Below are 86,443 nucleotides of genomic sequence, written 5' to 3'. Positions count from 1 at the left end.
ATAAAAAAATCCCCTCCAGATAAAACAGTATTGAGTCCATCATATCAGATGGACTCTTTTTTTACTGTCTACCTATAGGGGATAATACCACTTCTACGTGATATGGTGTCTCTTTTTATCTAATTCAATCACTTTCCACCAAACATCTTCTCCAAAGACTTCGCATTGGCAAACAATACTTCTTTCAAGTTATCGTCAGCAACGATTTTATAGTCGCCATCTTTGTCTTTCTTTAAGTTCAATGTAACTTCGCGAGTTGCCATTGCTGCATCTTTATCCGTTAAGTTTTTGATGATGGTTGAGGTCATTGTTTTTTCGATCGCTTTTTCAGATTGTTCTTTGTCTTCGCTAAATGCGCTAGCGAAGGCCATTGGCATAACTTCTCCCACTGCTTTTGTTACAGCAACGGATAGATCAGCAGATGTAATTTTCACTTTTACTTCTGCTTTGTCATCCTTTTTCGATACTTCTTCTAGCTTTTCAAATTTAAAGTTCTTTGTAATTGCACTTAGCATTGCTTTTGCCTCAGCATCATCTGTTTTTTCATTTAGTTTATTAAATTCCTTGTCACTCTCAACAAATGTACGAGCCTTTTCTACATCACCTTTTTGTATCGCTGTTAAAAATTCTTCTGTAGTATCTTTCGGATTTGCACACCCTGCTAAAACACCTGCTGTTAATCCTACTACCATCATTAATAGCAATAATCTCTTTATCTTTTGCACGCTCATTCTCCTCTTATCTTTTCTAGTAAGTCAGCATCATACAATATTATGAAACTGACATTACAAACATTTTTTAGTATAGCATTTATATGATTCGTTTTCTATTAATTCCCAAAAGATAAAAGACCTTGCAGCATTCCTACAAGGCCTCTCTTATATCAATCTGTATCCGTAGCACAAATGAACCACATTTTCTGTTCCCTACTATCAAATACCATCCACATACTCCAATCAAAAATCATAAGCAATAACCAAAGCGATATATTAATAGCAGTAAATAATAAATATAAAATGAAATCTCTCTTTTGCATTGCTCCTCTATTCATCAAAATGTAAGCGACACGGATAGGAGGAAAAAGACTAATATTTTTCTTAACGACTACGGATACGAAGTTAGTGTCTGCATATGAACCTCCTTTTCATCATAATACTTGCTTCAACATCAGCCTCACTACCCTATATTCATCACTATAAGCTTCCTTTATGATTAAAGGCGGGTAATCACTTTTTTCTTCCTCAATCATTATGAATACTTCTGTTTTCTCTTGTAATGTATTAGATTCTCTATTTTTAGTAGGTTTTTTTACTTGTTTTAATTTTCTTTGTTACTTCGCCAAGTTTTTGCCCAACTTCTTCTACTTTGGCAGGTTCATTCGTAACATAGTATTCTTGTTCGTCCCATACTAATATAGGTGGCACTTGTTCTCTTTTGTTACATATTATATAAGTAGTATACAAGTTAATAAATAGAAGATAGTTTTTTTATTCATATACTACACTCCTTATCTATCATTTCATTGGATTATATAACACAATTTATTTTCAGCAAATGGATTTGGTGGTAATTTTTAGGTTGAACAATAAAGAAAAACCTTACCAAAGTAAGGTTCCGTTTTTACATTCTATAGTGACTGATTAATTAATACGATCATTACAATAATTGCTATAAGCATAATAACTAAACAGCCGATTAATTTATAAAATCCTCGCTTCGTTAACGTCCCGCCTTGAACGTCTTTACGAATAAATAAGAATACGGCTAAAAATAATACAAGCCCAATGCCAAAAGCATACATCATTTGCATATGTTAATCTTCCTTTCTCTCCTCCATCTTAATATCTTTTTGCCAAAACAACAAATGAGATAAAGACGGTACTCATTGTAAGTGCCATAAGTATATTCAATAATTCAGTAGCTGATAGTATAAGTATTTTTAAGTTTAAGCCGATAGAGAAAAGAAGATAATATGCCGTTAATGCAAAAAAGGGTACAAACATTCCTTTATAACGAATAAGTTTCATTCGCTCGTCTTTTTCTTTAAATTGCGGATGCAAGTAGCTTAGACAGAAACTCATAATCATCATCCCCAGCAATGGATACGTTATGGCTGGCGGTGCAGAATGCGTCATTATACCTGTTAATATCATAAATCCACTCATAAATAGAAAAATAATCCCCATAATTACAAAGTACTTTTGTGAATAATTCATCCCTATTCCCCCTCTTCTTTTCCTTCATAAATAAATACATGTTCTATTGTTGTCTGAAATGTTTTCGCTATTTCAAATGCTAGCGGAAGTGATGGATCGTATTTCCCTTTTTCAATTGAGATAATGGTTTGTCTGGAAACTCCAAGTTTCTCAGCCAACTTTTCTTGAGATAGTCCAATTTTTTTTCGGTATTCGACCATTTTATTTTCCAAGGAAATTTCTCCCTCCTTCCATATACCGAGTATATATATGTAAAGGAAACTTTACGTCAAGTTCCCTTTACATATATTTTGATTATTATTCACGCTATTTATATAGAAGAAACTTTTTTAAATTTCAGCACGTCTATTTTGAAGCGAAACACGGAACACTGTAAATAAATGTTACTATATCTCCTCACTTCTTTTTTTAAAATTTAATATCTCCATATTTGTTTTATCCTTTTAAAATATTTCATTTATTTTTTATTTCACGAAATGCGTTATTTGTTTTACGGTGTTTTTCGTCATATTTATAGAAACTAACTGTTTATGGAGCATTTTTTATGTTTAGCAACTTTTTTTGTAGAAATCCTTCACTTTCCTTTCAATATTTAACACTATCTAAATAAAGTTTACGATAAATTCATAATTTTTTATTTTTTATACTATATTCCGTTATATTGTTGTATAATATCTATGAAAGCGCTTATTATTTCAATATACATAATTCAAACTATTTTTATCGAAACATTCTAACTATTATACCTATATTTAAATACAACAATTATAGCTATTAGTATAGGCATACCAAATATATCCACCCCATTTTTCTGTAAAATTACTTTATAACATGAAAGATTAACTTGGGTGATAAGTTATTGTGAATGTTTTTTTACAAAACAGATAAGTAATAGTGTTTGGTATTATGTAAATTATTGTAATAACATAAGAGTAAAGAAAACATTTACATTGATTACTGATTCATTACTTATTGAAAAAGAGCAAAATGCACCTTTGTATGGAAAAGGATTATATGCATTGGGAGGTTTAAACAAATGACGAGGAAGAATACAACGACAAACCCTTGGGCCAAGTTCCACGGTCCGAACCTTGGTTATGTTATTGAGCAGTATGATCTTTACGTAACTGGAGCAGGTTCTGTTGATCCGGAATTACAAGAGCTTTTTGAAATTTTTGGAGCTCCTTCGTTTCAAGATGATGTCGTAACAGGGGACAACACAGCAACACATTTTTCTCCTCAAAACACAGGTAATATTGAAAAAATTCTTAAAGTCGTTCAACTTGTTGAGCAGATTCGTTCTTTCGGGCACACGTTGGCTCACATCAACCCGATGGAAGATGCTGCAAATGGACAATCTCTTCTTGAGAAAGCAATGAACGAACTAAGCGATGCTGACTTGAAAGCGATTCCAGCGAAAACAGTATGGCCAGATGCACCAGAAGGTATTCACACTGCACTTGATGTAATTCATAGATTAAAAGACGTTTATACAAAATCTTTAGCTTATGAATTTTCTCATATACAAGATAGTGAAGAACGCGCGTGGTTGCATCAAATGGTGGAATCAAATTCATTGCGTCAACCACTATCAAATAAAAAACGAACTGCTCTTTTAAAACGTTTAACAGCTGTTGAAGGTTTCGAGCAATTCTTGCATAAAACATTCGTTGGGCAAAAACGTTTCTCTATCGAGGGCGTTGATATGCTTGTACCTGTTTTAGATGAAATTGTTCTAGAAGGTGCTAAGAACGGCGTAGAGGATGTCATGATTGGTATGGCTCACCGCGGTCGCCTAAGCGTACTTGCTCACGTATTAGAAAAACCATATAGCCACATGTTCGCTGAGTTCAAACATGCAAAAATAGAAGGCGCAGTAGCTAATTCTGGCTGGACTGGCGACGTGAAATACCACCTAGGTAGAGAACAAGTCGTTAGTAACGAAGAAGTTAGCACTCGCGTTACATTAGCAAATAACCCGAGTCATCTTGAGTTCGTGAATCCTGTAGTAGAAGGTTTCGCACGTGCGGCTCAAGAGAATCGTAAAAAATCTGGTCTTCCAGATCAAGATACTTCAAAATCATTCGTAATTTTAGTTCATGGTGATGCTGCATTCCCTGGTCAAGGTATTGTATCTGAGACGCTCAACTTAAGCAGATTGAACGCGTACCAAACAGGCGGAACGATTCATGTTATCGCAAACAATGCAGTTGGTTTTACGACTGATAGCTATGATTCTCGTTCTACGAAATATTCAAGCGACCTTGCAAAAGGTTTCGATATTCCGATTGTTCACGTGAACGCTGATGATCCGGAAGCTTGTCTTGCAGCTGCTAACCTTGCGATTCAATATCGTATGTTGTTCAAAAAAGATTTCTTAATCGATTTAATTGGTTACCGCCGCTACGGTCATAACGAAATGGATGACCCAGCAGTTACGCAACCACAAGTGTACAAAAAGATTAAGAATCACCCAACTGTAAGAGCAATTTATGCAGATCAATTACAAGCTGCCGGTGTTCTAAATGCAGATGAGATTGAAACAATTACTCAGTTTACACAAGAACAATTAAAATCTGACTATGCACAAGTACCACCAGCTGATACGAGCGATGCAACAATTCACGTTAAAGTGCCAGATGTTGTTGCAAAGGGCATTCAGTCAATTGATACTGGTGTTGAGCTTGACTCACTTCGTGCAATTAATGAAGGTCTACTATCTTGGCCAGAAGGTTTTAACGTATATCCGAAAGTGAAGAAAATTCTTGAACGCCGTAAAGATGCTCTTGAAGAGAACGGTAAAATTGAATGGGCACTTGCTGAGTCATTAGCATTCGCTTCTATTTTACAAGAAGGTACGCCAATTCGTTTAACTGGTCAAGACTCACAGCGTGGTACATTCGCTCATCGTCACATCGTATTACACGATACTGATACAAATGAAACATATTCACCATTACATCGCTTACCAAACATTAACGCTTCATTCTCTGTTCATAACAGTCCGTTATCAGAGGCTGCTGTTGTTGGTTACGAGTATGGTTATAACGTATTCGCTCCAGAAACGCTTGTTATGTGGGAAGCGCAATATGGTGACTTCTCAAATACTGCGCAAGCATTATTTGATCAATATGTTTCAGCAGGAAGAGCAAAATGGGGTCAAAAATCTGGTTTAGTTCTTCTATTACCACACGGTTATGAAGGTCAAGGACCAGAGCACTCTAGTGCACGTCCTGAACGTTTCCTACAGTTAGCTGCTGAGAATAACTGGACAGTTGCCAACTTAACGAGTGCGGCACAATACTTCCATATCCTGCGTCGTCAAGCATCTATCTTAGGAACAGAAGCTGTTCGACCATTAGTACTGATGACGCCGAAGAGTTTATTACGTCACCCGCTTACGCTTTCAACTGCTAGTCAGTTAAGCGAAGGACGTTTCCAACCTGCTCTAGAACAAGAAAACCTTGGCACGAAACCAAACAAAGTAAAACGCCTTGTTTTAAGCACAGGTAAAATGGCGATTGACTTAGCAGCAGAAATCGAGTCTGGTAAACATGACTACAACTTAGATGAAATTCATGTCGTTCGTATTGAACAGCTATACCCATTCCCTGCTGAGAAAATTCAATCTATTATTAAACGCTTTAAAAACTTAGATGAAATTATTTGGGTTCAAGAAGAACCTCGTAATATGGGCGCATGGCATTACATGGCTCCAATTCTGTTCGAACTAGCTGGAGATAAAGTGAAAACAGGTTATATTGGACGCCCAGATCGCTCTAGCCCATCTGGTGGCGATCCATTCGCTCACAAAGCTGAGCAAGAACTAATTGTTTCACACGCTTTAGATGTGAAGTATAACTTCCGTCAAGATAAACAAGAAATTGAAGTTTTCAGCAACTAGAAAGTAACAATGAAAGTTTCTAGCTTGTTCCTTGGGCAGATATTCTGCCCAAGGAACAAGCTAACAAATGGAGATTACCGAAAACAAAAGAAGAAAAAACACACCGTTAGGCAAATAAGGGGAGGACATTTAAAATGATCGAAATTAAAGTACCTGAGCTTGCAGAATCTATTACTGAAGGAACTATCTCACAATGGCTTATCAACGTAGGCGACAAAGTTGAGAAAGGTGGCAGCGTTGTTGAGCTTGAAACTGATAAAGTCAATGTAGAAATCATTGCAGAAGATTCAGGTATTGTATCGAAGTTACTAGGCGAACCTGGGGATACAGTTGAAGTTGGCGCAACTATCGCAATTTTAGATGCTAATGGAGCACCAGTTGCAGTAAGTACACCTGCACCAGTGGCTGAGCAACCAAAACAAGAAACGACTGAAGCACCGAAAGCTGCGGCACCAAATGCTGAGCAAACTGCAACACTACAAGGGTTACCAAATACAAACCGTCCTATCGCATCACCAGCTGCTAGAAAAATGGCTCGTGAATTAGGAATCGACTTAAACGACGTACGTAGCACAGATCCACTTGGACGCGTGAGACCACATGATGTACAAGCTCATGCTGCAGCACCAAAAGAAGCACCAGCTGCTCCAAAGAGTCCAGCTCCTGCTCCAGTTGCAAAAACGGAATTCGAAAAACCAGTTGAGCGCGTGAAAATGTCCCGCCGCCGTCAAACAATTGCAAAACGTCTTGTAGAAGTTCAACAAACATCTGCAATGTTAACAACATTTAACGAAGTTGATATGAGTGCGATCATGGAATTACGTAAAGAACGCAAAGATGCTTTCGAGAAAAAACATGATGTACGTCTTGGCTTCATGTCATTCTTCACAAAAGCAGTTGTTGCAGCATTAAAACAATTCCCATTATTAAATGCTGAAATTCAAGGTGACGAGCTTATCATTAAAAAATTCTATGATATCGGTATTGCAGTAGCAGCTCCAGATGGATTAGTTGTTCCAGTTGTACGCGATGCTAACCAATTAAATTTCGCTGAAATTGAAAGTGAAATTCGTGAATTAGGTAAAAAAGCACGTGACAACAAACTTTCATTAAAAGAACTACAAGGTGGTACATTTACAATTACAAACGGTGGTGTGTTCGGTTCTCTAATGTCAACACCGATCCTAAATAGCCCACAAGTTGGTATTTTAGGAATGCATAAAATCCAAGTACGCCCAGTTGCAATTGATAACGAGCGTATGGAAAACCGCCCAATGATGTACATTGCTTTATCTTACGATCACCGTATTGTTGATGGTAAAGAAGCAGTTAGCTTCCTTGTTGCTGTTAAAGATATGCTTGAAGATCCAAAGTCATTATTATTAGAAGGTTGATAGATTAAAAATCTATTAAAGGCTGTAGAATGATTCATTCTACAGCCTTTTTTTATTGTGTTCATACGGGACAAATTTCATGACATAAGGTAATAATGTATGCCTAAACGTAAGGAGGATTAAAATGAATAACCTTCCAATTCATGCAAAACTTAAAGTAAATAAGGATACTTTCTTCCTCCCCGATTCAAACGGGGGTGTCTATTTTCGAAATAACGCCAGTTCATTTCGTATGGACGGTGACGGAATTTATAACTGGATTGAAAAATTAATGCCGATGTTTGACGGTAATTATTCTTTAGCAGAAATAACGGATGGTCTCCCTCTTCCCTATCAAAATCGTGTACTTGAAATTGGAGAGATTTTATATACAAATGGATTTGTCCGTGATGTAAGTCAAGATGCACCTCATGAATTAAACAGCGCATTACTTGATAGATATGCTTCGCAAATTGAATTTTTAGAAGCAGATTCTCATTCAGGTGCTCTAAAATTCGAAACGTATCGCGCGGCAAATGTCCTTATAATTGGTTCTGGTAATATGCTTACTTCCTTAGTTTCTTCTTTATTAGAATCTGGTTTGCCTACATTTCATTACCTCGTTACAGATCGGGATGAAACAAACTATGACAGAATACATGAGCTAATAGAACGTGCATATGAAGTTGATAACAGTGTACTCCTTCAAGAAATCGATACTACAATTGACCGTCCCTTACATGAGGTATTCGAACCTTTTGATTGGATTTTATATGTTTCTCAAAACGGAGACATTGACGGTTTAAAAACAGTTCACACTATTTGTAGAGAAACGAAAAAGAATTTCATACCAGCTATTTGTTTATCAACACTCGGTATAGCTGGACCTGTCGTAACAGAAAATCGTGATGAATGCTGGGAATCCGCATGGCATCGGCTACATGAAACGACTTTGCAAAATGAAAATTCATCGGATTCCGTCTCACCAATTACATCTGCCATGTTAGCAAATGTAATCGTTTTTGAATTATTTAAACATGTCGCGGATGATTCATATCGTGAAAAAGAATCACAATTCTTTTTATTAAACTATGAAACACTTGAAGGAACGTGGCATCCTTTTATAAAACACCCTCTTGCAACTGATGAAAGTTTTACAATTGATACGATAGAAAATCTTTCTGAAAAACTTGAGCATCGGTATGGCCAACATACTTCAACTGATGTATTCCGCTTTTTCGACTCATTAACTTCTAAAGAAGCCGGTATATTCCATGTATGGGATGAACAAGATTCATATCAATTACCGTTATCACAATGCTATATTCAAGTAGCCACTCCACTATCAGATGGCCCAGCTTCCCTTCTGCCTCTTATGACTCGCAGTGGATTGACTCATAATGAAGCACGCCGAGAAGCTGGTTTAACAGGAATTGAAACATATGTAGCAGAAATCATTCACCGCCTTATTCCTGAACATAACAATATCGGTATCGGTGCTGGAGAAACGATGACAGAAGGATTTTACCGCGCACTGCAACAACATTTAAACAATAAACTGTATGAGCGGCAGTCACATATGCTAGAGGAACTTACAACTGTTGAGTTAACTGATATTCAAGATAAACATTGTAGATTTTATTACGATGCTCTCTCTACAATCCATGAAACGCCTAAAATCGCAATGAGTGAAGAGATTCTCAGTTTTCCAGTCGTTTGGGTTGGTATAAATGATAGATGGTACGGTGCATCTAATATTAATATGACGTTAGCGTTACGAAACGCACTACAACTATCACTCTTTCACGTTCAAAATGAAGAAATTCCTTACAGAGCTAATATCTTGCCTGAATCCTCTATTATTTTATATGACACGTATTCTTTTAGAGTGGAAATACAAGCGGAAGAAGAAATTCCAAGCGTACAATCTTTACAACTCGCCTTACAACATTTAGAAGAACATAATTTTTACCCCTTCGTATTTGATTTAGCGATTGAACCATTTTTGAAAGAAAACTTAGACGGTGTGTATGGGGTATTAATTGCAAAGGAGGACGGTTTATGATTCAAAATATATTGCTTATAGGAGATGGCCTTCTTGCAGACTATGTACATGATCAATTATGCAAACAATATTCCATCATTCGTCAGCATACTCTTACAGAAGAACTTCCTGAAAATATTCATCTCGCTCTCGTATTACATGATGGATCTCCTTCTACTATTCATCATGATGCTGAGCTAATTTTTCGTTCAAATCATATTCCGTGGCTACGTGGTTTTACTTCATTTGGTGAAGGTATTATCGGTCCTTACATTCATCCTCTTACGCCCGGATGTTCCCATTGTTCTGATGGACGCCGTTTTATCGCTGGCTTTGATCAAAAAGAAATGTGGGAACTACAGCGGAAATATGCCTTTAAAGCAGATAATGTAACGAGACGTGATGTACGTGCCACCCAAAATGGAATGTTGCAAATGTGCCATCTTATTTGCGCAGAAACAGAAAAAATATTAACTTATAACCATTCTTCTTTAGAAAATGAACTTATTTTACTAAACTTACAAACATTACAATGTACGCGGCATTCTTTTCTTCCAGATCCTCTCTGTCCTGTATGTAGTAATTTACCTGATGATACTGCGGATGCGGCGGAAGTTTCTTTACAACCAAGTTTAAAAGTAAGCACCGAAACGTATCGCTGCCGTTCCATTCATGAATTAAACACATTTTTAACGAGAGACTATTTAGATTATCGGGTCGGTATGTTGAACGGCAAAATGCAGCATTCTGTATTACCATTCGCTGACGTCATTATAAACATGCCATTGATGTTTGGAAATGAAGGTGTTGCAGGCCGAACCCATTCATTTGCAGTAAGTGAAGCAACTGCTATTTTAGAAGGTTTAGAACGATATTGTGGTATGTCACCTCGAGGGAAAAAGACAAATGTGCATGGTAGTTTTCATGATTTAGAGGAACATGCACTAAATCCCCTCTCGCTCGGTGTACATACCAATGAACATTATAATCGTGATGGTTTTCCATTTAAACCGTTTGATCCTGATTATGAGCAAAACTGGGTATGGGGATATTCTTTATCACAAAACAGACCGCTTTTAGTTCCTGAATCAATTGCTTATTATAGCCTCGGTCATCGAGATGCTTTCGTGTATGAAACATCAAATGGATGTGCAATTGGCGGTAGTTTAGAAGAAGCGATTTTTCACGGCATTTTAGAAATTGTAGAGCGTGATGCCTTCTTACTCACTTGGTATGCCGAATTACCTCTTCCCCGCCTGGATCTTAATTCAGCAAATGATACAGAATTACAATTAATGATCCAGCGGTTACGTACGATTACCGGGTACGAATTACACGCTTTTAATGCGACGATGGAACACGGCATCCCGAGCTTATGGGTAATTGCAAAAAATACGCGTGAAAATGGAATGAACGTTGTTTGTGCAGGAGGCGCTCATTTAGAACCTATTCGAGCCTTAAAAAGCGCCATTCAAGAAATAGCAGGCATGTTACTTATAACAGACGATGAGCTCGAGCACAAAAGAGAATACTACGAAAAATGCTTACAAGATCCTTATTTCGTTAATAAAATGGAAGACCATAGTATGCTGTATGGATTGAAAGAAACGGAAGAACGTCTTCACTTCCTTTTACGAGAAGATGCACCGGTGCAAACGTTCCAAGAAATGAATGTACCACAATCATTTGATATGGATTTAACATCCGATCTCCACCAACTTTTAAATCGTTTGCATCAATCTAATCTTGAAATAATCGTAGTAGATCAAACCGTTCCCCTTATAGAAAAGAACGGATTACATTGTGTAAAAGTTATTATTCCAGGCATGTTACCAATGACGTTCGGACACCATCTTACTCGGGTTACAGGACTAGACCGGGTATATACCGTACCGATGACACTTGGATATACAGACGAACCTTTAACGAATGAAAAATTAAATCCACATCCACATCCGTTTCCATAGTAAAGGAGGGATTTCATGCAGCTAGATACTTTTTTACATCATCTCCATTTCTCTATCGATGAAATTATGCCGAATCATGAGGTGGACTGGAAAGACGCACCGCTTCCTTATAAATTATATCGAAATGTACCTACCATCCCGCTCTCCTTAGAAATCCCGTTATCTTTATCGAACTCTTCTACTACACCTACTCTAAATGAGATTGGTCACTACCTTTGGTATTCATTTGGTGTAACACAATTATGTCAGCTAAATAGCGAGAGAAATGTATTACGTAGATCCATTCCTTCAGGCGGTGCCTTATACCCGAATGAATTGTATATCTATTTAAAGATTGACGATTACCCAGACGGCATTTACCATTATGACGCCGCGCATCACCGACTTATTTTACTTCGCGAAGGAAATTTCGATGCTTATTTAGAAGACGCACTCGGTAATCGCTGTAATATACATGATTGTTTCGGTGCTGCATTCGTATCCACTATGTTTTGGAAAAATTTCTTTAAATACAATAATTTTTCATATCGACTGCAAGGATTAGATAGCGGGGTTCTCATTGGACAATTGCTAGAATGTGCAAAACAGTTCGGTTATACGAACGGCGTATACTTTCAATTTCTAGACCGTGCACTGAACCATTTACTCGGATTGTCAGAAGGTGAAGAAAGTGTGTATGCCGTTATTCCTTTAAGTACAGAGCCAGAAACTAATTGGTTTCACAATGATTACCGTGAAAATAAAATAGTTACTTCTCATGAGTTGTTGCAACAAATTCCGCCGCTCGCACATGAACATTTCGTTCGCTCAAAACATGTAGATGAATATCCGATGATAACAAAAATAAATGAAGCTTCTATGATCGAATCGACAGCACACTTCCAAACACTACTTCATGAAGAGCACTATCAACATAATGCGTACGCTGTACAGCTACCAAAAGTAGAACGGTTATCGTATGATTTCCTACAACTTTGTAAAAAACGATATTCTCCTGATGCGGACTTTATTTTAACGAAATGGGATGCAGCTGAGCTCGCTACTTTACTACAAGAAGCGAGCCTCTCCTTCCCCTATTACAACGACCTTGACGGTAAGTATGCAAATGAAAATGCACGCGTCTCCTTATATGGATGTTTTTATAACGTGAAAAATATTGAAAACGGGGCTTACGCTTATAACAGTAAAACACATTCCATACAACCAATTCGATATGGAGACCTTCGCTACCCACTTCAGTCTAGTATGACGATGGATAACGTAAACCTTTTTCAAGTACCACTTTGCTTACATGTAGTCGGAAAGAAAGATTATTATACAAATGCACTAGGCTATAGAGGGTACCGTATTCATCAAATGGAAGCAGGTATACTCGTTCATAAACTCGTTTTTGCTGCAACTGCTATGGGGATGGGCGGGCATCCGTTACTAAGTTTTGATACAAATTCATGTGATCAATTGTACGGTATTGATGCTGGGAATGAAACGTCTCTTATTCAAGTTCCAGTTGGGGCGTATCGAGCGCGGAATTGGTTAAAGGGGGCTTTGCATAGTTAAAAGCACGCCGATGGACGGCGTGCTTTTTTACTAGATTAATTTAAAGATACTCTTAATTTGTCTAGCAAATAACCAATTTTTCGTACCGTAGTTATCATTTAAACTATCTAAATTAATAGATTGTCCGTTAGCAAACTTTAATTCTAACGTAGTATTTTTGTCATTTGTTTTTAAGTTACTATTTGTAATGTCATCATACTTTAATTTTTCAATCTCAACATATTCGTCTTTTTCTTGTCCAATCACGACATGGTCTTGGAAGAAGAAAAATACTTCTACTTTTTTACCGAAACAAAATACATTTTTCGTATAAATTAATGTCGCGTTATCAAGTCCGACACATACTTCTTTCATTTCTTCCACAACGTGTCCAAAGTCTTCTTCATGTCTTGCATTTGATTCAGCAATCCATTCTTCAATTGTTTTCATGTTAATTGCCATACTGCGCCCCCTGGTTCGTTCATTGCTTCGTTTAAAAAATAAATACTATATGAAAATATAAGCGATACGTACTATGTTTTCAAGAGGGAACGGTATATTCAAAATAAAGTGAAACTTTATTTACTCCCTCATTGTAAAAAAAATAGCACTTTAAAAAGTGCTATTCTGCTCTCCTTGCCGCTTGCTGAATTGGATCCCACACGCTGTTATATGGTGGTGCGTAACTTAAGTCGACGTCTTCTAAATCATGAATGCTCATTTTATTGAAAAGCGCCATCGCAATCACATCAATACGTTTATCTACACCTTCTTCTCCAATTACTTGCCCGCCCAATAATTGTTTCATGTCAGAACGGTATAGTAATTTCAAATAAAGTGGTTTTGCATTTGGATAATAGCCCGCCATATTTGTAGAATCTACTTTAACTGTTTTATACGGGATGTGTAGCCCTTTCGCTTCTTTTTCATTTAAGCCTGTCCTTGCGAGCGTCAAATCCATAAATTTAATAATGCCTGTGCCTAACGTGCCTTTAAATGCTCTTCGTTTATCAAGCATATTCAGCCCAGCAAGTCGCCCTTGTTTATTGGCAGTCGTTCCGAGCGGGATATGATCATGAATTTCCTTTATAACGTGGTAATGTGTTGCGCAATCACCAGCTGCATATACGTCTTGCACATTCGTTTGCATATATGCATTTACTTCGATTGCTCCTTTATGATTCTTACGTATATTTGTCCCTTCAAGAAAATCAGTATTTGGTTTCACTCCAACCGACACTAAAACAAGATCTGCTTTATACGTACCTTTATCCGTTTCGACTGCTTCTACTCGTTCATTCCCTTTAAACGCTTTTACATTTTCATTCGTTAAAATTTCAATATGATGCTTATCTGCTTCTTTATGTATGTACTCTGCCATATCTGCATCGTAAATCGTACCGATATGATCATTTCGCTCAATCATTCTTACTTTCTTACCAAGTTCGACGAATGTTTCTGCCATTTCCAGTCCGATTGCACCACCGCCAATAATGGTTACATCTTCAACTTTATTCGTTTCTAGCGTTTTTAATATACGCTCAGCATCCGGAATTGTTTTTAAAAGATGAACGCCTTGTAATTCCCGTCCTTCCCATTCCGGCATAACAGGACGTACCCCGGTCGCAATTAATAATCGATCGTACGAAAATTCAAAGACATCTTTCGTCTTTGTATGCTCTGCGTACACCATTTTCTTTTCCGTATCTACTTTCGTTACTTCATGACGCACTTTCGCATCAATTCCATATTTCTCACGAAACGTCTTCACGTTGCGCGCGATTAACTTTTCAGTTGAAGCGATAGCACCACTAATGACATACGGTAATCCACACTGAGCGTACGAATAAATTTCACCTTTTTCTAACGTTACAACATTTGCATTTTCATCGTTTCTAATAATTTGCATCGCTGCACTCATACCAGCTGCATCTCCACCAATAATGACATAGTTCACTTTACCACTCCTTCTTTTTTACATACTCTTTACGTTTTCCATATTTTATAGAAATAACACCTACTTCCATTGTAAAGAAAGAGAATTTCATCTTCAAATTTGGTGCACAAACTTATGTATGAATAGGTAACTGTCGTGTCTTATAAACAACATGTTTAATATGCTATAACAGTAACTATTGAAAGTAGGTGAAACATACATGTGCGCTGGTCTTCTCGCTCAGTTTCCAGAGGAACCGAAAGAACCGAAAGCCGCCCTCCCGCTTGAACAAGAATTTACCGTTAATGCAACATTATACAGTGCTCGCGCTTGGTTATCAGACAATGACACTTTCTCTCAAACTATTTGGAAAGCCACTCGCTTTGCTTCTGCATCACATGCTGGTAACTCCATCTTCCCCGTCGGTACTATTAAAGTTGTAAATGTTTCTGATGATACAATAACGGTTACGATATCATCAGAATCAGATGATGCACTCAAAATAGTCGTTCCTCCTCATTCTGAAGCTGCCTTAACGTCTAGTTCTTTATCTGATGTGCAAGCCAGTACATCCGGGGGAGCAAGTAAAGTCACATTTCTCTTTCATATCTTTTTCTCTAGGGATCCTGGTCCAGCTAAATAACGATAGAAAAGGTACAGTAATATACACTGTACCTTTTTCAAGCGCTCTATTCTGTTGATTTGATTAGTTCAATATTATAAGTTTCGATATCTGTTAACGTTCCTTTAAAATAAGGATTTTCTCTATACCAAGGCTGTTTTGCAAAATATGCTTGCATATCTTTCGTTTGAAAAATATGTCCATGCCTTGCATATATTTCATTTCTAGCAATTTTCAACTGCTCTTTCGATAAATATGTTAAATCTGCGCTCGTTAATTTTCGAATATCACTATCAGGAAAGATGAAACCATTATATACATACCCAGTCGTAGGTGGCGGAGTAACATTATAAACAACTGTTTTTTCTGTACTTTTCTTTTGAAATGGAAGATTATAAGACGAAAGTGCCGTTACCGTCTCTACTTTTGTCGTTTCTCGTCCACTTTCTCCATTTCGTTCTAAATAAACCGTCGCACTTCCGTCAGTCGCTACAGGCCCCCATGTAATTTCTTCTCCTGCCAGCGCTGTAACCGGTTTTTGATTTACATACAATGTTGCACCAGGCGCGTTCGTTTGAACTGTAATATATTGACCTTGCAACGTTAAATCTATCGTTACGTTATTTTGGCTTTGTTTCATAAGTACAACCTTTTCCTCACGAGATAATTTTACGTAGTCATTTTTATACTCTGATTGAAACACTTGATTTCCCGGAAGAAATGGCCCATATTGCTTCTCAAACTTTTTGTCATCTGTCTTATCAATTTCTTTTCCGTTCATTTTTAACGATACGTCTTTTTCATTTGTAAGCAAAGTTGTATAGTACGTCTTTGCTTTCAATTTATATCGATCAAATATAAAGAAATACTTTCCGTCTTTCGTTAATGAAAAATCAGCTTTTTCTATTCCGTCCCGTTGTTTTTCACCTTGTCTCAAATATTGTTTTAATTCATTTACGTAAGATGGATTTTCTTTTATATATGAAAATAGAGGCGTTACACTCTCTCTCGTTATCATAACCGATGGATCATCTGCCGTAACGATCTCAGCTAATTTCTCTCCGTCCCTCTCTTGTAAAATCGTAATTATCCGGTCTACTTGTGCCACCTGCGTATAATACGACGATCCGTACAAATACAATCCAATAATTGCTATAACAAATAGCGCTAACAGTGTAATGCCAACTTTTGCACCACCGCTCATGTTCTTCTTTACCACAGAACGTCCCCTCTTCGTCCCGCAGTTTTGACAAAATTGCACACCACCTTCAAACTGAATTCCGCACTTTGTACATACATTCATCCAGTCAACCACCTTTTCATTAGAAGCCAGTTATTCCCTGTGTTAAGGCTTGAATTATCGTGCTAATGTAAGACCAAAGTACAATGAATGTTGCAATTCCAATTAAAACATTTGCAATAATAAGTGTGTAAACGAGATCTAATCCGCCATTGTCTAGCTTTAATACGGCTACAGTTATACTAATCCCTATATAAGTTGCAGCTACCGATAATAATATCGGTAAGAAAAAAATTAATAAGAAACTAAAAAGAAAAGAAAGGACTAATATGACAATAGCCGGCGTCGCTATCGTTCCCCATATACCGAATACTTCAAGAAATGAAAAAGATGATTTCATCATCTTACCACTTACAAAAATAATAAATCCGACAAATAAAGTTAAAATTAATAAAAAGAAAAAGACCGTTATAGATTCTCCAAAAAACGTGGGAGTATATATATCTGGTGCAAATGTTCTCGTAACTGCTGATGCTGCACTCATCATTCTATAAAAAATACATGCTCCTAAAAAACAAATAAGAACAAGACTTACAATTCCATTTCGCACTTCAATAGCGCCACTTTTCATAATCGCTGTCGGTGCTTGTAATGCATGTTTAAAAAATTGAAAATAGCCGCTCGCAAACCGCTTCGCTTGCTCTACCGTTTCATTTGGCCGAGCTTCCTTTGCTGGTGCCGCACGTGCTTGTTCCGGCCCTTCTTCTTGGCCACTACTTGCCACTACTTCTTCCGTTAACGAATGTCCACAATTCCCGCAAAACTTTGCCTCTGATGCATTTTCTGTATGACATGACGGACATTTCATTCTCTTATCCCTCCTTAAGGATATACCGTATAGGGTGTTACAAATTCAATATATGAATTTGTACATAAAACATGACTATAAGAAAAAGATTCTGAAATCCTTCTTTCGAAAGAAATATATGTGCTAGCAATCTTGAAAAAAAATGCTATTATGAAACAGAATAAATAATATTTTTAACAGATTGGATGACTGGCAATGGAATTGGTAAACTCAATTTTTCAAATACTCCTTACAAGCGTAATCCAATTATTATCTTTAATTGGCGTTATCATTGTAATTGGATTTCTATTAGGCTATTTAGAATCTCTCACACGCATGTATTGGTCGAGAGCTTTTGGAAGAAAAGGATTCCTATTAACGGCTTGGATTGGTGTTCCTATTCACGAACTTGGACATGCCATTATGTGCGTGCTGTTCCGTCATAAGATTGTAGCAACACAGTTCTTCCCGACAGATACAAGTCAAGGGGCTTTAGGTTACGTACAACATCAATACAATCAAAAAAGTGTGTATCAACGGATTGGGAATTTCTTCATCGGCATTGGGCCTATTATTTCTGGTATTACTGCACTAATCCTTTTAATGCGCTATTTCGTACCAGAATCATATTTTTTATTTAATACAACTCTCGAAAAAACGATTGCTTCTACTTCTATTAATGTAGAAATGATCCAAAACATGCTCTTGTCGACGTTTGTATTATTGAAAAGCTTATTTACAATCGGCAATTTATTGAATCCTTCCTTTTGGTTATTTTTATTTATCGCCATTTGCATTTCCGCACATATCGCTTTAAGTAAACCAGACATTAAAGGATCAATAGACGGAGTTATCGTCATGTTTATCGTTTTATTTTTATTCAACATCATAGCGGGACTGTTTCAATACGACAGTAGCCAGCTAATTGGACAGGTTATGAAATATAATATGTATCTCATTGCGTTTTCTAGTGTAGCACTGCTTTTCTCTTGTATTTCTACACTTGTTAGTTTTTCGTTTTATAAAATAAGAAGAGGACGTTCTTTTTGAACGCCCTCTTCTTATTAATTATTCCCCTTATAATCACAATGCTCAACAGGCACACGAGCGTGCCCTTCTTCATCGGTACACCATGACTGTGATTGGAATGCAAGAAAGATACCAATCCATTCTTCTTCCTTTTCAAAGTGAATGAGTATTCCTCCGTCTTGCCATATGCCATCATCACCTTGCCATTTTTCTACATTCCCTTGATTCATATGAATATCATGTATACCGTTTCCTGGTTTGAAATGAAAATAGGAATCTGGTGTATTTTCTTCTGGTCCCCATCTTTCGCCAAACGCGTAAATAATTGCTTTTTCTTCTATTGCTCGTTTTATATAACGTTCTATTTTTTCATTTAAATCATTATCTGTTCCTGCTTTTTCGGGAGGTAAAGGAATCATTTGATTTGAGTCAAATAGATTTCCTCTTACATAATCTAAAGCTACTTTCGGTTCATTGTTTTTTATTTCTGTAAAACCGAATGGTAATGTCGGTAAAATATGAATCGCCTCTGACTTAATATTGTTACTCGCAAAATATAAAACTTCTGATGGATAACTTTGCGACTTTACGTTAATTGCAATACGATAATCTACTCCTGTCTCGCCCTGTAAATGAACTTGATAATGAGGTGTTTTCCCTTTTCCAATCTTTGATTGTATAACTGTACCTTTTAACACACCGTAGTTTTTTAGGGGCATACATTTCATCTCCTATTCATTTAGTAGAAGCTATTCATATTTAAATCATTATCCACTCAAAAAAAAAATCCTCCTATGTTAGGAGGATTTTTAATTTCTCAACATATACCAAACAATAACTTCTACCACTACAAGCAAAACCGCACCAAAGATCATTAACGTCGTCTTCTTTAATAGTTCATTTTCACGGTAAGGGATATTACATAAGTAAGCACCTAGTGTAATCCGTGATGGACAAGCGATTGTCGCTACTGATGATGCGGTGTTTTGAAGTGTTGTGACATATTGCCACGGGAGTGCTACGTTTTGTGCGGTTTGCATTTGTAGTTTTATAAACATTGCATTTGATCCTGCGTTACTACCTGTTAAAAATCCACCAATAGCGCCAATAAACGGAGCAGCGAAAACGAAAAAGGTTCCAAATGTTTCACCAGCTGTCTTTGCGAGTAATGAATGCATGCCTGATGCACCCATTAGTTCTGAAATGGCGATAAACATTGTCGTCGTAATAGCAAATGGAATCCATTGTTTTATCGTTTGTGAGAGTGATTGTTTAATAATATTAGGCGGGATGCGGAAGAAAATAATAGTAAATAAGCAAGTCATACCGAGCCAAAATCCTGGTGAATATAGTAACTCTAGTTTGTAAGAGTATGATTTCAAATCAAGAACCGCATATGATCTGAACAAATCATGTAATGCTGGAACGAGGCGAGAAAGTAAAATACAAACTGTTAGAAATATATAAGGGCTAATAATTTTTATAATGGATACTTCTCTCTCCGTTGCAGCCGCATGTTCTGTTATAAGATTTTGCCCACTTTTTCCTTTTAATTTAATGATAAAAAAGCCAAAGGTAATCGTAACGATAGAACTTAATATCCCGGCTAGTTCAACACTTACGTACGCATTAGAAAGATAGATTCCGAGAGAAAATAATAGAAAGAACCCTACTCCTTCTTTCCACTTTTCTATAACCGCTTGCCAGCCGCCAACAACGTGTAAAGAAAGAATAACGAAGTAAGCAAACATCGGAATACTTAATAGCGCTGTATTTGTGCCAAGTGTTGTAAGAGGCATATTTATTAGCTGCGAACCGATAATCGTACCAGTTGCCATTGCGCCCCATGAACTAGCTAGTAAGCCGATGAATGAGAGTAGTACAGCTTGAAATGGTTTATATCCTAGTGAAAGAAAAATAGGTGCTGCAACCATGAAGCCAATACCGAATCCACTTACTGATTCAATAAGCGGGCAAATGCCAAAACACATAAGCAGCATTTGTAATAAGCGATCCTGAGTAACTGCTTCTAGAAAACGTGCTACTTGATCGATGTACCCCATTTTGTTCATGAGGTGAAATAAAAAAATACCGAAAAATAAAACGTACCCGACAATAAAACAAATTAACCATCCTTTAATCGTTGCGTGCACAGTTTCACTTATCCCTAATTGAAACATTGGCGAGAGTAAAACAATTCCAACAGACACAGCATAGGAAATTAACGAGGACCTTAATGACGTTTGTTTAAATAAAAATAAACAAATGAAAATCATCATAATTGGGATAAGTGCCAACAATATGGCCATGTTATCATCTCTTTTCGTTTAAAATACAATTTTTAACTATTATATAACAGATGTCATAATTTTCAATTGTTTTTATAACAGATTCAAAAAAGGAACCAAACGGCTCCTTTTTATTCACTCCCATTTTCTATTATCCTGAAAAACTGTCTGCTTTCCGACTATTTCTTTCAACACAACAAACACAATGTAAGTACATATTGCTTGCAATATAATATTCCAAAATTTCATTAATGCAAATGAATGAATCCGTAGAAATAATTCGTTTAATAATACAATCGAAACGATACTAAATAATTCTATACTAATCGAAAATAGACATATTTCTAAAATAGACTGTTCTTGAATGCGATTTAAATTGGAAAAGATGAATACATACCCTAAAAATAAAGCCATTAACTCTATTTTCGTCATGCTAATAAGCCAAGCGTATAGCGGTACAGTTAAAAATAGATATAGTAGTTTACGTCTTAGCATGCCTTCTCACCCTCTAAATTATATGTATTTTCTGTATATTTTAACATTTATTACGCAAAACAAAAAGAAGAGACTACGCCTCTTCTTTTTGTTTTGTTGCATATATTAATTCACATATTTCTTCTTGCTTTTCATTTTCTAAAAGCTCAATGATCTTACTTCCAACGACAACTCCGTCGCATATTGTAATCATTTCTTCTACATGTTCCTTTGTTGAAATACCAAATCCTGCGACTACTGGTAAGTTGACGTGTGATTTTACTTTTTCTAAGTAACTATGAATCTCCTCTTTAAAGTTTTGACGTACTCCCGTTACGCCCGCTACTGTAACAGCATAAACGAACCCTTCTGATTCACTCGTAATTTTTTCAATTCTTTCAATAGGACTCGTTACGGTAACGAGTGGAATGAACGCAATGTTTGCCTCTCGAAGTAACGGCGTAATAATATTTTGTTCTTCATACGGTAAGTCTGGAACGATGATGCCGTCTACACCTGCTTCTATACAGTTCTCGATGAATCTCTCTTTTCCAAATGCAAGTACAGGATTTAAATATGTCATAAGAACAAAGGGCATTTGTACTTCTTTCCTTACCTCTGCTAACGCTTGAAAAATGCCTTTTAATGTTACGCCGCTATCTAGCGCTCGCTTTCCTGCTCTTTGAATCGTTGGGCCATCCGCGACTGGATCTGAAAACGGAATACCAATTTCAACGATGCTTGCTCCAGCTTCATCTAGAAAACGAATTCTTTCTTTTAATTTTTCAAGGCCGCCATCTCCGCCCATTACGTACGGAATAAATGCTTTCTTGCCATTTTCAAACGCTGATTTAATTTTTTCTACTCCCATTTTTTACACCTCTCCCATATAACGTTTTATACTCTCTACATCTTTATCACCGCGGCCTGATAAGCAAATAACAAGTCCTTCTTCTTCCTTCATTTTCGGAGCTAATTTTAATGCATATGCGACAGCATGTGAACTTTCTAGCGCCGGGATAATGCCTTCTTTTTTCGTTAATAATTGAAATGCTTCTAATGCTCCTTCGTCTGTTATCGAATGATAAGAAACGCGGCCAATATCTTTTAGCAAGCTATGTTCTGGACCAACACCTGGATAATCAAGTCCTGCTGAAATAGAGTGTGCTTCTTGAATTTGCCCATCTTCGTTTTGCAGAAGATACATCATTGATCCGTGCAGGACACCGACGCTTCCTTTCGTTAAAGTTGCTGCATGCTTTTCTGTATGAACGCCTTTTCCAGCTGCTTCTACGCCGTAAAGAGCAACTTCTTCATCATGTACAAATGGATAAAACATTCCCATCGCGTTACTCCCACCACCAATGCAAGCAACAACTGCTTCTGGTAATTTCCCCTCTAATTCTTCATATTGTTTCTTCGTCTCATTCCCAATTACACTTTGGAAATCACGGACAATTTGCGGGAATGGATGTGGTCCGAGAACAGATCCCATAATGTAGTGCGTATCATGCACATGTGAAACCCAGTAACGAAGCGCCTCGTTTACCGCATCTTTTAATGTACCGCTACCTGCTGCTACACTTTCTACTTTCGCTCCGAGTAATTCCATTCGGAACACATTTAATTTTTGACGTCTTACATCTTCTTCTCCCATAAAAATAACACATTCTAACCCGAGAAGAGCACATACAGTAGCTGTTGCAACTCCGTGTTGTCCGGCTCCTGTTTCAGCGACAACTTTTTTCTTGCCCATTCGCACTGCAAGTAGTGCCTGACCGATTGTATTGTTAATTTTATGAGCTCCTGTATGGTTCAAATCTTCACGTTTTAAATAAATCTTTGCACCACCGCAATACTTCGTCATATTTTCAGCATAATATAGCGGTGTTTCTCTTCCGACGTACGTTTTTAAATAATGATTTAATTCCTTTTGAAATGCTTCATCTTGCATCGCTTCTTTATATGCTTCTTCTAGTTCTAGTACAGATTGCATTAACGTTTCTGGAACGTATCGTCCTCCGTATATACCGTAATGTCCTTTTTCATCTGGATATGCGTAGTTCATTTGGAACACTCCTTCGCTTTTATAATAAATTGTTTTATTTTCTCTACATCTTTCTTTCCTTCTGTCTCTACTCCGCTGCTCACATCGACCATATAAGGCCGAACAGTTCGAATTGCTTCTTCTATATTAAGAGCGTTTAATCCACCAGCTAATATCGTTTTCTTTCGCAATTCTTTTGGCATATGCCCAAGTAGTTCCCATGAAAATGTCTTTCCATTTCCTCCATGAAACTTTTCTTTCGGGCTATCAAATAATATATAATCCGTTTCATACCCTTGAGCGTTTTTCATATCACTCTCTGAAGTTACTCCTAGTGATTTTATAGACGGAATATTCAATCTTCTAATTTGATAATTATCTTCATCTCCATGTAGTTGTACATATGTTAACCCGCACTCATCTGCAATTTTCTGGATCACTTCTACTGATTCATTTACGAAAACACCGATTTTTAACACGTTGGCTGGAAGCTCCTGAATGATTTCTTCCGCTCTCTTTGGAGTGATTTTTCGCTTACTTTCTGCAAAAACAAATCCGAGTGCATCTGCACCGTATTCGCAAGCACGTTTTGCTGTTTCCATATCAGTGATGCCGCAAATTTTCACTTTCATATATTCACCTTACAGTCTTCAAAAAAGTTACTAATAGAAGATGATGTCATAAGTGCCTCTCCAATTAATACACCTTTTGCTCCGGCTTTTTTAACACGAATAATATCCTCTTTTGAATGAATCCCGCTTTCACTAATCCAAAGTAATTTCTCCTCATTCAATCTTTTTCCAAGCTTTTCAGTTTGGCTTAAATCTACTTCGAACGTTTTTAAATTACGGTTATTAATACCAATAACGTGCGGATTTAATACAATCGCAGTTTCTAATTCCTGTTCATCATGAACTTCAACAATCGCTTCCAATCCTTTTTCTAACACGTAGCTATACAACTCTTTTAACTTCTCTTTCGTTAACGCTGCTACAATTAGTAAAATAATATCTGCTCCCGCTTCATACGCTCTATCGATTTGAATCTTATCTATTATGAAATCTTTACATAAAAGCGGAATGTTACTTTCTTCTCTTGCTGTTTGTAAATCGTGAAACGATCCTTTAAAAAATTGACCATCTGTTAAAACAGAGACTGCTCCTGCACCACATTTCTCATATGTTTGCACTTGTCTTCGTACGTCAACGTGTAAATTGATATCTCCTTTTGATGGTGATGCTCGCTTTACTTCTGCAATGACAGTAAACTGCTGTAACGCTTCTACAAGTGAATGTGTCTTTCTTTTTGTTTTTACTGGTGTATATATTTCATACAACTCCGCAACTTCCCTTCGCTTCTGTTCTACAATTTTATCTAAAATCGTCCCCACTTTAGTTCACCCTTTCTAATTTTTCGTTGCTTGCTGCAATTAATAAGTTTAATTTGGTTAATGCTTTTCCAGAGTCAATGCTATGTGCCGCGAGTTTAATTCCTTCTTCAATCGTTTCCGTTTTTCCATTTGCGAAAAGAGCTAGACCTGCATTTAATAAAACGGTATCACGATAAACACTCTTTTCTCCGCTCAATACGCCGACTGTAATCTTTGCATTTTCTTTTGAATTCCCCCCTCTAATTTCTTCATTTTTCACTCTTGAAAAACCATACTTTTCTGGATCAATACTCATTTCTACTATTTCATTATCTTTTAAAATGACTACGTGATTTTCCCCTTGTAATGACGCTTCATCTAAAAAACCACTTCCATTTACGACAAGCGCTTGTTTCCGGCCTAACTTTTGTAATACTTGTGCAACTGGTAATAACATATCTCGTTTATAAATACCGACAAATTGTGTTTCTAAATTCACTGGATTTGTTAAAGGACCAATTAAATTAAAGATCGTCGGCACGTTTAACTCTTTTCTTATTTTCATAATGCGCCTTAGTGCTGGATGCATCACTGGTGCAAATAAAAATGCAATGCCCACATGCTCTAGTAAATAATCAATTTCGTTTGGCGTACTACTAATATTTACACCTAGTTCTTCTAATAAGTCTGCACTTCCTGTTTTACTAGAAACAGCACGATTACCATGTTTTGCAACCTTTACGCCAGCTCCTGCCAGTACGAATGCTGATGTTGTGCTAATATTAAACGTTTGAGCACCGTCACCACCCGTCCCGCAATTGTCCATTGCTCCTTGTATATGGTTCGAAAATGGTAGTGCCTTTTCGCGAAGAGCTCGAACGAGACCGTATATTTCTTCTGCATTTTCACCTTTCGCTTTCAGTAAGACTAAGAAAGCTGCAATTTCACTTTCTAATATGTTTTCACTTAATAAAAGTAGTCCTGCTTTATACATTTCCTCTTCTGTTAAATGTTGACCCTCCACTAATTTACGAAGATAGTTATTCATACTCTTTCCTCCTCTTTTACTTCTGTTAAAAAGGCACGTATTAACTTTCCGCCTTCTTCTGTTGCGATTGATTCCGGATGAAACTGTAATCCGAAGAGCGGATAATAATTGTGACGGACTGCCATTATCTCTCCGTCGTCCATCGCTGTCGCTAATATGTCAAAACACTCTGGCAAGCTCGTTTGCTCTGCAACAAGGGAATGATAGCGCATTGCCGTTAACGGCTGTGTAGCGTATGAAAAGATTGACATTCCGTTATGTTTCACACGCGATGTTTTTCCATGTTTAATACGTTCTGCTCTAACAATGTCTCCTCCAAATGCAGCTATGATCGCTTGGTGACCAAGACAAATCCCTAATATGGGAACGTTCTTATAAAAATGACGGATGACGTCGATACAAATGCCAGCATCCTCTGGTTTTCCTGGTCCTGGTGAAAGTACAATTCCTCTTGGATTCATCTCTTCTAACTGTTCTATCGTTATTTCATCATTTCTTACAACTACAATTTCTTCTTCATGTTCGCCTAACAGTTGATACAAGTTATATGTGAACGAATCGTAATTATCGATAAGTACAATCATTTCATTACCTCCAAAAGCGCTCTCGCTTTATTTAATGTTTCTTCATATTCAGCTACTGGATCTGAATCGTAAACGACTCCTGCTCCTGCCTGAACGTATGCTTTTTCATCCTTTACGACCATCGTTCGAATAGCGAGCGCCATATCAAGATTTCCTGAAAAACTAACGTATCCAACTGCACCAGCGTATACATTTCTTTTTTCATTCTCTAGTTCATTTATAATTTCCATCGCTCTAATTTTCGGAGCTCCAGAAACCGTTCCTGCTGGTAAGCAATACGCTAACGCATCAAATCCGCCCATTTGTTTTCGCAATGTTCCGTAAACTTCAGATACAATGTGCATAACGTGAGAGTATTTTTCTACTTTCATATATTTATCTATCGTAACCGAGCCGATTTCGCTCACTCTACCAATATCGTTTCGCCCAAGATCTACAAGCATCATATGCTCTGCTCGCTCTTTCTCATTGCCTAACAGTTCTTTTGCGATTTCCTCGTCTTCCCTCTTCGTTTTCCCCCTCGGCCTTGTACCAGCAATTGGATTCGTCATCACTTTATCCTCCCTTACTGATAGTAAACTTTCCGGCGAAGAACCGAGTACAACATAATCTTGAAAATCGATATAGAACATATATGGTGATGGATTTGCAATTCGAAGTTTTCGGTATAACCAGAATGGATCCCCAATACATTCACTTTGTAAACGCTGTGATAGTACGACTTGGAATATGTCTCCCGCTCTTATATATTCTTTCGCAATTTCTACCATCTCACAAAACTCTTTTTCCGTTATAGAAGAAGTGAATGATAATGTGGATTGTATTGCATTTACTTCAGCTTCTTCTCCTTGTAGCACTTCCTCTTTGTATACTCGTAGCCTTTCGTATACTTCCTCATAATCTGTTGAATCATCTTCCCTGCATACATATACAAACGACAACTTTTGGCGTAAATGATCGTAAACGATAAACTCACGATATAGTAAAAGGTGTACTTCCGGAATATTTAATGGGTCGTGTAAATCCGCTCCAATGTTTTCATACTGCCGAATGACATCATATCCAATATAACCAACTGCTCCTCCGCAAAATGGAAATAGACTGTCTACTTGTGATGGTACGATTACTTCTTCTAACACTTGCAGTACGTTACCTTGTAACTTTTCTGTCCGGCCGTAAATCGTTCGTTCCACTTCCGTACCAACGCTTTTCACTTCTCCATAAGGATTACATCCCAAGTAAGAATAACGTCCTTTATCTTGATGAAGCTGTGAACTTTCTAATAAGAATTTCTTCTTCCCTTTCATACGTCTATATAAAGAAATTGGCGTAATGCTATCTCCTTCTTCTTCAGTGATTACTAAAAATGTCTTTCTCTCTCTTTTTTGTTTTATAAATTCTTCTTTCGTCATCATGTCCTTCACCTCACCCTGAAAAATAAAAAAGTCCCCTACATATCGAAAATATGTAGAGGACGATAAATATACCGCGGTACCACCTCGTGTTGGATGCAAAAGCATCCCGCTTTGTTCAGGTACAAAATTTATACCTTATCCTTGTAACGGCGGAACCCGGGTTGCCTACTGAAAATAATTGTTCAGCATACCTCTCGTAAGCCCATTCCGTATATGGCACCGTACCGGGCTCCCACCTATTCCCGGCTCTCTGTAACGTCTCCAATATACGTACTCTTCTTACTTAAACGATTTCATTTATTTAATTTTTTATACACAAAAAGGGAGTACTCATCCTATAGAAAGGACGGGTACTCCCGTGGTGCCACCTTAATTCGTTACAAATGTAACGCACTTTACCGTATCAAAAACAATACGTGTCTCTTGTATCGATGAGATCATGTCGCCAAAGCCTACTTCTTTCGTTTCGGTTTGGAAGCTCCGAAGCCCATTCCACATCAATTCCATACTGATTCGCACCAACCATCAGCTCTCTGACATGTTCATCATGTGTACTCTTCTTCATCAACGCTTGCATTTTTTTAAGTTGCACTCATTATAGACCTGACTTTTTTTACAAGTCAATACTTTTTTAAAAATTTTATTTTTCTTTCCTTTCAATATTATATTGACAAAACAACCTCTTTTTATGTAAATATAATAAATACTCTATTAAAAATAAGGTTTTTTGTATGAATATTATATATTAAAAAAGTAAAATAACATCAAAAAACGCTTACATTTCTGAAAATTCGTATTTCTATATGGATTTTTCAGAATAATCATGATAGATTATAAAGTGAAACTTTAATCAATCAGGTATTAACGCATCAAAAGACATGACAAAAGGAAGGGGAACTTCATGAGTACGCAGATGTTAACTTTAACTTCAATCTCTATTTACATGCTCGGGATGTTAGTAATCGGCTATTTCGCCTATAAACGAACGTCCAACTTAACAGATTATATGCTTGGCGGGCGTACACTAGGCCCCGCAGTAACGGCATTAAGTGCTGGAGCATCCGATATGAGCGGTTGGCTTTTAATGGGATTACCAGGTGCAATGTTTAGCGTTGGATTAAGTAGTAGTTGGATTGCGATCGGCCTAACACTAGGCGCATACGCAAACTGGCTTTATGTTGCTCCTCGCTTACGTACCTACTCAGAAATTGCAAATAACTCTATTACTATTCCAGAATTTTTGGAACACCGTTTCCACGACAAATCTCATATGCTACGTTTAGTATCTGGACTTGTTATTATGATTTTCTTTACTTTCTATGTAGCTTCAGGATTAGTTTCAGGCGCTGTATTATTTGAAAATTCATTTGGTATGAACTACCACGTTGGATTATTCATTGTTGCAGGCGTTGTTGTAGCTTACACATTATTTGGTGGGTTCTTAGCAGTAAGTTGGACAGACTTCGTGCAAGGAATCATTATGGTAGTCGCTCTTATTCTTGTTCCTATCGTAACAATTATGAATTCGAATGGACTTGGACCTGCATTTGATACAATCCGCTCTGTAGATCCAACACGTTTAGATATTTTTAAAGGTGCCTCTACTTTAGGAATGATTTCTTTATTCGCATGGGGGCTTGGTTATGTTGGACAACCTCATATTATCGTACGCTTTATGGCGATTTCGTCCGTAAAAGAACTGAAAAGCGCACGAAGAATTGGTATGAGCTGGATGATTTTCTCTGTTGTCGGAGCTATGTTTACTGGTCTTATCGGTATTGCTTACTATTCACAACAAGAGTTAACATTATCTAACCCGGAAACAATTTTCCTTGAACTAGGAAAAATTTTATTCCATCCACTTATTACTGGATTCTTATTAGCCGCTATTTTAGCAGCGATTATGAGTACAATCTCATCTCAGTTACTCGTTACTTCAAGTGCAGTAACGGAAGACTTATATCGTACATTCTTTAAACGCTCTGCCTCTGATAAAGAGCTTGTATTTGTCGGTCGTATGGCTGTACTTGTTATTGCATTAGTTGGATGCGCTTTAGCGTTTAAACAAAATGATACAATTTTAGCTCTTGTTGGATACGCTTGGGCTGGGTTCGGTTCTTCATTTGGACCTGCTATTTTATTAAGCTTATATTGGAAACGTATGACGAAATGGGGCGCACTTGCCGGTATGATTTCTGGTGCCGCTACTGTTATTATATGGACTCAATTCAAATTCTTAAAAGATTTCTTATATGAAATGATTCCAGGCTTCGCTATTAGTTTACTAGCCATCGTAATTGTTAGTTTACTAACACAACCTTCAAAAGAAGTTGAAGAGCAATTTGAGGATTTCGAAAAACAACATCTTCATAATTTATAAAAAAATCTCTGCTGTTATCATAACAGCAGAGATTTTTTACAGTTCGACAATCTTCTTATCAAATTTAACAAATTCTTTATGTTTCGTTAAATTTAACATAACACTACTCCTTTATAGTATGAGTATCAGCACTTATACAGAAAGGGGACTTCAACATGTTAGCAGCTTTCCAGCAACAACAAACACGAAAATTTTCACCTATCACAAATACTTCTGCGTCTTGTTTAAACATGCAACCTAATCCGCCTAAAATTTCAATTGCTCCTTCTGTTATTTCAGTCATCGGTGTTCATATGGAAAAACATAAATTAAAAATAAAAACGGGACAAAACATTGTGTTATCAGCTTCCATTTTACCAATACAAGCAACGAATAAAGAGCTTATTTGGTCAAATATGAATTCTGATATCATCACCATATATCCAAAAGATGACACCGTAACGATTACTGGAAAAAGTGCAGGTAAAGCAGTCGTAATTGTCACAACTGCTGAAGGCAAATTCCGTGACCTATGTGTCATTCATGTACAACCTTATATGACAAATCCAAAGTAAAAGAGTGGCTTCGTAGCCACTCTTTTACTTGATTCCAATATTTGAGTTTTTACTTTTTACAAGATTAATAAAAAAAGATGAAGATTTATCTTGTTTATGATGGTTGAAATTCGAAATTGCCTGTTCTTCTGTATAAAAATTTGATGTAACTTCTTTCCCTGCTTGATCTATACTATGTTGCCTAACGCATCCTTTTAATACAAAATAACATTTTAACGGAACATTTCCTTGTCTTAGGAATACTGTTCCTTTTTTATATTCTTCAATTTGTAATTCACTGAGGATCATTTGCTACTCTTCTTCACTTAGTGTTGTAAATCTATTCATATACTTCTTTAACATCTCTTCCATTTTCCTCCCCCTTCTACGCCCGCATTTCTATAAAACAAAAAGAGAAGTATCATAACTTCTCTTTTCTTCTCCAACATTATAATTCCTGTGTATACACTGGCTCATTTACGACATTTTTTGCTATTCGCTTTTGTTGCTGCAGTAAGAAAACAGATACACCAAACAATACGAGCATGCTACCGATAATCTGCATTGCATTTAATTTTTCTCCAAGTAAGAAGAACGCAAGTATAGATGCTCCAACAGGTTCTCCTAAAATACTCATTGAAATTGTCGTTGCATTCACATAATTTAACAGCCAATTATTAATTACATGTGACACTGTCGGCACAACCGCAAGTAAAAGAAAAACAGTCCAATCCCACTTCGTATAACCTGTAAAGGGTACTTGTAATATGACATTATAAATCCCCATAAAAAGACCTGCGCACGCAAAGACTGTAAAGCTATAAATCCAGTGTGATACTTTCTTCACTGTCGTTTGCCCGATAAATAAATAACCGACAACTGCTATTACACTTAGAAAGGATAATATGTCACCATAAATTGCTTGCTTACTTAAACCTAAATCTCCCCAACCAATGCACATTACTCCTAAAATAGCGATTCCCATCGTTGCAATGGCTGAATATGTTGTTCTTTCTTTAAATAGAAAAAAACCTCCAACTAAAGATACGATCGGTTGAAGTGCCAAAATAATTGTTGAACTAGCAACTGTTGTATGCTTTAAAGATTCAAACCATAAAAGAAAATGAAGTGCTAAAAAGAAACCAGATCCAATTAAAAAGCCCCAATCTTTCATTTGAATCTTATTAAATTCCTCTCTTTTTTTCCATACGATAGGCAGCATAATAAGTACGATAATCCATAAGCGGTACATACTTAATATTGAAGATGGTGCTGAGGACATCTTTACAAAAACTGCTGCAAAGGAAATGGCAATTATAGAAATAGCCAATGGTAGTGCGATTGATTTTTCTTGTTTCAAATCCTGTCTCCCCTCTCACCTGTCAAAAATCCCACTTCATTATATCCGTTTTCTTTCGTAACTTAAATACTAATTTTTTAGATTCTTCGTACCATTATGGTAAAATAGAAATTAAGGCACCAATTAGTGAATATTTCTTTCCTTTTCACTACAAGCGTCGCTCTTACAATCGTTACAGTAAATTTTTATTTAGGGGGATCTACATGAGTCAAACAATAGGGAGAATTGAAGAAATTTCATTTTATAGCGCATCACTTCAAGAAGACGTTACACTTCTCGTTTATTTACCAGTAAATTACACACCACTGCACAAACATACAGTTGTAATTGTACAAGATGGTAGAGATTATTTTCAGCTCGGTAAAGCGCACCGTGTAATTGAGCGCCTTCGTGAAACCGGAGAAATTGACCGTACAATTATTGTCGGTATTCCATATAAAAATGTACATGATCGTAAAGAAAAATATTTCCCAAATGAAGTAAAAAATGCTGCATATATTCGTTTCCTTGCTCACGAGCTTGCACCATATATTGATGAAAATTATCCAACGTACCAAATGGGGAAAGGTCGTGTGTTAATTGGTGATTCTCTTGGCGGAACAGTTTCCTTTATGACTGCAATTATGTATCCGCATACATTCGGTAAAGTCGTTATGCAATCACCATTTGTGGATGAGACAGTGATGAACTTAGCAAAAGAATTCAAAGATCCACAGGCATTAGAACTGTATCACGTCATCGGTACAGAAGAAACGGCTGTAAAGCGTACTGATGGACAAGTATCTGATTTCGTAGGGCCGAACCGTGAGTTAAATACGCTTCTTACAGCTAGAAACTTCATCACGCATTACGAGGAATTTGAAGGCAATCATACTTGGAAATATTGGCAGACTGATTTACCGAAAGCCTTCTCTCATATTCTATCAATGAAATAATAGAGAGCAGTATTCAGAATAATTTGATATAATAGATAAAGAGATTTATTTATCTCAAAATCTAACTAGACTTACAAAGGGAGGAATTGGAACATGAAATTAGGCATTGTAATTTTCCCATCTAAAATGATTCAAGATAAAGCGAACGGATTGCGTAAACGTTATGACCCGCACTACGCATTAGTTCCGCCACATATTACATTGAAAACACCCTTTGAGGCGCAAGATGAACAATTAGAGTCGATTGTAAACGAGTTACATACAATCGCAAGTAAAACGAACCCTTTCACCCTTCATGTTGGGAAAGTTGGTTCATTCGCACCTGTTAATAACGTCCTTTACTTTAAAGTAGAAAAAACACCTGAACTTACTTTCTTAAATGAAGAAATGCATAGCGGGTTATTCACGCAAGAACGCGAATATGCTTTCGTACCTCATTTAACAATCGGACAAGGCTTATCAGATGCAGAGCATGCTGATGTGTTGGGCCGATTACGTATGAAAGATTTCTATTACGAACAACCAATTGATCGTTTCCATCTTCTATATCAATTAGAAAATGGAACATGGACTGTACACGAAACATTCCGTCTTGGAAAGGGGAACAACTAATTTGCACGCACAGATTGTACAAACGGACGAACAACTAAGAGATGCATTCTCTGTACGTAAACAAGTGTTTGTAAATGAACAACGTGTCTCTGCTGAAGAAGAGTACGATGAGTTTGAAGAAACTTCAACACACGTTGTTATATATGACAATGATGTTCCAGTTGGTGCTGGACGTTTTCGCACCCTTGATGGTATCGGAAAAATGGAACGCATTTGCGTGCTAAATTCCCATCGTAAAAAAGGCATCGGAAAAATTGTTATGGATTCGCTTGAAGCGTATGCAAAAGAAAATTCGCTACCGAAATTGAAACTTCACGCTCAAACACATGCTGAAGATTTCTATAAAAAACTTGGATATGTAACAAGTTCTGATGTATTTATGGAAGCAAATATCCCGCACGTCGTAATGATAAAAGAATTGTAATTTGAAAGCAGGAGGTGACCCCTCCTGTTTTTTTACATTGCTATTTTCTTTTTCTTCCGCTAAAGTTAAATGTTGATGCTATAGTTTTGAAGGTGAACATATGACACAAGAAAAATTTTCACAAAAATCGTTAACACACGCTGATATTCCGCGTGCGACATTTCATATTCCAAAAACATCTACCCATTTAATTATGGAAGAAGATGTAGATGCGGCTTATTTCCGCGCTCTCGAGCAACAAAATGTTTTTTTAAACGAAAAACAATTAGAAGCCGTGCGCACAACAGAAGGTCCTGTTCTTACACTAGCTGGTGCCGGAAGCGGGAAAACATCTGTTTTAACAACTCGCGTTGGTTATTTAGTAAATGTAAAACAAGTTCATCCACGAAATATTTTATTACTTACATTTACACAAAAAGCAGCTGAAGAAATCCGAAGTCGTGTTGCGAAGTTACCAGGTATGAATCATGCAGCAAGTAGCTACGTTGTTGCTGGTACATTCCACTCTGTTTTCTTAAAATTGCTTCGTAGTCAAGGGTATAATCAGCAAATTTTAGCAAATGAAAAACATAAACAAATTATGATAAAAAAAATTTTAAAAGAATTGCGTTTAAAAGACGATTACGATGCGGAAACGATGCTCGCGATGATTTCACTTGAGAAAAACAAATTAAATCGTCCGAAAGATGTAAAAGCGAAAACACCAGTCGAACAAGAATTTAAAGAAGTATACGAACGTTTTGAAGAGGTAAAACAAAGATACAATTATATTGATTTCGATGACATCTTATTGGAAACATATTATATGTTAGAAAATAATGCTCCTTTACTAACTCAATTACAACAACGTTTTCACTACATTGAAGTAGATGAGTTTCAAGATACATCCTATGCACAATATGAAATTGTAAAATTGTTAGCCACGCCAAGAAATAATTTGTTCATCGCAGGTGATGATGATCAAGCAATTTATGGCTGGCGGGGAGCAAGTCACCAAATTATTTTATCTTTTCCAAAAGAATTTGATAACACAACAATCATTGCACTAAATACGAATTATCGATCCAATCCCTTTATCGTCGGGCTTGGAAATGAAGTTATAAAATTAAATCAAGAACGTTTTGATAAAGAGCTATACTCTGTTCGTGAAGAAGGTGTACAACCTTTTTATTCAAGACCTGCTACGACTCTTGATGAAGCAAATCAAATTTTACAGCTCATTCAAGAAAAAGTAGATAGCGGTGAACGAAACTATAAAGATTTTTGTTTACTATATCGCACACATTCTGTAAGTCGTTCGTTACTTGATCAGCTTACCATTCATAAAATCCCGTTTATTAAACACGGAGCGAGCCAATCATTTTATGAACATTCTTTAATTAAGCCTGTATTAGATCATCTACGACTTGTGATTGAGCCGTTTCGACTAGAATCACTTTCAAACATATTGCCGACGATGTATATCGGACGTGATGATTGTATTTCATTTATTGAACGTGAACAATGGAAATATGGTGAGGGGCGCTTCCCTTCTCTTCTTCATTTCTTACTATTAAATCCAAGCTTAAAACCTTTTCAAGTGAAAAAGGTAAATGAGCGCATCGATTTTATTAAATTTATAAAAGAATTAGAACCGAAAAAAGCATTAAAAGAAATCATTCATGGTAAAGGAAAATATTTAGAGTACTTGCAAAGTAACGATCGTTCTTCCTTTACAATGCATAAAGACATACAAGAAGAAATGTTGGAAGAATTAATGGAGTCTGCCACTCGTTTCACCGATATTCCAGCTTATTTACAATTTATCGACGAGGCGATTCAAGGTCAAAAAGAAATGGAAGCATTAAAAACAATGCCGCAAAAAGATGCCGTTTCACTTATGTCAATTCATAACGCAAAAGGCCTTGAATTTCCATGTGTCTTTTTACTTGGAGCGAGTGATGGAATCCTGCCCCATACTTCTTCTTTAAAAGATGCAAATGATCGTGTTACGGAAACTTCTGAAGCGTTAGAAGAAGAACGCCGGTTACTGTATGTCGCCATTACACGTGCGAAAGAAGAACTTTACATTTCTTCTCCGCAATTTTTCAGAGGAAAGAAATTAGATATATCTCGTTTTTTATATACTGTGCGAAAAGATTTACCTGAAAAGACATCCACTAAATAAGGATGTCTTTTTTTATATCACGCTATGTACATCCCTCCTATATAAATTCCTTGTTTTTATCGTGAGAATTAACGTAATATCAGCCATATCCCACTCATATTGTAATAGTGTATGTCAGAACTCACGAGAAGGAGTGAACATAATGAGCTGCAATTGTAATGAAGATCATCAACATGAGTGTGATTTCAACTGTGTATCGAATGTCGTTCGTTTTATACATGAACTACAAGAATGTGCAACGACAACATGTGGATCTGGTTGCGAAGTTCCATTTTTAGGTGCACATAACAATGCATCAGTAGCGAATACACGTCCTTTTATTTTATACACAAAAACCGGAGAACCTTTCGAAGCATTTGCACCATCTTCAAGCCTTACTAGTTGCCGATCTCCCATTTTCCGCGTAGAAAGTATAGATGATGACGACTGTGCTGTATTGCGTGTATTAACTGTAGTTTTAGGTGATGGTACCGCTGTACCACCTGGTGACGACCCAATCTGTACGTTTTTAGCTGTACCAAATGCAAGACTAATATCAACCTCCACTTGCATTACTGTTGATTTAAGTTGCTTCTGCGCTATTCAATGCTTACGTGATGTTTCTATTTAAAACTAAATAATGAGTTAAGCATGGATTGGGTGGCAGATAATTCTGCCACCCAATCCATGCTTAAAGAGTATTCTTATGTAAATTTCTTAAAATTGGGAACTTGTCTAGAACATAGAACCTGTCCTTTTCATTAACTGAAAGTAGAAACAGATAAAGGAGTGAAAAACATGTTCTCTTCTGATTGCGAATTTACTAAAATCGATTGCGAGGCAAAACCAGCTAGTACACTACCTGCCTTTGGTTTTGCTTTCAATGCTTCTGCACCTCAGTTCGCTTCACTATTTACACCACTACTATTACCTAGTGTAAGTCCAAACCCAAATATTACTGTTCCTGTAATCAACGATACAGTAAGTGTCGGAGATGGCATTCGAATTCTACGAGCTGGTATTTATCAAATTAGTTATACATTAACAATTAGTCTTGATAACGTACCTACTGCACCAGAAGCTGGTCGTTTCTTCTTATCATTAAATACACCAGCTAATATTATTCCTGGATCAGGTACAGCAGTTCGTTCTAACGTTATTGGTACTGGTGAAGTAGATGTATCCAGTGGTGTCATTCTTATTAACTTAAATCCTGGTGACTTAATTCAAATTGTGCCAGTTGAGTTAATTGGAACTGTAGACATCCGTGCGGCAGCATTAACAGTTGCACAAATTAGCTAGTAAAAAGCGGTATTTCTAATACAGAAATACCGCTTTTTATACATAATAAAAAACACTCACAGTAGCATGAGTGTTTCATTCTTCATATTGTTTTATTGTGTTCTTCTTTTTCCCGCAATTGCATCCCTTTTTCTTCACAAATCCTTGTTGTTGTAATTGTTCTTGATATGCCTGTTGTTGTGCTTGGTGTTGTTGCTGTATTTGATACCACTGCTGCAGGTCATATGAATTTTGCCTTGGATTATTGCTCACAGCAAACATCTCCTCTACTGTCAATTCTGTCTATTTACTATATGAACAACTTTTTATTTCCGTTCCCTCATTCTTTTAAACTCCGCTTTTTCTCGTATTATGAAAATATATTATTCTCCCATAAAATATCCTGTAATCGTTTCAATGATTGCTGCTGCACCTGCAATAGCTAATAATGCAAGTAACGGCTCCGCAACGATAGGGATCCAATTATATAAAACTAATAAAAAAGCACTAACCCATACACCTGTACACCAATAACAGCTTAATAATTCGCCAATCCACTTTCTTAATCCTTTACCTTTCACTTTTGTAAACGTTGATACACTTCCATCCGGCTCCGTAATCTCTAATTCATCAATAAATGGTCTTCGCAAAAAGGCTGTTATTTTATCATATACAATTAAACGAGTGAGCCTAAAAGCTGCTAACGCGAAAATAAAAAATAAAAGCCAGCTTGTAAACAGCATAATTTCACCTTCCCTTATCCTCTTTCGCCTATTTTAAAAAAAAGGTCTTGAGATTGTGACCAAATCTCCTCGACTCCAATATCTTATTAATGTAAATACAAACAAGAAGATAAGGAGTGACATTAATGAGTTGTAACGAAAATAAACACCATGGCTCTTCTCATTGTGTAGTTGACGTTGTAAAATTCATCAATGAATTACAAGATTGTTCTACAACAACATGTGGATCTGGTTGTGAAATCCCATTTTTAGGTGCACACAATACTGCATCAGTAGCAAATACACGCCCTTTTATTTTATACACAAAAACTGGAGAACCTTTTGAAGCATTCGCACCATCAGCAAGCCTTACTAGCTGCCGATCTCCAATTTTCCGTGTGGAAAGTGTAGATGATGATAGCTGTGCTGTGCTACGTGTATTAACTGTAGTATTAGGTGACAGTTCTCCGGTACCACCTGGTGACGATCCAATTTGTACGTTTTTAGCTGTACCAAATGCAAGATTAATATCGACAACTACTTGCATTACTGTTGATTTAAGCTGTTTCTGTGCGATTCAATGCTTACGCGACGTTTCTATCGTAAAGTAAACTAAAAACTATTGGGGTGGTAGAAGCTTTCTACCACCTTTACATATTTAAAAGCCGGCCATACTAATCGATTGGATATCATCTATAGACAACCTAATATCTCTCATACTATTTTGCGGCATAATAGATACAATGCCATTACGATACGATATGATTGATCCAACATAAGAAACTGTAGCTGTTTTTATTCTGCATCTTACTTTCGGAATGTAATGAGGGCGGTTTAGTAAAAAATGAATTTTTTCATCATTATCCATATCCTTAAATGATTTATTATACGGGACAGTTCTTACTGGTTCTGGTTCTTGCTCTTCTTGTTCTGCATGTTCTTCTTTTTCCTCTTCTTCTATTTTTTCTTCCACTTGCTGCTCTTCTTGTTGTTCTTGTTCTATTACCTCTTCCACAGCACTACTTACAATATTTTCTTGTTTATTACTTTGCTCTTTTTGATCTTCATTTTCAAAGTTTGTCAGGATAATTCTTTTTATTTTCGGTGCAGCAAGTTCTAAACTTACTTGCGTGATATATAACAACGGTTTTCCAACTGTTGAACTTTTATTTTTATTCTTCACACTCGTCCCTCCCACTTCCATACGTAGCTAAATAAATCGTGTACTATTATAGTTATATTCATTACGTAGTAAGAACTTTCGTTAAAAATCGTTCTTTCTCAGAACAAATAAAAAGGACAATCTCAGCATTTAGAGATTGTCCTTTAAAAATTAATATTATATTTATCCTAGGATATGATACCCTGAATCAACGTGAAGGTTTTCTCCTGTTACACCGCGTGCTAAATCACTGAATAGGAATACTGCTGTATCGCCAACTTCTTCTTGCGTTGTTGTACGACGAAGTGGTGCGCGCTCCTCAATTTCTCTTAAGATTGAGTTAAAATCGCCTACACCTTTTGCAGATAACGTACGAATTGGTCCTGCAGAAATAGCGTTAACACGAATACCGTGTTGACCTAAATCGTTCGCTAAATATTTCACGCTCGCTTCTAATGAAGCTTTCGCAACACCCATAACGTTATAATTTTTCACAACACGCTCGCCGCCAAGGTATGTTAACGTTAAAATATTTCCGCCTTCTGTCATTACTTTTTTTGCTTCTCTTGCTACAGCTGTTAAAGAGAATGCGCTAATATTTTGTGCAAGTAAAAATCCATCGCGAGAAGTATCTACAAACTCACCTTTTAAGTCATCGCGATTTGCAAAAGCAATACAATGTGCTACACCGTGAATAGTACCTACTTCTTGTTTAATTGTTTCAAAGCAAGCTGTAAGTTCCTCATCATTCGTTACATCACAAGGTAATACAAGTGATTCTTGTCCTTCTAATGTGTCCGCTAATTCACGAACGTTTCTTTCTAAACGTTCTCCTGCATATGTGAATATTAATTTTGCACCTGCATTATGCAAAGAGCGAGCAATTCCCCATGCAATACTTCTTTGGTTCGCAACGCCCATAACAACAAATGTTTTCCCTTGTAATAGTTCCATGATATATCCTCCCAGAAATACTTATACTTGTTATTAGTACCTGATACTATAATTATAGTACCATAAAACCGCTTAAAGGCAAACAAAAAAGTCATTAACAGAAATTTGTTAATGACTTTTGGTTTCTATAAAAAACCGCTCTAATCCTTCTTCCCAAGACGGCATTTGTGAAAAACCATTTAATCGTAGCATGTTATGTTGAAAAACAGAATATTTGGGTCTCGCAGCTGCAGCCCCGAATTCTTCCGTTGAAACAGGTAATACATTCACTTTCATATTGGCGTACGAAAATATCTTTTGTGCAAATTCAAACCAAGAGCATGAACCACTGTTTGATACGTGGTATGTACCGTATAAAGAAGTATGAATGAGCTTATTAATAACCATATTTAAATCCGCCACATACGTAGGAGAGCCAACTTGATCCGCTACAACGGATATTTCATCTCTTTCTTTTCCTAATCGCATCATCGTTTTCACGAAATTATTTCCATATTTACCATATAGCCACGATGTGCGAACGATAAAATATTTATTATGTAACTCTTTGACGAACTGCTCCCCCGCATACTTAGAGGCCCCATATATATTTATCGGCGCTGGACTATGAAATTCGTCGTATCCATCTGGTCTGGCACCTTGAAATACATAATCAGTACTAATATAAACTAGCTTCGCCCCTACTAATTGTGAAGCAACCGCTACATTTCGAGCTCCGATTGCATTTATTCTATACGCAAAATCCTGTTCTTTCTCCGCATGATCTACTTTCGTATAGGCAGCACAATGAATAATTATATGTGGTTTTATTTCTTGTACCACTTGTTGTATTCGGGATATATTTGTCACATCTAATAACTTTTTATCAAATGGATATATATCATATTCTTCAGAGTCTAACTCTTCAAATAGTTGCTTTCCTAATTGACCGTTTGCTCCTGTTATGATAACCCTCTCTTTCATTTAACATGCCCCTTACTGGTCTTTTAGTGGTTTCCACCATTCCTTATTCTTTTCATACCATTTCACCGTCTCTTGTAATCCTTGTTCAAACGTGTATTTCGGTTCCCAATCAAATTCATTCTTCATTTTCTCTGCATCAATCGCATAACGACGATCGTGCCCTAAACGATCTGTAACATATTCAATGTCTTTTTTTGTTTTTCCTAAAAGAGTAATAATTTGTTCCACAACTTCTACATTTGTTTTTTCATTATTTCCACCTATATTATATACTTCTCCGACACGTCCCTTATGCAGAACAACATCAATCGCACTGCAATGATCCGTTACATGTAACCAATCTCTTACATTTAAACCATCACCATATAGCGGTAGTTTTTTTCCTTCTAGTGCATTCGTAACCATTAATGGAATTAATTTTTCAGGATACTGGTACGGTCCATAATTGTTAGAACAACGCGTTACTATAACCGGTAATTGATATGTTTTATAGTAAGATAGAGCTATCATGTCCGCGCTCGCCTTACTTGAAGAATATGGACTATTTGGAGCTAACGGTGTTTTCTCTGTAAACTTCCCTGTTTTTCCTAAAGAGCCATACACTTCATCCGTTGACACTTGCACAAGTTTTATATGCGAATATTTTTTAACTAGTTCTAATAAAGTGACCGTTCCAATTACATTTGTATCATAAAAAGGAATCGGATTTTCAATACTACGGTCCACATGTGATTCAGCTGCAAAATTTACAATCACTTGTACGTCTCGCTCTTTTATAACGTGTTCTAATAGCTCTCCATTTTGAATTTCTCCTTTTACAAAAGAGTAATTCGGGTGATCCTGAAGAGATTTTACGTTATTTAAATTCCCACTATATGTTAATGCATCGTAATTTTATATGTTTCATAACTTTGTAGCATGTAATGAACGAAATTACTTCCAATAAATCCAGCCCCACCTGTTACTAATATATTCATAAACAACTCTCCTACTTAAAAACTATCTTCATATTCCTCTAGTAATGGTAATATCTGATCCTTATCGGACAATATAGGATCGGTTACTGGCCAAGGAATTGCTAAATCTTTATCTTCCCAAAGTAATCCTGAGTCATGCTCTGCGCTATAATATTCATCTACTTTATACATAACGATAGTATGCGGGACAAGCGTGCAAAATCCATGTGCAAACCCTTTTGGCACTAGTAATTGCCGATGGTTATCTGCACTTAAAATATATCCTTTCCATTGTTTAAATGTCGGTGATTTTTTTCGTAAATCAACGATAACATCATAAATTGCCCCTTGCATAACTTGAATGAGTTTCGTTTGTGCTTTCGGATTTTTTGAAAGTGTAGTCCCCAAATCGTTCCTGCCTTAGCCGAATAAGATACGTTATCCTGTACAAATGAATACGTTATCCCTAATGTTTCTAGCACCTGCTTATTATAGCTCTCTGAAAAAAAGCCACGATCGTCTCCAAACAACCTCGGTTCTAACAATTTTGCATCGGTAAAATTTGTTTCTACAACTTTCATATTCTCACCTATTCTCCGTTAAACTGTTTCCCAAAATTAATATCCCGTGCTAACGTATTCGCCTTTTGAAGCGAAGCATGAGTTCCCGCATCAGTCCACCAGCCGCTCATTTCATTATAAGTAAGTACCCCTCGCTTTAAATACCAATTATTTATATCTGTAATTTCAAGTTCTCCCCGTGCAGAAGGTTTTAATTCTTTAATATAAGAAAAGACTTTCGAATCATACAAATAAATTCCCGTAACCGCATAAGAACTTTTCGGCTCTTTCGGCTTTTCTTCAATTTCAAGTATTTTTCGGTTTTGAATATGTGCTACGCCAAATCTTTCGGGATCTTCTACAGATTGCAATAGCACTTTCGCACCTTCTTTTTGGTTTGCAAACTCTTCAACATACGGAAGAATATCATCTGAAAAAATATTATCCCCTAATATAACTACCATACGATCATTCCCGACGAAATCTTCACAAAGCCCTAACGCCTGTGCGATCCCGCCCGCTTTATCTTGCACACGATACGTAAAGGACACTCCAAATTCATGACCACTCCCTAAAAAGCTAACAACATCCCCCATATGCTCTTTACCTGTAATAATCATAATATCTGTAATATCGCATTGTTTTAGCTTATATACCGCATGATAAATCATCGGATACCGACCAACAGGAAGTAAATGTTTATTCGTTACTTTCGTTATTGGATATAATCTCGATCCAGTACCACCTGCTAAAATAATTCCTTTCACTTTGCATCTCTCCTTTATGATGGAGATAATATATCTTTGTAATGTTCTACAAACACTTTCCGGTACTTCTCATATGTATCCGCATCAAACTCATCCCCGTTGTAATGAATACACCATAAATTTGCTTGATTTGGGATACCGATTAAATAACCAGCCCTTTGAAACTCTAAAGACTGTGACACATCATAAAAGTGAAACCCTTGAAACAAATCTTCTCGCCACGGAATATCATACTGCGTTGCCATGAATAAACCATCAATTGCCTGAACTGACAAAAATGGTTGATTGCCATAAAAAACCTGATCTAAATTTAATAATTGATAATTCCGTCTTCTATACTCAATCACTTTCCCTACTAAATTTTTCCCTTCCCACCATATCCCGTTATTCGGTAAAAACTGAGCCCCAGCGACTCCTATTAAACCAAGCTTTTCATTTTCTTTAAAAAGAGATATAAGTGTAGAAAACATGTCTCGATTAATAAGATATGTATCTTGATGTATATACACTTTGTATTTCGCTGGATATGAAAGGGCTCGGTTGTAAGCACTTGCCATACTTTGTGCATCTCGTATCGGAAAAATTTGTACTGTGTAACCTGGGGGAACAAAAATGTTTCTTATTTGGCTCTCACATTGTTTGAAAAGCTCCTCATTATTTACACAAACAACGACTAATATTGTATGATCTTTCATTTTTGTCCCCCCTTTTATTCTTCCTTATTTACATCTGACATATAGTGTTCCACAAATATTTTCCGATACTTTTCATAGTTCGTCATATTCACATCAAAATGATAATGGATACACCAAGCATCGCGCTGTACAGGTACACCGACTGTATATCCTGCTTTTTTAAATTCAAATGATTGAGATACATCATAAAAATCAAATCCGTCAAATAAATCTTCTCGCCACGGAACATCATATTGTGTCGCCATTAATAAACCGTCAATACATTCTACAGGAATAAATGTTTTTGATTCATGATACGGTTGTTCTAAACTTGCCATATAAAACAAATCATTCATATAACCAATGACCTTTCCTACAATTCCACGCCCTTCGTTCCATACGCCAGTCGGAGGAACATATTGCGCTCCAACCATCCCAATCATCCCAAGGTGTTCATGTTCCTCAAATAATTGAAGTAATCCGTATAAAAAAGCCCTATTTATAATAAAAACATCTTGATGTAAATAAACTTTATACTTCGCTGGATGCGAAATGGCTTGATTGTATCCACTCGTCATACTTTTCGCATTTCGAATCGGCATAAATTGTACAATATACCCTGGCGGTACTAACAATTGCAATATATGACGCACGCAGTTTGCATACAATTTCCGATCATTTATACATGTAACAAATAATATTGTTTTGTCTGCAGCACTCATAATTGTGATTTTTCAGCTTCAATAATATACTGAAATACAACTGTCTCAGCCATGAAGCCACTTCCAAGACGATATTTTTTACAAATTCCATATAACTCCTCAATAAGCGGTTCATACATTTTATGATCAACATATACACGATCTACTTTACTAATAACATATCCTGCTTTTAAAAACATTCTTAGCATTTCATTAAATGTAAAGAAACGAATATGTGTTTTATCTAATAAACCATATTCTGTATACGTCCAATTTCCAGCAAGTAAGGGAGCTAATACTGAAATATGAGCAACGTTTGGTATACTTGCTAAAATCACACCATTTTGCTTTATATATGGCTTTACTTTTTCTATTACAGCCCACGGATCAAATAAATGCTCTAATACATCCCCAAATATGACGCAATCAAATTGCCCCTCCTCATAAGGAAGATCTATTTTTTCTATATCCCCTAAAATAACATGATCTAGTCTTTCTTTCGCTTTTTCTGCCGCCTCTGGAAACGCCTCAATTCCTGATACACGTGTACCATTTTCTTTAATAGCCGCTCCCAATGCACCGCTCGAGCAACCAATATCAAGAACTTCTTTCCATTCCTTTTTTATATGCTTTAATAAATTCGGATTCGCTGCATTATAATAATGTTCGGATTTTTCTTCATATAAAGAACTTTTTTCGCGATTCATTTCACACACTCCTTATGCAAATTGAATTAGAAATATAAATCTCATATGAATTCTATAAAGTGCAGTTTTTGTTCCTCCCCATTGATTATTAGTCCGCAAATAGCAGTATAAAATTTTTTATCTATATTGGTTACGTTACTGATACTCTAATATATAACCAATCTATTAGAGTTAGAATAACGATAAATCATTTCTACAAAAAACGAAACCTATTACGCTTTATATGGTTTATCAAAAACTCCACGAAAATATTTACGGTTATATTCAATTGCAGCATTATTCGGAACATAAGAAGCTGCTAATTCATTGTAATAATATGCTTTATCCTGCTCTCCTAACCTGCTATAACAAATACACATTTGTAAATAGGGTAGCCATGTGTAGCTAGCTGGACTATGGAAAGGACTTTCCGTTGCCATTGGTACTTCCGTAGCAAGTTTAAACCAAAATATCGCTTCATTATATTTTTCTTGTTCCATATATATATATCCTATTCTTGTACAATTCTCTCCTCTAGGGACGTCATACCGAAACGACTTCACACAAGATTCGATTGCCTTCTCCCACATTCCGAGCTTTGCATAGCAATCTCCTAACTTACCACATGCATAAATTTTCTCTTCATACCATCCTTCGTCTTGATTAAGAAATGTTTCATATAGAAGAACTGCATCATCATATTTTTGGTTATCCGTAGATTCATTTGCGTAATAAAATAAATCTCTCGGACTTAATTCTTCACCTGCCGCTACAGTATTTTGAAAAATTTTCAAATTACGATTTGTTACTTTTTTTTCTTTTTTATGTGTAATAGCAACATTACTACTAAAAACCTCACCAGAAATAGCTAAATACTCATGAACCTTTCCAAACCATTGAAATTGTTTTTCACGCTTTACAAGTCGATTTCTTTTTGTACAATATAAAGGTTTCCCGTTAGAATCCATTGCAAGGTGATAAGGCATCGAAACAGCATCAATTTTAGGATCTAATTCTCTTTTTAAAAGTTTCAATGCTTCTTGAGCATCTTCTAATAAGACGTCATCTGCATCTAGCCACAATATATACTCTTGCGTCGCTTTTGAAAAAGAAAAATTTCTTGCTGCTGCAAAATCATCAATCCACTGGAAATCATATATGTTAGAAGTGTATTTCTCTACGATTTCTTTCGTTCGATCGACGGAGCCTGTATCAACCACTATAATTTCATCCACAATTTTTTCAACTGTGTCTAAACAACGGGCTATTGTCTCCTCCTCATCTCGAACAATCATACATAAACTAATTGTAATTCCTTGCTTGTTCAACATAATCACCCTCTTCCAAATCAATCATATGTTATACATATACTAAACTTTCCATTTTTTTAAATTGTTCAAGTAGTTTAAGATTTCTTTTCAATAATTCAAATGTCCGTGTCATTTTCTTTCGGTTTTGCATCTACTATATAATGAACGCTTTATGGAGGTGAATTTATGTCAAATAATAATTATTCAAATGGATTAAATCCCGATGAATCTTTATCAGCTAGTGCATTTGACCCTAATCTTGTAGGACCTACATTACCACCGATACCACCGTTTACCCTTCCGACTGGGCCGACCGGGCCTACGGGACCGACTGGGCCAACTGGACCGACTGGTGACACTGGGGCTACTGGACCTACGGGGCCGACTGGTGACACTGGGGCTACTGGACCTACCGGGCCGACTGGTGACACTGGGGCTACTGGACTTACGGGGCCGACTGGTGACACTGGGGCTACTGGACCTACTGGAGCTACTGGACCTACTGGGGCTACTGGACCTACTGGGGCTACTGGACCTACTGGACCTACTGGACCATCAGGACTAGGACTTCCAGCAGGACTATATGCATTTAACTCCGCTGGGATTTCTTTGGATCTTGGACTTAATGCTCCAGTACCATTTAATACTGTTGGATCTCAGTTTGGTACAGCAATTTCTCAATTAGATGCTGATACTTTCGTAATTAGTGAAACTGGATTCTATAAAATTACTGTTATCGTATACACTGCAGCAGTAAGTCTATTAGGAGGTCTTACAATCCAAGTGAACGGAGTACCTGTACCAGGTACTGGAACGAGTTTAATTTCAGTTGGATCACCTATCGTTGTTCAAGCCATTACGCAAATTACGACAACTCCATCATTAGTTGAAGTAATTGTTACAGGACTTGGGTTATCATTAGCTCTTGGCACGAGTGCATCCATTATTATTGAAAAAATTGCTTAATTTTTTACTTAGCAGTAAAACTGATATCAGTTTTACTGCTTTTTCAATTTCAAATTCAATCATGAAACGTTCATTATGTACATAATCATATTGTTGTATGACATTTTGCAGGAGGCACAAATATGGAAAGTAAATCTGCTGTTCAGCTTTACCTCGAATTGCTAAAAAAGACAATTTTATTTGAAATATGGTTAGAATATGAGGCATACTTACCCGCATCTCTACATATTTCGAAAGAACCAGAATTCGAACCAGTTACAGTCCCCCTCCCTTTATTCATTAAGCAATATGCTGAAAACCATAACTTAAAAATTGTAAAACCAAATGTTTCAAAAAGTGAACGCCATGATGGAATGGATTGGCCAAGAGCAGCACATAGCATGATTGGTCGAGAACGTATGAACCAATTACAAGAGGCGATGGAAACCGTTGTTCGTGAAAATATAGAAGGTGATTTTATTGAAACAGGTGTATGGCGCGGAGGATCATGCATTTTTATGAATGGTTTTTTACAAGCAAACAACATTACGGATCGTAATGTGTGGGTTGCAGATTCATTTGAAGGTTTGCCAGCACCGAATCTAGAACAATATCCAAAAGATTACGGTGATTATTTACACACATTCGATTACTTACGCGTCTCTTTAGAACAAGTACAAGAGAATTTCAAAAAATATGATTTACTAAATGATCAAGTGAAATTTTTAAAAGGCTGGTTTAAAGATACTTTACCAACAGCACCAATTGAAAAAATTGCAATTGCACGGCTTGATGGTGATATGTACGAATCCACAATGGATGGTCTCGTGAACTTATATGATAAAGTTTCTAAAGGTGGCTATATAATTATCGATGACTACGGGCTACCACCATGCGCTGAGGCTGTGACAGACTTTAGAAATCAACGGAATTTAAAAGCCCCTATTACTAAAATTGATGTATTTGGTGTTTATTGGAGAAAAGAATAAAAAAGATTTAATCTATAGGAGATTCCATTTTCACTCATTCTTCTCTTACTTCTAATCCAATTAAGTATTCTTTTTCGGAATCTCCCTACATATAACAATTGTTTTCCTGTGTTCTCTCACTACAAATTGAAAATTTTATTAATAGATTTACTGCATCTTCTCATACAAGAAAGGGGTATACTCATGAGCGAACTTAACAAAGAAATGACTTTACTCCCCCCTCCTGAACTCGTCCAATATGTAGGTGGCGACTTCAAAAAAGTTGGAAAAGTTGGAAAAGAGTTCCTAAAGCATTTTATTCAAATTGGCGCTTTAAAACCAAATGAAAAAGTATTAGATGTAGGCTGCGGCGTCGGCCGAATGGCTGTACCATTATTGAATTACTTACATGATGATGGAGCGTATTATGGATTTGATTTGTTTAAAGATGGAATTACTTGGTGTCAAAATAACATTTCAACTATGCGTAATAATTTTCACTTTGAACATGTTGACATATACAATCAATTCTATAATCCAGAAGGAAAAGAAGATGCCTCTCAATATCGTTTTCCCTATGAAGACGGGACATTCGATTTTATCTTTTTAACTTCTGTATTTACGCATCTTCTCCCAAAAGAATTAGAACATTACGTATCTGAAATTGTACGTGTATTAAAAAAAGACGGGAGATGTTTCATTACATTCTTTCTTATAAATTCTGAATCGTCCTATTATTTAAATGCAGGACAAAGTACACTAGGTTTTTATCATCGAATCGAAAATTGCTACGTTGTAAATAAAGATATTCCGAATTTCGCAGTTGCTTATCCTGAGACAGATATTTGCAATCTATTGAATAAGTACGGCCTAGAAATAATCAATAAGCCGCATTACGGTTTATGGTGCGGCAGACATGAATATACAAGTTACCAAGATATTGTTCTTACAAAAAAAAGCTTCTGAAAGGAAGTTATGTATGATAAATGAAAAAAATCCACCTCTCGTTTCCATCCTTATTCCCACTTATAATCGGCCTCATTATTTCAAAATTGCTCTAGAAAGTGCATTGGCACAAACTTATTCTAATATTGAAATCATCATCGGAGATGATAGTACAAATGATGAAACAGCAACTTTAATACGTGAACAATACTTACCAAATTATAAAAATATAACATACATTCGAAATATCCCTACTCTAGGACAATTTCACAATGACCTTATGCTCATAGAAAAATCAAATGGTGAGTATATAAATTTTTTAATGGACGATGACGTGTTTTATAAGCATAAAATACAAAAAATGATGGCCTATTTTGAGCAAGATCCCAATAAAAACCTTGCTCTTGTTACTTCTTATCGAGTACGTATTGATGATCATGGAAATCTAATAGGTGATTCCCATCCAACACAAAGGTTATATAGTGAAGATACCCCATTAAACGGGATATTTTTAGGTAATTGGATGTTAAAGGGCGGACACAACATTATCGGTGAGCCTACAACTACTTTGTTCCGAAAGGAATTGCTCACTGAACCTTTTGGCACCCTTAAAGAGCGACAATATTCTTGTAGTGTTGATATGGCCTCATGGATTTCTTTACTTTCTAAAGGAAATGCAATATACATTTCTGAGCCTTTAAGTCAATTTCGCTACCATGCTGGACAACAAATACACAATAAGCTCCTTCAAGGTTGTGAAGATTTCACACACCTTGTTATAACAGCAAAAGAATATGGCTTTTTACAAAATACTACGGACTATAGAGCAGCTCTACTTAGTGCTTACCAATGGTGTAAAAGTTCCTTAAAATACTATCTTCATCAACTAGATATTTTTCCTGACGCACATGTACGTCTTTCCCATTGTTTGGATATAATTATTAAAGAGTTAAACAATTAAACTACTCTGCAAAATCAAAAGTGTATGGACTATATGTGAATTATTTGTATAGTTCATACATTCTTTCTCATACTATAAAGTGAAACTTTAATCAGCTCTCACCAATCGGGCTTTTACGGGCAGTTGATCCCCCACCGAACTTCTTCGCTTTCGCTGAATTTTGAGGTGGGGGTCTTACTGCCCATTAATGCGGGATAAAATCCATTACTATAAAGAGCAGTAGAAAGGAATACCTACATTGAAAGATCCAAATTCTCAATATCAAATAGACTACGTATTACTATTTATTTTATTTGCCATTGGGATTGTTAGTTGTTGTGCTATTGCAAGTGCGCAAGCCTCTTTACCGCCATTTTTACAAAACGTCAATTTTGTACTAAAACAAATCCAATGGTATTTCATTGGATTTATAGCCATTGGTGTTATTATGATTATCGATTTCGACCGTTATCAAAAAATCGCTTGGTATTTGTACAGCTTTGCAATGGTACTACTTATTGGACTAGAACTTCAAGTACCAGGTGCCGTTACAATTAAAGGCGCTACAGCTTGGTACAGGCTCCCAGGCATCGGAAATTTTCAGCCTTCTGAAATTATGAAATTATTTTTAATTATCGTCATTGGACGAATTATAGCAAACCATAATGAGAAATATTTTCTCCAAACAATACATGACGATTTTTTACTACTTGGAAAAATATTTGCAACAAGTTTGCCACCACTACTACTCATCGCAAAGGAACCAGATTTAGGAAATACAATGGTCATTTCAGCGATGCTTGCAGCAATGATACTAGTTTCTGGCATACGATGGCGTTTTATTTTCGGATTAGTTTCAGCTACTTTCGTGGCTGGATCTACATTAATATATATTTTTTTTACTCACACAGATTTCTTTAAAGCACATATTTTAAAAGAATATCAATTAAATCGCTTCTACGGATGGTTAGCACCTTACAAATATGATGCACAAGGATATCAATTAAGACAAGCATTCTTAGCGACTGGATCCGGAGAAATGCAAGGAAAAGGGTGGGAAAATGGACAAGTATATTTTCCAGAACCACATACAGATTTTATTTTCACTAATGTCGCTGAACAATTTGGATTTCTAGGCGCAAGTGTCATTATTTCTCTTTTTTTCTTACTCATTTTTCGAATGATTCATATTGCTTTAGAAAGTAATGACCCTTTTGGTAGTTACATTTGCGCTGGTACAATCGGAATGTTTACTTTCCAAGTATTCCAAAATATCGGGATGACAATCGGATTACTTCCCATTACAGGGATAACATTACCTCTTATGAGCTACGGAGGAAGTTCACTGCTTACATACATGATTGCGATTGGGTTCATTTTAAATGTTCGCTCAAGAACGAAAATCTTTATGTTTAAATGAACAACACAAAAACGCTATATTTTTATCTCTATCCTTTTTTAGATATACTAATGAAAAATACGATGGAGGTTTAAATATGAAATATGACATTATAGGAGATATTCATGGATGTTTCCAAGAGTTTCAAAATTTAACAGAGAAGCTAGGATATAACTGGAGTAGCGGTCTACCGGTTCACCCTGACCAACGCAAACTTGCATTCGTTGGCGATATTACAGACCGTGGTCCTCATTCATTACGTATGATTGAAATTGTATGGGAACTTGTCATACATAAAAAAGAAGCTTATTACGCTCCTGGAAATCACTGTAATAAACTATATCGATTTTTCCTTGGGCGTAATGTAACAGTCGCTCACGGACTTGAAACAACTGTTGCTGAATATGAGGCACTTCCTTCTCATAAGCAAAACATTATAAAAGAAAAGTTTATCACTCTTTATGAACAATCACCACTCTACCACATACTAGACGAAAAAAGAGTAATCGTATGTCACGCTGGGATTCGGCAAGATTACATAGGAAGACGAGATAAAAAAGTACAAACCTTTGTATTATATGGCGATATTACAGGAGAAAAGCATGCCGATGGCTCACCGGTCCGTCGCGATTGGGCGCAAGAATACAAGGGACAAGCTTGGATTGTATATGGACATACACCAGTAGCAGAACCTCGATTCGTCAATCAGACAGTCAATATTGATACTGGTGCTGTATTTGGTGGCAAATTAACCGGATTACGTTATCCTGAAATGGAGACTATCTCTGTCCCTTCTTCTTTACCTTTTGTCGCTGAGAAATTCCGTCCAATTTCATAACTATCTTACTTAGCATTATTTAGGCAGATTTCATATAAAACTAGGTAAAGTAATTAAAAAAAGATGCAATAAAGTGCATCTTTTTTTAATTACCCTACATATAATGTCGCAGGAGGTGACAGAATGAAGAAAAAATCTTCTAAACAAAAAAGAAAATTCCCCCCTTTATATCTGCCCATGTACGGAATTAACAACTGGTGTAGTATTCGGGCTGCAGCGATAGAAGAACTGGAAGAACAAGAGTCATCAAAAAAAAGCAAAGTAAAACCAACATATGTCTCTTTAGAAAATGCTGTGATGAGCCGCATAATCGATCGCAGAAAAATAAAGATGCAACAAAAAAATAAACAGCTTTCAAATCAAGATGAACAGATACTACATTCTAACCAAACAGAAGAAAAGACGGAAGAAAATATTTCTGTAGCAATGAATAAAAAAGTGGAACCAGAAATTCCAGCTGCTATTATAAACAAAGTAAAAAAAATAAAAGAAGCATTAGCTTCATCGAATGATATACAAATTGAAAAACCACTCATAATTGAGACACCTACACCTGAAAATACAAAAGTTAAAAGGGGCGGCCGATATGCATATGCAGAGGGGCTTCACTCTCATGCGGAGGGCATGGCAGCACATGCGGAAGGCTTATTAACACACGCAAAAGGTTCTTTCTCTCATGCAGAAGGATCAAACTCAAAAGCAACTGGACATAGTTCGCATAGTGAGGGAAGTGAAACGACAGCAGGCGGGGCTTATTCTCATGCGGAGGGTAAACAGACGATTGCTTTAGGCGAAGCAGCACACGCAGAAGGAAACGCAACTATCGCTAACGGATCCTCTTCTCATGCGGAAGGTCATCATACATCAACAGCTCATTTTGCAGGTAGCCATATTATGGGGCGCTTCGGCACTGCAGAAGAAGCTTATTCTTGGTTTATTGCAAATGGTGTAAGCGACACCGACCATAATATCGGGGCTAAATGGCTTGCTCATAATGGAGAAATGTACATTGAGGGCGCGTCTTACAATGCAAGCGGAACGGATTTTGCACAAATGTTTGAAACCGAAGATCATAAACCTATTGATGTCGGTTATTTCGTTACATTTAGTAACGAAGAAAAAATTCGGATAGCTACTTCACGCGATTCGTTCATTTTAGGAATATCTAGTGCAACCCCTGCCCTTATAGGAAATAGCGGGGCTTTAAGTTGGCAAAAACGTTATAAAACAGATAACTTTGGAAAACGCCAATATGTATGGACGGAAACCGAAGAAATACAACCTCTTTTAAATACAGAATGGGATCCAACTTGCAAATATGTAGCAAGAAAGGATCGCGCCGAGTGGCTTCCTGTCGGATTAATTGGACAAATGTTAGTACGTGATGACGGCACTTGCGAAGCACATGGATATTGTCGTCCAAATGACAATGGCATTGCTACAAAAGCCGAAAATGGATTTTTCGTTATAAAGCGTACGGGTGAAAATCAAATTTTAATATTATTCCGCTAAGAAAAAAGGGAACAAAATTCTTTATAATATAAGAATTTTGTTCCCTTTTTAAGTATGCCGCAACACTTCTTGCATATCGCTTGGAAGCTGTATAGTGAAAGACATCTCTTTCTCTAAAATAGGATGATAAAACGTCAAAGATTTACTATGAAGTGCTTGCCGTTTCATTTCATCCCTTCCCCCTCCATATAAGCTATCACCAAGTAACGGATGTCCTATATGAGCCATATGCACACGAATTTGATGCGTTCTTCCTGTCTCAAGCTCAAGCGCTACATGTGTCTTATGATATGTACTATCAATTACCTTAAAATGAGTAACTGCCCTTTGTCCATCCTCACAAACCGTTCGCTCAATAATGCTATCAGATTTTCGACCAATTGGTGCATCAATCATTCCTTCTCGTTCTACAATCTTTCCATGAACAATTGCTTCATACGTTCGTTTCACAGCTTTTTGTTGATGCTGCTTCGATAAAAGATGATGCACGAAACGATTTTTTGCAATAAGCATAAGCCCCGAAGTATCACGATCTAAACGTGTTACGATGTGCACTGTACTTGCAAGGTGCTGCTTATCATAATGAGATAAAAGCGCATTGGCAACACTCCTTGTCGGATGTTCTCTAGACGGAATCGTTGACATGTTCGCCTCTTTATTAATGATAAGAACCGCGTCATCTTCATATACAATGCTTAAAGGGATATCTTCTGCCATCATCCCTTCACTTCTTTCCTCAACTGGAAAAAAGACACGTAATTTTTCACCAGCACGCAACTGATGACGAACACTCGCATGTTGACCATTTACTTCAATTGCCCCGCCGTGAAACTTTATATCCGTTAAAGCGGCTTTAGAAATACATTTCGTTTTCAAAAATTCCCTAACTAAAGTTCCCTCTTCAGCCGGACCTATATCCCATTTCAATGTAAATCTGTTCAAATATATAACCCTTTCTATTTATCTGCAACAAACGAGTCACGAACTCGTTTCCAGAACGGGAATGGACGGAAACGAACAAATCGTACTTTCTCGTTTGCGACGCGATACTGGATTGATTTCACATCTTGATGAACCATCGCTAAATGATCCACTGTAATTTGTAAGTTCATTCCTGCAGCTGGCTTTAACACACATGTATGATGCTTCGGCAATACAAGTGGCGATCCTACAGTACGAAATACACGATTGTTAATGGACGCCATTTCTGCAATTTGTATCGCTTCAATAGATGGGTGAATAATCGCTCCGCCAAGCGCTTTATTATACGCGGTACTTCCTGAAGGAGTAGAGATACAAAGGCCGTCTCCGCGGAATGTTTCAAAATATTCTCCGCGTATTTCTACTTCTGTTACTAATGTACCTTCTGCACTTTTTACAGTCGCCTCATTCATCGCTAAATACTGTGACTCTTTACTTCCATTCACATAGCGAATAATAACTTCTAAAAGCGGATATTCCACCACTTGGAATGGTGTTTTCGCAATTGCAATTACTAATTTCTCTACTTCTGTCGGTAACCAATCTGCATAGAAACCTAGATGTCCTGTATGTACACCAACAAATGCTGTTTCATCCAATCGATTATAATAACGATGAAACGCATATAAAAGCGTTCCATCTCCCCCAACAGAAATTACAATATCGGGTTCCTTTTCATCCATTATAAATCCAAAATCTAGCAAGTACTCTTTCATCGTGCTTGCCAGTGTATCTGATGATTGATCTCCCTTTGACATAATTGTAAATTTCATCGCCCAACACCCTTTAGTTTATGATTCAGAATCTTTCGTTTCTTGCTTTCTTGAAAAAGCCTTTTGCGCTTCTTGAATTTCAAGACGAATAGAAGACATTTCTTCATCTAATAAAAACGCCGCTTCAGCTGCACGTTGCAACCTTATTTTAATATCTTCAGGAAAACGTCCACTATATTTATAATTTAAAGAATGCTCAATTGTTGCCCAAAAGTTCATTGCTAGCGTGCGTATTTGGATTTCTACCAATACTTTTTGTTCACCCTGAATCGTTTGAACAGGATAACTAATGACAACATGATAAGAACGATAACCGCTATCTTTCTTTTGCGTAACATAATCACGTTCTTCCACGATTTCAAAGTCATTTCGTTTTCGAAGATATTCTACAACAGGCTTAATCTCATCAACAAATTGACACATCATTCTAAGCCCAGCAATATCCTGCATATCTTCTCTCAATCGGTCTAGCGGTACATTTCTCTTCTCCGCTTTATCAATAATACTTGCAACCGACTTTACCCTTCCTGTTACAAACTCAATTGGAGAATGCTCTGTTAACATTGCAAATTGAGTACGCATTCCTTTTAGTTTCACTTTCAGCTCTGCCACCGCTTGGTGGTAAGGTGCTAAAAATTCTTCCCAATTTCGATTCATTTCAACCACCACCAAAATCAATCCATTTGCTTATAGAAATACTTTTTCTACAGCAGTTACTAGTTCTTCTCCGTAATTTGCATTACCTTCAATATTTTCAACTAAATATTCTACTTCTTCTTTTAATCCTTCTAATTCCATTTCAATGTCATTCACGCGAACGAACATAACCACATCGTTATTCATCGCTTCATGCATTGCTTCCCAGCATGTGTGCGGAATACTTACATAAATGAAAGATGATTCATTTTCTAAGATATATAAAAATGATAAATTGTCTGAGTCTACAAGTACGTGATTACGCGCACTTAACTCCTTTACCTCTATTTCACTATTTTCCGCACAAAAAATAAGAGCATTCTCTCTCTTTTCTACGCTCTTAACTTGGATTTTATTTTGCATGCTCTAACTCCTCCATCTCAACTTCCTGTCTTACTTAACAGTATTATTGTATCATAACATGGACGCAAACAAATAAAACATTGAACCAAATTTATGAAAAAGCGATAATGTGTAAAGAATTATTTTTCAAAAGGAGATTATACAATGACACAAGAAATTGAAATTGAATTCAAAAATATCGTTACAAAAGAAGAATTCGATACATTATGTAAATCGTTTTCTATTGAAGCATTTACAAAACAAGTGAATCACTACTTTGAAACACCCGACTTCTCGTTAAAAGAAGCTGGCTCTGCACTTCGTATTCGTCATAAAGGAGAAACTTATACGTTAACGTTGAAACAACCTGCAGAAATCGGTTTATTAGAAACGCATCAAGTCGTAACAGAAGACGAAGCAAAAATGATGATGGAAACAAACACAATCATTCAAGGAGCAGTAGTAGATCAATTACACAAATTACAAATTCCTGTTTCTGCTTTAACATATATGGGTAGTTTAACAACAGAAAGAGCAGAAACATTATTTAAAGGCGGAACGCTTGTCTTTGATCATAGTTTCTATTACAATCACGATGATTATGAAATTGAATTTGAAGTGCAAGATGAAGAAACAGGAAAAGCTGCATTTATTGATTTATTAACGCAACATAACATACCTATTCGCCATACAAATAACAAAGTAAAACGCTTTTTCCTTGCCAAACAAAACAAAGCACGCTAAAGTGAAAATTCCACTAGTGAATATGTTTCACTAGTGGATACATCTCACTAAAAAAGTTTACACCCGTAGAATAAGCAAAGAGTCTTTGAGAAGGCTGTTTATTTGCCCTCTCGAACATTCCATTGCTACAATAGATATACATTTCATGGAAAAAGGAGTTTATAAAGGATGAGCAAGCAACCGATGACACCATTTGAAGCAATTGGCGGTGAACAATGCATTGCAATATTAGTAGATACATTTTATTCCTATGTCAGTAAACACCCTGACTTATCTCCCATCTTCCCGGAAGATTTAACAGAAACCGCTAGGAAGCAGAAGCAATTTTTAACACAATATTTAGGTGGTCCTAATTTGTACACTGAAGAACATGGTCATCCTATGTTAAGAGCGCGCCATCTCCCGTTTGAGATTACCCCGAAACGAGCAGAGGCTTGGCTATCATGTATGGAGCAAGCAATGGATGATACTGGAGTGCATGGTCATATAAGAGAGTTTGTTTTTGAACGTTTAGCATTAACCGCTCAGCATATGGTTAATACTCCAAACGAAACAGGTGAAGTGTAATGGATAAGCAGGAAGCAAAGCATATAAATATGCCATCTCCTTCCGCATGTGAGCATAAGTCTGTAGAAGCATATTTATTTATTGATCCACTTTGTAAAGATTGCTGGGAAATTGAGCCTTTTATTATTAAACTATGGCTTGAATACGGGAAATACTTCTCTATTCGTCATATCGTAACAGGAAAAGTGGATAGAACGAACGCTTCCTCACACAAATGGAATAAACCTGCTAATATTCGATTTGTGTGGGAAAAGACAACCAGTTTACAAGGTTTTTCATGTGATGGAAAGGTACATATGCAAGAAGCATCGTCAACACCATATTTAGTTTCGATGGCAATTAAGGCAGCGGAGTTGCAAGGCCGAAAAGCAGGTTCGAAGTTTTTGCGAAAACTCCAAGAATACATTTTCCTTGAAAATGTATCAAACCCTGACTGCGAACTATTACTTGCATGTGCGAGAGATAGCAATATTGATGTAGAAGAATTTAAAAAAGATCTACATTCTGCTAGTGCAAAAAAAGCTTTCCAATGTGACTTGAAATTCACGAATGAAATGCATATTACAGAAATACCTTCCCTCGTCTTTTTTCATGCGAACTCAGATGAAGAAGGTATTAAAATCGCTGGAAATTATTCCTACGATGTATACGTACAATTATTGAAAGAACTTGTAAAATGTGAAATTGAGCCAGAACCATTACCACCTTTAGAAGTGCTACTAGAAGCAACACAATTTATATCTTCAAAAGAAGTAGCATTTATTTATGACTGTCCGCAACAAGAAATTGAACGCGAACTAAAAAAATTACAACTGAAACGAAAAGTACAAATGATAGAAGTAAAATGCGAACGTTATTGGAAATGGATAGCAAAAGAAAAAGACCTGGTGTAAACACCAGGTCTTCTTCTTTACGGCTTATAAAAATATTAAAGGGGATGGGAGAAATTTTCACGTTCAAACAAAGGGGTATATGTTTGTATGTGAATTCGTTCACGCTTATTATATTACAAGATTCGACGTCAGATAACAACCCCTTTTGTCGAATTTCACACTTTTGTCACATTCTAAACGTTTTCATTTTTGAATAAGCTATAAAAAAGGTCATTTAGGGGGTTTATTTATGAAAAAATCTTATATTGCTCTTCTCTTTCTAGCTGTCATCGTTTCTTTTTTCTTGTACATCCTCTCTCTACTACAAGCTTTTCCTAAAATTATTGCCTTACCTCTTTTATTCGGAATCATCGTTATCACACTCTCTTATTTCAATTATAAAAAACGATTCAAAGGGTTTTAATTTCAAAAATCAGCCGTAAAGCTATCCTTTCAGTTAGAAAAAACAAAGAAATCCACCTTTCTCTTCAACAAATATCGACATTAAATCTATTCAACAAAAAAGACGAGGATACAATCCCTCGTCTTTTTTCATTACTTTTCTTCAAATAATAATGCTTCTAATTCATTTAATTTCTCTTCAAATACTTGTAGCGCCTCTTTTACTGGTTCAGGAGATGCCATATCTACTCCTGCTTTTTTCAGCACTTCAATTGGATAATCAGAGCTTCCTGCTTTTAAGAACTCGTTAATATAACGTTCTACTGCTGGTTGTCCTTCTTCTAAAATCTGTTTAGATAGAGCTGTCGCTGCACTAAATCCTGTTGCGTATTGATATACGTAATAGTTGTAGTAGAAGTGTGGAATACGAGACCATTCTAAACCAATCTCTTCGTCGATTACTAAAGCGTCACCAAAATATTTCTTATTTAAATCGTAGTAAATTTCCGTTAGCATGTCTGGCGTAACAGCATGTCCTTCTTGTACTTTCTTATGAATAATATGTTCAAACTCTGCAAACATCGTTTGACGGAATACAGTACCACGGAACCCTTCTAAATAATGATTTAATAAATATAGACGCTCTTTCTTATCTTCTGTCGTTTTTAATAAATAATCATTTAGAAGCGCTTCATTACAAGTAGATGCCACTTCTGCTACAAAGATGGAATAATCACCATATACGTGCGGTTGTGTTTTTCTTGTATAGTAACTATGCACCGAATGACCAAACTCATGAGCAAGTGTAAATAAATTATTTACATTATCATGCCAGTTCATTAAAATATACGGATTTGTTCCATATGCACCAGATGAATATGCACCGCTTCGTTTTCCTTTATTCTCATACACATCTACCCAGCGATTTTCATATGCCTCTTTCAAAATATCAACATATTCATCACCAAGTACGTTTAAAGATTTTAATAAAAGGTCTTGCGCTTCTTCGTATTTCACATTCATTTTCACTTCTGGTACAAGTGGTGTATATAAATCATACATATGAAGCTCATCAAGTCCTAGTGCACGCTTACGAATATCGATGTAACGGTGTAATAAATGTAAGTTGTCATTTACTGTTTCAACGAGTTGATCGTATACTGCTTCCGGAATATTATTATTGCTCAGTGCAGCTTGGCGAGCAGAATCATATTTACGAACACGCGCATTGAAATTATTACGTTTTACTGCTCCGCTTAACGTACTCGCGAATGTGTTTTTAAATTTTCCGTACGTTTCATATACAGCTTTAAATGCATCTTTGCGAACACGAGGATCATCACTTTCTAAAAACTGAATGTAACGGCCATGTGTAATTTCTATTTCTTCTCCGTCTTCCCCTTTAATAGATGGGAATTTTAAATCCGCGTTATTCAACATACCGAATGTATTGCTTGATGAACTCATTACTTCAGATGCTTCCGCTAATAAAGCTTCCTCAGCTTCTGATAATACGTGCGGGCGTTGACGTGTAATTTCTTCTAATGCATGTTCATATACACTTAAATCTCTATTTTCCTTCAAGAATGTTTGCAGTGTATCTTCTGAAATCGATAAAATTTCAGGCACAATATACGCTGTGCTGCTAGTTACTTGTGAATATAAATTTGTTGCGCGATCATTTAATGCTTGATATACAGAGTTTGTTGTATCTTGATCGTAACGCATATGAGCATATGTATATAACTTACCTAATCGCATTGAAATTTCATCTTCATATTGCAATGCCTCAAGTAAATTGTCCGCAGAGTCACCAAGTTTCCCTTTAAATTCAGTTAACTTCGGCAATAGCTCTTTAATAGCTTGGAATTCTTTTTCCCATTCTGCATCCGTTTGGAAAATATCTTCTAATCGCCACGTACTTGCTTCTTCAATCTCGTTGCGATCTGGTAATGCTTTCGCTTTGTTTTGTTCAGACATTCTTTAAGCCCTCCTTTAAATATCTCTACTTAAGTACAATTCGTTTTTTTTCTTATGTAATTCCTTCACAATCATTCTTTATTATATCCCCTTTTCCTCCTCTCATGTTAAAATTCACCTCAAATAAAGATAGCGCATGTATTAAGCAAATCTCATCATGTTTCATAATTTCCTCCTCTGTTTTTAACATCACGATATCCCTTATTTTCCGGTATGTATAAGTTCCCACTTTACGCAAAACACCTATATAGCATAAAAATGTCATATATTCAGTAACTGCCACTTTCCATATGTGCTTTGAAAAGTACGGGAGTATCCGCCTTTTCGTATACCTTTTTACATAACTACACACGTATTGAAGAGAAATACACTCTCCTACTGCAAGCTCCCCTACACACTTCATATATAGGAAAGCTTGCCATATAAATGGGTTTGTTTGTAAAGCAAATGCAGAAGGGAGTGGAACACCAATTTCAGAAGGAAAGCTTGCTGGGGTACATTTAAATTGATATAAGAGGCGTAATAATGACTTATAATTATAATTCCAAATCGGCAGGGCATTTTTGCGGAAGTAGTTCTTTCTCTTCTTCCACTCTTCACCCAATCTTTCTTTCCCGAAAGGCACGGGAGAAAAAAGAATTTCAAAAGTAGTCGTATCAGTTGGTAAATATATAGTATGTGAGAAAAAGACATTTGTAGAAAAGGGAGTGACAAATGCACATTTCATAAATGATTTTTGTTTCGGACAGAAGAAAATAAGAAGTGGCTGAGGATAAGATTGTAAGGAGAAAGCCATAAGTGAGGAAAATTTCATCCAATATGCAGATTGCCTTTTTAATTGATTTCCACCAACGATCCAAATGACCTGTATACCAGCTTGCCAATACGAATATGTTCTTTTGTACAGCTGCTCTATAGCGAGGTTTGCACATTGGTATTCAATTGCAATTTTTCTGCCCGCCCTCTCTACAAAAACATCTGGTCGTTGCTTAATTTCTGGAAGGTAGTACTCTATATCCACCTGAAAGTTTTGACGCTTAAACCATCTATATAACAATTCTTTACCATGCATATGATACGTTGATTCCGCTTCATAAAAGGCAAGACATGAATTCACTTTTTTATGAGCAAAATGCCAACTTTTTTGTTTCCCTAATTTCATTTGCACTTCCTTTCCACAAGCTACACAAAAGAATCGTTCTTGTTGACGCATACGGCGCAAAAGCTCTTCATTACAATTATAGAGTAAATGAATTTTTTCTCCGTTTTCTCTTTTAGCGATAAATATCGTAATCACACCCTTTCAGCTCCTTATATTCTACAATTTGTTACAAATTCCTTTTAAAAAAAGAGATGTCCCAATTTCGGACATCTCTTTTTATAATAAAGGTGATAATAAGCGGTACGTTGATTCAACAATTCGTCTATGAAGACGTCTTTTATGAAAATGATCAACATGAATTTCACTTGATTCTTCTAAATCATCTTTAAAGTCTTGAACAAGTCTTCTAATGCTCTCTGTATCATATAAAAAGGCATTTACTTCAAAATTCAAATGAAAACTTCTCATATCCATATTAGCTGTCCCAATTGAAGCTAAATCAGAATCGACGATGACAACTTTACTATGAAGAAAACCTTTTTCATATTCATATATCTTTACTCCTGCGTCTAAAAGTTCTGGGAAGTACGATCTCGATGCATAAAAGACAGTCCGCTTATCCGGTTTACTCGGCATTAATAAACGAACATCAATACCAGCAAGTGCAGCAACCTTTAATGCGGATAAAATATCATCATCCGGAATAAAATACGGCGTTGCAATCCAAATAGATTTTCGAGCAGAAGCGATCATTGCAAAATATAAATGCTTAATCGTTTCCCACTTATTATCGGGGCCACCTGCAACTAGCTGCACTCCTCCCCAATGATCACCCTCAACTGCTTTTGCTTGTAAATATTCAGGGGCTAGCACAGCCTCCCCAGTCATATAAAACCAATCTTGAAGGAAAATAAGCTGTAAACTTTGTACAGCTTCACCACGCAAATATAAATGTGTGTCTCGCCAAAAGCCAAAATATTTATTTTTCCCTAAATACTCATCACCGATATTTAAACCGCCTACAAACCCTTCGTTCCCATCAATCACAACAATTTTCCTATGATTTCGATAATTAATTTTATCGTTTAAAATCGGAAAGCGCACAGGAAAGAATGGAATCATTTCTACACCTGCATCGTTTAATTCTTCAATATACGATTTCGATAACTTAAAACTTCCAACCGCATCATATAAAAAGCGAACAACAACGCCTTCTTTCGATTTTTGTATTAAAATATCTTTAATTTCTGTTCCTAACTTATCATCACGCACAATGTAATATTCCATATGAATGTGATGTTTCGCTCGTTTTAACCCATTTAAAATAGCCCGAAACGTTTCATCTCCATTTGTTAATGTCCTCGTTTCAGTTTGAAATGAAATATTTAAAGCACCTAATCGATCCGCTAAACGAAATAACAGTTCTTGATGCTTATGATTGCGTAAAATTCGTTCTTCGTAATCTTCATGCCCTTTATATTGTAAAAACGCCTGTTCATCAAGTAACGCCTTCTTTTGGAACATTCTTTTTCTCCGAAAATTTTGTCCAAATAATAAATAAGCAAAGAAGCCAAATACCGGAAAAATTCCTAAAACAATTAACCATGTAAGTGTTTTAGATGGATGTCGATTTTCTAAGAAAATAACGCAACCAATTAAAAACGCAGATACTGTAAATAAAATACTGATAATACCTAAAATCGAAACATCTTTTATCCCAATCACATCTGAATAAAATGCTACATCAATAAACATACGTAACGAAACAAATAATGCGAACAATAGCAGTATAAAGAAAATCAGCTTTAACGTATTTTTCATCTCTTACCTCCTAACTAAGAAAGCTTTCCTATTCTTCATATAAAAAGCCGATTTCATACTACAGAAATCGGCCTACGTTTTAGCAGGAAAATTATTGCGAATCGTTTCAAGAGCATGCTCTTTCACAATTTGTTTTCCATACTCACTTACACGATGAATTGTTAAAGTTGATTCTTCCCCATATTCTAAAATAATACTTAAAATACGATCGATTTCTTCTTCATCATGTAGCACTTCATCGAATTCCACATATACATAATAGCGGTTCTCAAATGAATACAGCTCATCTTTTATATCTTCAAAGATAAGACGATGACTTAATGAAATGACATCTTCAAAATCATTAAACTTAATTAAAAAGCCAAACGTACCATCTTCATTAAAGTTTGTTCCTGTTTGTTCTTCTACCTCTTCGACTAATTCTTGTTGGAATAATGATTCGATGCCTTCATCTAGAGGAATATCTATAATTTTGTCTACCCCTATCGGTAGTTCCAGCTTTTGCCCGTCTTTTGAAAGCTCTGCTTTCGTGACAAGTACTTCAATCCCTTTATCGACTGCTTGCACTTGAATCCATAACGGTCCATCAATAAAGAAATCGTCATGATCACGAGCTTCGTCCATCATCTCCCAAAAGAGCTCTTCACTTCGTTCGCGATCATACCAAATCTCTTCACGATTAAATCCTCTATCCTCTATATCAATGTACGTAATAAAAAATTTCATCGTATGATCATTAATTCTTTCAATATCCAAAATACAACTCTCCCTTCCTGCTTAGAATTGTTATGAAGGGATTCCCCACTCATATGACAAATCAATAGATTCTTGTACTCTCATTTTATGATAAGATTCTCCAGAATGGAAATAAAATCGATTTATTTTACAAAAATAGTTATATGCCTATCTTTACTCGATCAACTACGTAAATATATTATTATAGCGATTTCTTACTTACAAAAAATTTGGACATACATTTCCACATTCCCCCGTACACTGTAATAAAGTGAAACTTCTATTAGAAGAGATTATTTAACAACAACTTTCTTCATCACATACATATAGTTCGCTTATTAAAACATCATAAATGGAGGCAGACGAATGGACTTAGAGTTTTTAACATCCGTACTAATGATTGGCGGTATCGATGTTGTATTAGGTGGTGACAATGCAATCGTCATCGCACTAGCTAGCCGAAATTTACCTGAATCGAAACGAAATAAGGCTATTTTGATCGGTACTCTTTTAGCGATTGTACTAAGAATTGTCCTTACTATACTAGCTGTCTATTTACTCGACATTCCATTTCTACAATTGATTGGCGGGGTTTTACTTACATTAATTGCAGTCAATTTATTAACCGATAATAGCAACGATCTTTCTTCTATTCAAGGAAAAACAACTTTATTTCAAGCTGTGCGGACAATTGTTTTCGCGGATCTCGTTATGGGGTTTGATAATGTTATTGCCATTGCAGGTGCAGCTCACGGGAGATTTTTACTCGTCATAATCGGCTTACTCATTTCTATCCCGATTATTATTTGGGGCAGCAAACTTATTTTAATACTTATGGAGCGATTTCCATTCCTCATTTATTGCGGTGCAGCAATTCTTGCCTATACTGCAGGAAAAATGGTTACACATGAAGACAGACTTGCAACCTTTTTTCATAACAATCCAAGTTTCACTGCAAGCATTCCTTATTTGTTCATTTTCACTATTTTATGCATCGGCTTTATTGTACAACAAGTTCGATTACGCAATGTGAAACATTAAAAAAAACCTTCTACTATATAATAGGTAGAAGGTTTTCATATTATTATAATTAATTTACAAGACGTTGTGCTTCCCGTAATTGGAACGTTCTTACTGTACGTGGTAAGAAACGACGAATTTCGTCTTCGTTGTAACCAACTTGAAGGCGTTTCTCGTCAATCATAATTGGACGACGTAAAATCCCTGGATAGTCACGAATCATCTTATATAAATCTTGAAGTGGTAAAGACTCTAAGTTTACATTCAATTCTTGGAAAACTTTCGAACGAGTAGAAATAATCTCATCCGTTCCGCTTTCTGTCATACGTAAAATCTCTTTAATTTCCTCAATCGTTAATGGATCTGAGAAAATATTACGTTCTGTATAGGGAATATGATTTTCCTCTAGCCATAATTTCGCCTTTCTACAAGACGTACAGCTTGGAGAACTATATAATGTTACCATACAAAGCTCACTCTCCTTAAAGAGTACAAATTCTGTACTAAATACAGTTTTAATTTCTAACTTCAGCAATTTTTCGTGATAACTTGTCTTATTGAAAAGTACAAAAATCACATTTCATGTAAGCAACAACTTATAATAAACAACAATTACTTTTAATAAGTAACTTCTATAATCATTATACAATAGATTTTGCAAGAAATATACAGTAAATTTCCTGCTAGTTGAGAAAACTCTCCCGTGTATTTCACTGCTATGTAACATGATTACGCTCATTTCAGCTGTACTTTAACAATAACTTTCAACCCTTTTACTACTCACTTCCCATAGATTTTTCATATAATATATAGTTATTTATCTATAATCTTCCCTATGAAAAAGAGAACGTTTTCTTACTTTTTCTTGATAAATCAATTAAGAAATGTAAGACTATACAAATGAGAATAAAAAGGAACACTTGTTCTTATTTTAACAAATATCCTCCCTCCTGTCTACATGATTTCTAAAGTAAATTAAATATTTTTCTGACATTTCTTTCTTTTTCATTTTTTATCTCATACAATAAACATACAGACAGGCAAAGGGGGAGTTTTCAAATGATTGCTTTTTTTATTGATTTTATTACGGTTGCTGCCCTCATCATCGGAATAACAGCATTGATTGGTGTCATTACAAATAGCATCGGCGAAAAGCTCTTTGGTGGAAAAGAAAAAATGAAGTTTGTTAACAAAAGTTTGGATGTACAATCTGGCTGGAACCAAGTTGGCGGAAAAGGCATTTATAAGAAACGAACGTATTAAAAAAAGCAGGTGATCACCTGCTTTTTTTCTTATTTCTCTACTGAAGCCCATTTAAAGCTTAAATCGCCGCCATATTTATGGTTGTACATATTTTTAATTGAATCTCTTTGTAAATATGCTCTACCACGTTGATATACTGGAACGATCGCAGCATCATCAAGTAACATTTTTTCTGCTTCTAATAAGTTCTTCCAACGAGCATTTACATCGCTTCCATCTTTTTTCGCCTTCATAATGATTTCATCGTATTTTGGATTAGAGTACTTCATCTTATTTTGTGATCCATCTGTTACAAACATATCAAGATATGTAATTGGATCTGGGAAGTCCGCACTCCATCCAGAGAATGACATGACATAATCGCCCGCATCTTCTAATTTTAGTTTTTGTGCGAATGGTTGTTGTTTAATTTTCACTGTTAAACCTGGTAAATTCTTTTCTAATTCACCTTTTAAATATTCACCAGTTTTCTTTGATAACTCTACATCTTCATTTAATAATTCTAATTCGATTTCATTTTTACTAAGTTCTTTTTTACCAGCTTCCCAATATTTCTTCGCTTCTTTCACGTTTGGTTTTACAATATCCCCGTTTACAGCACGGAAATCTTTTTTATCTGGTCCTTTAATGAAGTTATCAGGAATTAATCCTGTCGCTGGCTTAGAACCGTTATTTAATAATGTATCCACGAATGGCTTACGGTCAAAAGCAAGTGAAATTGCTTTACGAATATTTTTATTTGCTAAAGCTGGATCTTTTTGATTTAAACGAAGGAAGAATACAGATGTATCTTCTACTGTTTGGAAATCTGGTTTTCCTTTATATTTATCAATAAACTCCGCTAATAACGACGCTCGATCAATTGCATTTGTTTCATATAAGTTAATTGGCGTAGATGTATCTTTTACAATATTAAAGTTTACTTCTTCAATCTTTACTTCTTTATTGTCCCGATATGACGCGCTCTTTGTCATTTTAAAGCTACGTTCATGTTGCCAATCACTTAGTGTAAATGGCCCGTTATAAAGCGTTGTATTCGCTTCTAAACCAAACTTCGTACCTTGCTCTTTCACAAACTTTTCATTCGCAGGATAGAAGATTGGATATACCATTAAATCTACAAGGTATGGAATTGAATTATCTAATTCCACTTCTAATGTATAATCATCAATCGCCTTTACCCCTAATTGATCCGGACTCATCTCTTTTTTATTAATTTTCTCTGCATTTTTTATATCATACATAATGTACGCTGATTTCGCAGCTGTATCTGGGTTAATCGCTCTTTGCCATGCATATACGAAATCTTTTGCCGTCACAGGCTCACCATTTGACCATTTTGCGTCTTCACGTAATTTAAATGTATATTTTTTACCATCTTCTGATTTTTTGAATTCCTTCGCTACACCAGGAACTAGCTTATCATCTTTTCCTAAACTGTATAAGCCTTCCATCGTATTAGTCATTACTCTTGAAGAAACTGCATCAGCTGATAACGCTGGATCCATCGTTGGAATTTCTTGTGTTTCAATTAAGTTAATAACTTGCTTCGCGCCGCTTTTTCCGCTATCCCCTTTAGCGTTTGCTTGCGATTCATCTTTTTGATAGCTACATGCCCCTAACATCATGCTCATCGCTACTGTTGATGCTACAAAAACTGGTATCTTTTTTTTTCATACTTCCACCCTCCAAAAAAATGTTAACCCTTTCATTTTCAAACAAAAAGAAATATATATATGTTCTAATAATTCATATTATACACACAAATATATTTTTTGTATATTTATATTTCTATTTCATTAAAATTTTCCGTTAAAAAATATACCTTTGTAAACGTTTCATATTGCTGATTATTCTTACTAAAGTGTTAAAAATAACATTTTTTACACTCTTCTAAATTATCAGATAAAAATGAATTTTATATCTCATAATATTTTATGTATAATTATCCTTTTGTTTTTATCATAAAATAGCACTCTCTTCATAATAAAAATATGTAGGCTAAAATGAGTGCAAAGGTTAAGAAAGTATGTTACGATACATTTTGCTAAAAATAGATATCGGTAAAGAGGGGACGGACATGGCAGCAATTCAAGCAAAAAACGGGCCTACTGAGAAATTAAGTTTATTCTTATTAACATGGCCTATTTTTCTAGAAGTTTTTCTTTTTATGTTAATGGGGATCGCTGATACTTTCATGTTAAGTGCATTATCAGACGATGCTGTATCTGGGGTTGGTGCAGCGAATCAATATCTTCATATTGCGATTTTGGTATTAGAAGTCATCGGGAACGGCGCTGCTATCGTTGTATCTCAATACCTCGGTTCCAAACGCTTTATGGAAGCATCTAAAATATCAGCATTAGCCGTCACATTAAATTTAATAGTTGGGCTCGTTATAAGCGCTGGTTTTCTTTTATTTTCGAAACATATGATGCTCGCAATGAACTTACAAGGCGATGTACTAACGTATGCGCAAAACTACTTATCTATCGTCGGAGGAGCCATCTTCCTACAAGCTATTATTAACTCATTAGCCGCAATTATCCGTGTACACGGTTTTACAAAGCAAGCGATGTTTATTTCACTCGGAATGAATATGATTCATATCGCTGGAAACTACGTACTCATTTTCGGAAAATTTGGTTTCCCTGAGCTCGGTGTACAAGGGGCTGCAATTTCTTCCGCTATCAGTCGATTGATCGCACTTATTGTTTTCTTCTGGTTACTATACCGCGTTATGGAATATCGTGTGAAATTACAATATTACTTCACTTTATCCAAAGAATACATTGGGAAAATTTTAAAAATTGGCATTCCATCTGCATTTGAACAAGTGATGTATCAAGCTTGTCAAATCGTCTTCCTTTATTACGCAACGTACTTAGGAACGGAATCATTAGCTGCTAGACAATACGCTACTAACATTTCCATGTTCACTTATTTATTTGCAATTGCGATTGGTATGGGAACAGCCATTATTATTGGCCGCCTCGTTGGTGGTGGCGAAAAGGATGAAGCATACGAACGCTTGTGGAAAAGTGTAAAATGGGCAATTGGTGTAACTTTATGTATGGTCGCTCTCGTTATTATATTCCGTACACAATTAATGGGACTATTTACAGATAATCCGCACATTATCGGGTTAGGCGCAAGTGTTCTTTTACTAAGTGTACTACTTGAAACGGGACGTACGATGAACATCGTCATCATTAATTCGCTTCGTGCAGCTGGTGATGCAAAATATCCTGTTTTAATCGGTGCATTCTCTATGGTGTTAATGAGTTTACCACTAGGTTACTTTTTCGCCTTTCATTTAGATATGGGTCTCGTTGGTATTTGGCTAGCAATCGCCATCGACGAATGGACACGTGCCATTATTATGTTCTTCCGCTGGAAAAGTAGAGCGTGGGAGCGTTATGCCCTTGTTAAACCTGAAGAACAAGAGGAGAATGTTTCTGTTCAAGTTCAGTAATTTTGCATATGGATATCACTAATGATACATGAGATTTATATCGGCGATTCCTTAAATATATCGACTGACCGACAAATGTATACAATTCTTTTATATAGTAGAAAAGAGCCATCCTTCCATAACAGAAGAATGGCTCTTTTTCTTATTGATAAATCTCTTTATATTTCTTGTACTCCGCTTCAGAACATAGTACGAAATGTCCTGGGCGAATTTCACGCATTGTTGGTGCTTCACTACCATAATTATGCTGTGATGGATCATATACGATACGTTTACGATTGCGCTCATAATCCGGATCTGGAAGTGGAATCGCTGATAATAGTGATTTCGTATATGGATGAATTGGATTCGCATATAATTCATCACTTGTTGTTAACTCAACGATTTGGCCACGATACATTACACCAATACGGTCACTAATGTATTTTACCATTGATAAATCATGGGCGATGAATAAGTATGTTAAACCTTTTTCTTTTTGTAGCTTTTTCAGTAAGTTTACAACTTGCGCCTGAATCGATACGTCAAGTGCTGAGATTGGCTCATCGGCAATGATAAATTCTGGGTCTACAGCAAGCGCTCGAGCGATACCGATACGCTGACGTTGTCCACCTGAGAATTCGTGTGGGAAACGGTTCGCGTGCTCTTTATTTAAACCAACTGTGTTTAATAGTTCATGAACACGGTCCATGCGCTCTTTTTTACTTTTCGCTAGCCCGTGAATATCGATACCTTCTGCAATAATATCCCCTACTGTCATACGAGGGTTTAATGATGCATATGGATCTTGGAAAATCATTTGCATTTTACGGTTGAATTTCTTCAGCTCTGCGCGTGATTTTTTACCATGTACATTTTCACCATCGAATAACACTTCACCAGCAGTTGCATCATATAAACGAATAATCGTTCTTCCAGTTGTCGATTTACCACAACCTGATTCTCCTACAAGACCAAATGTTTCTCCGCGGTAAATATCAAATGAAATATCATTAACCGCTTTGACAACACCACCACTCACGTCGAAGTGCTGCTTTACATTTTTTACTTCAATTAATTTCTCACGTTGTTTAGTCATGTTGTTCACCTGCTTTCATTTGAAGAATGCGTTTTTCAACGACTGCCGGCGGTTTTACTTCTGGAGCTTGCTCGTGAAGTAACCAAGTTGCCGCATAGTGCGTATCACTTACTTTAAATAAAGGTGGGTCCATTTCAAAATCAATTTTCAGTGCCTGTGGGTTACGTGGTGCAAAAGCATCTCCCTTTGGCGGCTTCAATAAATCTGGAGGTGTTCCAGGGATTGCATATAACTCTTCTTCTGAACCATCTAAACTTGGCATAGATGCGATTAAACCCCAAGTATATGGATGTTTCGGATTGTAGAAAATTTCATCTACAGTTCCAATTTCAACAACTTTACCAGCGTACATAACTGCCACTCGGTCCGCAACGTTTGCTACTACACCTAAGTCATGCGTAATGAAAATGATTGCTGCTTCTGTTTTTTGCTGAATGTCTTTCATAAGTTCTAAAATTTGCGCCTGAATTGTAACGTCTAGCGCTGTTGTCGGCTCATCGGCAATTAATAATTTCGGGTTACAAGCTAACGCCATCGCAATAACTACACGCTGTCTCATACCACCTGAGAATTGGTGAGGATATTGTTTTAAACGAGCTTCTGGATTTGGAATACCTACAAGGTCAATTAATTCTAAAGCAACTTTACGTGCATCTGCTTTACTCATCCCTTGGTGTTTAATTAGACCTTCCATAATTTGATTTCCAATTGTCATCGTTGGGTTTAATGATGTCATTGGATCTTGGAAAATCATCGCAATATCTTTACCGCGTACTTGCTGCATTTCTTTTTCTGTTAATTTTGTTAAGTCACGACCTTCAAATACGATTTCACCATTTTTAATGCGTCCAGGAGGATTCGGAATTAATCCCATTAACGCTTTAGAAGTAACTGATTTTCCTGAACCAGATTCTCCTACAATCGCCAATGTTTCTCCTTTTTTCAAATCAAAAGTAACGCCGCGTACAGCTTGTACTTCACCTGCATGTGTATCAAAGGAGACTTGTAAATCTTTTACCTCTAACAATGTTTTCATCTTTGCCTCTCCCCTCTTTTACTTACGCATTTTTGGATCTAACGCGTCGCGTAATCCGTCTGCCATTAAGTTAAACGCTAAAATTAATATACTGATGACAACCGCAGGGATGAACATCATATGCGGATACGTTTGAATAGATTTATAACCATCATTTACAAGAGAACCTAGTGACGCAAATGGTGGCTGAATTCCTAAACCGATGAAACTTAAGAACGCTTCACCAAACACCGCTGATGGAATTGTAAACATTGTCATTACGATAATAGGTCCCATTACGTTTGGAATTAAATGTTTCACAATTAATTGTGTATTTGTTGCACCTAATGTACGAGATGCTAATACATATTCTTGGTTTTTTAACTTTAAGATTTGTCCACGAACAATACGCGACATCCCTATCCAACCTGTAATCGCCATCGCAAGTGTAATTGACCAAATACCAGATCCCATAATGATTACCATTAAAATAACGATGATTAAGTATGGAATACCGTTAATAATCTCCATAATACGTTGCATAATGTTATCTACTCTACCGCCGTAGAATGCTGAAATACCTCCGTATGCAACCCCAATTACTAAGTCAATTGCTGCCGCTAAAAGAGCGATATATAATGATACGCGTGTACCTTCCCATGTTCTTGTCCATAAGTCACGGCCAAGGTCATCTGTACCAAACCAGAAGTACTCTTTAATATCACGTTTTTCATATTGGTCAACACCATATTGATCTGTACCGTCAAATGGTAACCAATGAACATTTTCAATAACTGGAATTTTTGGTGGTAATTTCGCACGACCTAAATCTTGCTCTTTATACGAGTGTTTACTTACCATCGGTCCAAAAATCGCTAATAGCGCAATGATAACTAACAATACAAGGCCAAGCATCGCACCTTTATGTTGGAATAAACGTCTTCTTACATCTTGCCAAAACGTTAAGCTTGGACGGGCAATGACTTCATTATCAACATTATTTTGATTGGCTTGTTGAAATAAATCTGGAGATAATTTTTGTACATCTTTCATCATTTTTTCCCTCCCGCTAAACGAATACGAGGATCAATAATTCCGTATAAAATATCGACAATGAAAATAACTAAAATGAAGATCGCACTATAGAAAATCGTAGTTCCCATAATAACTGTATAGTCATTTAAAGTAATCGATTTAACGAATTGTTCCCCAAGTCCTGGTACAGCATAAATTTGCTCGATAACAAGTGTTCCTGTAATTAATGCCGCAACCATTGGTCCTAAAATTGTTACAACTGGAATTAACGCGTTACGAAGTGCATGTTTGACAATGATAACGCCTTGGCTAATTCCTTTCGCTTTCGCTGTTAAAATGTAATCGGCTTGCATAACTTCAATTAATTCTGCACGAGAGAAACGTGCGATTGTTGCGATAACTCCCATCGATAATGCAATTGTAGGCATTACAGTAAACTCTGGTCCTTTCCAGAATGCTACTGGGAACCAGCCAAGTTTTACCCCTACGAAATATTGCAGTAATGCGGCGAATACGAATGATGGTACCGACATTCCGAGTACCGAAATAACTGTTGCACTATAATCTACCCACGTATTATTACGAAGTGCGGCAACAATACCTAAAATTAAACCGATAAATGTTCCTAATATAATCGCTTGTAAACCTAATTGGGCTGATGGTCCAATACGATCCACAATCATGTCTGTTACTGGGCGGTTATCATATTGGAATGATACCCCTAAATCACCTTTTGCTAAGTTACCTAAGTAACGTGCATATTGAACTGGTACCGGATCATTCAATCCGTATTTTTCAAGAATGATTTCTTTTTGTGCCGGTGATAGCTTCTCCTGGTTTTTAAGCGGAGAACCCGGAAGTAATTTCATCAAAAAGAAAGTCATTGTAGTAATTAAAAATAATGTCAAAGCCATGTACACGAAACGTTTTAATACATAACGTCCCATAGTCAAGCACCTCCCCGTTTTTCTCAAAAGCAATAAGATAGTTTAAAATATTCTTACTTTTATTTTTTTAAAATAAGAGCATATGCCCATCATAGGCATATACCCTTGTAAACGATGGAAAAAAAAGATTATTTTTGTTCAACAGATGCCCATTTGTAAGTTAATTTACCACCATAGTTAATTGGGATAATATCTTTTACGGCACCTTTTACTACATACGCTGAACCTTTTTGGAAGATTGGAGTGATAACTGCATCCTCTTTAATTAACATCTTCTCTACTTCTAGAAGGTTGTCCCAGCGAGCTTGTAAATCTTTTGTATCTGTTTTAGCTTTTAGGATTAACTCATCATATTTCTGATTAGAATACCCTGTTTTATTTTGAGAACCATTCGTAACAAACATATCTAAATATGAGATTGGATCTGGGAAATCTGGTCCCCAAATACCAAACGCAATATCATATTGCTGAGAATCTTCTAATTTATTTTTTTGTGCGAATGGTTGCTGTTTAATTTTAATTGATAAACCTGGTAAGTTCTTTTCCATCTCACCTTTTAAGAATTCCCCAACTTTTTTAGCATCTTCATTATCAAAGTTTAAGAATTCTAGTTCGATTTTATCAGTTCCAAGCTCTTTCTTCGCTGTTTCCCAAAGCTTTTTTGCTTCTTTTGGATTTGTTTCAACTAGCTTTCCATTTTCAGCTCGAAAATCTTTTTTATTTGGACCTTCAGCGAAATCTTTTCCAACAAATCCGTAAGCTCCAATTGCGCCGTTATTTAAAATAACTTTTGCAATGTTATCACGGTCAAAGGACATTGAAATTGCTTTTCTTAAGTTTTTATTACTTAAGTACTGATTACTTTGATTAAATCTTAAGTAAGCAACCCCTGCCTCTTTTCTTGTTTGGAACTCTGGGCTTTTTCTAAACTTATCAACAAATTCAGACGTTAAAGCCGCTCGATCAATCGCGTTTGTCTCATATAAATTTACATCAGTTGCTGTATTTTTTACAATATTAAAGTTGATTTCTTCGATTTTAACCGTTTTATTATCCCAATATGAAGGATTCTTCTTGAATTGGAAACTTTGTTCATGTTTCCAATCACTCATAACGAATGGACCGTTATATAATGTTGTATTTGCCTCTAAACCAAATTTATCACCTTGTGCTTTTACAAAGTTTTCATTTAGTGGGTAAAATACTGGATAAACTGTTAAATCGATAAAGTAAGGAACGGGATTGTCTAATTCTACTTCTAGTGTATAATCATCAATCGCTTTTACACCTAATTGGTCAGCAGGTAATTCTTTTTTATGAATTTTCTCTGCATTTTTAATATCGAACATAATGTATGAATACGTTGCTTTTGTATCTGGATTTACTGCTCTTTTCCATGAATACACAAAGTCTTTAGCTGTTACAGGTTCCCCATTCGACCATTTCGCATCTCTTCTTAATTTAAATATGTATTTCTTCCCATCATCTAGCTTTTCGACATCTTCTGCAACTCCAGGCATTCTCTTTTGATCTTTGCCAATACGATATAAACCTTCCATCGTATTATTTAATGCTGTAGAAGATGCAGAGTCAGATGCTAGCGATGCATCCATTGACGGAATTTCAGATAACTCTGTTAAATTAAGAGTCTGCTTTCCGTTACTACTACTCGTAGCGTTTTCTTTCCCTTTTGCTTTTGCGTCATCTTTTTGGTAGCTACACGCACCCAGCAACATACTTGCAGTTAAAGTCGATGCAAGTAATAACGGTATCTTTTTCTTCATGTTGTGTTGCCTCCCCTAATTGCACTTCCTGTACCCTCACTTGTTAAAAAGTAGAATTGAAAGAATAATCTCCAAGTTTCTACAATTTTCATTATACATATAATATAACAATTGTGAATATAGTTTTTTGTTTTTTTGTTAAAATTTTTAATAAAATATTTATATTTTTAATTTTTCGTAAAGGGATACATTAACATTGCTACCATCATCTTAAAATCAGACCTTTAATTGCGTATAATTTTCAAAAAATTAATCCTAGTACTTATTATAGCTTTTATAGTATAATAATTCTAGTAATATTTTGACGGAGGGGAATATTTTGAATAAAGTTTTTTTTCATACTTGTATACTAATTTTTATAGCGATGCTTGCTTCTAGTATTGGTGCATTCCTCATTTCATCTCAATTTTTGTTGAACTTTGTCAACATTTTGTTTTATATTGCACTGTTTTTTATTCTTATCGGCGGTTTTTTATACATATTTCAAAATGGTTTTTTCAATGTAACCATTTACGCATTCCAAAGAGTATTTGGTACGAACAAAAAGATTGACTCTTTAATTGAAGAAGTCGAGGAACCTACAGATAAGAAAGAACGTATTTATAAAACATATTCATTCAAATGGACATATCCAATTTGTATTACAGGTATCTTCCTTGGGTTGTTCTCGACCCTCATTAGCTTTACTATTTTGATGTAGTTTGCAAACACTATCCCATATGATATAATAATCAGCAAAACATTTTGTTATAAAACTTTAGTTCTTTCATATTAAAAGAGCTCAAGTAACAATAAATAAATTTATATGTATGCGATGATAAAGAAGAGTACATATTGAGGCAATTTCAGAGAGCTTGTGGTTGGTGTGAACAAGTAATTGTACAGTATGGAATGGGCTTTTGAGCACCAAACCGAACCGAAAGTAGTAGGCTTTGGCGTTATATCCTAACGTTATTATGGATTAGAGAGATTTCACAGTAGTGAAATAATTAGGGTGGTACCGCGGTCCATTCGCCCCTATAGTTTTTGGGATGAATGGGCTTTTTTGTTTGCCTTCTCTTCCCCCCATCACGCATTCAATTTTAGGAGGAATTACTTATGTCAGTTATCTTTTCTGGTATTCAGCCAAGTGGAACGATTACACTTGGAAACTATTTAGGCGCCATGAAGCAGTTTACAGAGCTTCAAAATGAACACGACTGTTATTTCTGTATTGTAAACCAACATGCGATTACAGTACCTCAAGATCCCGTCGGACTTCGTAAAAACATCCGCAGTCTTGCTGCACTTTATGTAGCATGCGGCATCGATCCTGAAAAAGCTACTTTATTTGTACAATCAGAAGTACCAGCACACGCTCAATTAGGATGGATCATGCAATCTGTTGCTTACGTTGGAGAATTAGAACGTATGACGCAATATAAAGATAAAGCTTCGGGTAGAGATTCAGTTCCAGCTGGATTACTTACGTATCCACCATTAATGGCTGCTGATATTTTACTTTACAACACTGAAATCGTACCAGTTGGTGATGACCAAAAGCAACATATGGAATTAACACGCGACCTAGCAGAGCGTTTCAACAAACGCTTCCGTGAAGTGTTCACAATTCCTGAAATTCGTATTCCAAAAGTAGGCGCTCGCGTTATGTCATTAACAGAACCTACGAAGAAAATGAGTAAATCTGATCCGAATCCAAAATCAATGATCAGTATGCTTGATGAACCAAAAACAATTGAAAAGAAAATTAAGAGTGCTGTTACTGACTCTGAAGGTATTGTGAAATTTGATAAAGAAAACAAACCTGGTATCTCTAACTTATTAACAATCTACTCTTCATTCTCTGGAAAAACAGTTGAAGAAATTGAAGCAATGTACGAAGGAAAAGGATACGGCGACTTCAAAGGCGACCTAGCGCAAGTAGTCGTAGAAGCAATTCGTCCAATCCAAGACAAATATAACGAACTAATCAACTCACCAGAACTAGACGAAATTCTAGACAAAGGTGCAGAAAAAGCAAACCGCGTTGCATTCAAACAACTACGCAAAGTAGAAAACGCAATGGGACTAAGCAGAAAACGTAGGTAACATATAAAGCGGAGGCAGCTCGTTCAGCTCTGACTGGCTAAGGTTCTTTCGCATAGAAGACGCTTTTTGTCTTCTTATGCGAAAGGTTCTTAGACACGAAGAGCTTGCTGCCGGAGCTGGGTTTCTACAAAAAGCGGAGGCGACTGTTTAGCCCTGACGGCTAAGGTTCTTTCCCATAGAAGGTGCTTTTTACCTTCTCGTGGGGAAGGTTCTTAGACGCGAAGGGCTAGGAGCCGGAGCTGGATTACATATAAAGCGGAGACGGTTCGCTTAGAATGTGAGGAGGATGGAGCTCCTGACGTAGAGGCGCTTTTTGCCTCGCAGGAAGGCGCGAAGCCACCGAACATTCTTGCTGCCGGAGCTGGATTACATATAAAGCGGAAGCGGCTCGTTTAGAATGTGAGGAGGATGGAGCTCCTGACGTAGAGGCGCTTTTTGCCTCGCAGGAAGGCGCGAAGCCACCGAACATTCTTGCCGCTGGAGCTGGATTACTACAAAATTAAAAAACCGCCAATTGGCGGTTTTTTAATTTACCTTTTGCTCATTTTCCATTTCCCATAACTTTTCAAAAAATGGCTGTCCTTTTACGAGACGCTCGCATAATTGTTCATGCTTATCAGACCAGCCTGTTTTCGCTTCATCATACAGCTTAACCCAAATATCTTCAAATTCCATATGTTGAACCATTCCATATGCTGATGGATCCCACTCTGTGAACCAATAGCGAATTTCTGCTGTATTTTTCGTTGTATGTAATTGATCTAACGCCATAAATAATAATTGTTTTAGCTGTCTTTCTTTACGAGTCAAGCCATTCATAATGAAAGGCGATGGTGATAAAATGTGATGTTCTTTTTCTGTTTCTTCTACTTGGAACTCATACTTTTCTGCTTGTACGTTTTCTACCATCTCATATACCATCTGCTCTTGGCGTGGTATAAGTCTGCTTTTGCGAATTGGTACATTGTAGCCAATTGTGTCAATCGCAATAATTCCTTTTCCATCTGTAACAACAAAGCAATACTCTTGCTGCAAACGTTCATGATTTTTACGAATATAAGCCTTATGATGTACGTCTTCCAGCATTTTTTGCGGAAGCTCTAACAATTCGTTCTCGATGTAATGATATAATGTGGCATCTACTTTTAATAATGGCACTTGATCTAATAGCTCAATCGTATCATCTTTCCGCCATTCGTAAAAATGACAAACGTTATACCCATTTTCTTCACCTTCAAACCAATTTACCCATACATCATGTAGATATAACATTCACTACCCCTCACTTCACTACTGTTTGTACCAATCATTATGTTCATTTTTGCTTAACTTTATTCCACTTGAGGAAATATATTCTAATTATTATTTTTTCTTCTATTAATACTAAAAAAACAGGAAATAGAAATCCTGTTTTTTTATATATGAAATGTACTTGCTTTATTCAATATTTCTTTTGCATCTATAGATAATAAAGAAAGTGTATCTTCTCCTTCCAAAGTTACACAATCTTTGACAATATGAAATCCAAGCGCATAGCCAAGCATCTTCGGATAAGAGTGAAAGCCATTTAATAAGATGTCATGTTCCCTTGTTCCTCGTTTTATACTTATTCTTTCATGTACAATATTTTTCCAATAATAAATAGCCTCTTCCTTTGAAAGATACGCCGTCCACGGTGCATTGTTTTTTTCTGTATACCTTTCTGTTACTGCTTGTTCAGCTAGCCCTTCCATAATCATCGTATCAAGTAATGTATATTCTGTTTCTTTCGTCTCAATTTGATGTAACCTGCATATGTGATGATATTCATGCGCTAATAACACTTTTAATTCTTCTACCGAATTCCGTCCACATACGAATAAGAAAATAACATGACGCATAGATAATCCAGCCCTACCGTTATACTCTTCTTGTACAGTTCGATTATAGGAATCTGATAATAAAATAAAGACAGGGACATCTGGACCTTTTAACCAGTTTTTCAGTTTATCATACTCCAGGCTCAATTCTTTCCAAATTTCCTTTTCCTCTAATTCTTTAATTTCCTTTTCTCCGCGCATGATCGGGCGATACATCCCTTTTGAAATTAAAAAGCGATACAACCTTTCTTTTGGCAACGGAATATACTTCGTAAATTTCTCACAAAGTTTTTCTGGCCGCCCATAATATAAATGTAGCCATTCAGCTGTTTCAACAATCCCCATCTTTATCCCTCCTTTTTCTTATGTATATGCTACAGGAGAAAAAGGCGTAAAAATAAATAAGGAGTTTTTTCGCAATATATTGCGAAAAAACTCCTTATTTTATCTATTATTTATACGATTTAAATACTAACACTGCGTTATGACCACCAAATCCTAATGAGTTACTTAATACTGCATTTACTTCTTGGTGTCTCGCTTGATTCGGTACGTAATCTAAGTCACATTCTGGATCTGGTGTCTCATAGTTAATTGTTGGCGGAATTACTCCGTCTGTAATTGATTTAATAGAGAAAATCGCTTCAACAGCACCAGCTGCTCCTAATAAGTGACCTGTCATTGATTTCGTTGAGCTAATCGCTACTTTATACGCGTGCTCACCGAAAGTTTCTTTAATTGCCATCGTTTCATATTTTTCATTCGCATCCGTACTTGTACCATGCGCATTAATGTAATCAATATCTTCTGGCTGTAGGCCTGCATCAGCTAAAGCTTGACGCATTGCACGCACTCCGCCTTCACCACCAGGAGCAGGCATTGTAATATGGAACGCATCTCCAGTTGCACCATAACCAGCAATTTCCGCGTAAATGTGAGCACCACGCGCTAATGCGTGCTCTAATTCTTCAAGAATTAGAATACCTGAGCCTTCACCCATTACAAAACCGCTACGGTTTTTATCAAATGGACGGCAAGCCGTTGCTGGGTCTTCATTAAATGTTAATGCTTTCGCTGAGCTAAATCCTGCGAATGCCATACTTGTTAGCGGTGCTTCTGCTCCGCCTGTAATCATTGCATCAGCATCACCACGCTGAATTGCTTTAAATGCATCACCAATTGAGTTTGCACCAGATGCACAAGCCGTTACAGAACAAGTGTTAATTCCTTTTGCTCCTGTTGCGATTGATACTTGACCTGCTGCCATATCCGGAATCATCATCGGTACGAAGAATGGGCTCACGCGGCGTGGGCCTTTCTCAGTAAAAATCTTAAATTGTTCTTCGTATGTTTCCATACCGCCAATACCTGATCCAATCCATACACCAATTCGAGGTCCGTTTTCTTCTGTAATTTCAAGCTTTGCATCTGCAACTGCCATTTTCGCTGCTGCTACTGCATATTGTGTAAAGCGGTCCATACGGCGCGCTTCTTTTTTATCAATATATTTCTCGACTTCAAAGTCGTTAATTTCTGCTGCTACTTTTGCTGGAAATAGTTCCGGATCAATTCTTGTAAGTCGTCCGATTCCAGATACACCCTTTTTAATGTTTTCCCATGCTGTTTCAACATCTGTTCCGACCGGTGTAACAGCTCCTAGTCCTGTAATTACGACCCTCTTTTTTTCCATACAAAATACACTCCTTTTTTTCTCTCAGTCCTTATTTACCCCAACGAAGAGCGACTGCTCCCCATGTTAATCCGCCACCAAAACCAACAAGTATAATTAAATCACCATCTTGAATACGTCCATTTTGCAATTCCTCTACCATTGCAATTGGAATTGAAGAAGCTGATGTATTACCAAACTTTTCAATTGTCATACTCATTTTTTCTTGTGGTAAATTTAATCTCTCTCTTGCAGATTCCATAATACGAATATTCGCTTGATGCGGTACTAAGAAATCCACATCCTCTTTTGTAAGACCAGCCTTATCCAGCACGCGAAGACAAGATTCACCAAGTTGACGAACGGCAAATTTAAAGACTTCTCTGCCATTCATCATAACATACTCGTCTTGATATAGATGCTTACCGCCGCTTCCGTCTGCTCCTAATTCGAAAGATAGAACGCCTCTTCCTTCTGAAACTGCTCCCATTACGATAGCACCGGCTCCGTCTCCAAATAATACCGCTGTATTTCGATCATTCCAGTCTACAATTTTAGATAGCTTATCACTACCAACTACTAATACGTTTTTATAAGTCCCCGTTTGAATAAATTGCTGCGCTGTAATCATTCCGTACATAAAACCAGCGCATGCTGCACCTACATCCATTGCAGCTGCATGTTTCGCTCCAATCGCTTCTTGAATGACACAAGCTACTGCTGGAAACGCACGATCTGGTGTTACTGTCGCCACTAAAATAAGATCGATATCTTCTCCGCTAACCCCTGCATCTTCAAGTGCTTTTTTTGCAGCCTCTACGGCCATATATGAAGTATCTATTGTATCATCGGCAATGCGTCTTTCTGCAATTCCCGTTCTCGTACGAATCCATTCATCGGATGTATCCATTATTTTTTCTAAATCGTGATTTGTGACTACTTTTTCTGGCACATATCTTCCGATCCCTAAAATGCCCACGTTCACATCGCAGCCCTCCGTTTTATATCAATTATTATGACTTGGTACTAATTTTAAAACATAAATGTATTTTTGTCTAGAATATATTTCGCATAAAACAGAAAGCTAACGCATTATTCACGTTATTTTTCATTAAAAGAAACAGAAACATACCTCTCAAATATAAAAAGACTCAAACCCTTCTGTTCACGGTTCGAGCCTCTCTTCCATCTAAAAAGATGCTTTTTATTCTTTATCTGCTTTCCTTCTAAACTAGAGAGTTCTCCTCACTACTTTTCCTTTATCCTCTTCATATCTCTGGTTTTCCCCCAGGCGAGAATAAAAAAGGCCCTGACCGCTTCTATCCACGGTTCGGGCCTCTCTTCCATCTTAAAAAGATGCTTTTTATTCTTTATCTGCTTTCCCAAGCTCATAAGCTTCGTTCATAACTTTCATTAACAACTCTAACACCGGCTGTGCCTTCTCCATATCAAGTGCAATTCCATTATCATCTAAAATTGCCTTTGCTTCCGGTAAATGCTTCATTGCGATTTGTAAAAACTGCATGCTTTTTTCGTTCATATTATGCTCTTCCTCTCCATTAAAACTTTCACATACAATAGTGTAACACGCGTACTACCCTTCGTATAACTCTTTATATTTTTTCATGTGTGCCAGTTGCTTATTTAAACCGTATTCTAACGGAGTATTTCTTTTTATTGAAATTACTTCGATAGCCTCATCTCTTACTTCGTTATTATTTTTATTTACTTTATCATCCGCGCGTAAAAGATTCATACCTTTTTCCCATAATGACTGTTTACCACTAAGTAAATTGTATATACCAAGATGCGCCCCGTTCGTTCCATGTTCCCATAAGTATTCACATACATCTTCAACGTAAAGTAAATCATTCCCCTTTTCCTCAATCGTACAACGCCACTCTTTTTCAACTAATTCTGATAAAATAAGCTGATGAAACATCATAAAGGACGGTTGCCACGGTCCATATAATGTTGGAACTCGAAATACACTATATTGTAAATTCCCTTTTTTCAATCCTTCTTCTACTTTCAAAAATAGGCGCTTATTTTCGGATTCATCTGTACTGCCTACTTCAATAGAAGAAATTAAATTTAACTTCACTTTTTGTTCTTCACACATTCTTATAATTCGCTTTAAATATTGTAATATGACTCTTTCATTCCGAAATCCACTTTGCTGATTTGGCTCATATAAGCAAAAATAAACAGTATCGAATCTCTCTTCCTCAACCGATCTCCATCCATCTTCATCTCTTATCGAATAATACGTAAATAACGCATTTCGCCCAATTAATAATAACTTCTCTTCATTAATTTTGGTCATACTATCGAATTCATCAAAATCAAGACCATAGACTTCCACTTCTTCTGCAATCATTTTATTTACAAGGTGATAACCTACAAACGTAAGTGCACCTATTATCAGCACGCGTTCCATACCACCAACCCTTTCCCTCTGAAACAAATAGCTCCTCATTTATGTATATGGGAGCTTCATAATTCTTCTTCATATTTTTTAAAGAAATCAGTCGTTTGCCTAACCATTTTATATTTCACATCTTGCAGATGGAACAAGACAGAAGTATCACATTGATTTAGTTGCCTCATTTTCTCATATCTACGCAACTGCTGTTTTCTTCCTCTTTTTTCTTGTGTTGATACGAAAATTTTAACAGGTACACAAGATGGAAGAAGCGTAAATGATTTCTTATTTATTTTTGATTCTACTTCTTCTTCTTTGGCATCATACGCCAAACTTAATTCCTTCACGAGTCTCTTGTAAAAAAATTTATGCTCTTTCTCAAAACTTACATATTCCGGTAAATCTAAACACGGATTTAGCATAACAACAGAACGAATACATTCAGGATATTTGTTCATCATTTCAAGTGCTACAAGCGCTCCCATACCATCTGCCATAATGTGCATTTTCGCATTTAACGTCTCTTTTCTCAAAACAACATCATATAAACGTTTTGCCAGACGAACAGATTGATCGTTTCCCCAATGTCTTCCGTATAAATTAGAGGAAAAGACCGTGTAGCCTTGTTCAATAAGACCATGTAAAAAATAAGATTTACCCGCATGTTGTGTCCATAAACTTGTACCATTCTCAATAAAGTAGTTATAATCACCGAGGAGCATAACAGAAAATCCATTTGGCTTCTCCGGTAAATAAATGACACATGGTTCTTTTTCTAAGTAAAAAAAACGTTCCGTAATACTCATTTTTCCCCCGCCTTATTTTCTAAACATATAAAAGTACTCTTTTATAATGTATGAACGGAATGCAAATTTGCGTTGAAAAATCTACAAATATTTTTCTATATTCTTTTTTCAATTGTGTTACAATAAGGACAGATTGAACGAATAGAGGTGTAAAATATGCGTTTCATTTGGGCATTAATTTGGTCGTTCTTACTTGTACACATGATGAGCTATGTAATCGGCTCTATGACTGGCGGTACATACGACTTTAACCAAGCGTCTATTTTCTCAGTTGTTCTTGCTGTGTTAGTACTAGCAATTTCAGCTGCAATTCCAAACGAGCCAGTAGAACAACACTAAAAAAAGAGTCCGG

The 86,443-nt window shown here is 36.4% G+C and carries 84 protein-coding genes, 5 pseudogenes and 3 other annotated features; of the genes and pseudogenes, 33 read left to right on the top strand and 56 right to left on the bottom strand.

Features of this window, described 5'->3' with window-relative positions:
- Positions 1–128: 128 nt before the first annotated feature.
- From MR169_RS05880 to MR169_RS05855, 6 genes and pseudogenes are all read right to left on the bottom strand, one after another.
- Positions 129–725, bottom strand: a complete 597-nt coding sequence (locus MR169_RS05880; protein ID WP_001169495.1) for a DUF4878 domain-containing protein — start codon at positions 723–725, stop codon at positions 129–131.
- Positions 726–864: 139 nt separating this feature from the next.
- Positions 865–1,051 (bottom strand): annotated as a pseudogene (locus MR169_RS05875) (hypothetical protein).
- 96 nt (positions 1,052–1,147) lie between these two features.
- Positions 1,148–1,495: pseudogene (locus MR169_RS05870) on the bottom strand (hypothetical protein).
- Between the two features lie 132 nt (positions 1,496–1,627).
- Positions 1,628–1,810: a DUF3976 domain-containing protein gene (locus MR169_RS05865; protein ID WP_097855591.1), complete on the bottom strand. Its 183-nt coding sequence runs from the start codon at positions 1,808–1,810 to the stop codon at positions 1,628–1,630.
- A gap of 28 nt (positions 1,811–1,838) precedes the next feature.
- Complete coding sequence (locus MR169_RS05860) at positions 1,839–2,216, bottom strand: permease (protein WP_242319106.1); 378 nt, start codon at positions 2,214–2,216, stop codon at positions 1,839–1,841.
- Between the two features lie 2 nt (positions 2,217–2,218).
- Positions 2,219–2,428 (bottom strand): helix-turn-helix transcriptional regulator, encoded by a 210-nt coding sequence (locus tag MR169_RS05855; RefSeq protein ID WP_000428519.1) that lies wholly within the window; start codon positions 2,426–2,428, stop codon positions 2,219–2,221.
- Positions 2,429–3,252: 824 nt separating this feature from the next.
- Between MR169_RS05855 and odhA the strand changes: the two genes are divergently transcribed.
- The 5 genes from odhA (at position 3,253) to MR169_RS05830 (ending at position 13,061) form a co-directional block, all read left to right on the top strand.
- Complete coding sequence (gene odhA, locus MR169_RS05850) at positions 3,253–6,120, top strand: 2-oxoglutarate dehydrogenase E1 component (RefSeq protein ID WP_242319105.1); 2,868 nt, start codon at positions 3,253–3,255, stop codon at positions 6,118–6,120.
- 134 nt (positions 6,121–6,254) lie between these two features.
- Positions 6,255–7,514: a 2-oxoglutarate dehydrogenase complex dihydrolipoyllysine-residue succinyltransferase gene (odhB, locus tag MR169_RS05845; RefSeq protein ID WP_000569926.1), complete on the top strand. Its 1,260-nt coding sequence runs from the start codon at positions 6,255–6,257 to the stop codon at positions 7,512–7,514.
- 124 nt (positions 7,515–7,638) lie between these two features.
- On the top strand, positions 7,639–9,558 hold the full coding sequence (locus MR169_RS05840; RefSeq protein WP_001061570.1) for a putative thiazole-containing bacteriocin maturation protein: 1,920 nt from the start codon (positions 7,639–7,641) through the stop codon (positions 9,556–9,558).
- Positions 9,555–11,504, top strand: a complete 1,950-nt coding sequence (locus MR169_RS05835) for a TOMM precursor leader peptide-binding protein (protein ID WP_137074048.1) — start codon at positions 9,555–9,557, stop codon at positions 11,502–11,504. Before MR169_RS05840 ends, MR169_RS05835 begins: the two co-directional genes overlap by 4 nt.
- Before the next feature lie 15 nt (positions 11,505–11,519).
- Positions 11,520–13,061 (top strand): SagB family peptide dehydrogenase, encoded by a 1,542-nt coding sequence (locus MR169_RS05830; RefSeq protein WP_137074049.1) that lies wholly within the window; start codon positions 11,520–11,522, stop codon positions 13,059–13,061.
- Positions 13,062–13,091: 30 nt separating this feature from the next.
- Here the strand turns inward: MR169_RS05830 and MR169_RS05825 are convergent, their stop codons facing one another.
- Both MR169_RS05825 and MR169_RS05820 read right to left on the bottom strand, forming a co-directional pair.
- Positions 13,092–13,502: a DUF3908 family protein gene (locus MR169_RS05825; protein ID WP_000996783.1), complete on the bottom strand. Its 411-nt coding sequence runs from the start codon at positions 13,500–13,502 to the stop codon at positions 13,092–13,094.
- 160 nt (positions 13,503–13,662) lie between these two features.
- Positions 13,663–14,997, bottom strand: a complete 1,335-nt coding sequence (locus MR169_RS05820) for an FAD-dependent oxidoreductase (RefSeq protein ID WP_242319104.1) — start codon at positions 14,995–14,997, stop codon at positions 13,663–13,665.
- Positions 14,998–15,196: 199 nt separating this feature from the next.
- Between MR169_RS05820 and MR169_RS05815 the strand changes: the two genes are divergently transcribed.
- Entirely contained in the window at positions 15,197–15,619 is a 423-nt protein-coding gene (locus MR169_RS05815) for a hypothetical protein (RefSeq protein ID WP_242319103.1), read from the top strand.
- 46 nt (positions 15,620–15,665) lie between these two features.
- Here MR169_RS05815 and MR169_RS05810 read toward each other — a convergent pair whose 3' ends face one another.
- Both MR169_RS05810 and MR169_RS05805 read right to left on the bottom strand, forming a co-directional pair.
- The gene (locus MR169_RS05810; RefSeq protein WP_242319102.1) at positions 15,666–16,901 is read right to left on the bottom strand and encodes a TcaA 3rd/4th domain-containing protein; all 1,236 of its coding nucleotides are present in this window, start codon (positions 16,899–16,901) and stop codon (positions 15,666–15,668) included.
- Positions 16,902–16,920: 19 nt separating this feature from the next.
- Complete coding sequence (locus tag MR169_RS05805) at positions 16,921–17,706, bottom strand: zinc ribbon domain-containing protein (RefSeq protein ID WP_242319101.1); 786 nt, start codon at positions 17,704–17,706, stop codon at positions 16,921–16,923.
- Between the two features lie 195 nt (positions 17,707–17,901).
- On the opposite strand from MR169_RS05805, the gene MR169_RS05800 reads away from it, so the two are divergent.
- Positions 17,902–18,735 carry a hypothetical protein gene (locus tag MR169_RS05800; protein WP_098616858.1) on the top strand — a complete coding sequence of 278 codons (834 nt, stop codon included), beginning with the start codon at positions 17,902–17,904 and terminating at the stop codon, positions 18,733–18,735.
- Between the two features lie 14 nt (positions 18,736–18,749).
- Here MR169_RS05800 and MR169_RS05795 read toward each other — a convergent pair whose 3' ends face one another.
- The 10 genes from MR169_RS05795 to trpE all read right to left on the bottom strand — a co-directional run bounded on the left by MR169_RS05795 (position 18,750) and on the right by trpE (position 27,939).
- Positions 18,750–19,433 (bottom strand): DUF2278 family protein, encoded by a 684-nt coding sequence (locus tag MR169_RS05795; RefSeq protein WP_001128606.1) that lies wholly within the window; start codon positions 19,431–19,433, stop codon positions 18,750–18,752.
- A 90-nt stretch (positions 19,434–19,523) separates the two neighbouring features.
- The gene (locus tag MR169_RS05790) at positions 19,524–21,023 is read right to left on the bottom strand and encodes an L-lactate permease (RefSeq protein WP_242319100.1); all 1,500 of its coding nucleotides are present in this window, start codon (positions 21,021–21,023) and stop codon (positions 19,524–19,526) included.
- A gap of 114 nt (positions 21,024–21,137) precedes the next feature.
- The gene (locus MR169_RS05785) at positions 21,138–21,497 is read right to left on the bottom strand and encodes a DUF4029 domain-containing protein (protein WP_000946130.1); all 360 of its coding nucleotides are present in this window, start codon (positions 21,495–21,497) and stop codon (positions 21,138–21,140) included.
- A gap of 73 nt (positions 21,498–21,570) precedes the next feature.
- Positions 21,571–22,347 carry a tryptophan synthase subunit alpha gene (gene trpA / locus MR169_RS05780; RefSeq protein ID WP_242319099.1) on the bottom strand — a complete coding sequence of 259 codons (777 nt, stop codon included), beginning with the start codon at positions 22,345–22,347 and terminating at the stop codon, positions 21,571–21,573.
- 3 nt (positions 22,348–22,350) lie between these two features.
- Positions 22,351–23,544 carry a tryptophan synthase subunit beta gene (gene trpB / locus MR169_RS05775; protein ID WP_109140055.1) on the bottom strand — a complete coding sequence of 398 codons (1,194 nt, stop codon included), beginning with the start codon at positions 23,542–23,544 and terminating at the stop codon, positions 22,351–22,353.
- Positions 23,541–24,155 carry a phosphoribosylanthranilate isomerase gene (locus tag MR169_RS05770; RefSeq protein WP_109140054.1) on the bottom strand — a complete coding sequence of 205 codons (615 nt, stop codon included), beginning with the start codon at positions 24,153–24,155 and terminating at the stop codon, positions 23,541–23,543. The genes trpB and MR169_RS05770 overlap by 4 nt, the downstream gene beginning before the upstream one ends.
- Positions 24,152–24,913, bottom strand: a complete 762-nt coding sequence (gene trpC, locus MR169_RS05765; RefSeq protein ID WP_016117427.1) for an indole-3-glycerol phosphate synthase TrpC — start codon at positions 24,911–24,913, stop codon at positions 24,152–24,154. Before trpC ends, MR169_RS05770 begins: the two co-directional genes overlap by 4 nt.
- Position 24,914: 1 nt before the next feature.
- Positions 24,915–25,940 carry an anthranilate phosphoribosyltransferase gene (trpD, locus tag MR169_RS05760; protein ID WP_001067356.1) on the bottom strand — a complete coding sequence of 342 codons (1,026 nt, stop codon included), beginning with the start codon at positions 25,938–25,940 and terminating at the stop codon, positions 24,915–24,917.
- The gene (locus MR169_RS05755) at positions 25,937–26,524 is read right to left on the bottom strand and encodes an aminodeoxychorismate/anthranilate synthase component II (RefSeq protein WP_000636317.1); all 588 of its coding nucleotides are present in this window, start codon (positions 26,522–26,524) and stop codon (positions 25,937–25,939) included. Before MR169_RS05755 ends, trpD begins: the two co-directional genes overlap by 4 nt.
- Entirely contained in the window at positions 26,521–27,939 is a 1,419-nt protein-coding gene (trpE, locus tag MR169_RS05750) for an anthranilate synthase component I (protein ID WP_142668958.1), read from the bottom strand. Before trpE ends, MR169_RS05755 begins: the two co-directional genes overlap by 4 nt.
- Positions 27,940–27,991: 52 nt before the next feature.
- Positions 27,992–28,236 (bottom strand) — a binding site (T-box leader).
- Positions 28,237–28,278: 42 nt separating this feature from the next.
- Positions 28,279–28,516 (bottom strand) — a binding site (T-box leader).
- Positions 28,517–28,840: 324 nt separating this feature from the next.
- On the opposite strand from trpE, the gene putP reads away from it, so the two are divergent.
- Entirely contained in the window at positions 28,841–30,319 is a 1,479-nt protein-coding gene (gene putP, locus MR169_RS05745) for a sodium/proline symporter PutP (RefSeq protein WP_016117426.1), read from the top strand.
- A gap of 155 nt (positions 30,320–30,474) precedes the next feature.
- The gene (locus MR169_RS05740; protein ID WP_000878733.1) at positions 30,475–30,873 is read left to right on the top strand and encodes an Ig-like domain-containing protein; all 399 of its coding nucleotides are present in this window, start codon (positions 30,475–30,477) and stop codon (positions 30,871–30,873) included.
- A 78-nt stretch (positions 30,874–30,951) separates the two neighbouring features.
- Here MR169_RS05740 and MR169_RS05735 read toward each other — a convergent pair.
- Positions 30,952–31,224: pseudogene (locus MR169_RS05735) on the bottom strand (Crp/Fnr family transcriptional regulator); the annotation flags it as partial.
- 76 nt (positions 31,225–31,300) lie between these two features.
- Positions 31,301–32,212, bottom strand: a complete 912-nt coding sequence (locus tag MR169_RS05730; protein ID WP_000806934.1) for a DMT family transporter — start codon at positions 32,210–32,212, stop codon at positions 31,301–31,303.
- 203 nt (positions 32,213–32,415) lie between these two features.
- Here MR169_RS05730 and MR169_RS05725 point away from each other — a divergent pair, with 203 nt between their 5' ends.
- The 6 genes from MR169_RS05725 (at position 32,416) to exsF (ending at position 37,631) form a co-directional block, all read left to right on the top strand.
- Positions 32,416–33,147, top strand: coding sequence for an alpha/beta hydrolase (locus tag MR169_RS05725; protein WP_242319098.1), 732 nt, complete (start codon positions 32,416–32,418; stop codon positions 33,145–33,147).
- 93 nt (positions 33,148–33,240) lie between these two features.
- Positions 33,241–33,759, top strand: a complete 519-nt coding sequence (locus tag MR169_RS05720; RefSeq protein ID WP_000765863.1) for a YjcG family protein — start codon at positions 33,241–33,243, stop codon at positions 33,757–33,759.
- A 1-nt stretch (position 33,760) separates the two neighbouring features.
- The gene (locus MR169_RS05715; RefSeq protein WP_000543307.1) at positions 33,761–34,183 is read left to right on the top strand and encodes a GNAT family N-acetyltransferase; all 423 of its coding nucleotides are present in this window, start codon (positions 33,761–33,763) and stop codon (positions 34,181–34,183) included.
- Positions 34,184–34,283: 100 nt separating this feature from the next.
- On the top strand, positions 34,284–36,350 hold the full coding sequence (locus MR169_RS05710) for an ATP-dependent helicase (protein ID WP_044795499.1): 2,067 nt from the start codon (positions 34,284–34,286) through the stop codon (positions 36,348–36,350).
- Positions 36,351–36,492: 142 nt separating this feature from the next.
- A complete protein-coding gene (cotY, locus tag MR169_RS05705) occupies positions 36,493–36,960 on the top strand; it encodes a spore coat protein CotY (protein WP_001277719.1) in 468 nt (155 codons plus the stop codon).
- A gap of 167 nt (positions 36,961–37,127) precedes the next feature.
- Complete coding sequence (gene exsF, locus MR169_RS05700; protein WP_000492942.1) at positions 37,128–37,631, top strand: exosporium protein ExsF; 504 nt, start codon at positions 37,128–37,130, stop codon at positions 37,629–37,631.
- A 75-nt stretch (positions 37,632–37,706) separates the two neighbouring features.
- On the opposite strand, the gene MR169_RS05695 is transcribed toward exsF, so the two are convergent.
- A complete protein-coding gene (locus tag MR169_RS05695) occupies positions 37,707–37,892 on the bottom strand; it encodes a hypothetical protein (RefSeq protein ID WP_033682795.1) in 186 nt (61 codons plus the stop codon).
- Between the two features lie 101 nt (positions 37,893–37,993).
- Positions 37,994–38,353 (bottom strand): DUF1360 domain-containing protein, encoded by a 360-nt coding sequence (locus MR169_RS05690; protein WP_000899662.1) that lies wholly within the window; start codon positions 38,351–38,353, stop codon positions 37,994–37,996.
- A gap of 125 nt (positions 38,354–38,478) precedes the next feature.
- On the opposite strand from MR169_RS05690, the gene exsY reads away from it, so the two are divergent.
- A complete protein-coding gene (gene exsY / locus MR169_RS05685) occupies positions 38,479–38,943 on the top strand; it encodes an exosporium assembly protein ExsY (protein ID WP_001277740.1) in 465 nt (154 codons plus the stop codon).
- 47 nt (positions 38,944–38,990) lie between these two features.
- Here exsY and MR169_RS05680 read toward each other — a convergent pair whose 3' ends face one another.
- The 10 genes and pseudogenes from MR169_RS05680 to MR169_RS05635 all read right to left on the bottom strand — a co-directional run bounded on the left by MR169_RS05680 (position 38,991) and on the right by MR169_RS05635 (position 47,086).
- A complete protein-coding gene (locus tag MR169_RS05680; protein ID WP_109140052.1) occupies positions 38,991–39,536 on the bottom strand; it encodes a spore coat CotO family protein in 546 nt (181 codons plus the stop codon).
- 141 nt (positions 39,537–39,677) lie between these two features.
- Positions 39,678–40,448: an enoyl-ACP reductase FabI gene (fabI, locus tag MR169_RS05675; protein ID WP_242319097.1), complete on the bottom strand. Its 771-nt coding sequence runs from the start codon at positions 40,446–40,448 to the stop codon at positions 39,678–39,680.
- A gap of 108 nt (positions 40,449–40,556) precedes the next feature.
- Complete coding sequence (gene rfbD, locus MR169_RS05670; RefSeq protein ID WP_000664648.1) at positions 40,557–41,411, bottom strand: dTDP-4-dehydrorhamnose reductase; 855 nt, start codon at positions 41,409–41,411, stop codon at positions 40,557–40,559.
- 12 nt (positions 41,412–41,423) lie between these two features.
- Positions 41,424–42,388: pseudogene (gene rfbB / locus MR169_RS05665) on the bottom strand (dTDP-glucose 4,6-dehydratase).
- A gap of 15 nt (positions 42,389–42,403) precedes the next feature.
- A pseudogene (gene rfbC, locus MR169_RS05660) lies at positions 42,404–42,948 on the bottom strand (dTDP-4-dehydrorhamnose 3,5-epimerase).
- A gap of 8 nt (positions 42,949–42,956) precedes the next feature.
- On the bottom strand, positions 42,957–43,694 hold the full coding sequence (locus MR169_RS05655; RefSeq protein WP_242319096.1) for a sugar phosphate nucleotidyltransferase: 738 nt from the start codon (positions 43,692–43,694) through the stop codon (positions 42,957–42,959).
- A gap of 14 nt (positions 43,695–43,708) precedes the next feature.
- Positions 43,709–44,389, bottom strand: a complete 681-nt coding sequence (locus tag MR169_RS05650; protein ID WP_000651520.1) for a glycosyltransferase family protein — start codon at positions 44,387–44,389, stop codon at positions 43,709–43,711.
- Between the two features lie 14 nt (positions 44,390–44,403).
- Positions 44,404–45,090, bottom strand: coding sequence for a glycosyltransferase family protein (locus MR169_RS05645; protein ID WP_001271183.1), 687 nt, complete (start codon positions 45,088–45,090; stop codon positions 44,404–44,406).
- Entirely contained in the window at positions 45,087–45,776 is a 690-nt protein-coding gene (locus MR169_RS05640; RefSeq protein WP_001078431.1) for a class I SAM-dependent methyltransferase, read from the bottom strand. Before MR169_RS05640 ends, MR169_RS05645 begins: the two co-directional genes overlap by 4 nt.
- A gap of 212 nt (positions 45,777–45,988) precedes the next feature.
- Entirely contained in the window at positions 45,989–47,086 is a 1,098-nt protein-coding gene (locus tag MR169_RS05635) for a glycosyltransferase (RefSeq protein WP_000932907.1), read from the bottom strand.
- A 165-nt stretch (positions 47,087–47,251) separates the two neighbouring features.
- On the opposite strand from MR169_RS05635, the gene MR169_RS05630 reads away from it, so the two are divergent.
- The 7 genes from MR169_RS05630 to MR169_RS05600 all read left to right on the top strand — a co-directional run bounded on the left by MR169_RS05630 (position 47,252) and on the right by MR169_RS05600 (position 54,612).
- Entirely contained in the window at positions 47,252–48,031 is a 780-nt protein-coding gene (locus MR169_RS05630; protein WP_242319095.1) for a BclA C-terminal domain-containing protein, read from the top strand.
- 122 nt (positions 48,032–48,153) lie between these two features.
- A complete protein-coding gene (locus tag MR169_RS05625) occupies positions 48,154–48,999 on the top strand; it encodes a TylF/MycF family methyltransferase (RefSeq protein WP_000444389.1) in 846 nt (281 codons plus the stop codon).
- Positions 49,000–49,182: 183 nt separating this feature from the next.
- Positions 49,183–49,944, top strand: coding sequence for a class I SAM-dependent methyltransferase (locus MR169_RS05620; protein ID WP_242319094.1), 762 nt, complete (start codon positions 49,183–49,185; stop codon positions 49,942–49,944).
- Between the two features lie 13 nt (positions 49,945–49,957).
- Positions 49,958–50,884 carry a glycosyltransferase family 2 protein gene (locus MR169_RS05615; protein WP_001999321.1) on the top strand — a complete coding sequence of 309 codons (927 nt, stop codon included), beginning with the start codon at positions 49,958–49,960 and terminating at the stop codon, positions 50,882–50,884.
- A 238-nt stretch (positions 50,885–51,122) separates the two neighbouring features.
- Positions 51,123–52,283, top strand: a complete 1,161-nt coding sequence (locus MR169_RS05610) for an FtsW/RodA/SpoVE family cell cycle protein (protein WP_000654697.1) — start codon at positions 51,123–51,125, stop codon at positions 52,281–52,283.
- A 76-nt stretch (positions 52,284–52,359) separates the two neighbouring features.
- A complete protein-coding gene (prpE, locus tag MR169_RS05605) occupies positions 52,360–53,100 on the top strand; it encodes a bis(5'-nucleosyl)-tetraphosphatase PrpE (protein ID WP_000872698.1) in 741 nt (246 codons plus the stop codon).
- Positions 53,101–53,223: 123 nt separating this feature from the next.
- Complete coding sequence (locus tag MR169_RS05600) at positions 53,224–54,612, top strand: peptidase G2 autoproteolytic cleavage domain-containing protein (protein ID WP_000730513.1); 1,389 nt, start codon at positions 53,224–53,226, stop codon at positions 54,610–54,612.
- 48 nt (positions 54,613–54,660) lie between these two features.
- Here MR169_RS05600 and MR169_RS05595 read toward each other — a convergent pair whose 3' ends face one another.
- The 4 genes from MR169_RS05595 to MR169_RS05580 are packed head-to-tail and all read right to left on the bottom strand — an operon-like array spanning position 54,661 to position 57,425.
- Entirely contained in the window at positions 54,661–55,554 is an 894-nt protein-coding gene (locus MR169_RS05595) for an RluA family pseudouridine synthase (protein WP_242319093.1), read from the bottom strand.
- A 14-nt stretch (positions 55,555–55,568) separates the two neighbouring features.
- Complete coding sequence (locus MR169_RS05590; RefSeq protein ID WP_000673189.1) at positions 55,569–56,366, bottom strand: NAD kinase; 798 nt, start codon at positions 56,364–56,366, stop codon at positions 55,569–55,571.
- 18 nt (positions 56,367–56,384) lie between these two features.
- On the bottom strand, positions 56,385–57,023 hold the full coding sequence (yjbM, locus tag MR169_RS05585; RefSeq protein WP_001081482.1) for a GTP diphosphokinase: 639 nt from the start codon (positions 57,021–57,023) through the stop codon (positions 56,385–56,387).
- A 30-nt stretch (positions 57,024–57,053) separates the two neighbouring features.
- On the bottom strand, positions 57,054–57,425 hold the full coding sequence (locus MR169_RS05580) for a UPF0738 family protein (RefSeq protein WP_001180003.1): 372 nt from the start codon (positions 57,423–57,425) through the stop codon (positions 57,054–57,056).
- A gap of 144 nt (positions 57,426–57,569) precedes the next feature.
- Here MR169_RS05580 and MR169_RS05575 point away from each other — a divergent pair, with 144 nt between their 5' ends.
- The 4 genes from MR169_RS05575 (at position 57,570) to MR169_RS05560 (ending at position 60,011) form a co-directional block, all read left to right on the top strand.
- Positions 57,570–58,148, top strand: coding sequence for a CYTH domain-containing protein (locus MR169_RS05575; RefSeq protein ID WP_061664359.1), 579 nt, complete (start codon positions 57,570–57,572; stop codon positions 58,146–58,148).
- 168 nt (positions 58,149–58,316) lie between these two features.
- Positions 58,317–58,715, top strand: a complete 399-nt coding sequence (locus MR169_RS05570) for a globin domain-containing protein (RefSeq protein WP_000043386.1) — start codon at positions 58,317–58,319, stop codon at positions 58,713–58,715.
- Complete coding sequence (locus MR169_RS05565; protein ID WP_242319092.1) at positions 58,715–59,608, top strand: ClpXP adapter SpxH family protein; 894 nt, start codon at positions 58,715–58,717, stop codon at positions 59,606–59,608. The genes MR169_RS05570 and MR169_RS05565 overlap by 1 nt, the downstream gene beginning before the upstream one ends.
- 229 nt (positions 59,609–59,837) lie before the next feature.
- Positions 59,838–60,011 carry a hypothetical protein gene (locus MR169_RS05560; protein ID WP_000750355.1) on the top strand — a complete coding sequence of 58 codons (174 nt, stop codon included), beginning with the start codon at positions 59,838–59,840 and terminating at the stop codon, positions 60,009–60,011.
- Positions 60,012–60,142: 131 nt separating this feature from the next.
- Here MR169_RS05560 and pepF read toward each other — a convergent pair whose 3' ends face one another.
- The 4 genes from pepF to mecA form a co-directional block, all read right to left on the bottom strand.
- On the bottom strand, positions 60,143–61,969 hold the full coding sequence (pepF, locus tag MR169_RS05555; protein ID WP_242319091.1) for an oligoendopeptidase F: 1,827 nt from the start codon (positions 61,967–61,969) through the stop codon (positions 60,143–60,145).
- A 52-nt stretch (positions 61,970–62,021) separates the two neighbouring features.
- On the bottom strand, positions 62,022–63,266 hold the full coding sequence (locus MR169_RS05550; protein ID WP_000628326.1) for a competence protein CoiA: 1,245 nt from the start codon (positions 63,264–63,266) through the stop codon (positions 62,022–62,024).
- Between the two features lie 81 nt (positions 63,267–63,347).
- Positions 63,348–64,892 (bottom strand): cardiolipin synthase, encoded by a 1,545-nt coding sequence (locus MR169_RS05545; protein WP_000799195.1) that lies wholly within the window; start codon positions 64,890–64,892, stop codon positions 63,348–63,350.
- A gap of 72 nt (positions 64,893–64,964) precedes the next feature.
- Positions 64,965–65,648: an adaptor protein MecA gene (gene mecA / locus MR169_RS05540; RefSeq protein WP_000350716.1), complete on the bottom strand. Its 684-nt coding sequence runs from the start codon at positions 65,646–65,648 to the stop codon at positions 64,965–64,967.
- Between the two features lie 345 nt (positions 65,649–65,993).
- Between mecA and MR169_RS05535 the strand changes: the two genes are divergently transcribed.
- Complete coding sequence (locus MR169_RS05535; protein WP_242319090.1) at positions 65,994–66,668, top strand: TerC family protein; 675 nt, start codon at positions 65,994–65,996, stop codon at positions 66,666–66,668.
- Between the two features lie 49 nt (positions 66,669–66,717).
- Here MR169_RS05535 and spx read toward each other — a convergent pair whose 3' ends face one another.
- A complete protein-coding gene (spx, locus tag MR169_RS05530; protein ID WP_000258267.1) occupies positions 66,718–67,113 on the bottom strand; it encodes a transcriptional regulator Spx in 396 nt (131 codons plus the stop codon).
- A 593-nt stretch (positions 67,114–67,706) separates the two neighbouring features.
- Here spx and MR169_RS05525 point away from each other — a divergent pair.
- Positions 67,707–67,910 (top strand): hypothetical protein, encoded by a 204-nt coding sequence (locus MR169_RS05525; protein ID WP_000559971.1) that lies wholly within the window; start codon positions 67,707–67,709, stop codon positions 67,908–67,910.
- Positions 67,911–67,939: 29 nt separating this feature from the next.
- On the opposite strand, the gene MR169_RS05520 is transcribed toward MR169_RS05525, so the two are convergent.
- A complete protein-coding gene (locus MR169_RS05520; RefSeq protein WP_242319089.1) occupies positions 67,940–69,544 on the bottom strand; it encodes a peptide ABC transporter substrate-binding protein in 1,605 nt (534 codons plus the stop codon).
- Between the two features lie 395 nt (positions 69,545–69,939).
- Between MR169_RS05520 and MR169_RS05515 the strand changes: the two genes are divergently transcribed.
- Positions 69,940–71,385 carry an MATE family efflux transporter gene (locus MR169_RS05515; RefSeq protein ID WP_016117419.1) on the top strand — a complete coding sequence of 482 codons (1,446 nt, stop codon included), beginning with the start codon at positions 69,940–69,942 and terminating at the stop codon, positions 71,383–71,385.
- Between the two features lie 142 nt (positions 71,386–71,527).
- On the opposite strand, the gene MR169_RS05510 is transcribed toward MR169_RS05515, so the two are convergent.
- From MR169_RS05510 to MR169_RS05490, 5 genes are all read right to left on the bottom strand, one after another.
- Positions 71,528–72,463: an ABC transporter ATP-binding protein gene (locus tag MR169_RS05510; protein WP_000166348.1), complete on the bottom strand. Its 936-nt coding sequence runs from the start codon at positions 72,461–72,463 to the stop codon at positions 71,528–71,530.
- Positions 72,456–73,499: an ABC transporter ATP-binding protein gene (locus tag MR169_RS05505; protein ID WP_000854346.1), complete on the bottom strand. Its 1,044-nt coding sequence runs from the start codon at positions 73,497–73,499 to the stop codon at positions 72,456–72,458. The genes MR169_RS05510 and MR169_RS05505 overlap by 8 nt, the downstream gene beginning before the upstream one ends.
- 18 nt (positions 73,500–73,517) lie before the next feature.
- Positions 73,518–74,534, bottom strand: a complete 1,017-nt coding sequence (opp3C, locus tag MR169_RS05500; RefSeq protein ID WP_000974106.1) for an oligopeptide ABC transporter permease — start codon at positions 74,532–74,534, stop codon at positions 73,518–73,520.
- Complete coding sequence (gene opp3b, locus MR169_RS05495; protein ID WP_000534172.1) at positions 74,531–75,460, bottom strand: oligopeptide ABC transporter permease; 930 nt, start codon at positions 75,458–75,460, stop codon at positions 74,531–74,533. Before opp3b ends, opp3C begins: the two co-directional genes overlap by 4 nt.
- A 128-nt stretch (positions 75,461–75,588) precedes the next feature.
- Positions 75,589–77,244 (bottom strand): peptide ABC transporter substrate-binding protein, encoded by a 1,656-nt coding sequence (locus MR169_RS05490; RefSeq protein WP_000727212.1) that lies wholly within the window; start codon positions 77,242–77,244, stop codon positions 75,589–75,591.
- A gap of 319 nt (positions 77,245–77,563) precedes the next feature.
- Between MR169_RS05490 and MR169_RS05485 the strand changes: the two genes are divergently transcribed.
- Both MR169_RS05485 and trpS read left to right on the top strand, forming a co-directional pair.
- Positions 77,564–77,944, top strand: coding sequence for a DUF3899 domain-containing protein (locus MR169_RS05485; protein ID WP_242319088.1), 381 nt, complete (start codon positions 77,564–77,566; stop codon positions 77,942–77,944).
- A gap of 105 nt (positions 77,945–78,049) precedes the next feature.
- Positions 78,050–78,266 (top strand) — a binding site (T-box leader).
- Between the two features lie 76 nt (positions 78,267–78,342).
- Positions 78,343–79,332, top strand: coding sequence for a tryptophan--tRNA ligase (trpS, locus tag MR169_RS05480; RefSeq protein WP_000110985.1), 990 nt, complete (start codon positions 78,343–78,345; stop codon positions 79,330–79,332).
- A gap of 525 nt (positions 79,333–79,857) precedes the next feature.
- Here the strand turns inward: trpS and MR169_RS05475 are convergent.
- The 7 genes from MR169_RS05475 to MR169_RS05445 form a co-directional block, all read right to left on the bottom strand.
- On the bottom strand, positions 79,858–80,604 hold the full coding sequence (locus MR169_RS05475; protein WP_000966128.1) for a YjbA family protein: 747 nt from the start codon (positions 80,602–80,604) through the stop codon (positions 79,858–79,860).
- A 143-nt stretch (positions 80,605–80,747) separates the two neighbouring features.
- Entirely contained in the window at positions 80,748–81,536 is a 789-nt protein-coding gene (locus tag MR169_RS05470) for a DUF2268 domain-containing putative Zn-dependent protease (protein ID WP_000513275.1), read from the bottom strand.
- A gap of 106 nt (positions 81,537–81,642) precedes the next feature.
- Complete coding sequence (gene fabF / locus MR169_RS05465; protein ID WP_000412656.1) at positions 81,643–82,881, bottom strand: beta-ketoacyl-ACP synthase II; 1,239 nt, start codon at positions 82,879–82,881, stop codon at positions 81,643–81,645.
- A gap of 31 nt (positions 82,882–82,912) precedes the next feature.
- Positions 82,913–83,845 (bottom strand): beta-ketoacyl-ACP synthase III, encoded by a 933-nt coding sequence (fabH, locus tag MR169_RS05460; protein ID WP_001100533.1) that lies wholly within the window; start codon positions 83,843–83,845, stop codon positions 82,913–82,915.
- Positions 83,846–84,223: 378 nt separating this feature from the next.
- Positions 84,224–84,400 (bottom strand): ComZ family protein, encoded by a 177-nt coding sequence (locus tag MR169_RS05455; protein WP_001986215.1) that lies wholly within the window; start codon positions 84,398–84,400, stop codon positions 84,224–84,226.
- 54 nt (positions 84,401–84,454) lie between these two features.
- Positions 84,455–85,327, bottom strand: a complete 873-nt coding sequence (locus MR169_RS05450) for an NAD-dependent epimerase/dehydratase family protein (protein WP_002102826.1) — start codon at positions 85,325–85,327, stop codon at positions 84,455–84,457.
- Positions 85,328–85,356: 29 nt separating this feature from the next.
- On the bottom strand, positions 85,357–86,091 hold the full coding sequence (locus tag MR169_RS05445) for a lipase family protein (protein WP_000028692.1): 735 nt from the start codon (positions 86,089–86,091) through the stop codon (positions 85,357–85,359).
- A 156-nt stretch (positions 86,092–86,247) separates the two neighbouring features.
- Between MR169_RS05445 and MR169_RS05440 the strand changes: the two genes are divergently transcribed.
- Positions 86,248–86,430, top strand: coding sequence for a YjzD family protein (locus tag MR169_RS05440; RefSeq protein WP_001211116.1), 183 nt, complete (start codon positions 86,248–86,250; stop codon positions 86,428–86,430).
- Positions 86,431–86,443 lie beyond the last annotated feature (13 nt).

This window comes from Bacillus cereus group sp. BfR-BA-01349 (assembly GCF_022663795.1).
GTDB lineage: Bacteria > Bacillota > Bacilli > Bacillales > Bacillaceae_G > Bacillus_A > Bacillus_A cereus.
Note: the sequence above shows the minus strand (reverse complement) of the source record. Positions and strands in the feature narration are given on the sequence as shown.

What these genes read in the sequence shown, in the direction of transcription:
- MR169_RS05770 (WP_109140054.1), bottom strand. Translation starts at nt 24,155, where the DNA reads ATGAAAGTGAAAATTTGCGGCATCACTGATATGGAAACAGCAAAACGT.
- fabF (WP_000412656.1), bottom strand. Translation starts at nt 82,881, where the DNA reads ATGGAAAAAAAGAGGGTCGTAATTACAGGACTAGGAGCTGTTACACCG.
- MR169_RS05445 (WP_000028692.1), bottom strand. Translation starts at nt 86,091, where the DNA reads ATGAGTATTACGGAACGTTTTTTTTACTTAGAAAAAGAACCATGTGTC.
- MR169_RS05515 (WP_016117419.1), top strand. Translation starts at nt 69,940, where the DNA reads ATGTTACGATACATTTTGCTAAAAATAGATATCGGTAAAGAGGGGACG.
- MR169_RS05580 (WP_001180003.1), bottom strand. Translation starts at nt 57,425, where the DNA reads ATGCAAAATAAAATCCAAGTTAAGAGCGTAGAAAAGAGAGAGAATGCT.
- MR169_RS05690 (WP_000899662.1), bottom strand. Translation starts at nt 38,353, where the DNA reads ATGCTGTTTACAAGCTGGCTTTTATTTTTTATTTTCGCGTTAGCAGCT.
- pepF (WP_242319091.1), bottom strand. Translation starts at nt 61,969, where the DNA reads ATGTCTGAACAAAACAAAGCGAAAGCATTACCAGATCGCAACGAGATT.
- trpA (WP_242319099.1), bottom strand. Translation starts at nt 22,347, where the DNA reads ATGGGAGTAGAAAAAATTAAATCAGCGTTTGAAAATGGCAAGAAAGCA.
- MR169_RS05615 (WP_001999321.1), top strand. Translation starts at nt 49,958, where the DNA reads ATGATAAATGAAAAAAATCCACCTCTCGTTTCCATCCTTATTCCCACT.
- MR169_RS05790 (WP_242319100.1), bottom strand. Translation starts at nt 21,023, where the DNA reads ATGGCCATATTGTTGGCACTTATCCCAATTATGATGATTTTCATTTGT.
- MR169_RS05455 (WP_001986215.1), bottom strand. Translation starts at nt 84,400, where the DNA reads ATGAACGAAAAAAGCATGCAGTTTTTACAAATCGCAATGAAGCATTTA.
- MR169_RS05720 (WP_000765863.1), top strand. Translation starts at nt 33,241, where the DNA reads ATGAAATTAGGCATTGTAATTTTCCCATCTAAAATGATTCAAGATAAA.
- MR169_RS05840 (WP_001061570.1), top strand. Translation starts at nt 7,639, where the DNA reads ATGAATAACCTTCCAATTCATGCAAAACTTAAAGTAAATAAGGATACT.
- MR169_RS05710 (WP_044795499.1), top strand. Translation starts at nt 34,284, where the DNA reads ATGACACAAGAAAAATTTTCACAAAAATCGTTAACACACGCTGATATT.
- MR169_RS05680 (WP_109140052.1), bottom strand. Translation starts at nt 39,536, where the DNA reads ATGGAAGTGGGAGGGACGAGTGTGAAGAATAAAAATAAAAGTTCAACA.
- trpS (WP_000110985.1), top strand. Translation starts at nt 78,343, where the DNA reads ATGTCAGTTATCTTTTCTGGTATTCAGCCAAGTGGAACGATTACACTT.
- odhB (WP_000569926.1), top strand. Translation starts at nt 6,255, where the DNA reads ATGATCGAAATTAAAGTACCTGAGCTTGCAGAATCTATTACTGAAGGA.
- MR169_RS05725 (WP_242319098.1), top strand. Translation starts at nt 32,416, where the DNA reads ATGAGTCAAACAATAGGGAGAATTGAAGAAATTTCATTTTATAGCGCA.
- exsY (WP_001277740.1), top strand. Translation starts at nt 38,479, where the DNA reads ATGAGTTGTAACGAAAATAAACACCATGGCTCTTCTCATTGTGTAGTT.
- exsF (WP_000492942.1), top strand. Translation starts at nt 37,128, where the DNA reads ATGTTCTCTTCTGATTGCGAATTTACTAAAATCGATTGCGAGGCAAAA.
- MR169_RS05835 (WP_137074048.1), top strand. Translation starts at nt 9,555, where the DNA reads ATGATTCAAAATATATTGCTTATAGGAGATGGCCTTCTTGCAGACTAT.
- MR169_RS05560 (WP_000750355.1), top strand. Translation starts at nt 59,838, where the DNA reads ATGAAAAAATCTTATATTGCTCTTCTCTTTCTAGCTGTCATCGTTTCT.
- fabI (WP_242319097.1), bottom strand. Translation starts at nt 40,448, where the DNA reads ATGGAACTATTACAAGGGAAAACATTTGTTGTTATGGGCGTTGCGAAC.
- MR169_RS05520 (WP_242319089.1), bottom strand. Translation starts at nt 69,544, where the DNA reads ATGAGCATGATGTTAGGGGCATGTAGCTATCAAAAAGATGAATCGCAA.
- MR169_RS05620 (WP_242319094.1), top strand. Translation starts at nt 49,183, where the DNA reads ATGAGCGAACTTAACAAAGAAATGACTTTACTCCCCCCTCCTGAACTC.
- prpE (WP_000872698.1), top strand. Translation starts at nt 52,360, where the DNA reads ATGAAATATGACATTATAGGAGATATTCATGGATGTTTCCAAGAGTTT.
- MR169_RS05810 (WP_242319102.1), bottom strand. Translation starts at nt 16,901, where the DNA reads ATGAATGTATGTACAAAGTGCGGAATTCAGTTTGAAGGTGGTGTGCAA.
- opp3C (WP_000974106.1), bottom strand. Translation starts at nt 74,534, where the DNA reads ATGATGAAAGATGTACAAAAATTATCTCCAGATTTATTTCAACAAGCC.
- MR169_RS05490 (WP_000727212.1), bottom strand. Translation starts at nt 77,244, where the DNA reads ATGAAGAAAAAGATACCGTTATTACTTGCATCGACTTTAACTGCAAGT.
- MR169_RS05860 (WP_242319106.1), bottom strand. Translation starts at nt 2,216, where the DNA reads ATGAATTATTCACAAAAGTACTTTGTAATTATGGGGATTATTTTTCTA.
- MR169_RS05525 (WP_000559971.1), top strand. Translation starts at nt 67,707, where the DNA reads ATGATTGCTTTTTTTATTGATTTTATTACGGTTGCTGCCCTCATCATC.
- MR169_RS05645 (WP_001271183.1), bottom strand. Translation starts at nt 45,090, where the DNA reads ATGAGTGCTGCAGACAAAACAATATTATTTGTTACATGTATAAATGAT.
- MR169_RS05575 (WP_061664359.1), top strand. Translation starts at nt 57,570, where the DNA reads ATGACACAAGAAATTGAAATTGAATTCAAAAATATCGTTACAAAAGAA.
- trpE (WP_142668958.1), bottom strand. Translation starts at nt 27,939, where the DNA reads ATGATGACGAAAGAAGAATTTATAAAACAAAAAAGAGAGAGAAAGACA.
- MR169_RS05755 (WP_000636317.1), bottom strand. Translation starts at nt 26,524, where the DNA reads ATGATTGTACTTATCGATAATTACGATTCGTTCACATATAACTTGTAT.
- MR169_RS05625 (WP_000444389.1), top strand. Translation starts at nt 48,154, where the DNA reads ATGGAAAGTAAATCTGCTGTTCAGCTTTACCTCGAATTGCTAAAAAAG.
- cotY (WP_001277719.1), top strand. Translation starts at nt 36,493, where the DNA reads ATGAGCTGCAATTGTAATGAAGATCATCAACATGAGTGTGATTTCAAC.
- MR169_RS05865 (WP_097855591.1), bottom strand. Translation starts at nt 1,810, where the DNA reads ATGCAAATGATGTATGCTTTTGGCATTGGGCTTGTATTATTTTTAGCC.
- MR169_RS05635 (WP_000932907.1), bottom strand. Translation starts at nt 47,086, where the DNA reads ATGTTGAACAAGCAAGGAATTACAATTAGTTTATGTATGATTGTTCGA.
- MR169_RS05630 (WP_242319095.1), top strand. Translation starts at nt 47,252, where the DNA reads ATGTCAAATAATAATTATTCAAATGGATTAAATCCCGATGAATCTTTA.
- MR169_RS05800 (WP_098616858.1), top strand. Translation starts at nt 17,902, where the DNA reads ATGGAATTGGTAAACTCAATTTTTCAAATACTCCTTACAAGCGTAATC.
- MR169_RS05650 (WP_000651520.1), bottom strand. Translation starts at nt 44,389, where the DNA reads ATGAAAGATCATACAATATTAGTCGTTGTTTGTGTAAATAATGAGGAG.
- MR169_RS05695 (WP_033682795.1), bottom strand. Translation starts at nt 37,892, where the DNA reads ATGTTTGCTGTGAGCAATAATCCAAGGCAAAATTCATATGACCTGCAG.
- MR169_RS05825 (WP_000996783.1), bottom strand. Translation starts at nt 13,502, where the DNA reads ATGGCAATTAACATGAAAACAATTGAAGAATGGATTGCTGAATCAAAT.
- MR169_RS05475 (WP_000966128.1), bottom strand. Translation starts at nt 80,604, where the DNA reads ATGTTATATCTACATGATGTATGGGTAAATTGGTTTGAAGGTGAAGAA.
- putP (WP_016117426.1), top strand. Translation starts at nt 28,841, where the DNA reads ATGAGTACGCAGATGTTAACTTTAACTTCAATCTCTATTTACATGCTC.
- odhA (WP_242319105.1), top strand. Translation starts at nt 3,253, where the DNA reads ATGACGAGGAAGAATACAACGACAAACCCTTGGGCCAAGTTCCACGGT.
- MR169_RS05785 (WP_000946130.1), bottom strand. Translation starts at nt 21,497, where the DNA reads ATGCTAAGACGTAAACTACTATATCTATTTTTAACTGTACCGCTATAC.
- rfbD (WP_000664648.1), bottom strand. Translation starts at nt 41,411, where the DNA reads ATGAAAGAGAGGGTTATCATAACAGGAGCAAACGGTCAATTAGGAAAG.
- yjbM (WP_001081482.1), bottom strand. Translation starts at nt 57,023, where the DNA reads ATGAATCGAAATTGGGAAGAATTTTTAGCACCTTACCACCAAGCGGTG.
- MR169_RS05795 (WP_001128606.1), bottom strand. Translation starts at nt 19,433, where the DNA reads ATGCCCCTAAAAAACTACGGTGTGTTAAAAGGTACAGTTATACAATCA.
- spx (WP_000258267.1), bottom strand. Translation starts at nt 67,113, where the DNA reads ATGGTAACATTATATAGTTCTCCAAGCTGTACGTCTTGTAGAAAGGCG.
- MR169_RS05505 (WP_000854346.1), bottom strand. Translation starts at nt 73,499, where the DNA reads ATGAAAACATTGTTAGAGGTAAAAGATTTACAAGTCTCCTTTGATACA.
- MR169_RS05590 (WP_000673189.1), bottom strand. Translation starts at nt 56,366, where the DNA reads ATGAAATTTACAATTATGTCAAAGGGAGATCAATCATCAGATACACTG.
- MR169_RS05740 (WP_000878733.1), top strand. Translation starts at nt 30,475, where the DNA reads ATGTTAGCAGCTTTCCAGCAACAACAAACACGAAAATTTTCACCTATC.
- MR169_RS05440 (WP_001211116.1), top strand. Translation starts at nt 86,248, where the DNA reads ATGCGTTTCATTTGGGCATTAATTTGGTCGTTCTTACTTGTACACATG.
- MR169_RS05815 (WP_242319103.1), top strand. Translation starts at nt 15,197, where the DNA reads ATGTGCGCTGGTCTTCTCGCTCAGTTTCCAGAGGAACCGAAAGAACCG.
- MR169_RS05545 (WP_000799195.1), bottom strand. Translation starts at nt 64,892, where the DNA reads ATGAAAAATACGTTAAAGCTGATTTTCTTTATACTGCTATTGTTCGCA.
- MR169_RS05535 (WP_242319090.1), top strand. Translation starts at nt 65,994, where the DNA reads ATGGACTTAGAGTTTTTAACATCCGTACTAATGATTGGCGGTATCGAT.
- MR169_RS05470 (WP_000513275.1), bottom strand. Translation starts at nt 81,536, where the DNA reads ATGGGGATTGTTGAAACAGCTGAATGGCTACATTTATATTATGGGCGG.
- MR169_RS05640 (WP_001078431.1), bottom strand. Translation starts at nt 45,776, where the DNA reads ATGAATCGCGAAAAAAGTTCTTTATATGAAGAAAAATCCGAACATTAT.
- MR169_RS05570 (WP_000043386.1), top strand. Translation starts at nt 58,317, where the DNA reads ATGAGCAAGCAACCGATGACACCATTTGAAGCAATTGGCGGTGAACAA.
- opp3b (WP_000534172.1), bottom strand. Translation starts at nt 75,460, where the DNA reads ATGGGACGTTATGTATTAAAACGTTTCGTGTACATGGCTTTGACATTA.
- MR169_RS05805 (WP_242319101.1), bottom strand. Translation starts at nt 17,706, where the DNA reads ATGAAATGTCCGTCATGTCATACAGAAAATGCATCAGAGGCAAAGTTT.
- MR169_RS05510 (WP_000166348.1), bottom strand. Translation starts at nt 72,463, where the DNA reads ATGACTAAACAACGTGAGAAATTAATTGAAGTAAAAAATGTAAAGCAG.
- MR169_RS05600 (WP_000730513.1), top strand. Translation starts at nt 53,224, where the DNA reads ATGAAGAAAAAATCTTCTAAACAAAAAAGAAAATTCCCCCCTTTATAT.
- MR169_RS05565 (WP_242319092.1), top strand. Translation starts at nt 58,715, where the DNA reads ATGGATAAGCAGGAAGCAAAGCATATAAATATGCCATCTCCTTCCGCA.
- trpB (WP_109140055.1), bottom strand. Translation starts at nt 23,544, where the DNA reads ATGAACTACGCATATCCAGATGAAAAAGGACATTACGGTATATACGGA.
- trpD (WP_001067356.1), bottom strand. Translation starts at nt 25,940, where the DNA reads ATGAATAACTATCTTCGTAAATTAGTGGAGGGTCAACATTTAACAGAA.
- MR169_RS05830 (WP_137074049.1), top strand. Translation starts at nt 11,520, where the DNA reads ATGCAGCTAGATACTTTTTTACATCATCTCCATTTCTCTATCGATGAA.